The sequence below is a fragment of the Streptomyces harbinensis genome (genome assembly GCF_900116145.1).
Lineage (GTDB): Bacteria > Actinomycetota > Actinomycetes > Streptomycetales > Streptomycetaceae > Streptomyces > Streptomyces carpaticus.
Map to the genome: position 1 here is coordinate 372,184 of NZ_FPAB01000003.1, position 113,968 is coordinate 486,151.

General features: G+C 73.7%; 103 protein-coding genes and 1 riboswitch (1 of these 104 cut by a window edge). Of the genes, 61 read left to right on the forward strand and 42 right to left on the reverse strand.

Annotation, left to right across the window (positions count from 1 at the left end; translation table 11 throughout):
- Window positions 1-266 precede the first annotated feature (266 nt).
- From BM385_RS09500 to BM385_RS09510, 3 genes are all read right to left on the reverse strand, one after another.
- Window positions 267-1,592 carry an FAD-dependent oxidoreductase gene (locus BM385_RS09500; protein ID WP_175542956.1) on the reverse strand — a complete coding sequence of 442 codons (1,326 nt, stop codon included), beginning with the start codon at window positions 1,590-1,592 and terminating at the stop codon, window positions 267-269.
- 198 nt (window positions 1,593-1,790) lie between these two features.
- The gene (locus tag BM385_RS09505; RefSeq protein ID WP_093842773.1) at window positions 1,791-2,747 is read right to left on the reverse strand and encodes a TIGR01777 family oxidoreductase; all 957 of its coding nucleotides are present in this window, start codon (window positions 2,745-2,747) and stop codon (window positions 1,791-1,793) included.
- Window position 2,748: 1 nt separating this feature from the next.
- Window positions 2,749-3,270, reverse strand: coding sequence for a DUF4240 domain-containing protein (locus BM385_RS09510; protein ID WP_093842774.1), 522 nt, complete (start codon window positions 3,268-3,270; stop codon window positions 2,749-2,751).
- Between the two features lie 126 nt (window positions 3,271-3,396).
- Here BM385_RS09510 and BM385_RS09515 point away from each other — a divergent pair, with 126 nt between their 5' ends.
- Window positions 3,397-4,374, forward strand: a complete 978-nt coding sequence (locus tag BM385_RS09515; protein WP_380980906.1) for an SDR family oxidoreductase — start codon at window positions 3,397-3,399, stop codon at window positions 4,372-4,374.
- 39 nt (window positions 4,375-4,413) lie between these two features.
- On the opposite strand, the gene BM385_RS09520 is transcribed toward BM385_RS09515, so the two are convergent.
- The gene (locus tag BM385_RS09520; protein WP_139275157.1) at window positions 4,414-4,932 is read right to left on the reverse strand and encodes a hypothetical protein; all 519 of its coding nucleotides are present in this window, start codon (window positions 4,930-4,932) and stop codon (window positions 4,414-4,416) included.
- Between the two features lie 392 nt (window positions 4,933-5,324).
- Here BM385_RS09520 and BM385_RS09525 point away from each other — a divergent pair, with 392 nt between their 5' ends.
- The 3 genes from BM385_RS09525 to BM385_RS09535 all read left to right on the forward strand — a co-directional run bounded on the left by BM385_RS09525 (window position 5,325) and on the right by BM385_RS09535 (window position 8,513).
- Window positions 5,325-6,962, forward strand: coding sequence for a purple acid phosphatase family protein (locus tag BM385_RS09525; RefSeq protein ID WP_093842777.1), 1,638 nt, complete (start codon window positions 5,325-5,327; stop codon window positions 6,960-6,962).
- Between the two features lie 73 nt (window positions 6,963-7,035).
- Window positions 7,036-7,713 carry a hypothetical protein gene (locus BM385_RS09530; RefSeq protein WP_093842778.1) on the forward strand — a complete coding sequence of 226 codons (678 nt, stop codon included), beginning with the start codon at window positions 7,036-7,038 and terminating at the stop codon, window positions 7,711-7,713.
- On the forward strand, window positions 7,710-8,513 hold the full coding sequence (locus BM385_RS09535) for a HoxN/HupN/NixA family nickel/cobalt transporter (protein WP_093842779.1): 804 nt from the start codon (window positions 7,710-7,712) through the stop codon (window positions 8,511-8,513). Before BM385_RS09530 ends, BM385_RS09535 begins: the two co-directional genes overlap by 4 nt.
- Before the next feature lie 41 nt (window positions 8,514-8,554).
- Here BM385_RS09535 and map read toward each other — a convergent pair whose 3' ends face one another.
- The gene (gene map, locus BM385_RS09540; protein WP_093842956.1) at window positions 8,555-9,322 is read right to left on the reverse strand and encodes a type I methionyl aminopeptidase; all 768 of its coding nucleotides are present in this window, start codon (window positions 9,320-9,322) and stop codon (window positions 8,555-8,557) included.
- A 64-nt stretch (window positions 9,323-9,386) separates the two neighbouring features.
- Entirely contained in the window at window positions 9,387-10,901 is a 1,515-nt protein-coding gene (locus BM385_RS09545) for an MFS transporter (RefSeq protein ID WP_093842957.1), read from the reverse strand.
- A gap of 110 nt (window positions 10,902-11,011) precedes the next feature.
- On the opposite strand from BM385_RS09545, the gene BM385_RS09550 reads away from it, so the two are divergent.
- Together BM385_RS09550 and BM385_RS27090 are read left to right on the forward strand one after the other, a co-directional pair.
- Window positions 11,012-11,869 carry a helix-turn-helix transcriptional regulator gene (locus tag BM385_RS09550; RefSeq protein ID WP_093842780.1) on the forward strand — a complete coding sequence of 286 codons (858 nt, stop codon included), beginning with the start codon at window positions 11,012-11,014 and terminating at the stop codon, window positions 11,867-11,869.
- 195 nt (window positions 11,870-12,064) lie between these two features.
- Window positions 12,065-12,229 carry a DUF5946 family protein gene (locus BM385_RS27090; RefSeq protein WP_175542943.1) on the forward strand — a complete coding sequence of 55 codons (165 nt, stop codon included), beginning with the start codon at window positions 12,065-12,067 and terminating at the stop codon, window positions 12,227-12,229.
- A 51-nt stretch (window positions 12,230-12,280) separates the two neighbouring features.
- On the opposite strand, the gene BM385_RS09555 is transcribed toward BM385_RS27090, so the two are convergent.
- The 7 genes from BM385_RS09555 to BM385_RS09585 all read right to left on the reverse strand — a co-directional run bounded on the left by BM385_RS09555 (window position 12,281) and on the right by BM385_RS09585 (window position 22,726).
- On the reverse strand, window positions 12,281-13,234 hold the full coding sequence (locus BM385_RS09555) for a helix-turn-helix transcriptional regulator (RefSeq protein ID WP_093842781.1): 954 nt from the start codon (window positions 13,232-13,234) through the stop codon (window positions 12,281-12,283).
- A gap of 73 nt (window positions 13,235-13,307) precedes the next feature.
- Window positions 13,308-15,986 carry a pyruvate dehydrogenase (acetyl-transferring), homodimeric type gene (gene aceE, locus BM385_RS09560; protein ID WP_019432926.1) on the reverse strand — a complete coding sequence of 893 codons (2,679 nt, stop codon included), beginning with the start codon at window positions 15,984-15,986 and terminating at the stop codon, window positions 13,308-13,310.
- A gap of 155 nt (window positions 15,987-16,141) precedes the next feature.
- On the reverse strand, window positions 16,142-16,816 hold the full coding sequence (locus BM385_RS09565; protein WP_019432925.1) for a GntR family transcriptional regulator: 675 nt from the start codon (window positions 16,814-16,816) through the stop codon (window positions 16,142-16,144).
- A gap of 101 nt (window positions 16,817-16,917) precedes the next feature.
- Window positions 16,918-18,669, reverse strand: coding sequence for a 2-oxoglutarate dehydrogenase, E2 component, dihydrolipoamide succinyltransferase (gene sucB / locus BM385_RS09570; RefSeq protein ID WP_093842782.1), 1,752 nt, complete (start codon window positions 18,667-18,669; stop codon window positions 16,918-16,920).
- 66 nt (window positions 18,670-18,735) lie between these two features.
- Entirely contained in the window at window positions 18,736-20,124 is a 1,389-nt protein-coding gene (lpdA, locus tag BM385_RS09575; RefSeq protein ID WP_019433767.1) for a dihydrolipoyl dehydrogenase, read from the reverse strand.
- A 227-nt stretch (window positions 20,125-20,351) separates the two neighbouring features.
- Window positions 20,352-21,872, reverse strand: a complete 1,521-nt coding sequence (locus BM385_RS09580; RefSeq protein WP_093842783.1) for a leucyl aminopeptidase — start codon at window positions 21,870-21,872, stop codon at window positions 20,352-20,354.
- Between the two features lie 62 nt (window positions 21,873-21,934).
- Entirely contained in the window at window positions 21,935-22,726 is a 792-nt protein-coding gene (locus BM385_RS09585; RefSeq protein ID WP_093842784.1) for an adenosylcobinamide-GDP ribazoletransferase, read from the reverse strand.
- A gap of 45 nt (window positions 22,727-22,771) precedes the next feature.
- On the opposite strand from BM385_RS09585, the gene BM385_RS09590 reads away from it, so the two are divergent.
- A complete protein-coding gene (locus tag BM385_RS09590) occupies window positions 22,772-23,539 on the forward strand; it encodes a hypothetical protein (RefSeq protein ID WP_093842785.1) in 768 nt (255 codons plus the stop codon).
- Window positions 23,540-23,579: 40 nt separating this feature from the next.
- Here the strand turns inward: BM385_RS09590 and BM385_RS09595 are convergent, their stop codons facing one another.
- The 3 genes from BM385_RS09595 to BM385_RS09605 form a co-directional block, all read right to left on the reverse strand.
- Entirely contained in the window at window positions 23,580-24,710 is a 1,131-nt protein-coding gene (locus BM385_RS09595; protein WP_093842786.1) for a nicotinate-nucleotide--dimethylbenzimidazole phosphoribosyltransferase, read from the reverse strand.
- 478 nt (window positions 24,711-25,188) lie between these two features.
- On the reverse strand, window positions 25,189-25,665 hold the full coding sequence (locus BM385_RS09600; RefSeq protein WP_019433761.1) for an NUDIX hydrolase: 477 nt from the start codon (window positions 25,663-25,665) through the stop codon (window positions 25,189-25,191).
- A 232-nt stretch (window positions 25,666-25,897) separates the two neighbouring features.
- On the reverse strand, window positions 25,898-27,094 hold the full coding sequence (locus BM385_RS09605; RefSeq protein WP_093842788.1) for a bifunctional adenosylcobinamide kinase/adenosylcobinamide-phosphate guanylyltransferase: 1,197 nt from the start codon (window positions 27,092-27,094) through the stop codon (window positions 25,898-25,900).
- Window positions 27,095-27,245: 151 nt separating this feature from the next.
- On the opposite strand from BM385_RS09605, the gene BM385_RS09610 reads away from it, so the two are divergent.
- Together BM385_RS09610 and BM385_RS09615 are read left to right on the forward strand one after the other, a co-directional pair.
- Window positions 27,246-27,461 (forward strand): hypothetical protein, encoded by a 216-nt coding sequence (locus BM385_RS09610; protein WP_019433759.1) that lies wholly within the window; start codon window positions 27,246-27,248, stop codon window positions 27,459-27,461.
- A 169-nt stretch (window positions 27,462-27,630) separates the two neighbouring features.
- Entirely contained in the window at window positions 27,631-28,458 is an 828-nt protein-coding gene (locus BM385_RS09615; protein WP_093842789.1) for a S1 family peptidase, read from the forward strand.
- Window positions 28,459-28,614: 156 nt separating this feature from the next.
- Here the strand turns inward: BM385_RS09615 and BM385_RS09620 are convergent, their stop codons facing one another.
- A complete protein-coding gene (locus tag BM385_RS09620; RefSeq protein WP_093842790.1) occupies window positions 28,615-29,667 on the reverse strand; it encodes a S1C family serine protease in 1,053 nt (350 codons plus the stop codon).
- A gap of 92 nt (window positions 29,668-29,759) precedes the next feature.
- Window positions 29,760-30,350 (reverse strand): DUF3043 domain-containing protein, encoded by a 591-nt coding sequence (locus BM385_RS09625; protein WP_026047424.1) that lies wholly within the window; start codon window positions 30,348-30,350, stop codon window positions 29,760-29,762.
- Window positions 30,351-30,584: 234 nt separating this feature from the next.
- On the opposite strand from BM385_RS09625, the gene BM385_RS09630 reads away from it, so the two are divergent.
- From BM385_RS09630 to BM385_RS09645, 4 genes are all read left to right on the forward strand, one after another.
- Window positions 30,585-31,367, forward strand: coding sequence for a PspA/IM30 family protein (locus BM385_RS09630; protein WP_019433755.1), 783 nt, complete (start codon window positions 30,585-30,587; stop codon window positions 31,365-31,367).
- 55 nt (window positions 31,368-31,422) lie between these two features.
- On the forward strand, window positions 31,423-31,701 hold the full coding sequence (pspAA, locus tag BM385_RS09635) for a PspA-associated protein PspAA (RefSeq protein ID WP_019433754.1): 279 nt from the start codon (window positions 31,423-31,425) through the stop codon (window positions 31,699-31,701).
- A 73-nt stretch (window positions 31,702-31,774) separates the two neighbouring features.
- The gene (locus BM385_RS09640) at window positions 31,775-33,097 is read left to right on the forward strand and encodes a sensor histidine kinase (RefSeq protein ID WP_026047423.1); all 1,323 of its coding nucleotides are present in this window, start codon (window positions 31,775-31,777) and stop codon (window positions 33,095-33,097) included.
- A 12-nt stretch (window positions 33,098-33,109) separates the two neighbouring features.
- Window positions 33,110-33,784 carry a response regulator gene (locus tag BM385_RS09645; protein ID WP_019433752.1) on the forward strand — a complete coding sequence of 225 codons (675 nt, stop codon included), beginning with the start codon at window positions 33,110-33,112 and terminating at the stop codon, window positions 33,782-33,784.
- A 56-nt stretch (window positions 33,785-33,840) separates the two neighbouring features.
- Here the strand turns inward: BM385_RS09645 and nadA are convergent, their stop codons facing one another.
- The gene (gene nadA, locus BM385_RS09650) at window positions 33,841-35,031 is read right to left on the reverse strand and encodes a quinolinate synthase NadA (protein WP_026047422.1); all 1,191 of its coding nucleotides are present in this window, start codon (window positions 35,029-35,031) and stop codon (window positions 33,841-33,843) included.
- Between the two features lie 243 nt (window positions 35,032-35,274).
- On the opposite strand from nadA, the gene erpA reads away from it, so the two are divergent.
- Entirely contained in the window at window positions 35,275-35,628 is a 354-nt protein-coding gene (gene erpA / locus BM385_RS09655) for an iron-sulfur cluster insertion protein ErpA (RefSeq protein ID WP_019433750.1), read from the forward strand.
- Window positions 35,629-35,727: 99 nt separating this feature from the next.
- Here the strand turns inward: erpA and BM385_RS09660 are convergent, their stop codons facing one another.
- On the reverse strand, window positions 35,728-37,371 hold the full coding sequence (locus tag BM385_RS09660; RefSeq protein WP_093842791.1) for a hypothetical protein: 1,644 nt from the start codon (window positions 37,369-37,371) through the stop codon (window positions 35,728-35,730).
- 125 nt (window positions 37,372-37,496) lie between these two features.
- Between BM385_RS09660 and BM385_RS09665 the strand changes: the two genes are divergently transcribed.
- The gene (locus tag BM385_RS09665; RefSeq protein WP_019433748.1) at window positions 37,497-38,471 is read left to right on the forward strand and encodes a carbohydrate kinase family protein; all 975 of its coding nucleotides are present in this window, start codon (window positions 37,497-37,499) and stop codon (window positions 38,469-38,471) included.
- Between the two features lie 9 nt (window positions 38,472-38,480).
- Here BM385_RS09665 and BM385_RS09670 read toward each other — a convergent pair whose 3' ends face one another.
- Window positions 38,481-39,848, reverse strand: a complete 1,368-nt coding sequence (locus BM385_RS09670; protein WP_019433747.1) for a cysteine desulfurase/sulfurtransferase TusA family protein — start codon at window positions 39,846-39,848, stop codon at window positions 38,481-38,483.
- 289 nt (window positions 39,849-40,137) lie between these two features.
- Between BM385_RS09670 and ctaC the strand changes: the two genes are divergently transcribed.
- The 4 genes from ctaC (at window position 40,138) to BM385_RS09690 (ending at window position 44,685) form a co-directional block, all read left to right on the forward strand.
- Window positions 40,138-41,115 (forward strand): aa3-type cytochrome oxidase subunit II, encoded by a 978-nt coding sequence (gene ctaC / locus BM385_RS09675; RefSeq protein WP_026047421.1) that lies wholly within the window; start codon window positions 40,138-40,140, stop codon window positions 41,113-41,115.
- Entirely contained in the window at window positions 41,112-42,854 is a 1,743-nt protein-coding gene (gene ctaD, locus BM385_RS09680) for an aa3-type cytochrome oxidase subunit I (protein ID WP_026047420.1), read from the forward strand. The genes ctaC and ctaD overlap by 4 nt, the downstream gene beginning before the upstream one ends.
- Window positions 42,851-43,249, forward strand: coding sequence for a cytochrome c oxidase subunit 4 (locus BM385_RS09685; RefSeq protein ID WP_019433744.1), 399 nt, complete (start codon window positions 42,851-42,853; stop codon window positions 43,247-43,249). The genes ctaD and BM385_RS09685 overlap by 4 nt, the downstream gene beginning before the upstream one ends.
- Window positions 43,250-43,392: 143 nt before the next feature.
- On the forward strand, window positions 43,393-44,685 hold the full coding sequence (locus BM385_RS09690) for a L,D-transpeptidase (protein WP_051131120.1): 1,293 nt from the start codon (window positions 43,393-43,395) through the stop codon (window positions 44,683-44,685).
- A gap of 74 nt (window positions 44,686-44,759) precedes the next feature.
- Here BM385_RS09690 and BM385_RS09695 read toward each other — a convergent pair whose 3' ends face one another.
- Window positions 44,760-45,161: a hypothetical protein gene (locus BM385_RS09695; protein ID WP_019433741.1), complete on the reverse strand. Its 402-nt coding sequence runs from the start codon at window positions 45,159-45,161 to the stop codon at window positions 44,760-44,762.
- 169 nt (window positions 45,162-45,330) lie between these two features.
- Here BM385_RS09695 and ctaE point away from each other — a divergent pair, with 169 nt between their 5' ends.
- From ctaE to trpD, 5 genes are all read left to right on the forward strand, one after another.
- Complete coding sequence (gene ctaE / locus BM385_RS09700; protein ID WP_026047419.1) at window positions 45,331-45,948, forward strand: aa3-type cytochrome oxidase subunit III; 618 nt, start codon at window positions 45,331-45,333, stop codon at window positions 45,946-45,948.
- A 75-nt stretch (window positions 45,949-46,023) separates the two neighbouring features.
- Entirely contained in the window at window positions 46,024-46,833 is an 810-nt protein-coding gene (gene qcrC, locus BM385_RS09705) for a cytochrome bc1 complex diheme cytochrome c subunit (protein ID WP_093842792.1), read from the forward strand.
- Window positions 46,830-47,906, forward strand: a complete 1,077-nt coding sequence (qcrA, locus tag BM385_RS09710; protein ID WP_019433738.1) for a cytochrome bc1 complex Rieske iron-sulfur subunit — start codon at window positions 46,830-46,832, stop codon at window positions 47,904-47,906. The genes qcrC and qcrA overlap by 4 nt, the downstream gene beginning before the upstream one ends.
- Window positions 47,903-49,558: a cytochrome bc1 complex cytochrome b subunit gene (qcrB, locus tag BM385_RS09715; RefSeq protein ID WP_019433737.1), complete on the forward strand. Its 1,656-nt coding sequence runs from the start codon at window positions 47,903-47,905 to the stop codon at window positions 49,556-49,558. The genes qcrA and qcrB overlap by 4 nt, the downstream gene beginning before the upstream one ends.
- A gap of 120 nt (window positions 49,559-49,678) precedes the next feature.
- Window positions 49,679-50,743 (forward strand): anthranilate phosphoribosyltransferase, encoded by a 1,065-nt coding sequence (trpD, locus tag BM385_RS09720; RefSeq protein WP_093842793.1) that lies wholly within the window; start codon window positions 49,679-49,681, stop codon window positions 50,741-50,743.
- Window positions 50,744-50,803: 60 nt separating this feature from the next.
- Here trpD and BM385_RS09725 read toward each other — a convergent pair whose 3' ends face one another.
- The gene (locus tag BM385_RS09725) at window positions 50,804-51,085 is read right to left on the reverse strand and encodes an Lrp/AsnC ligand binding domain-containing protein (RefSeq protein WP_019433735.1); all 282 of its coding nucleotides are present in this window, start codon (window positions 51,083-51,085) and stop codon (window positions 50,804-50,806) included.
- Between the two features lie 257 nt (window positions 51,086-51,342).
- Here BM385_RS09725 and BM385_RS09730 point away from each other — a divergent pair, with 257 nt between their 5' ends.
- From BM385_RS09730 to BM385_RS09765, 8 genes are all read left to right on the forward strand, one after another.
- Window positions 51,343-52,692 carry an NYN domain-containing protein gene (locus tag BM385_RS09730; RefSeq protein ID WP_019433734.1) on the forward strand — a complete coding sequence of 450 codons (1,350 nt, stop codon included), beginning with the start codon at window positions 51,343-51,345 and terminating at the stop codon, window positions 52,690-52,692.
- Window positions 52,693-52,993: 301 nt separating this feature from the next.
- On the forward strand, window positions 52,994-54,046 hold the full coding sequence (locus tag BM385_RS09735; RefSeq protein WP_037755880.1) for a C40 family peptidase: 1,053 nt from the start codon (window positions 52,994-52,996) through the stop codon (window positions 54,044-54,046).
- Between the two features lie 182 nt (window positions 54,047-54,228).
- Complete coding sequence (locus BM385_RS09740) at window positions 54,229-55,314, forward strand: C40 family peptidase (RefSeq protein WP_019433732.1); 1,086 nt, start codon at window positions 54,229-54,231, stop codon at window positions 55,312-55,314.
- A 40-nt stretch (window positions 55,315-55,354) separates the two neighbouring features.
- Window positions 55,355-56,506: a glycosyltransferase family 4 protein gene (locus tag BM385_RS09745; RefSeq protein WP_026047416.1), complete on the forward strand. Its 1,152-nt coding sequence runs from the start codon at window positions 55,355-55,357 to the stop codon at window positions 56,504-56,506.
- Window positions 56,507-56,586: 80 nt separating this feature from the next.
- Window positions 56,587-57,042, forward strand: coding sequence for an SRPBCC family protein (locus tag BM385_RS09750; RefSeq protein ID WP_019433730.1), 456 nt, complete (start codon window positions 56,587-56,589; stop codon window positions 57,040-57,042).
- Window positions 57,039-58,130, forward strand: coding sequence for an ArsA family ATPase (locus tag BM385_RS09755; protein WP_093842794.1), 1,092 nt, complete (start codon window positions 57,039-57,041; stop codon window positions 58,128-58,130). The genes BM385_RS09750 and BM385_RS09755 overlap by 4 nt, the downstream gene beginning before the upstream one ends.
- A gap of 43 nt (window positions 58,131-58,173) precedes the next feature.
- Window positions 58,174-58,680: a DUF5304 family protein gene (locus tag BM385_RS09760; protein ID WP_093842795.1), complete on the forward strand. Its 507-nt coding sequence runs from the start codon at window positions 58,174-58,176 to the stop codon at window positions 58,678-58,680.
- A gap of 53 nt (window positions 58,681-58,733) precedes the next feature.
- Window positions 58,734-59,675: an ROK family glucokinase gene (locus BM385_RS09765; protein ID WP_019433727.1), complete on the forward strand. Its 942-nt coding sequence runs from the start codon at window positions 58,734-58,736 to the stop codon at window positions 59,673-59,675.
- A 29-nt stretch (window positions 59,676-59,704) separates the two neighbouring features.
- Here the strand turns inward: BM385_RS09765 and BM385_RS09770 are convergent, their stop codons facing one another.
- Window positions 59,705-62,758: an AfsR/SARP family transcriptional regulator gene (locus BM385_RS09770; protein WP_175542957.1), complete on the reverse strand. Its 3,054-nt coding sequence runs from the start codon at window positions 62,756-62,758 to the stop codon at window positions 59,705-59,707.
- Window positions 62,759-63,165: 407 nt separating this feature from the next.
- On the opposite strand from BM385_RS09770, the gene BM385_RS09775 reads away from it, so the two are divergent.
- The 4 genes from BM385_RS09775 to BM385_RS09790 all read left to right on the forward strand — a co-directional run bounded on the left by BM385_RS09775 (window position 63,166) and on the right by BM385_RS09790 (window position 67,165).
- Window positions 63,166-64,551, forward strand: coding sequence for an outer membrane protein assembly factor BamB family protein (locus tag BM385_RS09775; protein ID WP_019433725.1), 1,386 nt, complete (start codon window positions 63,166-63,168; stop codon window positions 64,549-64,551).
- A gap of 45 nt (window positions 64,552-64,596) precedes the next feature.
- Complete coding sequence (locus tag BM385_RS09780; protein ID WP_093842797.1) at window positions 64,597-65,409, forward strand: MerR family transcriptional regulator; 813 nt, start codon at window positions 64,597-64,599, stop codon at window positions 65,407-65,409.
- Window positions 65,406-66,395, forward strand: coding sequence for a BtrH N-terminal domain-containing protein (locus BM385_RS09785; RefSeq protein WP_093842798.1), 990 nt, complete (start codon window positions 65,406-65,408; stop codon window positions 66,393-66,395). Before BM385_RS09780 ends, BM385_RS09785 begins: the two co-directional genes overlap by 4 nt.
- A gap of 62 nt (window positions 66,396-66,457) precedes the next feature.
- A complete protein-coding gene (locus tag BM385_RS09790; protein WP_051131129.1) occupies window positions 66,458-67,165 on the forward strand; it encodes an endonuclease/exonuclease/phosphatase family protein in 708 nt (235 codons plus the stop codon).
- Window positions 67,166-67,182: 17 nt separating this feature from the next.
- Here BM385_RS09790 and BM385_RS09795 read toward each other — a convergent pair whose 3' ends face one another.
- Together BM385_RS09795 and BM385_RS09800 are read right to left on the reverse strand one after the other, a co-directional pair.
- Window positions 67,183-67,854 carry a hypothetical protein gene (locus BM385_RS09795; protein ID WP_282614784.1) on the reverse strand — a complete coding sequence of 224 codons (672 nt, stop codon included), beginning with the start codon at window positions 67,852-67,854 and terminating at the stop codon, window positions 67,183-67,185.
- Window positions 67,763-68,545: an alpha/beta hydrolase gene (locus BM385_RS09800; protein WP_019433720.1), complete on the reverse strand. Its 783-nt coding sequence runs from the start codon at window positions 68,543-68,545 to the stop codon at window positions 67,763-67,765. Before BM385_RS09800 ends, BM385_RS09795 begins: the two co-directional genes overlap by 92 nt.
- A gap of 110 nt (window positions 68,546-68,655) precedes the next feature.
- Here BM385_RS09800 and BM385_RS09805 point away from each other — a divergent pair, with 110 nt between their 5' ends.
- Genes BM385_RS09805 through BM385_RS09815 form a run of 3 tightly spaced genes read left to right on the forward strand, consistent with a single transcriptional unit; the run spans window position 68,656 to window position 71,388 of the window.
- Entirely contained in the window at window positions 68,656-69,408 is a 753-nt protein-coding gene (locus BM385_RS09805; RefSeq protein WP_019433719.1) for a lysophospholipid acyltransferase family protein, read from the forward strand.
- A gap of 16 nt (window positions 69,409-69,424) precedes the next feature.
- Entirely contained in the window at window positions 69,425-70,708 is a 1,284-nt protein-coding gene (gene macS, locus BM385_RS09810; RefSeq protein WP_093842799.1) for a MacS family sensor histidine kinase, read from the forward strand.
- A 23-nt stretch (window positions 70,709-70,731) separates the two neighbouring features.
- Window positions 70,732-71,388 carry a response regulator gene (locus BM385_RS09815; RefSeq protein WP_093842958.1) on the forward strand — a complete coding sequence of 219 codons (657 nt, stop codon included), beginning with the start codon at window positions 70,732-70,734 and terminating at the stop codon, window positions 71,386-71,388.
- Here the strand turns inward: BM385_RS09815 and BM385_RS09820 are convergent.
- The gene (locus BM385_RS09820) at window positions 71,355-73,295 is read right to left on the reverse strand and encodes an anthranilate synthase family protein (protein ID WP_093842800.1); all 1,941 of its coding nucleotides are present in this window, start codon (window positions 73,293-73,295) and stop codon (window positions 71,355-71,357) included. The two genes, BM385_RS09815 and BM385_RS09820, sit on opposite strands and share 34 nt — an antisense overlap.
- Window positions 73,296-73,542: 247 nt before the next feature.
- Between BM385_RS09820 and BM385_RS09825 the strand changes: the two genes are divergently transcribed.
- A complete protein-coding gene (locus BM385_RS09825) occupies window positions 73,543-74,892 on the forward strand; it encodes a class II 3-deoxy-7-phosphoheptulonate synthase (RefSeq protein WP_019433715.1) in 1,350 nt (449 codons plus the stop codon).
- A 130-nt stretch (window positions 74,893-75,022) separates the two neighbouring features.
- A complete protein-coding gene (locus tag BM385_RS09830; RefSeq protein WP_019433714.1) occupies window positions 75,023-75,274 on the forward strand; it encodes a (2Fe-2S)-binding protein in 252 nt (83 codons plus the stop codon).
- A gap of 29 nt (window positions 75,275-75,303) precedes the next feature.
- On the opposite strand, the gene bfr is transcribed toward BM385_RS09830, so the two are convergent.
- Window positions 75,304-75,786, reverse strand: coding sequence for a bacterioferritin (bfr, locus tag BM385_RS09835; RefSeq protein ID WP_019433713.1), 483 nt, complete (start codon window positions 75,784-75,786; stop codon window positions 75,304-75,306).
- Window positions 75,787-75,958: 172 nt separating this feature from the next.
- Here bfr and BM385_RS09840 point away from each other — a divergent pair, with 172 nt between their 5' ends.
- Entirely contained in the window at window positions 75,959-76,603 is a 645-nt protein-coding gene (locus BM385_RS09840) for a sulfite oxidase-like oxidoreductase (protein ID WP_019433712.1), read from the forward strand.
- Here the strand turns inward: BM385_RS09840 and BM385_RS09845 are convergent.
- A complete protein-coding gene (locus tag BM385_RS09845) occupies window positions 76,570-77,565 on the reverse strand; it encodes an ArsR/SmtB family transcription factor (RefSeq protein WP_019433711.1) in 996 nt (331 codons plus the stop codon). The two genes, BM385_RS09840 and BM385_RS09845, sit on opposite strands and share 34 nt — an antisense overlap.
- 75 nt (window positions 77,566-77,640) lie before the next feature.
- On the opposite strand from BM385_RS09845, the gene BM385_RS09850 reads away from it, so the two are divergent.
- Window positions 77,641-78,921 carry an MFS transporter gene (locus tag BM385_RS09850; protein WP_093842801.1) on the forward strand — a complete coding sequence of 427 codons (1,281 nt, stop codon included), beginning with the start codon at window positions 77,641-77,643 and terminating at the stop codon, window positions 78,919-78,921.
- Here the strand turns inward: BM385_RS09850 and BM385_RS09855 are convergent.
- From BM385_RS09855 to thiO, 7 genes are all read right to left on the reverse strand, one after another.
- The gene (locus BM385_RS09855; RefSeq protein WP_093842802.1) at window positions 78,896-79,783 is read right to left on the reverse strand and encodes a deoxyribonuclease IV; all 888 of its coding nucleotides are present in this window, start codon (window positions 79,781-79,783) and stop codon (window positions 78,896-78,898) included. The two genes, BM385_RS09850 and BM385_RS09855, sit on opposite strands and share 26 nt — an antisense overlap.
- 49 nt (window positions 79,784-79,832) lie before the next feature.
- Window positions 79,833-80,678, reverse strand: coding sequence for a transglycosylase SLT domain-containing protein (locus BM385_RS09860; RefSeq protein WP_019433708.1), 846 nt, complete (start codon window positions 80,676-80,678; stop codon window positions 79,833-79,835).
- A 325-nt stretch (window positions 80,679-81,003) separates the two neighbouring features.
- On the reverse strand, window positions 81,004-82,986 hold the full coding sequence (gene pknB, locus BM385_RS09865) for a Stk1 family PASTA domain-containing Ser/Thr kinase (protein ID WP_093842803.1): 1,983 nt from the start codon (window positions 82,984-82,986) through the stop codon (window positions 81,004-81,006).
- Window positions 82,987-83,073: 87 nt separating this feature from the next.
- Window positions 83,074-84,405 (reverse strand): DUF4190 domain-containing protein, encoded by a 1,332-nt coding sequence (locus BM385_RS09870; protein ID WP_093842804.1) that lies wholly within the window; start codon window positions 84,403-84,405, stop codon window positions 83,074-83,076.
- Window positions 84,406-84,516: 111 nt separating this feature from the next.
- Window positions 84,517-85,377 carry a thiazole synthase gene (locus BM385_RS09875; RefSeq protein WP_093842805.1) on the reverse strand — a complete coding sequence of 287 codons (861 nt, stop codon included), beginning with the start codon at window positions 85,375-85,377 and terminating at the stop codon, window positions 84,517-84,519.
- Between the two features lie 5 nt (window positions 85,378-85,382).
- Window positions 85,383-85,601 (reverse strand): sulfur carrier protein ThiS, encoded by a 219-nt coding sequence (gene thiS / locus BM385_RS09880; RefSeq protein WP_019433704.1) that lies wholly within the window; start codon window positions 85,599-85,601, stop codon window positions 85,383-85,385.
- Window positions 85,598-86,788: a glycine oxidase ThiO gene (gene thiO, locus BM385_RS09885; protein WP_175542958.1), complete on the reverse strand. Its 1,191-nt coding sequence runs from the start codon at window positions 86,786-86,788 to the stop codon at window positions 85,598-85,600. The genes thiS and thiO overlap by 4 nt, the downstream gene beginning before the upstream one ends.
- Before the next feature lie 13 nt (window positions 86,789-86,801).
- Window positions 86,802-86,887, reverse strand: a riboswitch (TPP riboswitch).
- 65 nt (window positions 86,888-86,952) lie between these two features.
- Here thiO and BM385_RS09890 point away from each other — a divergent pair.
- The 5 genes from BM385_RS09890 (at window position 86,953) to BM385_RS09910 (ending at window position 91,365) form a co-directional block, all read left to right on the forward strand.
- The gene (locus BM385_RS09890) at window positions 86,953-88,182 is read left to right on the forward strand and encodes an NAD(P)/FAD-dependent oxidoreductase (protein WP_093842806.1); all 1,230 of its coding nucleotides are present in this window, start codon (window positions 86,953-86,955) and stop codon (window positions 88,180-88,182) included.
- Between the two features lie 78 nt (window positions 88,183-88,260).
- Window positions 88,261-88,626: an Rv2175c family DNA-binding protein gene (locus BM385_RS09895; RefSeq protein WP_093842807.1), complete on the forward strand. Its 366-nt coding sequence runs from the start codon at window positions 88,261-88,263 to the stop codon at window positions 88,624-88,626.
- A 107-nt stretch (window positions 88,627-88,733) separates the two neighbouring features.
- Entirely contained in the window at window positions 88,734-89,369 is a 636-nt protein-coding gene (thiE, locus tag BM385_RS09900) for a thiamine phosphate synthase (protein ID WP_019433700.1), read from the forward strand.
- 100 nt (window positions 89,370-89,469) lie between these two features.
- Window positions 89,470-90,408 (forward strand): methylenetetrahydrofolate reductase [NAD(P)H], encoded by a 939-nt coding sequence (gene metF / locus BM385_RS09905; RefSeq protein ID WP_026047411.1) that lies wholly within the window; start codon window positions 89,470-89,472, stop codon window positions 90,406-90,408.
- Between the two features lie 21 nt (window positions 90,409-90,429).
- Window positions 90,430-91,365: a hypothetical protein gene (locus tag BM385_RS09910; protein ID WP_093842808.1), complete on the forward strand. Its 936-nt coding sequence runs from the start codon at window positions 90,430-90,432 to the stop codon at window positions 91,363-91,365.
- 213 nt (window positions 91,366-91,578) lie between these two features.
- On the opposite strand, the gene BM385_RS09915 is transcribed toward BM385_RS09910, so the two are convergent.
- Window positions 91,579-93,006 carry a phytoene desaturase family protein gene (locus tag BM385_RS09915; protein WP_093842809.1) on the reverse strand — a complete coding sequence of 476 codons (1,428 nt, stop codon included), beginning with the start codon at window positions 93,004-93,006 and terminating at the stop codon, window positions 91,579-91,581.
- 251 nt (window positions 93,007-93,257) lie between these two features.
- Complete coding sequence (locus tag BM385_RS09920; protein WP_019433696.1) at window positions 93,258-93,875, reverse strand: TetR/AcrR family transcriptional regulator; 618 nt, start codon at window positions 93,873-93,875, stop codon at window positions 93,258-93,260.
- 170 nt (window positions 93,876-94,045) lie between these two features.
- On the opposite strand from BM385_RS09920, the gene BM385_RS09925 reads away from it, so the two are divergent.
- The 3 genes from BM385_RS09925 (at window position 94,046) to BM385_RS09935 (ending at window position 96,016) form a co-directional block, all read left to right on the forward strand.
- The gene (locus BM385_RS09925; protein WP_019433695.1) at window positions 94,046-94,513 is read left to right on the forward strand and encodes an SAV_6107 family HEPN domain-containing protein; all 468 of its coding nucleotides are present in this window, start codon (window positions 94,046-94,048) and stop codon (window positions 94,511-94,513) included.
- Window positions 94,514-94,589: 76 nt separating this feature from the next.
- On the forward strand, window positions 94,590-95,381 hold the full coding sequence (locus BM385_RS09930; RefSeq protein ID WP_019433694.1) for a methyltransferase: 792 nt from the start codon (window positions 94,590-94,592) through the stop codon (window positions 95,379-95,381).
- Between the two features lie 239 nt (window positions 95,382-95,620).
- Window positions 95,621-96,016: an SCO2097 family morphological protein gene (locus BM385_RS09935; protein WP_019433693.1), complete on the forward strand. Its 396-nt coding sequence runs from the start codon at window positions 95,621-95,623 to the stop codon at window positions 96,014-96,016.
- 123 nt (window positions 96,017-96,139) lie between these two features.
- Here the strand turns inward: BM385_RS09935 and BM385_RS09940 are convergent, their stop codons facing one another.
- The 4 genes from BM385_RS09940 to BM385_RS09955 form a co-directional block, all read right to left on the reverse strand.
- Complete coding sequence (locus BM385_RS09940) at window positions 96,140-98,560, reverse strand: transglutaminase TgpA family protein (RefSeq protein WP_093842810.1); 2,421 nt, start codon at window positions 98,558-98,560, stop codon at window positions 96,140-96,142.
- Between the two features lie 12 nt (window positions 98,561-98,572).
- A complete protein-coding gene (locus tag BM385_RS09945; RefSeq protein WP_093842811.1) occupies window positions 98,573-99,901 on the reverse strand; it encodes a DUF58 domain-containing protein in 1,329 nt (442 codons plus the stop codon).
- A complete protein-coding gene (locus BM385_RS09950) occupies window positions 99,901-100,893 on the reverse strand; it encodes an AAA family ATPase (protein WP_093842960.1) in 993 nt (330 codons plus the stop codon). Before BM385_RS09950 ends, BM385_RS09945 begins: the two co-directional genes overlap by 1 nt.
- 134 nt (window positions 100,894-101,027) lie before the next feature.
- Window positions 101,028-101,543, reverse strand: a complete 516-nt coding sequence (locus BM385_RS09955; protein ID WP_037755874.1) for a beta-class carbonic anhydrase — start codon at window positions 101,541-101,543, stop codon at window positions 101,028-101,030.
- A 272-nt stretch (window positions 101,544-101,815) separates the two neighbouring features.
- On the opposite strand from BM385_RS09955, the gene rsmH reads away from it, so the two are divergent.
- The 10 genes from rsmH to BM385_RS10005 form a co-directional block, all read left to right on the forward strand.
- Window positions 101,816-102,793 carry a 16S rRNA (cytosine(1402)-N(4))-methyltransferase RsmH gene (gene rsmH, locus BM385_RS09960; protein ID WP_093842812.1) on the forward strand — a complete coding sequence of 326 codons (978 nt, stop codon included), beginning with the start codon at window positions 101,816-101,818 and terminating at the stop codon, window positions 102,791-102,793.
- Complete coding sequence (gene ftsL, locus BM385_RS09965) at window positions 102,790-103,473, forward strand: cell division protein FtsL (RefSeq protein WP_093842813.1); 684 nt, start codon at window positions 102,790-102,792, stop codon at window positions 103,471-103,473. Before rsmH ends, ftsL begins: the two co-directional genes overlap by 4 nt.
- Window positions 103,470-105,380 (forward strand): peptidoglycan D,D-transpeptidase FtsI family protein, encoded by a 1,911-nt coding sequence (locus BM385_RS09970; protein WP_019433687.1) that lies wholly within the window; start codon window positions 103,470-103,472, stop codon window positions 105,378-105,380. The genes ftsL and BM385_RS09970 overlap by 4 nt, the downstream gene beginning before the upstream one ends.
- Before the next feature lie 20 nt (window positions 105,381-105,400).
- Window positions 105,401-107,116 (forward strand): UDP-N-acetylmuramoyl-L-alanyl-D-glutamate--2,6-diaminopimelate ligase, encoded by a 1,716-nt coding sequence (locus BM385_RS09975; protein WP_019433686.1) that lies wholly within the window; start codon window positions 105,401-105,403, stop codon window positions 107,114-107,116.
- Window positions 107,113-108,552 carry a UDP-N-acetylmuramoyl-tripeptide--D-alanyl-D-alanine ligase gene (locus tag BM385_RS09980; protein ID WP_093842814.1) on the forward strand — a complete coding sequence of 480 codons (1,440 nt, stop codon included), beginning with the start codon at window positions 107,113-107,115 and terminating at the stop codon, window positions 108,550-108,552. The genes BM385_RS09975 and BM385_RS09980 overlap by 4 nt, the downstream gene beginning before the upstream one ends.
- Entirely contained in the window at window positions 108,549-109,613 is a 1,065-nt protein-coding gene (mraY, locus tag BM385_RS09985; protein ID WP_019433684.1) for a phospho-N-acetylmuramoyl-pentapeptide-transferase, read from the forward strand. The genes BM385_RS09980 and mraY overlap by 4 nt, the downstream gene beginning before the upstream one ends.
- Window positions 109,595-111,013, forward strand: a complete 1,419-nt coding sequence (gene murD, locus BM385_RS09990; RefSeq protein ID WP_175542959.1) for a UDP-N-acetylmuramoyl-L-alanine--D-glutamate ligase — start codon at window positions 109,595-109,597, stop codon at window positions 111,011-111,013. Before mraY ends, murD begins: the two co-directional genes overlap by 19 nt.
- 340 nt (window positions 111,014-111,353) lie before the next feature.
- Complete coding sequence (gene ftsW / locus BM385_RS09995; RefSeq protein ID WP_026047408.1) at window positions 111,354-112,679, forward strand: putative lipid II flippase FtsW; 1,326 nt, start codon at window positions 111,354-111,356, stop codon at window positions 112,677-112,679.
- A 6-nt stretch (window positions 112,680-112,685) separates the two neighbouring features.
- Complete coding sequence (murG, locus tag BM385_RS10000) at window positions 112,686-113,777, forward strand: undecaprenyldiphospho-muramoylpentapeptide beta-N-acetylglucosaminyltransferase (RefSeq protein ID WP_019433681.1); 1,092 nt, start codon at window positions 112,686-112,688, stop codon at window positions 113,775-113,777.
- Between the two features lie 27 nt (window positions 113,778-113,804).
- A protein-coding gene (locus tag BM385_RS10005; protein WP_093842815.1) for a cell division protein FtsQ/DivIB crosses the window boundary here: on the forward strand, window positions 113,805-113,968 show its 5' end (the start). Its footprint extends 637 nt past the window's final position; 164 of the gene's 801 nt are visible here — the first part of the coding sequence; it begins with the start codon at window positions 113,805-113,807; its stop codon lies beyond the right edge, outside the window.

Genomic DNA, 113,968 nt, shown 5'->3' on the forward strand with positions numbered 1-113,968 from the left:
GTCCGGTGGCTGGTCTGTCGGGCAGTGAGCCGCAGGGGTATTGCGGTCATTTCCGTCATTCTGCTTCGGTGCGATCCGCGTGTCGCGTGTCCACTTGGGGTTCCGAAGTCGGCGCGGATAGCGGGCGATCAGGGTGTCCCGGTGTGACTGTAGCCGAGCGGTAGGCCCGAACACCCTCGTGGGCGGGCGGGCCCTAGCCCACAACCCGGGCCCACCGGCGGCCCCCGGGTGCCGGCGGCCCGTGCCCGGGAAGGGCCCGGCGCCCGCTAAGCCGCCGCGCTCGTGTGGGGTTCCGTGGTTGCCGGGCGGCCGAAGTCCTGGAGGAGGGCGGTGATCGCCGTGGCCGCCGTCGCGAGGTCGTCCGCGCCGCGGTGGTCGCCGCAGACGTACAGGCCGTCCAGCAGCCGGGTGCGGCGCGGGCCGGCGTACGGGGGCGGGTTGAGCGGTACCGCCCGTGCGTCGTGGTGGGCCGCCAGCAATTGCCAGTCGGCGGTCGAGGTGCCGTGCAGCGCCGCCAGTTGGGGGCGGGCCGCCTTGTCCAGGATCTCGGCCGGCTCGCCCGCCGCGTGGCCCAGGACCACCGAGGTCACCAGCGCCGCGCCCTCCGGTGCCCGGGAGGCGTCCACCGCCGAGGTCACCAGGGAGTACGCGAGGGGGCCCCGGTCCCGCGCCGTGTCGATCAGCAGCTCCGGTCCCGCCTGCGGCGGCGTGGCCGGCGCCGCGTGGTGCAGCACCGTCACCGGCCGGAAGCGCGGCACCCGCAGGCCCGGCAGCAGCCGGCCCGCCTCCCGGGCACCGGTGGCGACGACGACGGCCCGGCAGCGCACCGTCCCGTGGCGTTCGGTCTCCACCCGCGAGGTGGAGACGGCGGTGGCCCGTACCCCGGTGCGTACGGTTCCCTCGGGCAGTCCGGCGGCCAGGGCGCGCGGTACGGCGGCGGCGCCGCCCGCCGCCAGGGCGAGGCCGTCGCGGGCGAAGGCCCGCAGTACGTGGTCGCTCAGCCGGCTGGAGGTGGCCAGTTGCGGGTCGTGCAGCAGCGCGGTCAGGAGCGGGCGCAGCGAACCCTCCGCGATGCGGGCGGGGATGCCGCGGGCGGTGAGGGCGATGGCGGCCGGGAGTTCGGGCCGGGCGGCGAGCCGTTCGTCGGAGAGCCGGCCGAGGCGGGCGAGGTTGGCGCGCAGCCAGGAGTGGTCGAACGCGGCGATCAGCGAACGCCCGTCCTCCGCCTGCTCCTCACCCGCCGCGCCGTCCGCGCCCCCCGTACCGCCCGCGCCGTGCGCACCGCCGCCGCCCGCCGGTACCGTCTCGCCCACCCGGTGGACGTACCCGTCCGGCCCGTGCAGCAGCGCGCCGCCGGTGAGCCGGCACACCGCCTCCTCAGGCAGCCCGGGGGCGGTCAGGGCACTGTGCCGGTCGAGGAGGAAGCCGTCGCGGCTCCCGGTGGCCATCCGGCCGCCGATCTCCTCGGCAGCCTCCAGGACCGTCACCGTCAGCCCGGCGTCGCACACGTGCCGGGCGGCGGCGAGACCCGCCGTACCCGCTCCGATGACGACGACGTCGGAATCCACTGCTTGCGTTCGGCTGCTCAGCACGGGCCCTCCCATGAGGCGGTCGGCGCTTGCCGGACGGGCCATGGGTGGGCCCGCCCGCAGGGGCTGATGCCCATTCGCGGCCCGGGCAACGCCGCCCGGACCGACGCCGACCCTCTCACGGTGGCCGGAATGCGGCAGAGCGCACGCGGCGGGCACGGGAGCACGCAGGTCGCACAGGGTGGGGAGTACGCCGCCGGGTCAGCTCTCGGTGCCGAGCGCGGCCCGTACCGCGTCCTCCACCGTCGGGTGGCGGAAGGTGAACCCGGACTCCAGCAGCCGGCGCGGCAGCACCCGCTGACTGCCCAGCACATCGTCCGAGAACTCCCCGAGGACCACCCGCAGCAGTGGCGCCGGGGCGGTGAACACCGTGGGCCGGTGCAGCACTTCGCCCATCACCCGGGTCGCTTCGCGGTTGGTGACCGGGTGCGGGCCGGTGAGGTTCACGGGGCCGGAGAGGCCGGGTTCGTCGGCCAGCAGGAAACGCAGGGCCGCGATGTGGTCGGCGAGCGAGATGGCGCTCCAGAACTGGTTGCCGTCGCCGAGCCGCCCGCCGAGTCCGGCCTTGAAGAGGGGGAACAGCTTCCCCCAGGCTCCGCCGGAGCGGGCCACGACCAGACCGGTGCGCGCGTACACGGTGCGCACCCCCACGTCCGCGGCCGGCAGGGCCGCCGCCTCCCAGTCGCGGCAGACGTCGGCGAGGAAGCCGGTGCCGGCCGGCGCGTCCTCGTCGACGGCGTCGGTGCCGGTGTCGCCGTACCAGCCGATGGCGCTGCCGCACACCAGCACCCGGGGCCGGTCGGCCTCGGGCAGCGCGGCGATGGCGGCGGCGATCGCGGCGGTGCCGAGCACGCGGCTGTCGCGCAGTTCCTGCTTGTAGCGGGCGGTCCAGCGGTGGTCGGCGACGCCGGCCCCGGCCAGGTGGACGACCGCGTCGCAGCCCGCGATCGAGGCGGCGGTGGTCTCCTGCTGCCGTCCGCTGGGGTCCCACCACCGTTCGTCGGCGGCACCGGGCGGGCGCCGTACCAGCCGGATGACGTCCGTGCCGTCCGCGCGCAGCGCGTCGGTGAGGGCGGAGCCGATCAGGCCGGAGGAGCCGGTGACGGCGATCCTGGGCGCGGCGGCCGGTGGAGGTGATTGCTGGGGCATGGCCGCCATGCTATGCGCGGAAGCGGGCCCACAACCGGGGGTAGGTGGCGGCCAGTACGCCGGTGTCCTCGAAATCCACCGGGTCGCCCTCGGGCTCCTCCGGGGGTTCGGGGAGACCGAGGTCGGGGAGTTCCGCGCCGGTCAGCCGCTCGTACGCGTCGTACGCCGCGTAGCCGACCTCCTCGGCCTCGCCGTCCTCCTCGGGGTCGAAGTCGGCGGGCAGTAGTTCGGCGAGGCCGTCGGGGTCGTGCAGGGCGCCTTCGAAGACGTGCCGGCCCTGGGCGATCAGCCAGCACCGGAAGTTCTCGAAGCAGTCGTCGCTGGCGCCGTCCAGCACCACCCAGGCGGCGCCCCACAGGTCCCAGCGGTAGGCGCGGTTGAAGCGGGACTCGAAGTGGCGGGCGAAGTCGGTGACGGACACCGGATCGAGGTCGCTCAGGCGTTCGACGATGAGGTCGGCGGTCACCACCGGGTCGCCCTCCGCCCCCTCCCGGCTGGCGTCCACGATCTCCCAGAAATCCGTTTCGTCCATCACGGCACAAGGATCCGCCGCCGCGCCGCGACACGCATCCGGAGAACCCCGGAAAGTACGACAGTGGATGTCGGGTATCCCTGCGAGGGTGGTCCACGCACGCACGACGGAACGGAAGGACTACACGTGTCACACGTGGAAGAACAGGACACCGGCGCACCGGACGCCCCCGCCGCACCGCTGGCCGGGAAGATCGCCCTCGTCGCCGGCGCCACTCGCGGCGCCGGCCGGGCCATGGCCGTGGAACTGGGCCGGGCGGGCGCCACCGTCTACGCCACGGGGCGCACCACCCGCGACAAGGTCAGTGAGGTCGGCCGGACCACCGAGACCATCGAGGAGACCGCCGAGCTGATCACGGCCGCCGGCACGGACAGCGGCAGCGGTGGCACGGGCATCGCCGTCCCCACCGACCACCTCGTCCCCGAGCAGGTCGCCGCCCTCACCGAGCGCATCGACCGCGACCACGGCCGGCTGGACATCCTGGTGAACGACGTCTGGGGCGGCGACCACCTCATCGACTTCTCCTCCACCCCCATGTGGGAGATGAACCTGGAAAACGGGCTGCGGATGCTGCGGCTGGGCGCCGAAACCCACATCATCACCAGCCACTACGCCCTGCCGCTGCTGGTGCGCAACCCGGGCGGCCTGCTGATCGAGGTCACCGACGGCACGGCCGAGACGAACCGCGAGTACCGGCAGAGCTTCTACTACGACCTCACCAAGTACGCCCCCATCCGGATGACGCTCGGCCTCGGCGAGGAACTGAAGCGCCACGACTGCACGGCGGTCTGCGTCACCCCGGGGTTCCTGCGCTCCGAGGCGATGCTGGACACCCACTTCAAGGTGACCGAGGAGAACTGGCGGGAGGGCATCAAGAAGGACCCGGGGTTCGCGATCGCCGAATCGCCCACCTACCTGGGCCGGGGTGTCGCCGCGCTCGCCGCCGACCCGGACCGGGCGCGCTGGAACGGCGCCTCGATCAGCAGCGGCGATCTCGGCAAGGAGTACGGGGTCACCGACACCGACGGATCGCGGCCGGACGCGTGGCCGTTCATCAAGGCGCTCGCCGAGGGCAAGAACCCGGACCCCGCCGACTACCGCTGAAGGGGGCGGTACGGGGTGCGGGGGTACGGGCCCGGGCTGCTACAGGACGGGCAGCAGTGAGCCGGTGAGGGGGCCGGCGGGCCGGTAGGCCACGCACATCACATCGCGGTCGCCCGCCTCCCAGGTCGCGGCGGTCGGCAGTACGGGGTAGAAATCGATGCCGGCCGCCGCGTCCTCCCCGGGCCAGTGGCTGCGGAACCCGCGCCCGCACGTCTCCCAGCCGAAGGCCACCACCCGCTCGGGCTCGTAACCGCCGTCGCCCTCCGGGACGGCGACGAAGCCGTACACCTGGTTGGCGGCCGGTCCCTCGTCGCAGGGGACGTACCGCACCATCACCTCGCCCGCGAAGGAGACATAGCCGGGGTCGGTGAAGCACTCACCGCCCTCGATGGCGAGCACCCCGCCCGTCTCGGCGGTCAGGAACGTCTCGTCCTTGCGCACCGTCGGGTGGACCGAGGCCGCGTCGGCGGCCGGCAGCAGCACCAGCAGCGCGCCCAGCGCCAGTACCGGGGCCATCACCCGGGCGGAACCACGCCCCGCCCGCCCCACCGTCGCCATGTCCCGCCCGCCCTTCCGCTGTCGCCGCCGTGCCGCCGTGCCGCTGTACCGCCGTGGTGCGTGTACTGCCGTGTCGCGCCGGCCGCCGGCCGCCCCCACGGCCGGGCCGGCGGTGCCGACCGGTGCCGACCGGTGCCGACCGGCCGGAAGCTAGCGGGCCCGGGCGGCACGTCGGCGAACGTCCGGCGAACACCCGGCGGCATCCCGGCGACCCCGCCCGCCCATGCCCGCTCCCGCCCGCCACCGCCCCGCAGATGGCGCAGAGTTCACCCGGTGGTCATCCGGCACCAGTGGACCGTTCGGCTGATTCTGACTGAATCCTCACGCCTCATACCGAACCGATCCCGTGAAGGGCTCCACCACACGTGACTGCGAAAACCGCTCGCTGGACCATGGCGTCCACGCGCACCAAGGTCGCCGTCCTCGGCTCCGCCACGCTGCTCGCCAGCGGTGTCCTGGCCGTCCCGCTGGCCTTCGGCGACTCCCCGACCGCCCCGACTCCCCACCCGGCGGCGGAGATCCACAAGCCGTCCCCGATGCCCGACCGCGTCATGCTGACGCCGACCACCACCCCCGCCTCCACCCAGAACGTCACCTGGCGCGCCGAGGCCCCGGCCGGCACCGCCCAGGCGCAGATACTCAAGGCCCCGCGCGGACTCGGCGACGTCAAGCCGGCCGCCGGCGAGGTCACCACGGTCAGGGCCGGCAGCAGCACGCCGGTCAACACCAACCTCGGGTACGCGTCCACCTACCACACCGTCAGCTTCACCGATCTCGAACCGGACACCCGCTACACCTACCGGGTCGGCGACGGCGTCAACTGGAGCGCGTGGACCGACTTCACCACGGCGGCCGAGGACCTGGAGCCGTTCTCCTTCATCTACTACGGCGACGCGCAGAACTACATCGACTCGGCCGTGCCCCGGGTGTTCCGCCAGGCGTTCGCCGACCGGCCCGACGCGAAGCTCATCGTCAACGCCGGTGACCTCATCAACTCGCCCAACTCCGAGGAGGAGTGGGGCCAGTGGTACCAGGCGGGCGGTTTCATCGACGGCCAGGTCAACAACTTCTCCGTCACCGGCAACCACGAGTACAGCAGCGGCCGGCTGTCCTCCTTCTGGCGGCCCCAGTTCCCGTACCCGGACAACGGGCCCGGCAACGAGGAGCTGAAGCAGACGGTCTACACCGTCGACTACCAGGGCGTGCGGTTCATCGGCCTGGACTCCAACTTCCAGAACGACGCCACCCTCATGGCCGCGCAGACCGAATGGCTGGAGGGCCTGCTCCGCGACAACCCCAACCGCTGGACCGTGGTGACCTTCCACCACCCCGTCTACGCCATGACCGGCAGCCGCAACAACGCCGCCGTACGCGACCAGTGGGGCCCGCTGTTCGAGGAGTACGGCGTCGACCTGGTGCTCCAGGGCCACGACCACGCCTACGGGCGCGGCAACCAGATCACCAACCGTGACTCGGTCACCGTGCACAACGGCGTCACCTACGCCGTCTCCGTCTCCGGCGGCAAGATGTACGCGCTGAACAATGGCGAGAACTGGACGGACAACGGCGCCGAACTCGTCCGGTCGGGCGAGAACGCCCAGCTCTACCAGATGATCGACGTCACCGAGGACACCATCCGGTACGAGTCGCGGTTCGCCAACGGCGAGCACAACGACGGCTTCCTCATCCGCAAGAACGCGGACGGCGAGCGCACCGTCAACGAGATCAGGACCGACGAGAACACCGTCGGCGAGCAGGTCACCGTCGACCGGACCACCGCGCGCAAGAAGGACACCGTGCAGGTGTCGGCGTACGGCTACGACCCGGGGGAGCGCGTCGAGGTGCGGTTCCGCTCCGTGGACGGCAAGGACAAGGAGCGGGTGATCGCCACCGTCGAGGCGGACGAGATCGGCCGGCTGTCCTACGCGCTGAAGGTGCCGAACTGGGTGAAGAAGAACACCTCCTACGAGGTCTTCCTCACCAGCGAGAACCAGCGGATCGACAGCCCCGCCATCACGATCACCAAGTAGCCCGCCCGGGGGCGCGGGGGCCGCAGGCCGGCTCCCGCGCCCCCGGCGGCCGTTCCGGGAGAACACCACCACCGTGACCAGTCACCCGCGCAGCGCCGTCGCCTGCGCCGCTGCCGCCGCGCTCGCGGCGGTCCTGTGGGCCGCCGCGGGCCCGGCCCCGCCCGCCGCCGCCCACCCGTTCGGTCCGCCGTCCACCGCCACCATCAGCGCCGACGGCCCGCGCGTCAGCATCGCCTGGCGCGCCGCCGAGGACGACTGGGTGGCGCTCGGCCAGGCGCTCGGCGCCCTGGAGGACCCGGGCGCAGGGACGGTCTCCACCGAACTCACCGGCGAGCAGAAGCTCCAGCGCTCCGAGGAGGTACGCGGCTACCTGCTCGACCGGATCTACATCACCCAGGACGGTACGCGCTGCGAGGGCGAGGTGACCTCGATGGACGACCTGCTGACCGAGGGCGCCCGGCTCGGCTACCGGTGCCCCGAGGAGGTACGGGAGGTGGACGTGACGGTCGGCGCGCTCTGCGACCTCAACGAGGCGTACCGGACGGTGCTCACCGCCGAGACGGCGGCCGACCCGCGCAGCACGCTGCTCACGGCGACGGAGACGACGCAGCGGATGAACTTCTCCTGGTACGCGGGCATGCTGGCGGCACCCGGCTTCGGGGTCGCCGCCGGCACCGCCGCGGCCATCGTGGCGGGCGCCGTGGCCTGGGCCGTCATCGGGCGGCGCCGGGCCGGAAAGGCACGCTCATGACCGACCTCACCCGGCTGGACGCCGAACTCGTCGCGCTCTTCGACGGCCGGGCCGTGTTCTGGGTCGCGGTGCTGGTGGCCCTCGGCGTGGGCGCGGCGCACGCGGTCGCCCCCGGGCACGGCAAGAGCATCACCGCCGCCTATCTGGTGGGCGTGCGCGGCCGGTACCGGGACGCGCTGCGGCTCGGCGTGATCGTGGCGATCATGCACACGCTGTCCGTGCTGCTGCTGGCCAGCGCCTGGGTGGGCGTGACGGGAGCGGCCGGGTTCGCCACCGAACGGGTCACCGCCTGGCTCCAGGTCGCCGCCGGCGTGGTGGTGATCGGCGTCGGGGCGCACCTGGTGCACCGCCACCTCCGCACCCGGCGCCGCCGCCGGGTCCCGCACGGCCACGACCACGACGCCCACGCCCACGGCCATCACCACCACGACCATGGCCACGACCACAGCCACGCCATCCCGGACGCGTCCCCCTGGTCCCGGCGGGGCCTGACGGCCATCGCCGTCTCCGGCGGCCTGCTGCCGTCCCCGTCCGCGTTCCTGGTGCTGGTCAGCGGCATGCTCACCGGCCGCTCGCTCAACGCGGTGGTGCTGGTCCTGATGTTCGGCATCGGCATGGCCGTCACCCTGACGGCAGTGGGCGTACTGACCGTACGCGGTCACGCACTGCTCTCCCGCCGCGCCGGCGCCACCCGGTTCGCCGCGACGCTCGCCGGCTGGACCCCGGCCGTCGCCGGGGCGGCGGTGACGGTGGGCGGCTGCCTCTACCTGGCGGCGGCGGTCTCCGTCCTGACCGGCTGAGCCGCGCCGCGCCGCGCTGCGGCCGGCCGCCGCCCGGCCGCTCAGGGCAGGGTCAGGATGCGCGGGCCCTGCTCGGTGATGGCGACCGTGTGTTCGAAGTGGGCCGCCCGGCTGCCGTCCGTGGTGAGCAGGGTCCAGCCGTCGGCGCCCGTGCGGTACTCGTTCCGTCCGCCGGCCATGAGCATCGGTTCGATGGCGAGGACCAGCCCGTGCCGCAGCGGGAAACCCCGGCCGGGGCGGCCACGGTTGGGAACGTGCGGGTCCTCGTGCATCCGGCGCCCGATCCCGTGGCCGCCGAAGTCGGCGGGCATGCCGCAGCGCGCCGTGCGGGCGACGGAGTCGATCGCGTGCGAGATGTCGCCGAGACGGTTGCCGACCAGGGCGGCGGCGATCCCGTCGTCGAGGGCCTGCCGGGTGGCGTCGATCAGCTCCGCGTCCCCGGGGCGCGGCGTCCCGACGCTGAAGGTGATCGCCGCGTCGCCCGCCCAGCCGTCGAGCTGCGCGCCGCAGTCGATACTCACCAGGTCGCCGTCGCGGAGCCGGTAGCCGGTGGGGACGCCGTGCGAGACCGCGTCGTTCACCGAGGTGCAGATGACGGCCGGGAAGGGCACCGGCGCGAACGACGGCTGGTACCCGAGGAACGGCGAGCCGGCCCCGGCCTCGTCCAGCACGGCCCGCGCCGCCTCGTCGAGTTCGCGCAGGGACACCCCTGTCCCGGCCGCTTCCTGCACCGCGGCCAGGGCGCGCGCCACCACGCGCCCGGCTTCCCGCATCGCGTCCATCGCGGCGTCGGTCTTGATCTCCACCATGTGCTGTACGTCCCGCTCCATCGATCCAATACTTATACCGGTATTGATATCACGGTCGGCGGGGTCAGCGACGGGGCAGGGCGAGCGCGCAGACGGCGAAGACGAGGGCGAACGCCGCCTGCACGAGCATGCAGACCGCCAGCGCGCCGGTGTAGTCCTGGGCCGTCGGAACCGCGGAGGAGGCCAGGGCCGCACCGAGCAGGCCACCGGCGACCGCGACCCCGAGCCCCATCGCGGCTTGCTGCGTGGTCTGCAGCACACCGGACGCCGCACCGGCCGCGGCCGGAGGGACCTCCGCGATCATCGCGCCGACGAGCGGCCCGAACATGAACGCCTGTCCGACACCGGCCCCGACGAGCAGCACGGCGAACGTCCCCATGCGCAGACCGGCACCCTGGAGGAGGACGGAGGCGGCCGTGACGCTCAGGAACGCCGCCTGGAGGCCCCCGCCGACGACGAGCAGCCTGCGGAACCCGGCCCGGGGCGCGAGCCTGCCCGACCCGATCGACACCGCCAGAAAGCACAGCGAGAACGGCACCAGCACCAGGGCCGCCCGCATCGGGGACCAGCCGAGCCCCGTCTGCGTCGCGATCGCGTAGAGGAACGTGAACGCGCCGAACGCCGACTGGAGCAGCAGCGCCATCACCAGCCCGACCCGGTACGAACCGAGCCGGAACAGCGGCGGCGGAACGAGCGGAACCCGGTCGCTGCGGTGCAGCCGCACCTGCCACCGCCAGAACACCGCGAAGAGCACCGGCGACGCCCCCAGCAGCGCCCAGCACCAGACCGGCCAGCCCAGCGCCCCGCCCTGGGAGACCGGCACCATGAGGGCCAGCAGGGCGAGTCCGAGCAGAGACGTCCCGGTGAGGTCGAGCGACCGGTGGCCGGACGCGCGGGTATCGGGCAGCCGGCGCAGCGCGGCGACGAACGCCAGCGCCCCCATGAGCACGCTCATCGCGAAGACCGAGCGCCAGGGAGCACCCAGCAGCGGAACGGACAGCAGCACCCCGCCGAGGACCTGCCCGATCGCCGTGGCACCGCCCGCCGTCGCACCGAACAGCGCCACCGCGCGGGCGCGTTCGGGCCCCTGAGTGGACGCGGTGATCGTCGCCAGCACCTGGGGGACCATGGCCGCCGCAGAGATCCCGGCCAGGGCCCGGGCGGCGATCAGCACGGTGATGCCCGGAGCCAGCGCAGAGACCAGGGAGAACAGCGTGAACCCCGCCATCCCGAGCAGGAACAGCCGACGACGCCCGTACAGGTCCCCGAGCCGGCCCCCGAGGACCATCGGAACGGCGAACCCCAGCGCGTACACCGACACCACCAGCGACTGCTCGCCGGCCGTGGCGCCCAGAGAAGCGCCGATATCGGGTACGGCGATACCCGCCGCCGCGAACCCGACCACCGACACCAGCAGTGCCGACAGCGTCGTCAGCAGCCGGGCCGTGCCCAGCCCCGGAGCCGGACGCTCCGCCGGACCCGGCCCGTGCGGCGGCGCGGCGCGGTCGCTCTCCCGGTGCGGTGCGCCGGGACGGATGGAGGGGCGGGGACGTGGTGCGGACGATGAGGACGTGGTCATGCCGTCGATCATGGACAGGCACCTATCCTGGTACCATAAGTCCCTTTATGGGGGTACTGGCCACTACCCGGCTCTGACCTGCCAGCCGGGCCCGGACGGAGGACGAGGGCATGACGGAAACCGGGCCCGCCGCGGTCCGGCGTGAGCTGGGCGACTTCCTCCGCAGCCGGCGCGAACGCCTCACCCCGCAGCAGGCGGGCCTCCCGTCCACGGGGCGGCGGCGGACGCCGGGACTGCGGCGCGAAGAGGTCGCCGTCCTCGCGGGCGTCGGCGTCACCTGGTACACCTGGCTCGAACAAGGCCGGCCCATCAACGTCAGCACGCAGGTCCTGCGGGCGGTCGCCCGAGCCCTGCGCCTGGACGACACCGAACGGCGGCACCTCTACCGGCTCGCCGGATCCGGTACGCCGGACACCGGGTCCGCCACAAGCCCCCCGGAGCTCACCGCCGCGCTGCAACCCGTCCTGGACCAGCTCGATCCGTTCCCCGCGTGCCTGCAGACGTCGCTGTTCGACGTGGTGGCGTACAACCGTGCCTACCGCTTCCTGTTCACCGACGTGGAGCTGATCCCACCGGGCGAACGCAACTGCGCGGTGCAGTTCTTCACCGACCCCGACTGGCGTGGCCGCTACCTCGACGGCGACCTGGTCGCCGCCCGGATGGTGGCACGCATGCGCGCCGAAGTGGGCTCCGGCATCGGCTCCCCCGCCGCGGCGGACATCGTCGACCGGCTCCGGGAGCGCTCGGAGGAGTTCGCCCGCCTGTGGGCCCGGCACGACGTACTGCCCCAGCAGTACGAGACCAAGCGCCTCGACAGCCCGCTCGTCGGGGAGCTCCGGCTGAGCTTCGTCTCCACCCTGGTGCCGGAGACGGGATACCGGATGACCGTGATGACCCCGGCCGACGAGTCCACCGGGCAGCGCCTGACCCGGATGGCGGAGCTCACGGAGACACGGGCACGGGGGTAGCGTCCGCAGCAGCCCGCGCCCTCCGTCAGCCCGCCCAAGCAGGGCAATCCGGCCGCCTTCACGTGGAACGATGCCCTGGCGGCGCTGGAAGCCGGGTGACGGACGGACCGCTTCCACCCGCCGCTCCCGCTCGGAACGTTGGCCGCATCCGGGCGGGGGTCGAAAAGGGGTTGGGCGGGGGAGGGGGCACCCCGCATGCTGGGTGGCGTGGTGCGGGAGGGGGCGGCGCCGACCGGGTTCGGGGTCACCATCGCCGATGTGGCCGTCGGCGGCAGCTTTCCCGCCGCCGGTTACGAGGACCGGGTACGCGCCTGGGCCGGGAGCACGCTCGCCGCCTGGTCCGCCGACCCGACGGGGTGACGGCCCGGTACCCGGGCATCCGGCGCCTCGTCGCAGGGACGCCCCCGCCCCTCAGCCGTACAGCCGCGCCGTCCGCTGTGCCGCCTCCGCGAAGCGGTGGCGGAGGGCGGGCGGGGCCAGGACCTCCGCCTCGGGGCCGAGCCCCAGCAGCTGGTGGTACGCCACCTCCAGCGACTCCACCGGCAGCACCACCGTCACCCGGCCCGCCCCGTCCGGCGGCCCGGCCGCCGCCAGGGATTCCTCCGCCGCCGCCCGGTCCGTCACCTGGCGCAGCAGCCGCGCGCCCGCCCCGCTCAGCCGGACCGTCACCGTCTCCCGCAGGATCGACCGCGCGAACTCCGCCGCCCGCTGCGCCCAGAAGGACGGCAGGTCGAACGACTCGTCCCGCTCGAAACGCTCACCGGACGGCGCCGCCGCCGTGAAGCGGTCCACCCGGTACACGCGGTACGCGTCCCCCACCCGCGCCGCCAGATACCACACCCCGGCCTTCAGGATCAGCCCGTACGGGGCCAGCACCCGTTCCCGCTCCCGGTACACGACGTGCAGCACCGCGTCGTCCCACACCGCCTCCGCCACCACCGGCAGCAGCGGCGGCGTCTCCGCCTCCCGCCACCAGCCGGGCGCGTCCAGGTGGAAGCGCTGCGCCGCGCTCGCCGGGGCGTCCGCCAGCTCCGGCAGCAGCGCCGCCGACACCTTCAGCCGCGCCGCCGACGCGGCATCCGCCAGGCCCATCGCGTGCAGCGCGGAGGGCACCCCGGACAGGAACAGCGCCTCCGCCTCGTCCCGGCCCAGCCCCGTCAGCCGGGTGCGGTATCCGCCGATCAGCCGGTAGCCGCCGGAGCGGCCCCGGTCCGCGTACACCGGGACGCCCGCCTCCGACAGGGACGCGATGTCGCGCTGGACCGTGCGTTCGGAGACCTCCAGTTCCGCCGCCAGCTCGGCCGCCGTCATGCTCCGGCGGTTCTGGAGCAGCAGGACCACTCTCATCAGACGCGCGGCTCGCATCGTCCCATCATCACAAACGGCGGCGGGCCCGCCCGCCCCGGGAAGGGAACGGACGGGCCCGCCGGCCACGGACTCAGAGGCCGTACGCCTCCCGCGCGGCCAGCACGGTCTCGCGCTTGACGTCACCGGCGCGGGCCAGCCGGTCCAGCGCCGCCACCACGATCGACTGCGGGTCGACACCGAAGTGCCGGCGCGCCGCCTCGCGGGTGTCCGAGAGGCCGAAGCCGTCGGTGCCGAGCGAGGAGTAGTCCTGCTCCACCCACTGGCTGATCTGGTCGGGCACCGCCCGCATCCAGTCGCTGACGGCGAGGACCGGGCCCCGCGCGCCCCGCAGCGCACGCGTCACGTACGGGACCCGGTCTTCCCCTCGAAGCTGCGCCGCGTCACAGGACAGGGCGTCACGGCGCAGCTCGCTCCAGGAGGTGGCGGACCACACGTCGGCGGCCACGCCCCACTGCTCGGCCAGCAGCCGCTGGGCCTCGAGGACCCAGTGGATGGCCGTGCCGGAAGCCATCAGCTGCACCCGGGGAGCCTCCGCCGAAGGCGCGGAGCCCTCGTTGAAGCGGTACAGACCGCGCAGGATGCCCTCCTCCACGCCCTCGGGCATGGCCGGCTGCGGCTTCGGCTCGTTGTAGACGGTCAGGTAGTAGAAGACGTCCTCGGCGTCCGGGCCGTACATCCGGCGCAGACCGTCCTTGACGATCACGCCGACCTCGTACGCGAACGCCGGGTCGTACGTCAGCGCCGCCGGGTTGGTGGAGGCGATCAGCGGCGAGTGGCCGTCCGCGTGCTGCAGGCCCTCACCGGTGAGCGTGGTGCGCCCGGCCGTGGCGCCGACGATGAAGCCCCGGCCCAGCTGGTCGCCCAGCGCCCACATCTGGTCGCCGGTGCGCTGCCAGCCGAACATCGAGTAGAAGATGTAGAACGGGATCATCGGCTCGCCGTGCGTGGCGTACGAGGTCGCCGCCGCCGTGAAGTCGGCCATCGAACCGGCCTCGGTGATCCCCTCGTTGAGGATCTGGCCGTTGACGGCTTCCTTGTAGTGCAGCAGCTGGTCGCGGTCGACCGACTCGTAGGTCTGGCCCAGCGGGGAGTAGATCCCGGCGGACGGGAACATCGACTCCATGCCGAAGGTACGGGCCTCGTCCGGGACGATCGGCACCCAGCGGCGCCCGCTCTCCTTCTCCCGCATCAGGTCCTTGACCAGCCGGACGATCACCATGGTGGTGGCGACCTCCTGCGAGCCGGACCCCTTCTCCAGGGCCTTGAACGCCTTCTCGGACGGCTCGGGCAGCACCACCTGGTGCACCCGGCGCGCCGGGGCGGGGCCGCCGAGGGCCGCGCGCCGCTCCTGGAGGTAGCGGACCTCGGGGGAGTCCGGGCCCGGGTGGGCGTACGGCACCAGGTCGCCGGACAGCTCGCTGTCCGGGATCGGCAGCTCCAGCAGGTCCCGCATGGTGCGGAACTGGTCCAGGCTGAGCTTCTTCATCTGGTGGTTGGCGTTGCGCGACTGGAAGCCGTCGCCGAGGGTGTGGCCCTTGACCGTCTGGGCCAGCACCACCGTCGGGGCGCCCTTGAACTCCACGGCGGCGCGGTAGGCCGCGTACACCTTGCGGGGCTCGTGGCCGCCGCGCGAGGTGTGGAAGCACTCGGCGATCTTCGCGTCGGACAGCGAGGCGCCCAGCTGCGCCAGCGCCGGGTCGGTGCCGAAGAAGTGGTCACGGATGTAGGCGACGTCGCGGGTGGCGTACGTCTGGAACTGCGCGTCCGGTACCTCGCGCAGCCGGCGTACCAGCGCGCCGGTGGTGTCGGCCCGCAGCAGGTCGTCCCAGGCGGAGCCCCACAGCGTCTTGATGACGTTCCAGCCGGCCGCCCGGAACTGGGCCTCCAGCTCCTGCACGATCTTGAAGTTCGCGCGGACCGGGCCGTCGAGCCGCTGGAGGTTGCAGTTGATGACGAAGGTGAGGTTGTCCAGGCCCTCGCGGCCGGCCAGCGCCAGCGCGGCGGTCGACTCGGGCTCGTCCATCTCGCCGTCGCCGAGGAACGCCCACACGTGCGAGGCGGAGGTGTCCTTGATCCCGCGGTTCTCCAGATAGCGGTTGAACCGCGCCTGGTAGATCGCCGACAGCGGGCCTATGCCCATGGAGACGGTGGGGAACTCCCACAGCCAGGGCAGCCGGCGCGGGTGCGGGTACGAGGGGAGGCCGGCGCCGCCCGACTCCTGCCGGAAGTTGTCCAGGTGGGCCTCGGTGAGCCGGCCGTCCAGGAACGCGCGGGCGTAGATGCCGGGGGAGGCGTGGCCCTGGATGAAGAGCTGGTCGCCGGAGCCGGGGGCGTCCGCCGCGTCCTTGCCGCGGAAGAAGTGCTGGAAGCCGGTCTCGTACAGCCAGGCCGCGGAGGCGAAGGTGGCGATGTGGCCGCCCACCCCGTACCGGGCGCCGCGGGTCACCATGGCGGCGGCGTTCCACCGGTTCCACGCGGTGATGCGGGCCTCCATGGCCTCGTCACCGGGGAACTCGGGCTCGGCGCCGGTCGGGATCGAGTTGATGTAGTCGGTCTCCAGCAGGGAGGGCACATCGATCCCGGTGGCCTGCGCGTGCTCCACCGTGCGGCGCACCAGCTGGCCGGCCCGGTGTGTGCCGGCGGCGGCCGCGACGGCGTCGAGGCTGGCGCCCCACTCGGCGGTCTCCTCGGGATCACGGTCCGGCAGCTGGTCGAGCGCGGAGAGCCGAAGGCGTACGGGATCGGGCATGGGTGGCCCCCTTCCGGACAGGACAATGTCATGCGGGTGTAACAACGGTTGCTGATGACTGTAAGCCCGTGATCGATGATCGATCAAAGGTGGGGGCTAAAAAAACCGCTCAGAACGGGGAAATTGGCATCCTGTGCCAGGACAATTGCGCATCTTCAGGCCCCACGGGCACCCTGTGCCAGCGGCGGAACGGTCTCCGTCCCCTCCGGAACATGCGGCGCGCAGTTCAGCACATGCTCCTTCACCAGCTCGCCGATCCGCGGATCCCCCCGGGTGAACGCGTCGAGCAGCGCCTGGTGCTCCTCCGCGTACGACTGCTGCCGCGTCCCCAGCCAGCGGATCGACAGCGCCGTCCACACCTCGATGCCCAGCGACTCCCAGGTGTGCAGCAGCACCCCGTTCCCCGAGGCGCGCACCAGCTCCCGGTGGAAGGCCACCGTGTGCCCCACCTGGCCCTCCGCGTCGCCCGTGCGGTCCGCCGCGTACAGCGCCGCCACATGCGGCTCCAGGGCCGACACATCGCGCTCCAGCCGCCCGGCGGCCAGCTCCGCCGCGATCTGTTCGAGCCCCGCCCGCACCGGGTAGATCTCCTCCAGCACCGGCACCGTCAGCGCCCGCACCCGCACGCCCTTGTTCGGGGCCGACTCGATCAGCCGCAGCGCCTCCAGCTCGCGCAGCGCCTCGCGCACCGGGGTCTGGCTGACCTCCAGCTCCACCGCGATCCGCCGCTCCACGATCCGCTCACCCGGTTGCCAGCGCCCGCTGACGATGCCCTCGACGATGTGCTGGCGGATCTGTTCGCGCAGGGAATGCACGACCGGCTGACTCATGAGTGACCTCACGCTCCCTGGTACTGGCTGCCCAAGAACCATAGAGCGCGCCCCGCCCGGAATGCTCCGGACGGGGCGCGCGCCATGGGTGTCGCCGCGGCTTACAGCCCCAGCTCGCCCTCGAATTCCCCGGCCTCCAGGCGGGCCTTCACGTCCGTCAGGTAGCGGGCGGCGTCGGCGCCGTCCACCAGCTGGTGGTCGTAGGAGAGGGTCAGGTACACCATGTCGCGGACCGCGATCGTCTCACCCAGCTCTGGGTGGTCGATCACGACCGGACGGCGCACCGTGGCACCGATGCCCAGCTCGGCGACCTGCGGGTAGTTCACGATGATCGTGTCGAACAGCGCACCGCGCGAGCCGGTGTTGCTGATCGTGAACGTGCCGCCGCTCATGTCGTCCGGGCTCAGCTTGCCCGAGCGGACCTTGCCGGCCAGCTCGGCGGTCTTCTTGGCGATGCCCGCGATGCTCAGATCGCCGGCGCCCTTGATGACCGGGACCATCAGGCCCTTGTCCGAGTCCACCGCGATGCCGATGTTCTCGACGTCGTGGTACGTGACGGTGTCGTCGTCGTTGAGCTTGGCGTTGACGGCCGGGTGGACCTTCAGCGCCTCGGCGGCGGCCTTCACGAAGAACGGCATCGGGGAGAGCTTGACGCCCTCGCGCGCCAGGAAGGACTCCTTGGCCCGCGCCCGCAGCTTCATGATGCGGGTGACGTCCACCTCGACCACGGTGGACAGCTGCGCCTGGTTGTGCAGCGCCTTCATCATGTTCTGCGCGATGACCTTGCGGATCCGCGTCAGCTTCACCGTCTGGCCGCGCAGCGGCGACGGGGCCTGCGCGGCCGGGGCCTTCGCCGCCGGGGCGGCGGGCGCCGGAGCCGCGGCGGCGGCCTTGGCGGCCTCGGCGGCGGCGAGGACGTCCTGCTTGCGGATGCGCCCGCCGACACCGGAGCCGGTGACGGTGTTGAGGTCGACGCCGTTCTCGCTGGCGAGCTTGCGCACCAGCGGGGTGACGTACGCGCCCTCGGCGGCCGGAGCCGCCGGGGCCTGCGCCGGAGCCGGAGCAGCCGGAGCGGGCGCCGGGGCGGCCGGGGCCGGCGCGGGGGCCGGAGCCGGGGCCTGGGCCGCCGGAGCGGGCGCGGGGGCGGGGGCGGGCGCCGGGGCCGGCTCGGGAGCCGCCGGAGCCGGAGCCGCGGCCGGGGCGGGCGCCGGGGCGGCCGGAGCGGCGTCCGCCGCACCGATCACACCCAGCTTGCCGCCGACCTCGGCGACCTCGTCCTCGCCGACCGTGATCTCCAGCAGGGTGCCGGAAACCGGCGCCGGGATCTCGGTGTCGACCTTGTCGGTGGAGACCTCCAGCAGCGGCTCGTCGGCCTCGACCGACTCACCGACCGCCTTCAGCCAGCGGGTGACGGTGCCCTCGGTGACGGACTCACCGAGCGCCGGCAGCACCACATCGGTGCCGGACGCGGCACCACCGGACGGCGCGGGCGCCGCCGGAGCCGGGGCAGCCGGAGCCGGGGCCTCGGCCTGCGCCGGGGCGGGCGCGGCCGGAGCCGGCTCGGCGGCCGGAGCCGGCTCGGCCGCCGGAGCGGCCGGCGCGGCAGCGGCACCGGTGCCGTCGTCGATGGTCGCCAGTTCGGCGCCGACCTCGACGGTCTCGTCCTCGGCGACCCGGATGTTGGTGAGAACACCGGCGGCGGGCGCCGGGATCTCGGTGTCCACCTTGTCGGTGGAGACCTCGAGCAGCGGCTCGTCGGCCTCGACACGCTCGCCCTCGGCCTTCAGCCAGCGGGTGACGGTGCCCTCGGTCACGCTCTCGCCGAGCGCCGGAAGGGTTACGGAAACCGGCATGGTTTCTGTTGCTCCTTACGAGAAGTGCGGATGGTTGCGCGCTCTGGTTGGCAACGCGGCCTGGGTTCAGTCGTGGGAGTGCAGCGGCTTGCCGGCCAGGGCCAGGTGGGCCTCGCCGAGCGCCTCGTTCTGCGTCGGGTGCGCGTGGATGAGCTGCGCGACCTCGGCGGGCAGCGCCTCCCAGTTGTAGATGAGCTGAGCCTCGCCGACCTGCTCGCCGAGCCGGTCGCCGACCATGTGGACGCCGACGACGGCACCATCACGGACCTGCACGAGCTTGATCTCGCCCGCGGTCTTCAGGATCTTGCTCTTGCCGTTGCCGGCCAGGTTGTACTTCAGGGTGACGACCTGGTCGGCGCCGTACCGCTCCTTGGCCTTCGCCTCACTGATGCCCACCGAGGCGACCTCGGGGTGGCAGTAGGTCACCCGGGGCACACCGTCGTAGTCGATCGGCACCGGCGACAGGCCCGCCAGCCGCTCGGCGACCAGGATGCCCTCGGCGAAGCCGACGTGCGCCAGCTGGAGGGTGGGGATGAGGTCACCGACCGCCGAGATGGTCGGCACGTTGGTGCGGCAGTACTCGTCCACCAGCACGTGGCCGCGCTCCATGGCGACCCCGGCCTCCTCGTACCCGAGCCCCTGCGAGACCGGGCCGCGGCCGATCGCGACCAGCAGCAGCTCCGCGTCGTACGTCTTGCCGTTGTCCAGGGTGACCCGCACCCCGTCGGCGGTGTACTCCACGCCCTTGAAGAAGGAACCGAGCGAGAACTTTATCCCGCGCTTGCGGAACGCCCGCTCCAGCAGCTTCGAGCTGTTCTCGTCCTCCGCCGGCACCAGGTGCGGCAGACCCTCGATGATCGTGACGTCCGTGCCGAACGACTTCCACGCCGACGCGAACTCGACGCCGATGACGCCGCCGCCCAGCACGATCGCCGACTTCGGCACCCGGTCCAGGACCAGCGCGTGGTCCGAGGAGATCACCCGGTCGCCGTCGATGGTCAGCCCCGGCAGGGACTTGGGGGTGGAACCGGTGGCCAGCACGATGTGCCGGCCCACGTACCGCTTGCCGTTCACGTCCACGGAGGTGGCCGACGACAGCCGGCCCTCGCCCTCCACGTAGGTGATCTTGCGCGAGGCGACCAGACCCTGGAGCCCCTTGTAGAGCCCGGCGATCACCCCGTCCTTGTACTTGTGCACCCCGGCGATGTCGATACCGTCGAAGCTGGCCTTCACGCCGAACTCGGACGCGTCCCGGGCGGCATCGGCTACCTCACCGGCGTGCAGCAGGGCCTTGGTGGGGATGCAGCCGTTGTGCAGACAGGTGCCGCCCAGCTTGTTCTTCTCGATCAGGGCGACGTCCAGGCCCAGCTGCGAAGCGCGCAGGGCCGCGGCGTAACCACCGCTGCCGCCACCGAGAATCACCAGGTCGAAAACGGTGCTGGCGTCGTTCGCCACGTCACGTTCCTCCAAGCATGGGGTTCACCGGTACCGGTCCACATCGACCGGCCGGCGGTGTATGTACGCCGCGTGGTGTGATGCGCGGCTCAATGTGGCTCGCCCCGGTTGGTTGAGCCCGGCCCTGTCCTGCCGGAACAACATCTTCGCACTTGTCGGCGACAAGTGAGACGCCGGGCCGGGCAGGGCCGGGGCCACCGTGACGCGCGTCACGTGCAGGCGGGCCGTCAGCCCCGCGCGGCCAGCTCGCCGGCCGCCGCCCGCTCGGCGAGCGTCAGCAGGGCCCGCACCGCCGTGCCCGTACCACCCTTGGGGGTGTACCCGAACGCGCCGCCCTCGTTGAACGCCGGGCCCGCGATGTCCAGATGCGCCCACGCGGTGCCGGCCGGCACGAACTCCTTCAGGAAGAGCCCGGCCACCAGACCGCCGCCCATCCGCTCGCCCATGTTCTTCAGATCCGCGATGACGGTGGCCTTCAGCCCCTCCGCCAGCTCGGCCGGCAGCGGCATCTCCCACGCCGGCTCCCCGGCCCGCTCGGCGCTCTCCGCCACCAGCGCCCGGAAGGCGTCGTCGTTGCCCATCACACCGAAGATCCGCTTGCCCAGCGCCAGCATCATCGCGCCGGTCAGCGTGGCCACGTCCACGATCGCGTCCGGCGACTCCTCGCCCGCGCGCACCAGCGCGTCGGCCAGCACCAGCCGGCCCTCAGCGTCGGTGTTCAGCACCTCGACGGTGGTGCCGCCGTACATCCGCAGAACGTCACCGGGCCGGGTCGCCGAACCGGACGGCATGTTCTCGGCCAGCGCCAGCCAGCCCGTCACATTGACCTTCAGCCCCAGCCGGGCGGCAGCCACGGTCGCCGACAGGACGGCGGCGGCGCCGGCCATGTCGCACTTCATCGTCTCGTTGTGCCCGGCCGGCTTCAGCGAAATGCCACCCGAGTCGTAGGTGATGCCCTTGCCGACCAGCGCGATCGTCCGGTCCGCCTCCGGGTGCGTGTGCGCCACCCGCACCAGCCGCGGCGGAGCCTGCGAACCTGCGCCGACCCCGAGAATGCCGCCGAAGCCGCCCTCGCGCAGCGCCGCCTCGTCCAGCACCTCGACCGTCAGGCCGTGTTCGGCCGCCGCCTCGGTGACATGCGCGGCGAAGTCCGCCGGAGTCAGGGCGTTCGGCGGGGTGTTCACCAGATCGCGGGTACGCGCCACCTCGGCCGCCAGCACCTCGGCGCGCGCGGCGGCGGCCAGCCGGCCGGCCTCCTCGGCACCGGCCGTGAGCACGGTGACCCGGGCCAGCGGACCCCGGTCGTCCTCGCCGGCCTTGCGGAACGCGGTGAAGTCGTACGCACCCAGCAGCGCGCCCTCCGCGACCGCCGCCACCTGCTCCGCGTCCCCGGCGGGCAGTGCGAACGCGGCGTGCTCCGTGCCCGCCAGCGCGCGGGCGGCGGCGCCGGCGGCGCGCCGCAGCGTCTCGGCGGGGAAGCCCTCGCCGTCCTCGGGCGCCGAGCCCAGCCCGACCGCGACCAGCAGCGGGGCGCCGGAACCGGCTGGCGCGGGCAGCTTGGTGATCTCCTCCTTGCCGCCCTTGGCGCCGAGCGTGGCCAGGACGCCGGCCGCCTCGGAGAGCAGCGCGGCGGGAGCGGACGCGCCGGGCGCCGGCACGGGGCCGTCCTCGCCCTTCACGATGCCGATGACCAGGGCATCCGCGCTCAGCTCGGTCGCGGAGGTCTTGCTGAGGGTCAGTGCTGTCACGGTGCAGTTATTCCGTTTCGTCGTTGGTCGAAGCCGCCGGGCCAGGTTACGCGGGGCGGCCGTCAGCCGGTGCCCAGGGTGGCCACCAGGAGCGCCGCGGTGCCGGCGGTCTCGGCGAGCGCGCCCAGCACATCACCCGTCACCCCGCCCAGCCGCCGCCGGCAGCGCGCCAGCAGCACCTCGGCGGCGGCCAGCCCCAGCACCGCCGCACACCCGCCCACCGGACCGGCCAGGACGGTGGCGAGCAGGGCCGTGGTCAGGGCGGCGCCGTACGCGGCGGGCTGCGGCACACTGCCCGCCACCAGCGCCCCCAGCCCGTCCGGCCGGGCGGCCGGCACCCGGGCGCGGCACCCCAGCGTCAGCGCGGTGCGCGAGACCAGCCCGCACAGGACGGCGGCGGCGAGCCCGTACCGCTGCCCCGCCCCGTACAGCTCGGTGAGCGCGCCCAGCTGCGCCAGCAGCGTCAGCAGCAGCGCGACGACGCCGAACGGCCCGATGTCCGAGCGCTTCATCACCGCCAGCGCGCCCTCGGCCGGCCTGCCGCTGCCGAGCCCGTCGGCGACATCGGCGAGCCCGTCCAGATGCAGCGCCCGGCTGAGCAGCACCGGCACCGCCACCGTCCCCAGCGCCGTGAGGAACGGGCCGAAACCCAGCAGCCACAGCACCCACCCCGCCCCGGCGGCGCACAGACCCACCACACAACCCGCCACGGGAGCGCACAGCATCCCCGCCCGCGCGGTGCGCCGGTCCCAGCGCGGCGGCGGGCCGACCGGCAGCACGGTGAGCGTGCCGAAGGCGAACCGCAGACCGTGCCGCACTGCGTCCAACGGGGGAGCGGGCGGCGTGGCATCCATGAGGCGGCAGCGTAGCGCCGGGCGCTCGGGAACCATGCGGGAACCATGGGGCACTGGCTGGAGCGCAACATCATCGAACCGGGCAAGCTGCCGCTGCTGCTCGCCCTGGCCGCGTTCATCATCACCTTCGCCGTCACCCGCTGCATCACCCGGCTGATCCGCGCGGGCCGCGGCCCGTTCCACGACGTCACCGGGGCCGACGGAGAGCATGTGCACCATGTGGTGCCCGGCGTCTTCCTGATGCTGGTCGGCGGCTTCGGCGGCATCGCGGCGGACGCGCGGGGCCTGACCGCCTCGGTGGTGGCGGTGCTGTTCGGCATCGGTGCGGGGCTGGTGCTCGACGAGTTCGCGCTGATCCTGCATCTCCAGGACGTGTACTGGACGGAGCAGGGCCGGCAGAGCGTCGAGATCGTCGTCGTCACGGCGGCCGTGGTGGCGATGCTGCTGGCCGGATTCGTCCCGCTGGACATCCACAACGTCTCCACCGAGGAACGGCTCACCCGCGGCAACGCCATCGCGGCCGTACTGGTGAACTTCGCGCTGGTGCTCATCACCCTGCTCAAGGGCAAACGGTGGCTGGCACTGTGGGGCGTCCTGCTGCCGCCGGTCGCCCTGTTCGGCGCGGCACGGCTGGCCCGTCCCGGCTCGCCGTGGGCCAAGCGGCTCTACCACCGCCACCCAAAACTCGCCGCCCGCGCCGCCCGCCGCGCCGCCCGCCACGACGCCCGCTGGGCGGGCCCCAGCCGCCGCGCCGAGGACTGGCTGGGCGGCACACCGACGGGCGAGCGGCGGGGGGAGGGGGACGGGGGGTGAGAGGTGGGGCCCCGGCGGGTCACCGCACCGCCGAGCCGGGCTACGTCGCCTCGGTGATGGCCGCCTGGGCCGTGTCATCCGTGTCGTCCGCGTCCCCGTCCTGCCCGGCCGGGGCCGGCTCGGGTACCTCCGGCAGCTCCGCCGCCAGATCGGCTGCCGCGCGTACCAGCGGCAGCGCCAGCAGCGCGCCGGTGCCCTCGCCGACCGTGACGCCGTGGTCCAGCAGCGGGTCCATGGCCATCCGGTCCAGCGCCTTCGCCTGTCCCGGCTCACCACTCGCCTGTCCGGCCAGCCACCAGTCGGGGGAGCGGAACGCGATCCGCTGCGCCACCAGCGCGCACGCCGCCGAGACCACCCCGTCGAGGATGACGGGGGTACGCCGTACCGCGCTCTGGAGCAGAAAGCCCGTCATGGCCGCCAGATCGGCGCCGCCCACGGCCGCGAGCAGCGCCAGCTGGTCGCCCAGGATCGGCCGGCCCCGGCGCAGCCCGTCCCGGATCGCGGCGCACTTGCGCATCCAGGCCAGGTCGTCGATGCGGATGCCGCCGCGCCCGGTGACGACCGAGGCGTCGGTGCCGCACATCGCGGCGATGAGCACCCCGGCCGGGGTGGTGCCGCCGACCGAGATGTCCCCCAGGAGCAGCAGATCGGTACCCGAGTCGGCTTCCTCGTCGGCGACGGCCATCCCGGCGCGGAACGCCTGCTCGGCCTCCTCGCGGGTCAGCGCGTCCTCGATGTCGATACGGCCGGAGCCGCGCCGCACCCGGTACCGGGTGACCTCCTCGGGCAGTTCCCCGGCCGGGCAGTCCAGCGAGGTGTCCACGATCCGCAGCGGCACCCCGGCCCGCCGGGCGAGGATCGCGGCCGGGCTGCTGCCCTCCAGGGCGGCCCGCACCAACGTCACCGCGCTGCCCGCAGGGCGGGCCGAGACGCCGAGTCCGGCCACCCCGTGGTCGCCGGCGAACAACACCGCCTTGGGCGCCTCGATCGCGGTCACCGGCACCCGCCCCTGGGCGGCGGCCAGCCACCCGCCGAGATCGTCGAGCCGGCCGAGTGCCTGGACGGGATACCCGATCCGGGCCCGCCGGCCCTCGGCTTCCCGCCGCAGCTTGGCACTTGGCCGCTCGATGAGGTCGCCGAAGGCATCGAGATTCAGACCACCGTCGCTCATGCGGTAGAGGCTACCGCCCGGTCACCGCACCCCACCGGCCCGCTTCCCACCCACCGTCGTCCGGGCACTGCGGTGACGGCGCGCGCGAGGCGTCGCGAGGCGCAGGGCGCACCGGGCGAGCCCATGACACCGGGAGTGGGCAGCCGCCGCCGGCCCCCGCGTGCGACGCAGCGGCGAGACGGGTGACCGGACCGTTGCACCTGGGGGTCCCCCCGGCCGAAGGCTGGGGGAGGGCCCGCAGCGTCCCCTCGAGCGTCCGAACGCCGGAGCACCGGCCCGGCCGGTGCGAAGCGCGTCGTGACGGCCTGTCACGTGGCGGGCTGTCCGGCGGCGGGTGTCCGGCAGGTGCGGCGTCACAGCCGGTCCGGCCGTCCGCGCGGGTCCGGTGCCGTGCCGTTCGGAGCGCCCGGCGCCGTGGCCTCCGCGCTGCCCCGGTCGGTACCGGCCCGCCCCTGCCGCGCGGGACGGTGACGGGCCGTCACGTACGGCCCGGGCCGGACCATGGACCGTCCGGGGCCAGCGAGCGGAGCACCTCCGGCAGGTGCGGGGGCTCGACCGGATCGGGTAGTCCGGCCAGCTCCGACCACGCGATCCACCGGTGCGCGTCCAGGTTGACCTGTTCGTCGGGGAGCAGGCCCGTCCGTGTCAGTGGGGGCCGCTCGGCCGTGAACCGTGCGACGAAGAAGTGCTCCGGTCCGACGAACCGCTTGCCGTTCCACCGGAAGTCCCGGTCCACCGGAACCCCCGGGCCGAGGATCGCGGCCGGGTCGAGTCCGGTCTCCTCGGCCAGTTCCCGCCGCGCCGCCACCAGCGGCGTCTCGCCCGGATCGATCCCGCCGCCGGGCGGCTCCCACAGCCATCTCCCGTCGAACGGGTCACGCCAGCGCAGCAGAAGGACACGATGGGCGGCGTCCAGACAGATGACCCGGGCGGCGGGCCGGTGCGTCGTTTCCACCGTTCCGACGGTAGGCGGTCGGCCGGACATTGCTCCACACCGGAGCCCGCGCGGTTGACCGCCCCGGCGCGGGCCCCGCCGTGCGGCTGCCGTTCCCGGCCGGGGGAGGGGGAGGGGCGGGCGATGCGGCCCGGAGGCCGGCGATGCCGCGCGTCGTACGCGGACCTGCTCGGGGCCGGGGCCCGGGTCGGGTTGCGGCGCACGTCCGCGCGCCCGGTGGGCGGCGCCCCGCTCAGGGGCGCAGGGACAGCACCGTGCCCGCCACCGCCAGCAGTACCTGTTCGCACTCGGCCGCCACCGCCGCGTTCAGGCGGCCCAGTTCGTCGCGGAAGCGGCGGCCCGCCGGAGTGGCCGGGACTATGCCCGCGCCGACCTCGTTGCTCACCAGCACCACCGTCCGCCGCGTGGCCCGTACCGCCGCCACCAGCGCCGCCGTGCGGTCGGCCAGCTCCGGCAGCGCCGCACCGGGGTCCGCCTGCCAGGCGCCCGTCCGGTCCATCGCGTCGGTCAGCCACAGCGCCAGACAGTCGATCAGCAGCGGTGGCCCGTCCGGGACCTCCAGCAGCGGCACCAGCTCGCAGGTCTCCGCCGTGGTCCAGCCGCCCGGCCGCCGTTCGCGGTGGGCGGCGATCCGACGCTGCCACTCGGTGTCCGCCGGGCGCTGCCCGCCCGTGGCCACGTAGGCGACGTCGGGGTACGCGGCCAGCCGGCGTTCCGCCTCGGCCGACTTGCCCGACCGCGCGCCGCCCAGCACCAGGGTCCGCCGGGGCGGCTCGGGCACCTCCCGGAATTCGCCGACCGGCAGGGTCGTCCCGTCCGGTGCCACCCGCGCGCCCGCCGCCGCCAGCCGGCGGTGCAGTTCCGCGCCCGGCGGTACGTCGTGGTCCACGTGCACCGCCAGGACGTCGGTGGCCCAGGTCACCGCGCCGGCCGCCCGCAGCCGGGCCAGCGCTTCGGGGCGGCCGATGACGTCCAGCAGACACAGGTCGTACGCCGGTCCGCCGGCCGGCAGTCCGGCGGGGGCGGCGCCCGGTGGCAGGTAGAGGAGCCGGCCGCCGCCGGGGCCGGTCACCGCGTACCCGGTGCCGGGCACGTCCAGGGCCAGCGCCCGCACCCGGTGCCCGCTGAGCAGCGCCAGCTCCTTGCCGTCCGGTACCCGTACCGGCGCCGGCAGGTCCGCGGGCACCTCCACCCCCGGCGAGGACTGCGGGTGGGTGAGCAGTACCTGCCGCACCCCGTGCAGCGTCTGCCCGGCGCGGGCGGCGGCCAGCGCGGGACCGGGGGTGAGGTCGAGCAGCAGGACCCCGTCGATCAGCAGCGCCGTCGCGTTGCGCGCGTCGGGGCCGAGCGCCCGCGCGCACGAGGCGCACGGGCAGCCGGGGCGGGGGAGGCCGGCGGGGGCACCGGTGCCGAGGAGAGTGACGTCCACGCCCGCATCCTCTCGCCATCCGATCGCCTTCGCCGTCGCAGCCGCGCGTGGACCTGGTGTGATCTAGTCTGCGAACAGCGGTAGGCGCAGCGGCGTGCGGGCAGTACATACCGAGATCGGACTTGTGACAGCAGCGGAAGCGGAGGCGTCCATGGCGTGGGTGTGGCGGTTCGAGAAGGCGGACGGTTCGGTGGCTGTGACCGACTCCGACCCGGGTGACTTCGGTACGCAGGGGGACGCGGAGAGCTGGATCGGTGAGATCTGGAAGGACTTGCTGGACGAGGGCGTGGACCAGGTGACGCTGTTGGAGGACGGCAGCAAGGTGTACGGGCCGATGAGTCTGCACGAGGCGGCCGACGACAGCTGACCCGGCCGGCCGGGCGGGCCGGGTCCGCCGCGCCGCCCCTGCCCCGGCCGCCGGGTGGTTCACGGGGCGGCTCCGGCCTGTCGTCCCGCGCGATCGTGGCCCCGGGCGGCACGATGACCGCACGCCCCGGGCGACGGGGCGCGCGGACCCCGGAAGGCGGGCGGGACACATGACGTACGGGCCGGGCCCAGCGGGACGGCGCCGGTTGCTGCCCTGGCCCCGGGCGCTGCTCGCCGGGGCGCTGGCCCTGGCGGCGGTGGCCGTTCCGGCCGGGGCGGGCGCGGTCGTCGGCGGCGAACGGGCCGGCGGGGCGTACCCGTTCGTCGCCGGGGTCTCCCTGCGCGGCGACGGCGGCGCGCAAACCCATCGCTGCGGCGGGTCGCTGGTCGCGGCGCGGTGGGTCCTCACGGCCGCGCACTGCGTACTCTCCGGCGGCGAGGCGATCGACGCCGCCCGGCTGGGCGTCCGCGTCGGTTCGCCGGACCGTACCCGGGGCGGCGCCGAGGCGGGCGTGCAGCGGGTCGTCGTCCACCCCGACCACTCCCCGGCCACCCGCCACGCCGATCTGGCGCTGCTGCGGCTGGACCGCGCTCTCGGGCAGGAGCCGGTCGCCCCGGCCACCGCGCCCCCCGTCCCGGGGGACGCGGTCCGGCTGGTCGGCTGGGGGTACCTGTCCAACCGGGATCGCGAGCTGCCGGCCGAACTGCGCCGGGCCGACACCACGGTGACCGCCGACGCCGACTGCCTGGCCGGCACCGAGGACGACCTGACGGAAGGCGACTTCTGCCACAGCCCCGAGCCGGGAACCGGCAGTTGCAACGGCGACTCCGGTTCCCCGGTGCTCCGCTACACGGACGGCCGCTGGCGGCAGATCGGGGTCATCTCCCGCGACCTCAACGCCGACCCGGCCCAGGTGGAGTGCGGAGCGCTCCCCGGCGTCAGCCCGAGCGTCCCCCACCACGCCGGGTGGATCGCCGACGTCATCGGCGTCGGCTGAACGTTCGCGCGGTGCCGGTCCCGGAAGCCAGGGGCGGGCGGTGTGCCGGCCGGGCGCAACCGGACCCGGACGGGCCGGGGTTGCGGGCCCGGGGCTGCGGCCCGCCCCGAGCGGCCCGCCGCCCCCGACAGCCGGCGGGCCGCTGGCACCGCCGCCTCACACCTCGCCCAGTGTCACCTCGGTGTCGTGCCGGTCCCCGTTGCGCAGGTAGCCCACCTTCACCTTGTCGCCCGGCTGGAGCCCGGCCAGGGCCTCCGACAGGGATCCCACGTCGGTCACCGGCTCGTCGCCGAGCCACACCACGACGTCCCCGGCCCGCAGGCCGGCCTTCGCCGCCGGGCCGTTCTCCGTCAGGTCGACCACCGCCGCGCCGATCGGCTGGAAGCCGTCGCCCAGGATGGTCCGCACGCTCACCCCGAGCGCCGCCCGGCCCGACCGGGTCACCTCGCCGTTCTCGATCATCTGGTCCGCCAGATCGGTGACCGTACGGGCCGGGATGGCGAACCCGATGCCCGGTGCCTGGCCGCCGCCCAGCTGCGGGTCGCGGGCCGCCAGGGTCGGGATGCCGATCACCTCGCCCTGGAGGTTGACCAGCGCGCCCCCGCTGTTGCCGGGGTTGATGGCCGCCGAGGTCTGCACCATGTCGCCCAGCGTGGTCCCGCCCTCGCCCTCGCTCACCGAGCGGCCCACCGCCGAGACGATGCCCTGGGTGACGCTGGAGGACAGGCCCAGCGGGGCGCCCATCGCCAGCACGATCTGGCCCACCTCCACCCGCCCGCTGTCCCCGAACGAGGCGGGCCGCAGCCGGTCCGGCGGGTTGTCCAGCACGACGACGGCGAGGTCCTGCGGGGGGTAGGTGGCCACCACGGTGGCGGGCAGCGGCTGCTGCTGGTCGGCAAGCAGCACCTCGAACGTCTTCTGCTCGCCCACCACGTGCGCGTTGGTGACGATGTGCCCGTCGTTGTCGTAGATGATCCCCGAGCCCAGACCGTCCGCCGTGGTGATCTGCACGACCGAGGGCAGTACATCGGACACCACCTGCTGGTACGCGTCCTCCAGCGCCCCGGCGTCCGCGCGCGGCGCGATGTCGGCGGCCGGTGCGGAACGCTCCGCCGAGGTGCAGGCCGGCAGTGCGCACAGGGTGCCGAGCGCGAGGGCGGTGAGGAGGCGCGAGGGGAAGCCGGAGGGACCGGGGATCGTCGGCGTCATACAGCGGATTCTCACCGCGCACGCCCCCGCGGCGGCGCAGGAGCGCTACGCCATTACGGGGGCGTGTGGTGCGTGCGGGTGAACGGGTGGCCTCAGCGGCCGGTGCGGGGCGCCTCGCCCCGCTTGATCTGCGGCTTCGGCAGCCGCATCCGGCGCATCTGGAGGGCCCGCATCAGCGCGTAGGCGCGCGCGCCGCGGTGGCTCTCGTTGGGGAAGTGCTCGCGCAGCTCCTTCTTCAGCCGCCGCGAGGAGAGCACGAAGTCCATGATGATCATCACGATGACGCCGAGCCACAGCAGCATCGCGATCGGCGCCGCCGCCGGGATCATGCTCAGCACCAGGATGATCACGGCGATCGGCAGGAAGTACTCCGCCACGTGCCACTTGCTGTCGGTGAAGTCGCGCGCGTAGCGCCGCACCGGGCCCTTGTCGCGCAGCGGCAGATGCCGCTCGTCGCCGCTCAGCAGCGCCTCGCGCTGCTTGGCCAGCGCGGCCTTGCGGGCGTCGCGCTGCCGCTTGGCGGCCTCCTTGCGGGAAGCCGCCGGCTTCACGACGGCGCGCCGCAGGGCCTCGGCCTCGCTGCGCTTGGGGGTGGGCCGCCCCTTGGGCGCCTGGGCGTCACGGATCTGCGGCTCGGCCACCGTCGCGGGGGCCTGCTCTTCTTTGGCACGGCTTCGGAACACGCCTCCAGGGTACGGGGTGGACCCCGGGAACCGTGAGCCCCCTGAGAGAACCCGGATCCGGCCTCCACCCTTCGCCGGACTCGGTCGGGTATCGATCCTCCTGCGGGATGACCCGATTCCGGGCCGGACCGTGCGCTAATGGGAGGGTGCCCCGTAGGCTAGGGGATCAAGCAGCACAATGGTCTTAGGTCCGAGTCCGTCACGAAGGGGGCGCCCAGGCCGATGAGTGGTTTGATGAAGCGGATGGGGATGATCTTCCGCGCGAAAGCCAACAAGGCCCTGGACCGGGCCGAGGACCCGCGCGAGACGCTCGATTACTCGTACCAGAAGCAGCTGGAGCTGCTCCAGAAGGTACGCCGCGGGGTCGCCGACGTGGCCACCTCCCGCAAGCGTCTGGAGCTCCAGCTGAACCAGCTGAACGGCCAGTCCTCCAAGCTGGAGGAGCAGGGCAAGAAGGCGCTGGCGCTCGGCCGGGAGGACCTGGCCCGGGAGGCGCTGACGCGGCGCTCCGCGCTCCAGCAGCAGGTCTCCGACCTCCAGACGCAGCACGAGACGCTGCAGGCCGAGGAGAACAAGCTGACCCTGGCCGCCCAGCGGCTCCAGGCCAAGGTGGACGCCTTCCGCACCAAGAAGGAGACCATCAAGGCCACCTACACGGCCGCCCAGGCGCAGACGCAGATCGGCGAGGCGTTCTCCGGCATCTCCGAGGAGATGGGCGACGTGGGCCTGGCGATCCAGCGCGCCGAGGACAAGACGGCTCAGCTCCAGGCCCGTTCCGGCGCCATCGACGAGTTGCTGGCCTCGGGCGCCCTGGACGACCCGACGGGGACGTCCAAGGACGATCTGACCGCCGAGCTGGACCGGATCTCCTCCAACTCCGACGTGGAGCTGGAGCTGGAGCGGATGAAGGCCGAGCTGTCCGGCGGCAGCAGCGGCGGCCGGGCCGCCATCGAGGGCGGCAACGGCTCCGCGGCGCGCGGCGACCAGCAGGAGTCCCCGCGGTTCGACAAGCAGTGACAGCCTGTCCGCGCTGAAGAACACCTCCATCAGGGATCAGGGCAAGGAGAGCGGTGTGATCGTACGGATCATGGGCGAGGGGCAGGTGAAGCTGGATGACAGCCACTTCCCCAAGCTCAATGAACTCGACGACGAGCTGACGGCCGAGGTCGAGGCGCATGACGAGGAGGGGTTCCGGCGGACGCTGACCGCGCTGCTGGACGCCGTCCGCGGCATGGGCACGCCCCTGGACGCCGACGCGCTCGAACCGTCCGATCTGCTGCTCCCCCCGCCCGACGCGAGCATCGACGAGGTCCGCGCGATGCTCACCGACGACGGCCTCATCCCGGACTGACGACGGCACCGACCCCGGCCGCGCGGCGCGCGGCCGGTGCCGGACGGCGACCCCCGCTCGTACCCTGGCACTCGTGACTGCATCGTCCGGCACCCTCGCCCGCCCACGCTCCCGGCTGCATCCGCTCGTCGTGGACGCGCTGGTGGCGTCGGTGACGCTGCTGGTCGTCCTCATCATCTCCGTCACCACCAACAAGCACCCGGGCGCGCACGCCGCGGCGGCCGGGGGGTTCGGCGAGCGCCCGCTGCCGGCCCACACGGTGGTCACCGCGCTGCTGGGCGCGGGGGCGCTGGTGCTGCGGCGCCGCTCGCCCGGCCCGGTACTGGGCGCCACGCTGGTGCTGACGCTCGCCGAGCTGATCCTGGGCACCGTCTCGCATCCGCCGGCCGAGCGGCACACCTCGATGATGGTGATGGTGGCGCTGGCCCTGTTCACGGTGGCCGCCGCCACCGACCGGGCCACCACGCTGCGGGTGGGCACCGGCACGCTGGCGCTGATCACGGTGGCCGGGATGCTGCTGGGCGCCCAGCCCTGGTACGCCTCGGAGAACTTCGGCATCATCGCCTGGACGGCGCTGGCGGCGCTGGCGGGCGACGCGGTACGGCACCGGCGGGCCGCCGTCGACGCGATACGGGAGCGGGCCGAGCGCGCCGAGGCCACCCGCGAGGAGGAGGCCCGCCGCCGGGTCGCCGAGGAGCGGCTGCGGATCGCCCGCGAACTGCACGACGTGGTCGCCCATCACATCGCCCTGGTCAATGTGCAGGCCGGGGTGGCCTCGCACGTCATGGACAGCCGCCCGGACCAGGCCAAGGAGGCGCTGGCCCAGGTGCGGCTGGCCAGCCGGCAGGCGCTCAGCGAACTCCAGACCACGGTCGGACTGCTGCGGCACCGCGACGATCCGGTCGCCCCGACCGAGCCGACCAAGGGCCTGGCGGTGCTGGGCGATCTGGTGGACGGCTTCACCCGGGCCGGGATGGCGGTGGTGGTGGAGCGGGCCGGGGCGGACGAGCCGCCGCTGCCGTCCGCCGTGGACCTGGCCGCCTACCGGGTGGTGCAGGAGGCGCTCACCAATGTGCACAAGCACGCGGGGCCGGACGCCAAGGCGCTGGTGCGGATTCTGCGCACCGGGCGGGGTGACGGGGCGCGGCTGGAGGTGACCGTGCTCGACGACGGGCCCGGCGGCGCGCCGGTGCCGGCCGGCCGGGCGGGTGCCGGGGGCGGGCACGGGCTGACGGGGATGCGGGAGCGGGCCGCCGCGCTGGGCGGCAGCTGTGAGACCGGGCCGCTGGAAGGCGGCGGCTTCCGGGTACGGGTGGTGCTGCCGCTGCGGTCACCGGGCGGCCCCGCCGTGGAGCGGTCCGGTGCGGACCGCGGGTGGACGCTTCCGTGCGTCTGAGAGGGAGTACGCATGATCCGGGTCGTGCTGGCCGATGACCAGGCGCTGCTCCGCAGCGCGTTCCGGGTGCTGGTGGAGTCCGAGCCGGACATGACGGTCACCGGTGAGGCGTCGGACGGTGCCGCGGCGCTGGCGGTGGTGCGGGAGCGGGGCGCGGACGTGGTGCTGATGGACATCCGGATGCCGGGCCTCGACGGGCTGGCGGCGACCCGGGAGATCAGCGCCGATCCGCTGCTGAGCGGGGTGCGGGTGGTCATTCTGACCACGTTCGAGTCGGACGACTACGTGGTGGAGTCGCTGCGGGCGGGCGCGTCCGGGTTTCTGGGCAAGGGGGCGGAGCCGGGGGAGCTGCTGTCGGCGATCCGGCTGGTGGCGGCGGGTGAGGCGCTGCTGTCGCCGGCTGCGACGCGTTCGCTGATCACCCGGTTTCTGGCAACCGGGGAGCGGGAGGGCGCCGGGCCGCCGGCCGCGGATCTCGATGTGCTGACCGCGCGGGAGCGCGAGGTGCTGGTGGAGGTGGCCGGCGGGCTGTCGAACGACGAGATCGCGGCGCGGCTGGAGGTCTCCCCGCTGACGGTGAAGACCCACATCAACCGGCTGCTGACCAAGCTGGCGGCCCGGGACCGGGCGCAGCTGGTGATGACCGCGTACGAGACGGGTCTGGTGCGGCCCCGGTTCCCGGGCTGAGGCCGGCCGGAACGGTGCGGTGTGCTCCGTTCCGGCCGGATGGCGTGCGGGTGCGGTCAGGGCAGGGCGAGCATCTGCTCCAGGGCGGCCTTGGCGTACTTCTCGGTCTCCGGGTCGACCGTGATGCGGTTGACGGTGCGGCCGGCGGCCAGTGCCTCCAGCGTCCACACCAGGTGGGGCAGGTCGATGCGGTTCATGGTGGAGCAGAAGCAGACGGTGCGGTCGAGGAAGACGATCTCCTTGCCCTCGGCGGCGTAACGATTCGCCAGCCGGCGGACCAGGTTCAGCTCGGTGCCGATGGCCCACTTCGAGCCGGCCGGGGCCGCCTCCAGGGTCTTGATGATGTACTCGGTCGATCCGACGTAGTCGGCGGCGGCCACCACCTCGTGCCGGCACTCGGGGTGCACCAGGACGTTGACGCCGGGGACCCGGGCCCGTACGTCCTCCACCGACTCCAGCGAGAACCGGCCGTGCACCGAGCAGTGGCCGCGCCACAGGATCATCTTCGCGTCCCGCAGCTGGTCGGCGGTGAGTCCGCCGCCGGGCTTGTGCGGGTTGTAGACGACGCAGTCCTCCAGGGACATGCCCAGGTCGCGGACGGCGGTGTTGCGGCCGAGGTGCTGGTCGGGGAGGAACAGCACCTTCTCGCCCTGCTCGAAGGCCCAGCGCAGCGCGCGCTCCGCGTTGGAGGAGGTGCAGATGGTGCCGCCGTGCCGGCCGGTGAAGGCCTTGATGTCGGCGGAGGAGTTCATGTACGAGACGGGCACCGTGGTGTCGGCGACGCCGGCCTCGGTGAGGACGTCCCAGGCCTCGGCGACCTGTTCGGCGGTGGCCATGTCGGCCATGGAGCAGCCGGCGGCCAGGTCGGGGAGGATGACCCGCTGGTCGTCGGTGGTGAGGATGTCGGCGGACTCGGCCATGAAGTGGACGCCGCAGAAGACGATGTACTCGGCGCCGGGCCGGGCGGCGGCGTCGCGGGCGAGCTTGAAGGAGTCGCCGGTGACGTCGGCGAACTGGATGACCTCGTCGCGCTGGTAGTGGTGTCCCAGGACGAACACCCGGTCGCCGAGCTGCTCCTTGGCGGCCCGTGCCCGGGCCACCAGGTCCGGGTCGGAGGGGGAGGGGAGGTCGCCGGGGCAGTCCACGCCGCGCTCGCTGGCGGCGTCGGCCTCGCGGCCGAGCAGCAGCAGGGCCAGGGGGCTGGGCCGGACATCCAGGGGATCGGCGGTGCTCGGGGCGGTGTTCACGGCCACCCAACCCTTTCCGGCGCGTCCACGCCTTTTCGTCTATCTGACGCTATGGATGATAGCGGCCCGGTGCCCGTTTGACGATGGCGAAAGCGTCAATGTGACGCATCCCCGGTTCCGGGGCCCCGGGGGTGTGCGAGCATGGGAAGAAGGGAAAAACACCCGCCCAGAACGGAATGATTCCGTAGGGCTTTCTGTTGGAGCAGCCGGCAGAGGATTCCGTACTACCCGGGAGAGAAGCAGATGTCCGTATCGGACAAGACCGCTGTGAGCGACGGCATCATCCTTTCCGACGCTGCCGCGGCCAAGGTGAAGAGCCTGCTGGAGCAGGAAGGCCGCGACGATCTCGCACTGCGTGTGGCGGTCCAGCCGGGCGGCTGCTCCGGGCTGCGCTACCAGCTCTTCTTCGACGAGCGCTCGCTCGACGGTGACGTCGTCAAGGACTTCGACGGCGTCAAGGTCGTCACCGACCGGATGAGCGCCCCGTACCTGGGCGGCGCCTCCATCGACTTCGTCGACACCATCGAGAAGCAGGGCTTCACCATCGACAACCCGAACGCCACCGGCTCCTGCGCCTGCGGCGACTCCTTCAGCTGACGGCCGGGCCCGCACCCCGTACCCGCGCGAAGGGCGGCGGCCCCCCCGATCGGGGGGGCCGCCGCCCTTCGTCGTCTCCCGCGCCGGGCGGTCCGCCGGTCAGCTCACCGGGATCTCCTCGCCCCACGCGTCGACCAGCGTCCGGTCACCGATGGGGGAGTCCAGGCTCAGCTCGCCGGTCTGCTCCTGGGCCACCAGGATGCACGCCTCGTACGGGTCGCCCGGGATCTCCTCGACCAGCACCCGCACCTGATCCGCCGACTCCTCGGCGACCAGCCGGTACTCGGCGCACACCCCGGTCCAGTAGCTGAGGACCAGGGTGGTGTCCCCGGACGCGTACGGCTCGACGCTCGTCCCGGTCGTGCCGGGCTCCCCGGCCGGCTCACCGCCGTCGTCGCCCGGGTGCGCCGGCTCGGCGGAGGAGTCACCGGGGGCGCCGTCCCCGCCGTTGCCGCCGTCGCCGTGCCGCTGGGCGTACGCCGTGTCGTACTCCACCGCGGGGAGCTGGAGCGTGGTCTGCGTCCCGTCCTCCAGGGTGATCGTGTAGGACCAGGCGGGCACCAGCAGCTCGGGACCGGCGTCGGCCCACAGCCACTGCATCAGCGCCTGCTCGGCCCCGGTCACCTCGGCGGAGGACCGGTCGGGCAGCTCGGTGACCTCGGGCAGCGCCGGATACCCGGGCTCCGCGCACACCGGCTCCGCCGCCGAGGTGTCCTCGCCCGCCGGATCGCCGTCCGCGTGCGGCATCTCCCCGGGCCGCGCCTCGGGCACCTGCCCGTACTCCGGCACGGGAAGGATCTCGGGCTGCATGTCCGGGACCAGCGTCGGGCAGTCCACCGGGTCCGGCGCCATCGACGGCACCTCCACGTGCGGCGGCAGCTCCGCGTTGCGCCGGTCCAGCCGCTCCTGGGCGCTCATCATGTCCTGTTCGCCGACGACCTCCGGGTCGCCCAGCGCGCCGGCGGCGGACACGACCGTGCCCTGCGGCGACACCGCGATCTCGGTCTCCAGACCGTGCGCCCGCAGCCCGTCCACCTCGCGCGGGAAGACCAGCGTGCGGTTGCCGTCCCCGTGCTCCACGCTCTCCACCGGGGCGTCCGACAGCCCGAGCGCCGCCACCAGCCCCGCGGCGGCCTCCAGCGCCTCCTCCTGGGACGGCGCCGGCTCCGCCGGCTTCGCGGGGGCGCCGTCGCTGCTCACCGCCTCGTCCGGGTCGTACGGCTCGTACGGCAGGTCCAGGGTGTACAGGTCGTAGGGACCGCTCTGGTAGTACCAGCGGCCGGTCTCCTCGGTCACCGACAGGGAGGGCCCGTCCGCGTCCGGACCCGCGACGGTCCACCAGCTGCCCTCGTCGAGCCGGGGCTCGCCCTCCACGCCCAGCAGCGCGGCGAGTTCGGCGACCCGCGCCTCGCCGGTCCCCGTGCCGAACCCGTACACCTCGGCGCTGCCCGGCCCCTCCGGCAGCGGCCCGGCGGCGGACAGCGGCACCCCGTCCCACGGGGTCGGCCAGTCCGGCGCGATGCCCTGCTCGGTCCGCCCCGGGGCGGCCGGCTCGATGGCCGGGTCGTCCCCCGCGTTCCCGCGCACCTCGTCGCCGTCCCGGCCGAAGACCGCCTGCGCCCCGAACAGGCCCCCGGCCAGCAGGGCCACCCCCAGCGCCCCGGCGGTGACCGTCAGCCAGCGCGGGCGCTCCGCGCGGGGCGGCGCACCGTCCGGGACGACCACATCCGTCTCCTGCGTCATGGTCCCGCTCCTCTCATCGCCTGTCGCCACTGGGACGGACCGACCCCCCACCGGGTTCCTGGGGCCGCGGGTAGCCTGGACGGGCCCGTATCCGTGTACTCGTGCCTCACCGGGAGCAGCCCACCGTGCGCATCGCCGTCTCCGGCTCCATCGCCCATGACCATCTGATGACCTTCCCCGGCCGGTTCGCCGACCAGCTGGTGGGGGATCAGCTGCACACCGTCTCGCTCTCCTTCCTGGTGGACGCCCTGGAGGTACGGCGCGGCGGCGTCGGCGCCAACATCTGCTTCGGCATGGGGCAGCTGGGCGCCCGCCCGATCCTGGTGGGCGCGGCCGGCGCCGACTTCGAGGAGTACCGGGCCTGGCTGGACCGGCACGGGGTGGACACCTCCGCCGTACGGATCTCCGAGGTGCTGCACACCGCCCGCTTCGTGTGCACCACGGACGCCGACCACAACCAGATCGGCTCCTTCTACACCGGCGCGATGAGCGAGGCCCGGCTGATCGAGCTGGCGGCCGTGGCCGCCCGGGTCGGCGACCTCGACCTGGTGCACATCGGGGCGGACGACCCCGAGGCGATGCTGCGGCACACCGAGGAGTGCCGCACCCGGGGCATCCCGTTCGCCGCCGACTACTCGCAGCAGCTGGCGCGGATGGACGGCGAGAACATCAAGACCCTCACCGAGGGCGCCGCGTACCTCTTCAACAACGAGTACGAGAAGGCGCTCATCGAGACCAAGACCGGCTGGTCGGCCGAGGAGGTGCTGAGCAAGGTCGGCACCCAGGTCACCACGCTCGGCGCGCGCGGGGTGCGCATCGACCGGGCGGGCGAGGAGACCATCTTCGTCGGCTGCCCGGAGGAGGAGTCCAAGACCGACCCGACCGGGGTCGGCGACGCCTTCCGGGCCGGCTTCCTGGCGGGGCTCGCCTGGGGCGCCTCCCTGGAGCGCGCGGCGCAGGTGGGCTGCATGCTGGCGACGCTGGTGATCGAGACGGTCGGGACCCAGGAGTACACGCTGCGGCGCGGCGCGTTCATGGACCGCTTCACCAAGACCTACGGCGAGGACGCCGCCGCCGAGGTGCGGGAACACCTGCTGTAGCGGCCCCGCTCACCGCGCGCGGCGGACCCGGTACGCCCGCCCCGCGCCCGGTGCGCCCTCCTCGCCCAGATAGGTCTGGCGGTGGGTGTGGCACCAGGCGGGGATGTCGAGACCGGCGGCCTCGTCGTCCGACAGGACGGTGACCACCGTGCCCACCGGCACGGTGCCGATCACCTGGGCGAGTTCGGTGACCGGGACGGGGCAGCGCTTGCCGAGGGCGTCCACCGTCACCCCGTCCGGCCCGGTTTCCACGACGGGCCGGACGGCGGGGGCCAGCTGGGCGCGGACGGAGGCGACGGCCTCGGGCAGGGTGGCCAGGAAGCGGTTGACCTCGCCGCGGGTCGTGCCGGGCGGCAGCGAGACCCGGACGTTGCCCTCGGACAGCACGCCCATGGCGCGCAGCACGTGGCTGGGCGTCAGGGTGGAGGAGGTGCACGAGGAGCCGGAGGAGACCGCGAACCCGGCCCGGTCCAGGGCGTGCAGCAGGGCCTCGCCGTCCGCGTACAGGCAGGAGAAGGTGACCAGGTGCGGCAGCCGCCGCTCCGGGTCGCCGACGACCTCGGTGTCCGCGACGAGTTCGGGCACCCGGGCCCGGATCCGGTCCACCAGCGGGGCCAGCCGGGCCGCCTCCGCAGCCGCCTCCTGGCGCACCGCGCGCAGCGAGGCGGCGGCGGCCACGATGGCGGGGATGTCCTGCGCGCCGGGCGCGACGGGCGGCGGGGGAGCGAACCGTACGCCCTTGCGGACCACGAGCAGTCCGACACCTCCCGGGCCGCCCCACTTGTGGGCGCTGGCCGCCAGTAGCGACCAGTCGCCCTCCACCGGGCCCCAGGGCAGCGACTGGGCGGCGTCCACCAGCAGCGGGACCCCGGCCGCCCAGCACAGTTCGGCGGCCTCGGCGACCGGCTGGGTGGTGCCCACCTCGTGGTTGGCGGACTGGAGGCAGACGAGGGCGGCCGGGTCGCCGTCGCCGAGCGCGGCGCGCAGTCCGTCGACGGCCAGCCGCCCCGTACGGTCCACCGCCAGCCGGGTGACCTCGCCGCCCGCGCTCTCGTGGGCCTCGGCGGCGTGCAGCACGGCCGAGTGTTCGACCGAGGAGACGAGCAGCCGGCGGCTCACCCGGCGGCGTCCGGCCAGCGCGCCGGCGATGCCGGTGTGCAGGGCGCGGGTACCGGAGGTGGTGAAGGTCAGTTCGTCCGGGCGGCAGCCGGCCGCCTCCGCCGCCGACTCGCGCGCCGCGTCGAGCAGCAGCCGGGCCCGGCGGCCCTCGCGGTGCGGGCGGCCCGGGTCGGCCCAGCCGTCGTCGAGGGCGGCCAGCAGCGCCTGCCGGGCGACCGGGTGCAGGGGGAGGGAGGAGGCGGCGTCGAAGTAGGGCACGCCCCGAACGTAACGCCACCGTGTCAACGCGCGGCGACCGGCCACCCGGTCGTACAGGTGTGCGTGCCGCCCTCCCGCCGCGTCAGAATGGGGCGGTGACCCGGTACTCGGCGGCCGGGGGAACCGGCGCGCCGGGTTGGGCACCCTCCCCGCACGACCTCAAATAGCGTCCAGTAGGGTTTGCACCGCATAAACATCCAAACCCCTGCCCGTGTCAGGGCCGGTGCCCCCGCCCCGGGCGAAGGCAGTGGCCGTATTACCGCGGGCGAGACTCTCGGGAAGGCGCTACGTGAGTCCCAACGGCTCCGACCGCTCGTCGCGGCGCCCGGTGCGGCGGATCCTGCCGCAGGCGTTGCTCGCGGGCTTGGTCCTGGCGACCGCGACAGGTTGCACATCCGAGGACTTCCCCCGTCTCGGTATGCCCACCCCGGTGACGGAGGAGGCGCCGCGCATTCTGTCCCTGTGGCAGGGCTCGTGGGCCGCCGCACTGGTGACGGGCGTGATCGTGTGGGGGCTGATCCTGTGGAGTGCCTTCTTCCACCGGCGGTCCAGGACCAAGGTGGAAGTGCCGCCGCAGAACCGGTACAACCTGCCCATCGAGGCGCTGTACACGCTGGTTCCGCTGGTGATCGTCTCGGTCCTCTTCTACTTCACCGCACGTGACCAGACCAAGCTCCTGGAGACCTCCGACCAGCCGGACCACGTGATCAACGTGGTCGGTTTCCAGTGGAGCTGGGGCTTCAACTACCTGGAGCCGGTCGGGCACCTCTCCCAGGAGACCGAGACCCAGAAGTTCGCCCACAACGCTCCGGAGCTGGACTCCATCCCGGACCGCTTCATGGAGGCGGTGCCGCAGGACGCGGACGGGGTCTACACCGTGGGCGCGCTGGACGACCGCGACCCGGACACCGGCAACCCCGGGCCCACCCTGTGGCTGCCCGAGGGCGAGACCGTCCAGTTCATCATCACCTCGCGGGACGTCAACCACTCCTTCTGGGTGGTTCCGTTCCTGATGAAGCAGGACGCGATCCCCGGGCACACCAACCGCTTCGAGGTGACCCCGAACAAGCAGGGCACCTTCATGGGCAAGTGCGCCGAGCTGTGCGGCGAGGCCCACGCCCGGATGCTCTTCAACGTGAAGGTCGTCTCTCCCGAGGAGTACCAGCAGCACCTCCAGGATCTGGCCGCACAGGGCCAGACGGGCTTCATCCCGGCGGGCATCGAGCAGACGGAAGCCGCCACTAACGCGGAGACGAACCAGCCGTGACAATCCTTGACACCCCACAGGAGGCCGGCGCCGCGAAGGCAGTGCCGCCGGTGCGCCGGAAACAGCCCGGCAACATTGTGATCAAGTGGCTCACCACCACCGATCACAAGACGATCGGCACGATGTACCTGCTGACGTCGTTCATCTTCTTCATCATCGGCGGCGTCATGGCGCTCATCATGCGCGCCGAGCTGGCCCGTCCGGGTCTGCAGCTGGTCTCCAAGGAGCAGTTCAACCAGCTGTTCACCATGCACGGCACGGTGATGCTGCTGCTCTTCGCGACGCCGCTGTTCGCCGGCTTCGCCAACTGGATCATGCCGCTCCAGATCGGCGCGCCGGATGTGGCCTTCCCCCGGCTGAACATGCTGGCGTACTGGCTGTACCTCTTCGGCGGTCTGCTGGTGGTCGCGGGCTTCTTCACCCCGCAGGGCGCGGCGAGCTTCGGCTGGTTCGCCTACTCACCGCTGTCGGACGCGGTCAGGTCACCGGGTGTCGGTGCCGACATGTGGGTGATGGGCCTGGCCTTCTCCGGCTTCGGCACCATCCTGGGCGCGGTCAACTTCATCACCACGATCATCTGCATGCGCGCCCCCGGCATGACGATGTTCCGGATGCCGATCTTCACCTGGAACGTGCTGCTCACCGGTGTGCTGGTGCTGCTGGCCTTCCCGGTGCTGGCCGCCGCGCTCTTCGCGCTCGCCGCCGACCGGGTGTTCGGGGCGCAAATCTTCAATCCGGCCAATGGCGGCTCGATTCTGTGGCAACACCTCTTCTGGTTCTTCGGCCATCCAGAGGTGTACATCATCGCGCTGCCGTTCTTCGGCATCATCTCGGAGATCATCCCGGTCTTCAGCCGCAAGCCGATCTTCGGTTACATCGGTCTGGTCATCGCCACCATTTCCATCGCCGGTCTGTCGGTGACGGTGTGGGCGCACCACATGTACGTGACGGGAGCGGTACTCCTACCGTTCTTCTCGTTCATGACCTTCCTGATCGCGGTACCGACCGGGGTGAAGTTCTTCAACTGGATCGGCACCATGTGGAAGGGGTCACTGAGTTTCGAGACCCCGATGCTGTGGTCGATCGGCTTCCTGGTCACCTTCCTCTTCGGTGGTCTGACCGGCGTCATCCTGGCCTCCCCGCCGCTGGACTTCCACGTCTCGGACACCTACTTCGTGGTGGCGCACTTCCACTACGTGGTCTTCGGCACGGTGGTCTTCGCGATGTTCGCCGGCTTCCACTTCTGGTGGCCGAAGTGGACCGGCAAGATGCTGGACGAGCGGCTCGGGAAGATCACCTTCTGGACGCTGTTCATCGGCTTCCACGGCACCTTCCTGGTGCAGCACTGGCTGGGCACCGAGGGCATGGTGCGGCGGTACGCGGACTATCTCGCCGCGGACGGCTTCACCGCGCTGAACACCATCTCGACCATCAGCTCGTTCCTGCTGGGCATGTCGATGCTGCCGTTCTTCTACAACGTCTGGAAGACGTGGAAGTACGGTGAGCCGGTCAACACGGACGACCCGTGGGGTTACGGCCGCTCGCTGGAGTGGGCGACCTCGTCCCCGCCGCCGCGGCACAACTTCCTCACGCTGCCGAAGATCCGTTCCGAATCGCCGGCCTTCGACCTGCACCACCCGGAGCTGGCGGCTCTGGACGCCCTGGAGAACTCCGATCCCCGCACCGCGGTGACCGGCGGCACCGAGGGCCGTACCGAGTCCGAGGGAGATGCCAAGTGAAGATCCAGGGTTATCTCTTCAGCGGCATCGCCCTGTTCATGCTGGGCGCGGCCATCGTCTACGGTCTGTGGTCCAAGGAGCCGGTCGGTACCACCGCGCTGTTCCTGTCCTTCTCGCTGGCCGCGATGATCGGGTTCTACCTGGTCTTCACCGCCCGCCGGGTGGACACCGGGGCCCAGGACCGCAAGGACGCCGACGTCGCGGACGACGCGGGCGAGCTGGGCTTCTTCGCCCCGCACAGCTGGGCGCCGCTGGTGCTGGCGCTCGGTGGTCTGACGGCCTTCATGGGCCCGGTCTTCGGCTGGTGGCTGGCGTTCTTCACCCTGCCGCTGCTGGCGATCGGTCTGTGGCTGTGGGTGTTCGAGTTCTACCGGGGCGAGAACCAGAACCAGTAGCACCGCGCCGCACACCGCTGCCGTACGCCGCCGGCCCCCGGGGACCCCTCCCCGGGGGCCGGCGGCGTACGACGCGTCCGGCGGGTCCCCCGAATGCGGGATCTCCGCGCGCCCTGTCGGAGTATTATTCGTATTTTGTGACCATGGGTCACGTAAGAGGCATCTCGGACAGCGCGCCCAGCAGGGCGGTCGCATCCCGCCGGACGGCGCTCAGCTGCGCCCTGATACTCGCCCCGCTGATGGTCTGGGTCACCGCGTGCAGCGACAGCTCCCGGTCCCTCACGGGCACGCCCTACGACGCCACCGAACAGCTCTCCTTCGGCCCCGCCGGGGACAGCACCGCGGCCGTCGACCCGGACGCGCCGCTGAAGATCACCAGCACGGACACCGACGGCCGGATCACCGACGTGGTGGCCACCGACGCCGTCGGCCGCACCATCACCGGACAGCTGTCCGAGGACGGCAGCAGCTGGCACAGCACCACGCCGCTGGCGGCCGGTGCCAGCTACACCGTTCAGGTGAGCACCGAGAACGACAGCGGGCGCCCGGGACGGGGCACCCACACCTTCACCACCGGCGACTCCGCCGCCGCCCCGCTGGAGATCGAACTCGGCCCCACCGCCGGCACCTACGGCGTGGGCCAGCCGCTCACCGCCGAGCTGAGCGAGGAGGTCGCCGACCCGGCCGAGCGCGCCGTGGTCGAGAGCGCCCTCGTGGTGGCCTCCGAACCGCAGGTGGAGGGCTCCTGGCACTGGGTGGACGACACCCTGCTGCACTACCGCCCCAAGGAGTACTGGCCCGCCGGGTCGAGCGTCACCGTGCGCTCGGAGCTGGCCGGCCTCCACATCCGGGACGGACTGCGCGGCGGGGCGGCCCAGGAACTCCAGCTGAGCATCGGCGACCGGGTGGAGGCCCTCGCCGACATCAGCGGCCACTGGATGACGGTCAGCCGCAACGGCGAGGTGCTGCGCACCATCCCGATCACCACCGGCAAGGAGGGCTTCGCCACCCGGGACGGCAAGAAGGTCGTGCTCGGCCAGGAGCGCAACGTCCGGATGACCGGCACCAGCATCGGCATCCCGGCCGGCAGCTCCGAGTCCTACGACCTCGACGTCTCCTGGGCCACCCGGCTGACGTGGAGCGGCGAGTACGTGCACGCCGCGCCCTGGTCGGTGGGCTCCCAGGGCAGCGCCAACGTGAGCCACGGATGCACCGGAATGAGTGACGCCAACGCGCAGTGGTTCTTCGAGACGGTACGCCCGGGTGACATCGTCGAACACATCAACGGTTTCGGCGAGGACATGGCGCCGTTCGGCAACGGCTTCGGCGACTGGAACCTCTCCTGGGAGGCGTGGCTGGCCGGCAGCGCGCTGCACGCCCCGGACGGCCCCGCCGAGGCCGCGGGCAGCCCCAGCAGGCTCGCTCCGGCGCTGTGAGGGCCTCTCCCGGGCCCGCGGCGCGCCCGGGCGGGCCCGTTCCTCCCCCGGCCCGCGCCGGGGGAGGAACGGGGTCAGGCGACGGCGGGCAGCCGCGAGCGCAGCAGCGCCGCCAGGGCGTCCGCCAGCTGCGCCGGCTCCACCGGGTGCGGGACGGCCGCCTCCGCCCGGCTCCAGGTCGCCAGCCAGGCGTCCTGCGGCCGGCCGATCAGCAGCAGCACCGGCGGGCAGTCGAAGATCTCGTCCTTGATCTGCCGGCACACCCCCATCCCGCCCGCCGGGACGGCCTCGCCGTCCAGCACGCACACATCGATCCCGCCCCGCTCCAGCTGGGACAGCACCGCGGGCAGGGTGGCGCACTCCACATACTCGACCGCCGGCGCATCCGCGGCGGGGCGGCGACCGGCCGCCAGACGTACCTGTTCGCGGGTGTTCGCGTCGTCGCTGTAGACCAGCACCGTTGCGGTCTCCTGCATCGTTCCTCCGCGTGAATGGACGGGTAGCGTGGCCCGGATGCTACTCCGTCACCACCGCCGGGCGGCAGGGGTCGCGGGCCCGGGTGTGGTGCCGCGTCACCGCTGGACATACCGCTTGGACACACCGAATGGCACCCCCCGGCTAAGCGCCGGATAAGCGACCGACATAATGTCGGGCGTGGCGACAGCAACAGCAGTAGAAACCGGGCGCGCACACCCCTCGGTCAACAGGCCGAATGTCGTCAGCGTCGGAACCGTCATCTGGCTGAGTTCCGAGCTGATGTTCTTCGCGGCGCTCTTCGCGATGTACTTCACCCTGCGATCGGTGATGGGAGCCGAGTTCTGGACGGATAAGGCGGACACGCTCAACGTCCCCTTCGCCCTGGGCAACACCACGATCCTGGTGCTCTCTTCCCTGGCGTGCCAGCTCGGCGTGTTCGCCGCCGAGCGCGGTGACGTCAAGAAGCTGCGCCTGTGGTTCGTGGTCACCTTCGTCATGGGCGCGATCTTCATCGGCGGCCAGGTGACGGAGTACGTGGAACTGGTGCACGAGGGCATCTCCCTGTCCTCCGACCCCTACGGGTCCGCCTTCTACCTCACCACCGGCTTCCACGGCCTCCACGTGCTGGGCGGACTGATCGCCTTCCTGCTGGTCCTGGGACGGACCTACGCGGCGCGGCGGTTCACCCATGAGCAGGCCACGTCGGCCATCGTCGTGTCGTACTACTGGCACTTCGTGGATGTCGTCTGGATCGGCCTCTTCGCCACGATCTACCTGATCAAGTAGCCGGTCGCCGCACCGGACGCGCTCCGACGCACACCTCAAGCACCGACGCAGCAGATCCTGACACCGGGGTAATCCGTGAAAAAGCTCTCCGCACGACGGCGCCATCCGCTGGCTGCGCTCGTCGTCCTCATCTTCGCGCTGGCGGTCACCGGGGGGCTGTACGCCGTACTGGCTCCCTCAGGTGAGGCAAAGGCCGAGGACTCGGCCCAGTCCCTCGCCATCGAGGAGGGCAAGAAGCTCTACGACGTGGGCTGCTCCAGCTGCCACGGCGCGGGCGGCCAGGGCGGTACCGGCGGTCCGTCCCTGGTGGGTGTCGGTGCCGCGTCCGTGGACTTCCAGGTGGGCACCGGCCGGATGCCGATGGCGCAGCCCGGCCCGCAGGCCGTGGTCAAGCCCACCGTCTACGACCAGGCCGAGATCGACCAGCTCGCCGCGTACATCGCCTCCCTGGGCCCCGGCCCGGCGGTGCCGGAGGCCGAGGCCTACGACCCCGCCGGCGGCGACCCGGCGCGCGGTGGCGAACTCTTCCGCACCAACTGCTCGCAGTGCCACAACTACACCGGCCAGGGCGGCGCCCTGACGCACGGCAAGTTCGCCCCCAACCTGGCCGACGTGAACCCCAGGCACATCTACGAGGCCATGCTGACCGGCCCGCAGAACATGCCGTCCTTCCCCGACGGGGTGCTCCCCGAGGACGCCAAGCGCGACATCATCGCCTGGCTGGACGCGACCAACACCTCCGAGTCGCCCAACCCCGGCGGTCTGAGCCTGGGTGGCTACGGCCCGGTCGGTGAGGGCTTCTTCGCCTGGACCATCGGCATCGGCCTGCTCATCGCCGTGGCCGTGTGGATCGCCGCCCGCAGCGCGAAGGCGAAGAAGTCATGAGCAATCCCGACGACAACGACTCCCGGAACACCGACAACAACGTGTCTGACGAACACCTGCCCAGTGAGCAGGGACACGGCGAGGTGGCCCCGGCGGACGACCCGTTCGCCGACCCCGGCCTGCCGCCGCACGAACACCGCAGGCAGGACATCGACGAGCGGGCCGCCAAGCGGTCCGAGCGCACCGTCGCCCTGCTGTTCACGGTGTCCATGCTCGCCACGATCGGCTTCATCGCCTCCTACGTGGCCATCCCGATCGACAAGATCGTCTACATCTGGCCCTTCGGTCACATCAGCGGGCTGAACTTCGCCCTCGGTCTGACGCTGGGTCTGGCCCTGTTCTGCATCGGCGCCGGCGCGGTCCACTGGGCCCGCACGCTGATGTCGGACGAGGAGATGGTCGACGAGCGCCACCCGATCCAGGCCGCCCCCGAGGTCAAGGCCCAGGTCCTGGCGGACTTCGCGGCCGGCACCAAGGAATCGCAGTTCGGCCGCCGGAAGCTGGTGCGCACCACGCTCTTCGGCGCGCTGGCCCTGGTGCCGCTCTCCGGTGTGGTGCTGCTGCGCGACCTCGGTCCGCTGCCCGGCGACAAGCTGCGCCACTCGAAGTGGAAAGCCGGCTCGCTGATCATCAACGAGAACACCATGCAGCCGCTGCGGCCCGAGGACATCACCGTCGGTTCGCTCACCCAGGCCATGCCGGAAGGGCTCGACCCGCACGATCACGACTTCCTGGTCGAGATCGCCAAGGCCGCGGTCATGCTGGTCCGCCTGGAGCCGAAGGACATCAAGGACCCGAAGTCGGCCGAGTGGGGCCACGAGGGCATCCTGTGCTTCTCCAAGATCTGCACGCACATCGGTTGCCCGGCCACCCTGTACGAGCAGCAGACCCACCACGCGCTGTGCCCCTGCCACCAGTCGACGTTCGACCTCGCCGACGGGGCCCGGGTGCTGTTCGGCCCGGCGGGCCACCCGCTGCCGCAGCTGCGTATCACGGTGAACGACGACGGTTATCTCGAAGCCCTCGGTGACTTCGAGGAGCCCCCCGGCCCGAGCTTCTGGGAGCGCGGATGAGTACGGCAACCAAGACCGCCGAGGCCCCGGAGGCATCGTCCTCCCGGGGCAAGGCGCCCGCCGGCGAGCGCATCGCCGACTGGGCGGACGGCCGGCTGGGGATCTACTCCCTGGCCAAGGCCAACCTGCGCAAGATCTTCCCGGACCACTGGTCCTTCCTGCTGGGCGAGGTCTGCCTCTACGCCTTCATCATTCTCATCGCGACCGGCGTCTATCTGACGCTGTTCTTCGTGCCGAGCATGGCGGAGGTCGAGTACCACGGCTCCTACGGCCCCATGAACGGGGTGCTGATGTCCGAGGCGTACGCCTCGACACTGGACATCAGCTTCGAGGTGCGCGGTGGTCTGCTCGTGCGGCAGATCCACCACTGGGCCGCGCTGATCTTCGTGGTCGGCATCTTCATGCACATGATGCGGGTGTTCTTCACCGGCGCCTTCCGCAAGCCGCGTGAGATCAACTGGGTCTTCGGCTTCCTGCTGTTCGTGCTGGCGCTGGTGACCGGTCTGACCGGTTACTCGCTGCCGGACGACCTGCTCTCCGGTGTCGGTATCCGCTTCATGGAGGGCGCGATCCTGTCGGTGCCGATCGTCGGCACCTACCTCCAGATGTTCGTGTTCGGCGGGGAGTTCCCCGGTACGGACATCATCCCGAGGTTCTTCATCGCGCACGTGCTGCTGCTGCCGGGCATCATGGCGGCGCTGGTGGTCGCCCACCTGATCCTGATCGTGTACCACAAGCACACGCACTACGCCGGGCCCGGCCGGAAGAACACCAACGTGGTGGGCTACCCGCTCTTCCCGGTGTACATGGCGAAGGCCGGCGGGTTCTTCTTCCTGGTCTTCGGTGTGATCACGATCATCGCCGCCACCACCACCATCAACGGGGTGTGGGTGCTCGGTCCCTACCGGCCCGACCAGATCACCTCCAACGCCCAGCCCGACTGGTATCTGGGCTTCTCCGAGGGCCTGGTGCGCATGATGCCCGGCTGGGAGTGGGTGATCCCGGGCGGGTACACGCTGAACTTCGGTCTGCTCGTACCGCTCGCGGTCTTCCCGACCATGCTGATGGTCATCGCGCTGTACCCGTTCTTCGAGAACTGGGTCACCAAGGACCGGCGCGAGCACCACATCGCGGAGCGCCCGCGCAACGCGCCGACCCGTACCGCGTTCGGTGTGGCGTGGATCAGCTGGTACCTGGTCGCCCTGGTGGCCGGTGGCAACGACGTCATCGCGCTGAAGTTCGACCTGTCGATCAACACGATCACCTGGATCTGCCGGGTCTCCTTCTTCGTCCTGCCGGTGCTGGTCTTCTGGGCCACCCGCAGGGTCTGTCTGGGCCTTCAGCGCCGGGACAAGGAGAAGGTGCTGCACGGCCGCGAGTCCGGTGTGATCAAGAAGCTGCCGCACGGTGAGTTCATCGAGGTCCACGAACCGCTGTCCCGCGAGCAGCTGCACACCCTCACCGCGCACGACCAGTACCGGCCGGCCGAGCTGCCGCCCGCGACGGACGAGAACGGTGTCCGCAACAAGGTGGGCCTGATCGAGAAGCTGCGGGTGAAGGTCAGCCGGGGCTACTTCGGGGAGAGCGGCCAGATCGCCAAGCCGACCGCCGAGGAGTACCGCGAGATCACCGAGGGTCACGGCCACCACTGAGCCACCGCCCTCGACAGCACGCCCGGAGCCCCCGTCCGATCATCGGACGGGGGCTCCGGGCGTGTGCGGGGGCAGGCTAGGCTTCGCCGCAGAAGATCCCCGGATCCCCAGAGGTGAGCCATGAGCACTGTGCCCCCCGTCGGTGACGACGCCGCGGCGGCCCGCAGCTGGCCGGAGCTGCTCACCTCCCTGATCGGCGGGAAGAACCTCGACGCCGGGGACACCGCCTGGGCGATGGACCGCATCATGCGCGGCGAGGCCACCGGCGCGCAGATCGCCGGCTTCGCGGTGGCGCTGCGCGCCAAGGGCGAGACGGTGGAGGAGATCACCGGCCTGGTCCGCGCGATGTACGCGCACGCCCGGCTCATCGACATCCCCGGCCCCACCGTCGACATCGTCGGCACCGGCGGCGACCGGGCCAGGACCGTCAACATCTCCACCATGTCGGCCATCGTGGTGGCCGGCACCGGCGCGAAGGTCGTCAAGCACGGCAACCGCGCCGCCTCCAGCGCCAGCGGGGCCTCGGACGTCCTGGAGAAGCTGGGCGTCAATCTGACGCTCTCCCCCGAGCGGGTGGCCGAGGTCGCCGAGGAAGCGGGCATCACCTTCTGCTTCGCCGCCGCCTTCCACCCCGCGCTGCGGCACGTGGCGGCGGCCCGCCGCGAACTGGGGGTGGCGACCGCGTTCAACTTCCTCGGCCCGCTGACCAATCCGGCCCGGGTGGCCGCCCAGGCCACCGGCGTGGCCGATGCCCGGATGGCGCCGATCATGGCCGGGGTGCTGGCCGAGCGCGGCAGTTCGGCGCTGCTGTTCCGCGGCGACGACGGCCTGGACGAGCTGACCACCACCGCCACCTCCACCGTCTGGGTGGTGCGGGACAAGACGGTGCGCCGGGAGACGTTCGACCCGCGGGAGGTGGGCATCGAGCTGGTGCCGGTGGAGGCGCTGCGCGGGGCCGACGCCTCGTACAACGCCGATGTGGCGCGCCGGCTGCTGGCCGGGGAGAGCGGCCCGGTGCGCGACGCCGTCCTGCTGAACTCGGCCGCCGCGCTGGTGGCGCTGGAGGGCGGCGAGGGACCGCTGGCCGAGCGGATCACGGCCGCGATGGGGCGGGCGGCGCAGTCCATCGACTCGGGGGCCGCGCGCGACACCCTGGAGCGCTGGGTCACGGCCACCCAGCGCTGAACCGGCGGGGCGGCGCGGCCGGGACGTCCCCCGTGCCGCGCCGCCCGGGCGTTCAGCCGGTCAGGAGTCCAGGCCGATGGCGAACGCCGCCTCCAGGTCGTGCTGCGAGTAGGCGCGGAACGCGATGTGGGTTTCGGTCGACTCCACGCCGGGAACCTTGCTGATCCTGCCGGGGATCACGTCCGCCAGATCGTCGTGACGGGGGACGCGCACGATGGCGATCAGGTCGTGGGCGCCGGTCACCGAGTACACCTCGCTGACGCCTTCCAGGGCCGCGATGGCCTCGGCGATCTCCGGGATGCGGTCCACGCTGGTCTTGATGAGCACGATGGAGGTGATCACGGTGGGCCTTCCCCGGTGTCGATGGTCGCGGTACGCCGCTCACCTTAGCCGCCGTACGCGGGGGGTCCGCCGGACGGGCGATCCCCGGTGCCTGAGCACACGGGCACGGACACAGGCCGTAGGGTGACGGTGCGGGTGACCACAGTCTCCCCCCGGACGAGGTCCGGGAGGTACCCCCAGGCCCGGCACTACAGAAGGCAGGCGGAACCATGGCGTACTCTCAGCCGGCGGATGCCGACGGACAGGTGTGACCGGTCATGGATGCCACGGATGGCGATGAAGGAGCAGCCGAGCCCGCCGAGAGCCTGGACCGTCCGCTGCCGGAGAAGGTCCGGCACCGGGTGATCGCGGTGGCCGGAGACGCCTTCGCCGGCCTGACCGTCGCCGAGCTGCCGCCCGTCCTGCGGCAGTACGCCCGCTTCACCCCCGCCCGCCGCATCCGGCACGGCGGCGCCGCCATCGCCACCGCCCTGGAGGGCGACACCCTCTTCCGGCACCGGGTGGCCGCCCGGCTGCGCGCCGCCGAACCCGGACTCGCCGAGGCCGTGGAGAGCGGTACGGTACCGGCCGCCGCCGACCCGGTCGAGGTCGCCGCCACCGCCTATCTGCTGCGGCCACCGGGCTGGGCCAAGCTGGTGGCGGCCGCCGGGGAGGAGGCGCAGCGCGCCCAGGACGAACGCGCCGGCGAGGAGCGCGAGCGGGAACTCGCCCGGCTGCGTACCGAACTCGCCGAGGCGCGGGCCACCGCCAGGACCGACACCGAGCGGCTGCGCGCCGAACTGGAGGCGGCCCGCAAGGAGACCGACGCGGTGCACCGCAAACTCCGCAGCGCGCTCAGCGATGTCCGGCGCGGCGAGGCCACCGCGCGCAAGCTGCGCGCCGAACTGGAGACGGTCCGGGGCGAGGCCGCCGCCGCCCGCGCCGCCGCCGACAGTGAGGCGCGGCGGCTGCGGTCCCGGCTGGCCGAGGCCGAATCCGCCCTGGAATCGGGGCGGAAGGCGGTCCGCGAGGGCCGGGGCATCGAGGAGATGCGGCTGCGGCTGCTGCTGGACACGGTGCTGGACGCCGCCCAGGGGCTGCGCCGCGAACTGGCCCTGCCACCGGCCCAGTTGCGCCCGGCCCAGACGGTGGACGCGGTACGTCCCGGTGAGCTGTCGCCGCAGGACGTCGCCCACCGGGCGCTGGCCGACGACGACCCGGCGCTGCTGGACCAGTTGCTCGCCCTGCCGCAGTCCCATCTGGTGGTGGACGGCTACAACGTCACCAAGTCCGGCTATCCCAGGCTCCCGCTGGAGAAGCAGCGGGACCGGCTGCTGCGCGGCCTCGCGGTGCTGGCCGCGCAGACCGGCGCCGAGATGACCTGCGTGTTCGACGGGGCGGAGCTGGCCGCGCCGGTGCTGCTCACCCCGCCGCGCGGCGTGCGGGTGCTGTTCAGCAACCCCGGGCAGACCGCCGACGAACTGATCCGGCGGCTGGTGCGGGCCGAACCCCCGGGCCGTCCGGTGGTGGTGGTCTCCTCCGACCGGGAGGTGGCCGACGGCATCGCCCGGGCCGGGGCGCGCCCGGCCTCGGCCGCGCTGCTCCTCAAGCGGCTTGCCCGGACTTGATCCGCTTGGCGGGAATCCCGCCCCACCTGCCGGTGTTTCCGGTGATCCGGGGCGTTGTGCCCGCTTCTGTGCCGCACGCTCGGTGAGCCGTGGTCGCTGGGCGTGTGAGGTAAGTAAAAAATGCCCGCGGGGATTTGAATGAGGGAACGGCGCCTCGCTAGGGTCGGGCCTCGAACCTTCGCGCGGTCGCTCACCCATCCCGGGTGGCCGTGGAGGTACCGCCGATTCCGCGGCCGATGCGCGGAGCCGGGGCCAAGCCCCCACACCCGGCAGGCGGCTGAGGAAGAAGGAGCTCGCCCCAGTGGCGTCCCACCGTCGTCCCAAGCAGCCGAGCCGTGCCCGGGTGACCGTGTTCGGTGCCACCGCCGCCGCCACCGTCGCCCTCAGCTCCCAGGCCGCGCAGGCCGCCGAGACCAAGGAACAGGTCCAGGAGCGTGTCGACCAGCTCCACGAGGAAGCGGCCATCGCGACCGAGGAGTACAACGGCGCCAAGGAGCGCGAGGGTCAGCTCCAGGAAGAGGTGGAGACCCTCCAGGACTCCGCCGCCCGGGGCCAGGAGGAGCTGAACGAGCTGCGCTCCGGCCTGGGTTCGATCGCCGCCGCGCAGTACCGCACCGGCGGCCTGGACCCCTCCGTCCAGCTCTTCCTCTCCGGCGACCCCGACGCGTACCTGGAGCGGGCCTCCACCCTCAACCAGATCACCGGCAAGCAGGCCGAGACGCTCCAGCTCATCGAGGCCAAGCAGCGCACCCTCGCCCAGCAGCGCGAGGAGGCCACCGAGAAACTGGCCGAACTGGAGGACACCCGCGACGAGCTGAAGGACCGCAAGGACACCATCCAGGGCAAGCTGAACGAGGCCCAGTCGCTGCTCAACCAGCTGACCGAGGAGGAGCGCGCCGCCATCGCCGCCGAGGAGGCGGCGGAGGCCGCCGCCGCCCAGGCCGAGGCCGAGCGCGCCAACCGCAGCGGCAGCGACGGCCGTCCGGTCCTGGACGGCACCGGCTCCTCGCGCGGCCAGGCGGCCCTCTCGGCCGGCGCCACCAAGGTCGGCTCGCCGTACGTGTGGGGCGCCACCGGGCCCAACTCCTTCGACTGTTCCGGGTTCACCACTTGGTCCTTCGCCCAGGCCGGCGTCCAGCTGCCGCGCACCTCGCAGGCCCAGGCCAACGCGGGCATGCGGGTCAGCGAGAGCCAGCTGGCCCCCGGCGACATCGTGCTGTTCTACGGCGACCTGCACCACGTGGGCATCTACGCCGGCAACGGCCAGGTGCTGCACGCCCCGGGCACCGGGAAGTACGTCGAGTACACCGGGCTGCACACCATGCCGTTCCAGTTCGGCGTCCGGGTCGGCTGACCCGCGCCATTCCTCCATCCGGGTGAATCGGCGGCCCCACCGGCGGGCCGCCGACCCCCGCTGACCTGCGACGCCGTCGCGGCGTGCCGGATACGTCCCGGCCCGGGTTGCGCGATACCCGGCCGCGCCGGAACTAGATTCTGCTCCCCTCAGGTACCCCACCGAAGGGAGCACGGCGCGCAGTGGCAACCCACCGGCGTCCCTCGCAGCACGGCACGGCCCGCGCGGCCCGCGCCTCCGTCCTGTCCGCCGCCGCGACCGCGGCCGTCGCCCTGGGCAGCGCGCCCGCCGTGGCCGAGCCCGCCCTCGACCGGGCCGGCGCGGCCCAGCGCGTGGACGAACTCTTCGCCGAGGCCGAGCGCGCCGTGGAGGAGTACAACGGCACCGCCGAGCGGGTGGCGGAGCTGACCACCGAGGCCGAGCGCTACCAGCGCCGGGTGGAGGCCGGCCGGCAGGCCGTCAACGACACCCGCCGCTCCCTCGGTTCGGCCGCCGCCGCGCACTACCGGGCGGGCGGCATCGACCCGACCGTGGCCCTCCTGCTCTCCGACGACCCGGACACCTACCTCGCCCGCGCCGCCGCCGTGCAGCGGGTCGGCACCAGACGCTCGGGTGAGCTGCGCGAACTGATGGCCGCCCAGCGCACCCTGGAGCAGCGCCGCGCCGAGGCCGGCGACAAGCTCGACGAACTCGCCGCGGAGCGCGACGCGCTCGCCCGGGCCAAGAACACCGTCCTGCGCAAGCTCGCCACCGCCCAGGCCCAGTACGACCGGCTCACCGCGGAGGAACACGCCGAGCGGGCCGAACGCGCCGAACGCGAGCGCGCCGAGCAGGAGCGGGCCGCCGCCGCGGCCGTCCCCGCCCCCGCCGGCCCCGCCGCGGGCCAGGCCACGCCCGCCGCCGCCCCGGCACCCGCCGCCGGCACGCGCGGCGCCACCGCCCTCCAGGCCGCCCGGGGCGCCCTCGGCAGCCCCTACGCCTGGGGCGCCGCCGGGCCCAACTCCTTCGACTGCTCCGGCCTCACCCAGTGGGCCTACCGCCAGGCGGGCGTCTCGCTGCCGCGCACCTCCCAGGCCCAGGCCGCCGCCGGCACCCCCGTACCGCTGTCCGCGGCCCAGCCCGGCGACCTCGTCGTCTACCGCTCCGACGCCAGCCACATCGGCCTGTACGCCGGCGGCGGCCAGGTCATCCACGCGCCCTACCCCGGCGCCGCGGTCCGTCTCGAGCCGGTCGGCATGATGCCGCTGCACTCCGTGGTCCGACCCTGAGCCACGGGCGGGCCGCGGCCACCCGCTACGCTCGCCCGTGATGCACAGGACATTGATCGTCACCAACGACTTCCCGCCGCGCCCCGGCGGCATCCAGGCGTTCCTGCACAGCATGGCGCTGCGCCTGGACCCGGACCGGGTGGTGGTGTACGCCTCCACCTGGAAGCGCGACAAGGAGGGCCGGGAGGCCACCGCGGCCTTCGACGCCGAGCAGCCGTACCCGGTGATCCGGGACCGGGCCACCATGCTGCTGCCCACCCCGCGCGTCACCCGGCGCGCGGCCGGTCTGCTGCGCACTCACGGCTGCACCTCCGTCTGGTTCGGCGCCGCCGCTCCGCTGGGGCTGATGGGGCCCGCGCTGCGCAAGGCCGGCGCCCGGCGGCTGGTGGCCACCAGCCACGGCCACGAGGCCGGCTGGGCCCAGCTGCCCGCCGCCCGGCAGCTGCTGCGGCGCATCGGCGAGGGCACCGACACGGTGACGTACCTCGGCGAGTACACCCGCTCGCGCATCGCCTCCGCGCTCACCCCCGAGGCCGCCGCCCGCATGGTGCAACTGCCGCCCGGCGTCGACGAGAAGCTGTTCCACCCCGGCTCGGGCGGCGAGACGGTACGGGCCGGGCTCGGCCTGACCGACCGGCCGGTGGTGGTGTGCGTCTCCCGGCTGGTGCCCCGCAAGGGCCAGGACACCCTGATCAGGGCGCTGCCGCGGATCCTGGCCGCCGAGCCGGACACCGTGCTCCTCATCGTCGGGGACGGCCCCTACCGCAGGGACCTGGAGAAGCTGGCGCAGGAGAGCGGGGTGGCCGCCTCGGTGCGGTTCACCGGCCCCGTCCCGTGGGAGCGGCTGCCCGCGCACTTCGGGGCGGGCGACGTGTTCGCGATGCCGTGCCGCACCCGGCGCGGCGGGCTGGACGTCGAAGGGCTCGGCATCGTCTACCTGGAGGCGTCGGCCACCGGACTGCCGGTGGTCTCCGGCGACTCGGGCGGCGCCCCGGACGCGGTGCTGGACGGCGAGACCGGCTGGATCGTGCGCGGCGGCGCGCCCGGCGCACCGGCCGAGACCGCCGAGCGGATCGTCACCCTGCTGCGGGACCCGGGGCTGCGCAAGCGGATGGGGGACCGGGGACGGCAGTGGGTCGAGGAGCGGTGGCGCTGGGACCTGCTGGCACAGCGGCTGCGGGAACTGCTGTAGCGGCGGCCCGCGATAGCCTTCCGATGACAGCCTGCCCCCCACGGCACGACGACTGAGCGCGGAACAAGGAGCCACCCTCGATGGCCGAACACACCAGGTCGAGCATCACCATCGACGCCACCCCGGCCGAGGTCATGGCGGTGATCGCCGACTTCGGCCGGTACCCCGAGTGGACGGGCGAGGTGCGCGAGGCGGAGGTGCTGGGCACGGACGCGCAGGGCCGCGCCGAGCAGGTGCGGCTGGTGCTGGACGCGGGCGCCATCAAGGACGAACACACCCTGGCGTACGCCTGGTCGGACACCGACGAGGTCAGCTGGTCGCTGGTGAAGTCGCAGCTGCTGCGCTCCCTGGACGGCTCCTACCGGCTGGTGCCGGTGGACGGCGGCCGGCACACCGAGGTGACGTACCAGCTGACGGTGGACGTGAAGATCCCGATGCTGGGCACCATCAAGCGCAAGGCCGAGAAGGTCATCATCGAGCGGGCGCTGGACGGGCTGAAGAAGCGCGTGGAGCTGGGCGGGGCCACCGCCGGATGACGCCGCCACGGGTGCTGCTGGTCACCGGCCCCGGTGGCGCGGGGACGACGACGGTGGCGGCCGGTACGGCGCTGGCCGAGGCGCGGGCCGGCCGCACGGTGCTGCTGCTGGGGGAGTCGGTGGGCACCCTGAGCGGCGTGGACGCGATCCGGCCGGACGCCGCGCAGTGGTTCCGGGACGGCGTCCAGGGGCTCCAGCGACGGGCCGGCACCGAGCTGCTGCACGACGACGAGCTGACCGAACTGCCCGGCAGCGCGGGGCTCGCGCTGCTGCACGCCCTCGCCGGGGCGCACCGCTCGGGCCGCTGGCAGACGCTGGTGGTCGATCTGCCGCCGGTCACCGACGCGATCCGGCTGCTGGCCCTGCCCGAGCTGCTGGCCCGCTATCTGCGCCGGCTGCTGCCGGAACGCCGCCCGGCCTCCCTGCTGCTGGCGCAGCTCGCCGGGCTGCCGTACGACGAGGCGGGCCGCTGGATCGGCACGCTCACCGCACTGCACGCCCTGCTGGGGGCGGACGGGGTGGCGGTGCGGCTGGTGACCGAGCCCACCGCGCAGGCCCCGGCCGCCGTGCGCCGGGCGCGGGCCGGGCTGGCGCTGCACGGCCTGGCCCTGGAGACGCTGATCGCCAACCGGGTGCTGCCGGCCGGCTCCGCCGACCCGTGGCTGCGGGACGCGGCGGCGGCTCAGCGCGCGGTGCTCGACGTCCTGCCGGGACCACCGCGCGAACTGCCGCATCTGGGCGGGGCGCCCGGCGAGGCGGAACTGGCCGTGCTGGCCGGGTCCGGGGCGCTGGACGCGGTGCCGGCCGACCGGCTGCGGCGGCCGGCGCCGGTGCTGAGCGACCGGACGGCGGGCACGGCGGGTACGGCGGACGCCGGGGGTGCGCCCCTGGTGTGGCGGCTGCCGCTGCCCGGCGCCTCCCGCGATGAGCTCGACCTGGTCCGGCGCGGCGACGAACTCTTCGTCACCGCCGGTCCGTTCCGCCGCGCCCTGGAGCTGCCCGAGGTGCTGCGCCGGTGCACGGTGACCGGTGCGGCGCTGGAGGAATCCGGGGAGCTGGCCGTACGGTTCGCCCCGGATTCGCGGTAACGTCGAACGCATCCACGATGTGCCGCTGTGCCAGGAGAGCGCCATGAGCGAACCCACCGAGCAGCCCGCAGAGCAGCCTTCCGAGCAGCCCGCCGACGCCGATCCGCGGGCCTGGGAGGAGGCGTGCGCGGAAGATCTGGCCGCCGAGCGGGCCAGGTTCCGGGAGCGTACGCGGCAGCAACCGCCGCCCAGGGACGCCGCCGAGGAACTGCGCAAGCTGATGACCGCCATCACCGAGGAGGCCGGGCGGCTCGGCGCGCGGTTCGGGGCGGACGCGGCGCTGCTGGCGGCGCGGGCGCGGTCGACGGTCAACGCGGAGGTGCTGGAGCATCTGTCCAACGCGGGCGCCGAACTGGTGGCCGCCTACCGGGCCGCCGTCGTCGGCTACCAGCGGCAGGCGGGCCAGGACCGGCCGGCCGGACGCGAGGACGGGAGCGGGGAGGGGACCGGGGACGGGAGCGGCGGGAACCGTGAGGGCCGGGAGCGTACCGGGAAGGACGGTGACGGTGAGGAGCCGTCCGGTCCGGCCCAGCGCATTGATCTGGACTGATCGCGCGGTACGGTGTTCGGCGGCGGGGATCGACTGACCTTTTTGAGGAATTCATGGGACTGACCATCGGCGTTGACATCGGCGGCACCAAGATCGCGGCCGGTGTGGTCGACGAAGAGGGCACGATCCTCGACACCTGCACGGTGCCCACCCCGCCCACCCCCGAGGGTGTGGTGGAGGCCATCGCCGAGGCCGTCAAAACCGTGGGACGCGACAGCAAGGCGGAGGCCGTCGGCATCGGCGCGGCCGGTTACGTCGACGACAAGCGCGCCACCGTCCTGTTCGCGCCGAACATCAAGTGGCGGCACGAGGCGCTGAAGGACAAGGTCGAGCAGCACGTCGGGCTGTCCGTGGTGGTCGAGAACGACGCGAACGCCGCCGCCTGGGGCGAGTACCGCTTCGGCGCCGGGGCCGGGCACGAGGACGTCGTGGTCATCACCCTGGGCACCGGGCTCGGCGGCGGCATCATCATGGGCGGCCGGCTGTACCGGGGACGGTTCGGGGTGGCGGGCGAGTTCGGCCACATCCGGGTGGTGCCGGACGGTCTGCTGTGCGGGTGCGGCAGCCAGGGCTGCTGGGAGCAGTACGCGTCGGGCCGCGCGCTGGTGCGGTACGCCAGGCAGCGGGCCGCCGCGACCCCGGACGCGGCGACCGTGCTGCTGGCCGAGGGCGACGGCACCCCGGAGGGCATCGAGGGCCGTCATGTGTCCGCCGCCGCCCGGCAGGGCGACCCGGTGGCCGTCGACTCCTTCCGCGAGCTGGCCCGCTGGGCGGGCGCCGGGCTCGCCGACCTGGCCTCGCTGTTCGACCCGTCCGCGTTCATCGTGGGCGGTGGCGTCTCGGACGAGGGCGACCTGGTGCTGGAGCCGATCCGCAAGTCCTTCCGCCGCTGGCTGGTCGGCAGCCGCTACCGGCCGCACGCACAGGTGGTCGCGGCCCAGCTGGGCGGCCGGGCCGGGCTGGTGGGCGCGGCGGACCTGGCCCGCCAGGGCTGACGCCCGGGCGGGGCGGCCCGGCGGTGGCGTCAGGCGGTGGCCGGCTCCGGGCCGCACTGAGCCAGCCGCTCCCGTACCCGGTCGGTCTCGGGCAGCCCCAGGGCCTCGCAGTGGATCAGCGCCTGCCGCCAGTGGGCGCGGGCGCTGTCCCGGTCACCGAGGCCCGCGTGCACCTCGGCGATGCCCGCGTGCGCGCGCGCCAGCAGGTCGCGGTGGTCGGAGCCGACGGCGACCGCGATCGATTCGGCGTACTCCCGCAGCGCCTGCCGCGGGTGCCCGGCCACCGCCCGGGCGCCGGCCAGGGAGTTGAGGGCGGAGGCGATCAGACCGGGGTCGCCCACCTCGCGGGCGATGGCCTCCGCCCGGATGTGGTGGTGCAGCGCGCGCTCCGGTTCGGCCCGCCGCTCGTGCAACTGCCCCAGGACGCGCAGCGCGTGCGATTCCACCAGGCGGTAGCCGGTCTCCCGGGCCAGGCCGAGGGCGCGCCGGGCCTCCTCGTACGCCCGGTCCTCCTCACCCAGTTGCAGGGACACCTCGGCCAGTCCGCTGAGGATGTTGCCCTCATTGGTCCTGTCCCCGTGCTCCTGGCACAGCGCGAGGGCGGTTCGCATGGCCTGTGCCGCTTCCTCGTACCGGCCGAGCAGTTGCAGCGAGATGCCGCTGTTGCACAGCGCGGCCCGGTGCAGTGCCCAGCCCCCGGCGCCGCCCTCCTGGGCGAGCCGGTACAGCCGCAGGGCCTCGAAGTGGTCACCGAGCGAGGCGTACGCGTTGCCGAGATTGACCAGGGACGCGTCGCGCAGTTCCGGTTCGCCCAGCTCCTCGTAGCGCACCAGGGCCTGCCGCAGCAGGGCGATCGCCCGGTGCAGGTCGCCGCCGGACCGGTTGAGCGCGGTGGACAGCTGGCGCAGCGCGTTGGCCTCCGCCAGCCGGTCTCCGCTCTCCCGGGCCAGGGCCAGGGCCCGCTCGTGCAGGGTGACGGAGTCGTCGTGGTAGCCGCCGGTCTCCAGGTAGCGCCACAGGGTGTCCGACAGGAAGCGGGTCAGCTCCGGCGGGCCGTGCCGGGTGGCTTCCAGCAGGGCGGCCCGTTCGGTGTCCAGCCACCTGCGGGCCGCTTCGGGTGAGGCGAGGGCGGGCAGTTCCCCGTCCCAGGCGGGGGCGGCCGGCCGCCGGGCCTTCTCGTACGGGGCGACCGCGTCCAGCGCGGCGGCGGAGGCGGCCCGGTAGTAGCGGCTCAGCCGGGTGAGCGCGGTGGCCCGCTCGGCCGTGTGGCCCGGGTCGGCGGCGAGTTCGGCGGCGTACGCCCGCAGCAGGTCGTGCGGCTGGTACCGGCCGGGGGCGATCCGGTCCACCAGGTGGGCGCGCAGCAGGGTCTCCAGGGCGTGGCGGGCGGAGCGCGGCCCGGTGCCCGCCATGGCGGCGAGCGTGTGGGCGTCGGTGTCGTGCCCGGGGAGCACCCCGAACAGCCGGAAGACGCGGGCCACGTCCGGGTCGAGCCGCTGGTAGGACCAGGAGAACACGGCCCGTACGGCGGTGTACGGGTCGCCGTCCAGGTCCAGCAGCTCCAGTGCCTCGTGCCGGTCGGCGAGTTCGGCGGCGAGGTCGGCGAGGGGGCGGGAGGGCTGGGAGCGGGCGAGTTCGGCGGTGATCCGCAGGGCGAGCGGGAGGCGGGCGCAGCGTTCGATCAGGGCATCCACGGCCGCGGGTGCGGCGGTGGCCCGGGTGCCCAGCAGCTGCCGCAGCAGGGATCGGGCGTCAGCCGGCGGCAGCCGGTCCAGGGTCAGCCGGTGGGCGCCCTCGCGGGCGACGAGCCCGGCGAGCGCGTCCCGGCTGGTGATCACCGCGCAGGCGGTGGGGGAGCCGGGCAGCAGCGGCCGGACCTGTTCGGCGCTGTGCGCGTTGTCGAGGACGACCAGCACCCGCCGGCCGTCCAGCAGCGTCCGGTACCGTGCCGCCCGCTCGGCCGGCACCGGGGGGATGGAGCCGCCGTCCACGCCGAGCGCGCGCAGGAACCCGGCCAGCGCGTCCTCGGGCGCCACCGGCCGGTCCGGTCCGTAGCCGTGCAGGTCCACATAGAGCTGGCCGTCGGGGAAACGGTCCCGTACCCGGTGCGCCCAGCGCACCGCCAGGGCGGTCTTGCCCACGCCCGCGGTGCCCGCCACGGCGGTGACCAGCACCGGGCCGCTGTTCCCCGGCCGGGCCAGCAGCGCGTCCAGCTCGGCCAGTTCGGCCTCGCGGCCGGTGAACCGGGTGACGTCCGCCGGGAGCTGGGCGGGGGTGCGCGGTACCGGCGGGGCGGGGGCGCCGGAGGGCCCCGGCCGGGCGGCGCGCCCGATGGGCTCGCCGGCCAGCACGCTGCGCTCCAGGGCGCGCAGTTCGGGCCCCGGTTCCAGGCCGAGCTCGGTGACGAGCCGTTCCCGGGCCGTCCGGTACACGGCCAGCGCGTCGGCCGGGCGGCCCGCGCGGTACAGGGCCGTCATCAGCAGCGCGTGCAGGCGTTCGCGCAGCGGGTGTTCCCGTACCAGGGCGGAGAGTCCGTCGACCGCCGCGGTCTCGTTCCCGCAGGCCAGTTCGGCTTCGTACAGGGCCTCGTACGCCGTGAGCCGGCGCTCGCCCAGCCGGTGCGCCCAGTCGTCCAGCAGCGGTACCTCCAGGCCCGCGAACGGCACCCCGCGCCACAGCTCCAGCGCCTCGCGCAGCAGCACCGCCGCCCGCCCTGGTTCCCGGGCGCGGACCCGCAGGGCTTCGGCGATCAGGGTCTCGAAGCGGTCCGCGTCCGGCTCCCCGGGCGCCACCCGCAGCCGGTAGCCGTCGACGCCGAAGGCCAGCCGGTCGGGGTCGCCGAGGAAGGCACGCAGCCGGTGGATGTGCAACTGGAGGCGGGCCGCGGCGCGTTCGTCGGGCCGTTCCCCCCACAGCGCGTCGGAGAGCGTGTCAGCCGGGACGCCGCCGCCCGGCCGGGCCAGCAGCACCCCGAGCAGCGTGCGCCGCAGCCGGCCGGTCACCGCCTCGCCGGTCTCCCCGCGCCGGATTTCCATCGGTCCGAGCACCGCGAAACCCACGGTGCCGTCCATGGGTGTCTCCATGGTCGTTTCCCCCTTGCCCCGCGCCTCCCGCGTGGTGCGGCCGGCGAGGGGTTGTGCTGACACCGCGCCCGTCCCGCCATGAAAGCGGGAGGAAAGCGCTGCGCTCATTCTTGCTCATGGTGACGTCGCCCGGGCCCTGGCGCCCGGCGTGCGCGCACCCTCCACCACTCCCTTACGGAAGACACCATGTCAGGCGGTTACCCTCCCCAGCCCGGGCAGCAGCCGGACCGTACGGGCCCCAGCCCGTACCGCACCACCCGCAGCAGGGGCACCACCCGCCCCCGCCCCCGGCGCCGTATCCGGGGCAGGCGCCCCCTCCGGGCCCGGCGCCGTACCCGGGTCAGGCGTGGCCGCCGGGCCCGCCCCCGCCGGCGCCGCCGCGCAAGCGGAGGTCCGGGGCGGTCGCGGTGCTGGCCGTGGTGCTGGTGCTCGCCCTGGCCGCCGGCGGCGCCTGGTTCTTCCTGGGCGGTGACGGCGACGACAGCGGCCCGCCCATCGCCGTGGACCCGGGCACACCCGGCGGGCAGCTGTGGGCCGCGGACGCGGGAGCGGACGACGCCGGGCAGCCGGCCGGCACCTGGTTCGTGAACGACACCCTGGTCCGGGCCACCGGCACCTCGTTCACCGCGTACGGGGTGGCGGACGGCGCCGAGCGGTGGAGCCTGGAGCTGGAGGGCGCCCATCTGTGTGTGCCCACCACCGCCACCCGGGACGGGGTGATCGTGGTCGGACACGGCGACAGCAACTGCGGTCAGAACATCACCTTCGTCGATCTCGCCGCCGGGGAGACCGGCTGGAGCCGGCGGCTCGAACCCCAGGAGAACCCGCTCAGCCTGGAAATCGCGATGACGGACACGGCGTACGCCGTCCAGACCATCGGCGGCTGGACCGTGCACAGCCTCGCCGACGGGGAGGTGATCTCCTCGGGCGGCGCCGTCTACAACGTCCTCAACCAGGACGTGAACGACACCGACTTCGCCCGCGGCGTCGAACTCGTCCAGGGCGCCGAGATCTGCGCGGTGGACGGCGTCGCCGGCGGCGAGACGCTGCTGCGGCGGCGCACCTGCGCCACGGTGACCGACCCGGCCGGCCCCACGCTGACCGACCCGTTCTCCCGGCTGGAGGAGATCGACCCGGACAGCGGGGACACCCGCTGGAGCCTGGACCTGCCCGAGGGCCGCTGGCTGTCCAAGATCGTCAGCAAGGCGCCGCTGGTGCTGCTCCTGCGGGACGATCAGTTCGGCGGCAACCAGGAACTGGCCGTCGTCGAGGACGGCGGGATCACCCGCACGGTGCCGCTGGCCGCCGTGGCCGAACTCGACTCCTCCGAACTCGCCGGCTTCGTCGAGGCGCACTGCCGGGACGGCATCGTCGTCTACGAGCCGCTGGACGACTGCGGCGGCATCGTCACCAACGGACACACGCTGTACGTCTCCGCGAACTCGACCATGGGCACCTCCCAGGTGCGGGCCCTGGACCTGGCCACCGGCGAGGTCCTGTGGAGCTACGAGCCCGAATACGTCACCCGCCACCTGCTCATCGGCACCGACGACGCCGGCATCCTGGCGCACCAGGCCGGCTACCGGGACGAACCCGGGCAGGTGGTCCGGCTGACCCCGGACGGACAGCGGGCCGAACCGCTGTTCCGCACCGACGACCTCATCCTGCCGGGCATGACGTACACGGCCTGGACGGACGGGAACCTCGTGCTCGCGGCGGCCAAGTCCGGCGAGGAGTTCGGCCTCACGGCCTACGGCCCCGAAGGAACCGTCGCCGAACCGGCACAGCCGTAACGGCCGGGTGGACTCTCCCACGGGGGGAGAGTCCACCATGGCGGTGTGCACGACGAACTCCTCACCATCGGGCGCTTCGCCCGGCTGTGCCGGCTCAGCGTCAAGCAACTGCGGCACTACGCCGAACTGGGACTCCTGGCCCCGGCCCGGGTGGACCCGGCCACCGGCTACCGCTACTACGCGCCCGGCCAGGCCCGCGACGCGCTGACCATCGCCCTGCTGCGCGACATGGATCTGCCGCTGGCCGTGATCGCCCGGGCGCTGGCCGCCGACCCCGCCTCCCGGGCCCGCATCCTGCGGGACGAACGGGACCGGCTGGCCGAACGCGTCCGCCGGGACCGGGCCCGGCTGCACCTGCTGGAACGGCTCGCCGAGGGCGGGCTGCCCGGCTACGAGGTGGGGCTGACCACCGAGCCGGCCCGCCGGCTCGCGGTGGTGCGGGCCGAGTGCGCCCCGGCGGAGATCGGGGCGGCGTTCGGCGCGTGCGCCGCCCGGCTGCTGCCCGCCCTCGGCCGGGCGGGCGCGGACTGGGAACCGCCGCTGTGGGGCCTGTACCCGCTGGACCTGACCGAGCGGATCGAGATCACCGTCGGAGCACCGGTACCACCGGGACCGGACCGGGAGATCCCCGGCGTCGCCCGCCAGGAGGTGGCCGGCGGACCCGTCGCGGAGACCGTGCACTCCGGCCCCTACACCCAGCTGCCGCTCGCCTACCACGCCCTGCTGGCCGCCGTCCACGAACGCGGGCTGCGTCCGCTGGGCCCGGTGCGCGAGACGTACCTGGCCGGCCCGGCCGAGGCACCCGAGGAAGAACTGCTGACCCGGCTGGTCATCCCCGTAGCGGAAGGCACCCCATGAGCACCATCGTCCCGGTCGACCCCCGCGGCGGACTGCACTGCGAGACCACGACCCTCGGCGTCCTGCTGCGGCACGAGGGACTCGACCTCTCCGAACCGATGCTCTTCGGCCTCGGCGCCGGACTCTCCTTCCTCTACTGGGACAGCAAGCACCTCGACTTCCCCTTCCTCGGCGGCCGGGTCAAACCCTTCGACCTCACCCGCGCCCTCGCCGACCGGCTCGGCCTCGGCCTCACCGTCCACGAGACCTCCTCACCCCGCCGCGCCTGGGAACACGTCACCGCCCCGCTCGCCGCCGGCCGTCCCGTCGGGCTCCAGCTCGACAGCTACCACCTGGACTACTTCACCGCCAAGGTGCACTTCGGCGGCCATGTCGTCGCCCTCCACGGCTACGACGACCACCGCGCCCACCTGGTGGACACCGCGCAGCAGGGCGGCGCCGTCACCACGCGCCTGGACCACCTCGCCGCCGCGCGAGCCGCCCGCGGCCCGATGACCGCCAGGCACCGCTCGTTCACCCTCACCGTGCCGCCCGGCGCCCCCGCCCCGCACACCCGGCTCGTCCCCGCCATCACCGCCTGCGCGGACGCCTTCCTCCACCCGCCGATCGCCAACCTCGGCCACCGGGGCATCACCACGGCCGCCCGCCGGATCCGCACCTGGCGGGAGCGCACCGACCACCCGGAACGCGATCTGCCGCAGGCCGCCCGCATGATGGAACACGCCGGCACCGGCGGCGCCCTGTTCCGCAACCTCTACCGCGACTTCCTCGCCGCCTGCACCGAACACCTCGACAGCCCCGCGCTGCGCACCGGCCACGCGCGCTACGCCGAGGCGGCCACCGGCTGGACCGAGACCGCCGCGCTGATCGCCCGGGCCGGCGAGACGGGCCGTGCGGAACCCCTCGCCGAGGCGAGCGCCCTGCTCACCGAACTGGCCCGTATCGAACGCGAGGCCATGACCGCCCTGAGCCGCCTGGCGGAGTGAGCACGGCGTACGCCCCCGGCGCGCTCCGGTGGCCCGCCGGCGGCAGCGCCTACCCTCGGGACATGCCCGCCGATGTGCGCCTGCTCAGCTACAACATCCGCTCGCTGCGCGACGACACCGCCGCCCTGGCCCGGGTCGTCCGGGCCTGCGCACCCGACGTGGTCGCCTTCCAGGAGGCACCGCGCTTCTTCGGCTGGCGCCGCCGCGCCCGGCACCTCGCCCGGGCCACCGGGCTGCTGTACCTCACCGGCGGCGCCCCGACCTGCGGGCCCATGCTCATGACGACCCTGCGGCCGATCGCCGAGCGGACGCTGGAGGAGACCCTTCCGTACACCCCAGGGCTGCACCGGCGCGGCCTCGCCGGCGCCGTGCTGCGGTTCGGCGCCGGCTCCCGGCTCGCCGTGGTCAGCTGTCACCTCGGCCTGCGCGCCGCCGAGCGACGGCGGCACGCCCTGCTGGTACGGGAGCGGCTGACCGCCCTCGGCGCCCCCGCCGCCGTCCTGGCGGGCGACCTCAACGAACCGCCCGGCGGCCCGGCCTTCCGGCTGCTCACCCGCGACCTCACCGACGCCTGGCTCGCCGCCCCCGACGGCGGCGAGCACACCTACCCGGCCACCGGCCCGAGCAGCCGCATCGACGCCGTCCTGACCACACCGCAGGTGAAGGTGGTGCGCTGCGGGGTGCCGCACGGCCGGCCCGGCGTCACCGCCCGCGATCTGCGCGCGGCCAGCGACCATCTGCCGGTGCTGGCCACGCTCCGCATCCCGTAAGCGGGCGCGCGGGCCCCTCAGACCACCGCGCCGCTGCCCGGGTCCGTCCAGTCGTCGTCGTGGCCGTCCCGCATCCGCGAGATGAGCGTCGCGAAGCCGCCGAGGAACCCGCCGACCCCCAGGGTCACGAGCCACCAGGTCATCTCCAGCTGGAACAGCACGGAACCGAGGAGCAGCAGCGGCCCGCCCAGCACTGCCAGCCAGGCGAACTTGGTGGTCAGATCGGTCTCCGGCAGCGGCGGCGGGTCCGGCGGCACGAAGTGGTCCCCGTCCGGGTCCTCGCCGGGACCCCAGTCGCGCGGCCCGCTGCCCGACCACGGGCCGGTGCCCGTACCCGAGACCGTGCCGCCCTCCTCGGTGGCGGTACCGGCGGCCCCGGCCGCACCCGGGCCCGTACCGGCGCCGGGGCCCGACCCCTCGGCGCCCTCCGAGCCGTCCGCGCCCGGCGGCACCCGGTCCACGGTGTCGGTCAGATCGAGCTCGTCCCCCTTGGGCCACACCCCGGGCGGATCGGCCGGCTCCTCGCCGTAGCCGGCGACGATCTGGGCCCAGGCGGCTTCCTCGTCGATCGGGTCGCGGCCGTCGCCGCGCTCCTGGTCACGTTCCGTCACTGGCGGTCTTCCTCGTCGCGGGGCGGATGACGCGGGTGATGAAGGCGTCCGTCTCCTGAAAGATACGCTCCGCGTCATGGTCCAGGGTGGCCACGTGATAACTGTCGGCCAGCACCAGCTCGGTGACATCGGTGGAGGACACCGAGCCCAGCACCAGAGCCGAGTCACCCGGTGGCACCACATGATCCACCGCGCTGCGCATCAGCAGCAGCGGCTGGGTGACCTGCGGCAGCTCGCCGCGCACCAGCCGGACCAGCCGGCGCAGCTCGTCCGCCGCGTCCAGCGGCACCCGGTCGTAGCCGACCTCGGGCGCCGCGCCGGGCGCCCGGATGTCGCCGGTCACCCCGGAGGTGGTGGCCACCAGGCGCCGCAGCACCGGCAGCAGGAAGCCACGGACCGGCGGGAAGGTGATCGCCGGGTTCACCACGGCGACCCCGGCGATCCGGTCACCGTGCCGGGCGGCCAGCCGCAGCGCCAGTGTGCCGCCCATCGACAGACCGCACACGAACACCTGCGCGCAGCGGTCCGTCAGCTCCCGCAGTTCACGGTCGACCGCCGCGTACCAGTCCTGCCAGCCGGTGACCCGCAGATCCTGCCAGCGGGTGCCGTGGCCGGGCAGCAGCGGCAGGGACACCGAATACCCCCGGCGGGCCAGCTCCAGGGCCCAGGGCCGCAGCGACTGCGGGCTGCCGGTGAAGCCGTGACACAGCAGGACGCCCGTGGACGAGCCCGCGTGGGAGAAGGGTTCGGCTCCGCTCAGCAGCGGCATCGGGGCCTCCGTTCGGTGCGGGATGTGGCCAGCCTACGCGGGCCCGGAGGCACCAAGAACAGTAAATCCCCAGTAGGGTCGGGCACGGAAGAACACAGGAGGTTGGCGGAGTGCTGTACGGCGCGATGAAGATTTCCGTCGGAGCAGGGCTGAAGCTGGCCTTCCGACCGTGGGTGGAGGGGCTGGAGCACGTACCGGCCCGGGGCCCGGCGATCCTGGCGAGCAACCACCTGTCGTTCTCCGACTCCTTCTTCCTGCCGGTCGTCCTCGACCGCAAGGTCACCTTCATCGCGAAGTCCGAGTACTTCACCTCTCCCGGGGTCAAGGGGAAGCTGACGGCGGCGTTCTTCAAGGGCGTCGGGCAGCTCCCGGTGGACCGCTCCGGCAAGCGCGGCGCCGGTGAGGCGGCGGTGCGCAGCGGCATAGCGGTACTGGAGCGCGGCGAACTCTTCGGCATCTACCCGGAGGGCACCCGTTCCCCGGACGGCCGGCTCTACCGGGGGCGCCCCGGCGGTCTGGCCCGGGTCGCGCTGGCGACCGGCGCCCCGGTGCTGCCGGTGGCCATGATCGACACCGAGAAGATCCAGCCGCCCGGCAAGGTGATGCCCAAGCTGATGCGGCCGGGCATCCGGATCGGCGAACCCCTGGACTTCACCCGCTATCAGGGCATGGAGGGGGACCGCTTCATCCTGCGTTCGGTCACCGACGAGGTGATGTACGCGATCATGAAACTCTCCGGGCAGGAGTACGTCGACACCTATGCCTCGGTGGTCAAGAAGGCCATGGAGGAGGAGGCGAAACGCAAGAAGAGCGGCGGTGGGGAGACCGCCGGGGACGAGCGGCCCACGGACACGCCGGACTGAGGGGGAGGCCCACCCGATGGGCGGAGTGCGGGCAGCGGACCGGCGTGCGGAGCCGGGGCCGGTCATCTCGGTGGAGCAGCCGCTGTGGCGGGCCCTCACCGGCTACCGGGTGGTGACCCTGGGCTATGCGGTGGCGCTGTTCGCCCTCGGCTACGGGGACTACGGCCGCCCGCTGATCGGCGTCGGCTATCTCGCGGTGCTCACCGCCTGGACCCTGCTGACCCTGCGCCGGGTCACCTCGGCCGAACGGTGCACCGCCCGCTTCCTGGCGCTCGACCTGACCATGGCGGTCGGCGGCATCCTGCTCAGCTCGCTGGCCGATCCGGCGAACCGGGTCGGCCCGACCCTGCCGTCGATCTGGGTGGCGGGCGCGGTGATCGCGGTGGCCATCAAGAGCGGCTGGCGGTGGGCGGCGTTCGCTTCCGCGCTGGTCGGGGTCGCCAACCTGGTGGAGGACGGCCACTTCTCGCGCAGCGCGCTGCACAACGTCCTGCTGGTGTGCGTGGCGAGCATCGCGATCGGCTACGTGGTGGAGGTGGCCCGCGCCAGCGAACGCACCCTGGCCCGGGCGCTGCGGATCGAGGCGGCCAACCGGGAGCGCGAACGGCTGGCCCGCGACATCCACGACAGCGTGCTCCAGGTGCTGGCCATGGTGCAGCGGCGGGGGACGGCGATCGGCGGCGAGGCGGCGGAGCTGGGCCGGCTGGCGGGGGAACAGGAGGTGGCGCTGCGGGCGCTGGTCACCGGCCGGCCCCCGGACGGCTCGGCACCGCCCCCGCGGTCCGAGCCCATCGAGGCATCGGCGGACCCGGGGAGCGCCGGGAGCACCGGCGCGGCGCAGGACCCGGACGAGCTGGATCTGGGCGGCCTGCTGACCCTGGCGGCCGGCGGCCCGGGAGCGGCACCGGACGCCGGCCCCCGCGGCCGGGTGACGTACGCCGGTCCCGGCTGCCCCGTCCCGCTGCCGGCGGCCACCGCCCGTACCGTCGCCGCCGCCGTCGCCGCCGCCCTGGACAATGTGCGCAGGCACGCCACCGGCCCCTCCGGGGAGCCGGCGGCGGCCTGGATTCTGCTGGAGGACGAGCCGGAGGAGATCACCGTGACCGTGCGCGACGACGGCCCCGGCATCCCCGAGGGGCGGCTGGCGGCGGCCGAGGCCGAGGGCCGGATGGGCGCGGCGCTGTCGATCCGCGGCCGGATGGCCGAACTGGGCGGCAGCGCCCGCTGGATCTCGGTGCCGGGACAGGGCACCGAGGTGGAGCTGCGGCTGCCCCGGCAGCGGAAGGGCACGCTGCGGTGAGCGCGGACCGGCCGGTGACGGTGATGGTGGTCGACGACCACCCGATGTGGCGGGACGCGGTGGCCCGGGACCTGGGCGAGGCCGGGTTCGAGGTGGTGGGCACCGCCGGGGACGGCCCGCAGGCGGTACGCCGGGCCCGCGCCGTACGCCCCGACGTCCTGGTGCTCGACCTCAATCTGCCGGGGCTGCCCGGGGCCGAGGTGTGCCGGCGGCTGGCCGGCGACCCGGGACCCGGCGCCGAGCCGGGCCCCCGGGTGCTGGTGCTGTCGGCCAGCGGCGAGCAGGAGGATGTCCTGGAGGCGGTGAAGGCGGGCGCCACCGGCTATCTGGTGAAGTCGGCCAGCGCCGGGGAACTGGCCGAGGCGGTACGCCGTACCGCCGTGGGCGACCCGGTGTTCACCCCGGGGCTGGCCGGCCTGGTGCTCGGCGAGTACCGCCGGCTGGCCGCCGGGCCGCCGCCCGGCGGCGACGGGCCCGGGGTGCCACGGCTGACCGAGCGCGAGACGGAGGTGCTGCGGCTGGTCGCCAAGGGCCTCACCTACCGGCAGATCGCCGACCGGCTGGTCATCTCCCACCGCACCGTGCAGAACCACGTCCAGAACACCCTCGGCAAGCTCCAGCTGCACAGCCGGGTGGAACTGGTCCGCTACGCGATCGAACGCGGGCTCGACACCGAGTGACGCAGCAGCCCGGCGACGATGGCCGGGCCGTTCAGGGTCAGCACCGACTCCGGGTGGAACTGCACCGAGGCGAAGCCCTCCCCGCGCAGCGCGTACACCTCCCCGGTGTCCGGATCGCGGCTGACCTCGATGGCGTGCGCGAGCAGTTCGTGCGCGGCGTCGGTGTCGCAGCGGGCAGTGAAGGAGTTGTAGCAGCCGACCGTCTCCTGCCGGCCGAACAGGTCGATCCGCTCCTGCGCGCCCTGGTACGGGTGCTCCTTGCGGACGATCTCCAGGCCCAGCTCGGCGGCGATCAGCTCGTGCCCCAGGCAGACCCCGAGCAGCCCGCCGGAGTGCGGGCCGGTCAGCAGGGCGCGGGTCAGCTCGCGCAGCAGCCGCATCTTGGGGTCGGCGCCGTCGTTCGGGTCGCCGGGCCCGGGGCCCAGCACCACGGGGCCCGGGTGGGCGGCGGCGCGGGCGGGCAGCCCCGGGGCGTCGAAGCGTTCCACGGTGACCTCGGCGCCGGTGGTGCGCAGCAGATGCGCGAGCATCGTGGTGAAGGTGTCCTCGCCGTCCACCACCAGTACCCGGCCCCGGGCGCTGGGCCGGCGCGGGGCCAGGTCCTGCATCCGCAGCCAGAACGGCGCCAGGTCCGCGCGCCGGGCGTCCAGCGCGGCGCGTACCCGGGGGTCGGCGGCGAGCGCGGGCCCGCGTACCGCCGCCGTACCGGCCGGCGCCGGCCGGCCGAGCGCCGCCAGCACCCCGGCCGCCTTGGCGTGCGTCTCGGCGACCTCGCCGGCCGGGTCCGAGCCGCGCACCAGGGTGGCGCCCACCGGCAGCCGCAGCGCGCCGTCCGGGGCGATGTCCACGGTGCGGATGAGGATCGGCGAGTCGAGGGTCTGGGTACCGTTCGCGTCGTGCCCGAGCAGCGCCAGCGCGCCCGCGTAGTAGCCGCGCCCGTCCCGCTCGTGGCGGCGGATGACGCGGCAGGCGTTCTCCACCGGGCTTCCGGTGACGGTCGCGGCGAACATCGTCTCGCGCAGCACCTCGCGCACGTCCAGCGTGCTGCGCCCGCGCAGTTCGTACTCGGTGTGCGCCAGATGCGCCATCTCCTTCAGCCGGGGCCCGATCACCACCCCGCCCCGGTCGCCGACGGCGCACATCATCTTCAGCTCCTCGTCGACCACCATGGACAGTTCCTCGGTCTCCTTGCGGTCGGCGAGGAACCGCAGCAGCCCGTCGGCGTCCGGGCCGCCGGCCGGGTAGCGGTAGGTGCCGGAGATGGGGTTCATGACGACGGTGCCGCCGCGCATCCGCACATGCACCTCGGGGCTGGCGCCGACCAGCGTGCGCTCGCCGGTGTGCACGACGAACGTCCAGTACGCGCCGCGCTCACCGGCCAGCAGCCGCCGGAACAGCGCCAGCGCGTCCCGCCGGCCGAAGCCGTCGATCCGGCCGGTGAAGGTGCGCCGGACGACGAAGTTGGCGCCCTGCCCGGCGCCGATCTCCTCGCGCAGCACGGTGCGCACGATCTCCTCGTACGCCGCGTCGTCGATGTCGAAGTGCCCGCCGGTCACGGTGACGGCGTGGCCGGGGAGCGCGTCCAGGGCGGCGTCGAGCGGCAGTTCGGTCACCCGGTCGGGGACCAGGACGGACAGCGGGGTGCCGTCGTCGGTCACCTCGAAGCCGCGTTCGGCGATCTGCCGGAACGGCACCAGGGCCAGCGCCCCGATGCCGGGCCGCTCGGGCAGCGGCAGCTCGGCCAGCGTGCCCACGGTGCGCACCGGGCCGGTCAGCACCTCGACGGTGCCGTCGCCGGAGCGGACCCGGCCCGGGGTGCGGCGGTACAGCAGAGCGAACGGTTCGGTGCCGGTCAGCAGCCGCCCGATGACGGCGGCGGGGGAGGTGCGGTGGTCGTGGTGGCCCATGGAGGTACCCCTGTCGTGGAACGGGACGGGGCGACCGAGGCCGGGAAACGCCGAAGGCCGCCCCGTCGGGCGGCCTTCGCGTCGTGGTGCTGGGTGCGCGCAGTCAGTGGGCCGCCAAAGGAGCGGGCCACCACCAGGTGAGGAACGGCTGGGTGCGCATGCCGGGACTATAGCGCCTCGGGTGGCCCCTGTCTCACTTCCCGGGCGCGGCACCTGGGTGACCGTGCGACCCCGTAACCTTGGCCGGGTGACCGTGAACGCTGACAGCAGCTTCTCCATCGCTTCCTCCTGGCGAGACCTGCCCGCGGCGCAGCAGCCGGACTATCCGGACCTCGAAGCCCTGCGCGCGGTGACCTCGGAGCTCGAGGGCTATCCGCCGCTGGTGTTCGCCGGCGAGGCCGATCAGCTGCGGGCGCGGCTGGCGAGCGTGGCGCGGGGTGAGGCGTTCCTCCTCCAGGGCGGTGACTGCGCGGAGGCGTTCGACCAGGTCAGCGCCGACCAGATCCGGGCGAAGCTGAAGACGCTGCTCCAGATGAGCGCGGTGCTCACGTACGCGGCGGCGGTCCCGGTGGTCAAGGTGGGGCGGATCGCCGGCCAGTACTCCAAGCCGCGTTCCAAGCCGACGGAGACCCGGGACGGGGTGTCGCTGCCGTCGTACCGGGGCGACTCGGTCAACGGCCCGGAGTTCACCGCCGAGGCCCGGATCCCGGACCCGGAGCGGCTGCGCCGGATGTACCACGCCTCCGCCGCCACGCTGAACCTGGTGCGCGGCTTCACCACCGGCGGGTACGCGGATCTGCGGCAGGTGCACGCCTGGAACCAGGACTTCGTGCGGACCTCGGCCTCCGGGCAGCGCTACGAGGCGCTGGCGCGGGAGATCGACAACGCGCTGAACTTCATGAAGGCGTGCGGCGCGGATCCGGCCGAGTTCCACTCGGTGGAGTTCTACGCCTCGCACGAGGCGCTGCTGCTGGACTACGAGGCGGCGCTGACCCGGGTCGACTCGCGCAGCGGACGGCTGTACGACGTCTCGGGCCACATGGTGTGGATCGGTGAGCGCACCCGCCAGCTGGACGGGGCGCACATCGCGTTCGCGGCCTCCATCTCGAACCCGGTGGGGGTGAAGATCGGTCCGACCACGACTCCGGAGGAGGCGCTGGCGCTGATCGACCGCCTGGACCCGGAGCGGGAGGCGGGCCGGCTGACGTTCATCACCCGGATGGGAGCGGACCGCATCCGCGACCTGCTGCCGCCGCTGGTGGAGCGGGTGACCGCGTCCGGCGCGCAGGTGGCGTGGGTGTGCGACCCGATGCACGGCAACACCTTCGAGGCGGCCTCCGGGCACAAGACCCGGCGCTTCGACGACGTGCTGGACGAGGTGAAGGGCTTCTTCGAGGTCCACAAGGGCCTGGGCACCCACCCCGGCGGCATCCATGTGGAGCTGACCGGTGACGACGTCACCGAGTGCGTGGGCGGCGGCAACGAGATCCTGGTCGACGATCTGCACCAGCGCTACGAGACGGCGTGCGACCCCCGGCTGAACCGCAGCCAGTCGCTCGACCTGGCGTTCCTGGTGGCGGAGATGTACCGGGGCTGACGGCGACACACGGGACGGGGCTCCGGGGTGCGGCAGCGCACACCGGGGCCCTGTTCTCTGTCCGCGGCCGGGAAGGTAAGGTGAGGTTTGCCTTACTAAGACCGGAAGATCACCGCGGGAGGTGACGAGGGTGTACGTCTGCTCGTGCTTCGGCGTCACCGAGGAGCAGGTCCGCGCCCACGCGGCGGCGGGCGCCTGCACTCCGCGCCAGATCGCGGCCACCAGCGGCGCGGGCACCGACTGCGGCTCGTGCGTCCGCCGCATCCAGGGCCTCCTGGGCCGCCCCTGCCCCCGCCGCACCCCCCAGGCCACCCCGGCCTCCTCCGCCCCGGCGGCCCCCACCCCGGACCCCCGGCCCGCACCGCTCACGGCGACGCGGTGACGCCGGCCGGCGGCGCGTGAGGGGAGCGGTCAGGCTTCGCTGGGCTGTTCGATCTGCTGGGCGAGGTAGAGGGGTTCGCCGAGCTTCTCGATGAGTTCGAGCTGGGTGTCCAGGTAGTCGATGTGGTGCTCCTCGTCCTTGAGGATGGACTCGAAGAGCTTCGCCGAGGTGATGTCCGACTTGGCGCGCATCAGTTCGACGCCGCGGCGCAGGCGGTCGATCGCCTCCACCTCGATCTGGCGGTCCGCCCGGAACATCTCGGTGACCGTCTGCCCCACCCGGACGTGGAAGAGCCGCTGGTAGTTGGGGAGCCCTTCGAGGAACAGGATCCGGTCGGTGAGGACCTCCGCGTGGCGCATCTCGTCGAAGGACTCCGCGCGGGTGTACTTCGCCAGCTTCAGCCAGCCGAAGTTCTCCTGCATCTTGGCATGCAGGAAGTACTGGTTGATGGCCGTCAGTTCGGCGGTCAGCTGTTCGTTCAGGAACTCGATGACCTCGGGATCGCCGTGCATGGCAGCGGGCTCCTTCCGTACGGGGGAGCGGGTGTGCGAGGCATCGTGGCACTCCGGTGGGCGTGACGTCCAGTAAGCGAAGGCTTACCGAATTACCCCGTTTCACCGGAGTTGCCGGTGGATCGGGGGTGGCGGTTCTCGTTGTGCATGTCAGGTCTGTCACCATGGAGCCATGGGTCACCCGGAAAGCCGTTCGGAGGAGGAAGCGGACACACCGCATCCGGCCGGGGAGCTGCCCCCCGGGCAGCGGGAACAGCGCGGCTGGCCCGTCACCCACTACGGCCCGGTGCCCAGGTTCCGGGCCGAGCGCTGGGAGTTCCGCGTCTTCGGGGCCACCGCCTCCGGTGACAAACGCTGCTGGAACCACGAGGAGTTCAGCGCCCTGCCGCACGAGACCGTCGTCGGCGACCTGCATTGCGTCACCAAGTTCAGCATGCTGGGCGCCGAATGGGGCGGGGTACGGGCGGCCACCCTGCTCGCCATCGAACCGCCGGCGCCCGAGGTCACCCACGTCATGGTGTGGGCCGAGTACGGCTACAGCGCCAATCTGCGGCTGGCCGACTTCGCCGCCGACCGCAATGTGTTCGCCACCCACCGCGACGGTGAACTGCTGACCGCGGAACACGGCTTCCCGCTGCGGCTGGTCGTCCCCCACCTGTACGCCTGGAAAGGCCCCAAGTGGGTGCGCGGCGTGGAGTACATGACCGCCGACCGGCGCGGGTTCTGGGAGGAACGCGGCTACCACAACCTCGGCGACCCCTGGCGGGAACAGCGCTACAGCTATCAGGAGGAGCCGGGCGACGGCCCCGAGCTCTGAGCCACCAGCGCCTCCGCCACCGACGTCCGCGCGTACAGCACCGTCCGCCCGCTGCGGTGCGCGCTCACCAGGCCCGCCGCGCGCAGCGCCGACAGATGCTGCGACACCCCGCCTGCCGACAGGCCGGTGCGCCGCGCCAGCTCCGTGGTGGAGGCCGGCCCGGTCAGCTCCGCCAGGAGCACGGCCCGGCCCCGGCCCAGCACCCCCGCCAGCGCCTCCGGATGCGGCTGGGCCCGCTCCTCCCACAGCGTCCCCGTCCCGCGCGGCGGGTAGCGCAGCGTCGGCTGCCACTCCGCCACCACGTCCGAGAAGATCCGCGGCCACACGAACGCCGACGGCGTCAGCAGCAGCCCGCGCCCGTCCAGCCGGGCCCGTCCGCTGCGGCAGCGGCTGGCCAGCTGCAAGGTGCCCTCGTCCCACGCCAGCTTCGGATCCAGGTCGTCGAACAGCCGCTGCATCCCGCCCTGGGCCAGCAGCAGCGCCCGGTGCTGGACATCGCCCTCGCACAGGGTCCTGATCCGGGGCCAGTACGGGGCCAGCGCCGCCTCCCAGTACCCCTCGATCGTCTCCGCCAGCCGGGCCAGACCGCGCTCCGGATCGGCGCGCAGCGCCGCCACCCCCGCCCGCGCCGGCGGCGTCGAGGTGCGCAGCAGCGGCGGCGGGGTGGCCCGCAGCGCCGCCAGCTCCACCGCCAGGGAGGGCTGCGGAACGGTCGGCGGCGGCACCAGGAAGCTCGGGATGCCCGCGGTCGGCACTGTGACCAGGCTGGTCAGCGGCGTCAGATCGAGCCGCGCGGCGGCGATCCTGGGCCGGACCGCCTCCGTCCAGCGCCGGTGCAGCCCGTGCGCGTCGGCGCCCAGCAGCACCCGCAGACTCGCCACCACCTCCCACAGCGGCGACAGCGCGAACCGGGTACGGGCCACGTCCTGGGCCGCGAACTCGATCTCCAGCACCGATGACACCCCCGCTCACCCGCCACGTTTCGGCCCAGACTAAATCGTTCCCGCCCGCCCCGTCCCCGGCCGCAGGGTCGGCGCATGTCCCGCGACCACACCGACGGCACGAGTCCGTGGCGGCTGCCCGGCTTCCGTGCCCTGTTCACCGCCACCGCCTCCGGCCAGCTCGGCACCCAGACCGGCTACCTCGCCGTACCGCTCATCGCCGTCACCACCCTCGACGCCTCCCCGGGCCAGGTCGGCGTCCTGGCCGCCCTGTCCACCGTCGCCTTCCTGCTCATCGGACTCCCGGCCGGTGCCTGGGTCGACCGGATGCGCCACCGCCGGATGCTCGTCGCCGCCGAGACCGCCCGCGCCCTGCTCACCCTCTCCATCCCGCTCGCCTGGGCCCTGGACGTGCTCACCCTGGGGCAGCTGTACCTCGCCGTCCTGCTCACCGGCTGTGCCACGGTCTTCGTCGACGTCGGCTCGCAGTCAACCCTCCCCGGGCTGGTCGGCCGCCCCGCGCTGGTCCGGGCGAACACCGCCGTCGTCAGCCTCCAGGCCGGCGCCATGGTCGCCGGACGCGGCGCCGGCGGCGGACTCGTCCAGCTGCTCACCGCACCGGTCGCCGTCCTGGCCACCGGCGTGCTGCACCTCGCGGCGGCCCTGCGGCTGCTGGCCCTGCCCCGCGACGGCGCGCCACCGCCCCGGGCCGCCGGCCCCGCGCCCCGGCTGCGGACCCTGATCGGCGAAGGGCTGCGCCATGTGCTCGGCCACCCGGAACTGCGCGCCCTGGTGCTCACCGCCGCCCTCACCAACCTCGGCGCGCAGACGATCAACACCCTGCTCCCGGTGGTCTTCACCCGGGATCTGGGACTGCCGGCCGGCGTACTCGGCCTGTACTGGGCGGCCGGCGGCGTCTCGCTGTTCCTCGGCGCGCGCTGCGCCCGGGCCCTGGCCGGCCGGTACGGGTACGGCCGGGCGCTGGTCCGCACCGGCGCGGTGCTGGCCCCCGGGGCGCTGCTCGTACCGCTGCTCGGCCCGGGCACCGGCTGGCTGTGGCTGGCGTCGGCCGGCTGGCTGATGGTCACCTTCCGCACCGGCGTGGACAACGTCCTCGGGGTCACCCTGCGCCAGCACCTGACGCCCGACGCGCTGCTCGGCCGGATGAACGCGACCTTCCGCTGCCTGCTCACCGGAGCGCTGGCCGCCGGTTCGCTGCTGGGCGGGGCCATCGGGCAGTTCGCGAGCGTCCGGGCCGGCCTGTGGACGGGCGGCGTCCTCCTGGCGCTGGCCTGCCTGCCCGTGCTGCTGTCCCCGCTGCGCCGACGGCGCGCGCTGCCCGCCGCCGACGTCAGCCCGGCGCCGGCGCGGACCTGAGTTCCTTCAGCCGGGCCACATCCGCCGCATGGCCCTCCGGGCCGCCCGGGGTCTCGATGACCAGCGGCACACCGGCCGTCGCCGGGTGCCTAAGCAGCGCGGCGAAGGCCGCTTGTCCGATGTGTCCCGCGCCGATGTTCTCGTGCCGGTCGCGGCGCGAGCCGGCCGGCGCCTTGGAGTCGTTGGCGTGGATCAGCCGCAGCCGCCCCGGGCCCGCCACCTCCACCAGTTCGTCCAGCGTCGCCGCCACCCCGTCCGGGGCCGCCAGATCGTGACCCGCGGCGAAGACATGGGCGGTGTCCAGGCAGATGCCCACCCGGGGATGGTGGCGCAGCGCCGCCAGGTAGGGCCCGAGATCGGCGACGCGGGAGCACAGCGAGGCACCCTGCCCGGCGGTGGGCTCCAGCAGGAGGTACGGGTCCTCCTCGTGCGTGAGCTCGTCCAGCAGCGGCAGCAGCAGCTCACCGGTCTGGGCCAGCGCGCTCTCCCGGCTGCGCCCGCCCGTCGCCGAGCCGGTGTGGACGACCACCCCGCGCGCGCCGATCGCCCGGCCCCGGCGCAGCGAGTGCCGCAACGAGCGCACCGAGCGCTCGGCGGTGACCGGATCGGCGGACCCCGGGTTGATGAGGTACGGCGCGTGCACATACGCGGGCAGCCCCCGCCGCGCGCACCCGGCGCGGAACGCCTCGTCCTGCGCCGGATCCCCGGGCGGGGTGGCCCAGCCGCGCGGATTGGCGACGAACACCTGGAGGGTCTCGGCGGCCAGGCCGGCGGCGTACGAAAGACCACGGGCGGCCAGGCCCCCGGCTACGGGGACGTGGCCGCCCAGTGGATTGCGGTCGCGCGCGGAAACGGAGGTCACCGGCCCAGCTTGGCAGGACGCCGGGCGGGGTGGTGACGCGGGACGGGGCTCAGTACGGGCCGTTCACATTGTCGATGGAACCGTAGCGGTCCCAGGCGTAGTTGGCGGCAGCCACGATATTGGCGACCGGGTCGTACAGGCTGTAGGCGGTGCCTTCCACGTGATAGGCGTCGAAGGTCGGCTGAATGACCTGGAGCAGACCGATGGACGGCGTGCCGTTGATCCAGTTGATGTCCCAGTCGTTGATCGCGTTCGGGTCACCGCTGGATTCCCGCATGATGTTGCGGTAAAGCCCGTCGTAGGAGCCCGGAATTCCGTGCTCGGCCATGATGTCCAGGGCCTCGCGGATCCAGCCGTCCAGGTCGTCGGTGTAGGTGGGGGCGGCCGGCGCGGCGGGCGCGGTCTCGGCGGGGGCCGGGGCCTCGGGGGCGGCGGTCACCTCGGCAGCGGCGGCCTCGGCCTCGGCGGCGGCTTCGGCCTGCGCCAGCGTCTCGCGCTCGGCGGCGCGGCTGGCGGCGGCCTCCTCGGCGGCGGCGCGCTCGGCCTCGGCCTGCTGCGCGGCCAGTTCCTCGGCGGCCTGCTGGGCGGCGAGCCGCTCGCTGTGCCGGGTGTGCGACTCGGGGGCCAGCGCCCGCAGGGTCTTCTGGAGGGAGGCGGCCACGTCCTGGGACGCGGCGGCGTCGGCCTCGGCGGCGGGCTGCGCCTGCCCGGGGACGTCGTTGGCCTTCACGGCCCAGTGGGCGGCGGAGCCGGCCGCGCCGGTTTCGTGGGCGCTCGCGCTGGGCACCAGCGTGAAAGCGATGGCGGCGATGCCGCAGCCGGCGACGGCGGTGGTGGCGGACCGCTGGAGCCGGGAGAGCCGACTTCGGCGGGGAGCGGGGAGCGATGCGGACATGCGGGGGACCTCACGTTCGTTCTTCGCGATGACTGCGACGGCCTTTCGTAGCAGTCACGGAAAACCCCGCGCAAAGGTCCTTCTTACTAATGCGGATAGTGCGGACGGCAGGGTGACCCCGGGGGTTCCCTGAGCCGACCCGGAGGAATGTCCCCGGAATTTCCCCGGCTTTTTACGGCCCGCGGCCCCGAATGGGAAAACACTAAGGACGCTCGTATGTGACGGCCGTCCTATGGCACGCATCACAGGCCCGGGCGCACCCGGAGGCGGGGAATGTGACCCCCGCCTCAGATCACCGCGCCCGGCCGGACGGTGCCCGCCGGTGTCAGCGGACCCAGATGGTGATGGTCGAGCCGCGCGGGGCGCTGTCCCCGCCGTAGATGGACTGGTTGAAGATGGTCCCGGTGAAGAACAGCCGGTTGACGTTCACCTCGAAGCCCGCGTCCTCCAGGATCCGCCGGCCCTCCTCCTCCGACTCCCCACGCACATCGGGCACCACGATCATCTCCTGGCCCTTGGAGATCGTCAGGGTGATGACGTCGCCCTCGCCCGCCGCCTCGCCCGCGCCGGGGGACTGCTCGGCGACGGTGCCCGACTCCTCCTCGGAGAACACCCGCTCCGGGGCGATCTCCACCTCGTAGCCGGCCTCGGTGAGCTGCTGGATGGCGGTGCCCTCGGCGATGCCGGTCACGTCGGGCACCTCCAGCTGCGGGCCCCGGCTGACCACCAGGGCCACGGCGGCGTCCGGCCGCTTCTCGGTACCGGCCGCCGGGTCGGTGGAGAGCACCGAGCCGCGCGGCACCTCGGCGGAGAACTCGTGGCTCTCCTCGCCCGGGGTCAGCCCGGCGCGCTCCAGCTGCTCCTTGGCCTCCTCCAGCGGGATGCCGCGCAGATTGGGCACCGTGGCCACCGGCGGCCCCTGCGAGACCGTGAGGGTGACGGTCGCGTTCTTGCGGACCCGGTCGCCGCGCGCCGGGTCGGTGGAGATGACGTGGCCCGCCTCGACGGTCTCGTGGTACGCCTCGGTGACCGCGACATCGAGCCCCGCGTCGCGCAGCGTGGCCTCCGCCTCGGCCTGCGGCACGCCGTACACGCCGGGGGTTTGGACGAACTGCCCGGAGTTCACGTACCAGACGCCGGCGCCGATGCCCAGGACCGCCAGGACGGCCGCGATCACCAGCAGCACGGGGCGGCGCGGCAGCCGGGACGCCAGCGGCGCCGGGGCGCCGTCGTCCGCCGGCTCCCGCGGCAGCTCGATGCGGGCGGTGTGCCCCACGGCGCCGGGGCCGTCCGGGGCGGTGGCGCGCACCCCGGCAGGACGGGGCACCACGCTGGTGCGCTCCTCCGGGCCGACCCCGGAGGCGGACGCGGGCGGCGGTGCGATCCGGTCGGTCGGCTCCTCGCCGTCGGCGGTCTCCGCCGGGTCCACGGCGGCCGGCGGGCGGACGTCCAGCTCCTCGTCGGTCAGCCCGGCCCGGGCCTCCCGCACCAGCGCCAGCAGCTCCACCGCGTCGGCGGGCCGGTCCTGCGGGGTGCGGGCGGCGGCCTTCGCCACCAGGGCGTCCAGCCCGGCGGCCAGCCCGGGCACGGCCTCCGAGGGCGGCGGCACGTCCCGGTGGACGTGCGCGAACAGCACCTGGGCCGGGGAGTCGCCGCCGTGCGGCTTGGCGCCGGTCAGCAGCTCGTACAGCAGCACGCCGCACGCGTAGACGTCGGCGCGCTGGTCGGCGGTGCCGTGCTCGATGCGCTCGGGGGCCAGGTAGGAGACGGTGCCCAACAGGGTGCCGGTGTCCGCCGAGGTCTGGTGGTCCACGCCGCGGGCCAGGCCGAAGTCGGCGACCTTGACCCGGCCACTGGCGCCGATGAGGACGTTCTCGGGCTTGATGTCGCGGTGGACGAGGCCGGCCCGGTGGGCCGCGCCGAGGCCGGCGAGCAGCGGCTCCATGATGTCCAGCACGGCGCGCGGCGCCAGCGCCCCGCGCTCGCGCAGCAGGTCCCGCAGCGTGCAGCCGGCCACGTACTCCATGGCCAGATAGACGTAGTCGCCGTCGCGGCCCTGGTCGAGCACGCCGACGATGTTCTGGTGGTCGAGACGGGCCACCGACTTGGCCTCGCGGATGAACCGCTCGGTGAACTCCTCGTCGTCCGCCAGCGAGGGGTGCATGACCTTCACGGCCAGCTCGCGTTCGAGGCGGGTGTCCACCGCCCGGTAGACCGTGGCCATGCCGCCGACGGCGATCCGCTCGTCCACGCGGTAACGGCCGTCGAGTACATGCCCGATCAGCGGGTCCTGAAGGGTGGTGTCCACGGCTGACGAGTCTACGTTCTGCCGTGGACACCCACCCGGCCGCCGCCGCCCGGCGGCCGGGACCGCAGCGAAACGGTGACGGAAGTGTCAGCTGCCCGTTGCCAGTCCGAGCAGTTCACGCACCTCGATCTCCGTCTCCACACCCAAGGTGTCGTAGCCGTCGACGTAGTTGCTCCACATGTCCTGCTCGTCGGAGGAGTCCGCCATCGCCTGCCAGTGCTCCAGGCTGGTCTCGCGGGCGGAGATCAGGTCGGCGATCAGCTCGTCCACCCCGGCCTCGGACCAGGTGGCCCCGGACAGCTCGGTGATCTCGTCCTCGACGGCGGCGGCCATCTCACCGGCCCATTCCCGGTTCGTGGTCAGGTCCTCGTCCGCCGGCTCCAGCCGTACCGTCGACTCCAGCGGCCCGGTGATCTCCAGGTAGCGCAGCGCGTCGGCGCTCAGCGCGTCCTCGTCGGTGCGCAGCGAGGCGGACATCGACCGGCTGTCGCCCCGCCCGAAGAAGCACAGGATCTCCCGGTCGCCCATGTCCCAGCTGGCCTGCTCTGGGTGGTAGTAGAAGATCTGGATGTCCTCGCCCAGCACCCAGGTGTCCAGGATGTAGGAGGTGACGAGCCGGTTGCACTCGGTGTTCGCCAGCTCCATCAGCTCCTCGGTGCCGGGGTAGGCGCCGAAGCCGCTGATCTCGTGGGTGCCGAAGGCCTCCGCCTCGTGCGGCACGTCGCAGGGGTAGAGGGTGACGTCGTACTCCGAGCCGCCCTCCTCGTCCTGGTACTGGTCCAGGCCGCTGGTGTCGAAGCAGTCGCCGACGGCGATGTCGAAGACGGCGATGCGCTCGCCGCTCTCGGGCACGTCCCGGCCCGGCGGGTCCTCCTGCGCGCCGTCCTCGCCGCCGGAGGGCGAGGCGCTGTCGGAGGGGGCCGCGCTGTCGACGCTTTCCGCGTTGTTGTAGATGGCCACGGGCACCAGCACGGCCAGCAGCGCGATCTGCGTGGCGCCCAGCACGATGCCGGCGATCGCCAGCGGCTTGCCGCGCTCCCCGGTCTTCTTGACCTGGTTGAGGCCGAGGATGCCGAGGATCAGCGCGATGGGCGCCAGCGCGAGCAGGCCGGTGACCAGCGCGCCGACGGACAGACCGTTGGTCTTGCCGGACTGCGGCGGCTGCGGCTGGTACGGGGGTACGGGGCCCCCGGGGTAGCCGGGGCCGCCCGGACCGCCGGGGCCGCCCGGCGGGTAGCCGTACCCCGGCGGCGGGCCGGGCACCGGCGGCTGCCCCGGGTAGCCGTAACCGGCCCCGGGCGCCCCCTGCTGCGGCGGAACGCCGGGCGGCGGGGCGGCGGGCGGCGGGGCGGCGGACGCGTACGGATTCGGCCCGGGTTCCGGTCCCTGAGGCGGCGGTTGCGGCGGCGGTGTGCTCACGGTCTCTCCTTCGGCGACCGCCCAGGAGCGGGCCCCACTCGGCTCCGCTGTCCCCCGACACGGTCGATACGATCCCCCCGGATCCGTGGATCGTATATCAGTGCGAACGCGTCAATATGCCGGGCGTTCCGGGTCCAGGTCCGCCATACCGGTCAACGGCGAGGAAGCCAGGGCGAAATGCCGGCGCGGAATCCTTCCCGCACCGTACGCCAGCCGCCCCGCCACCACCGCGTGCCGCATCGCCCGCGCCATCGCCACCGGACGCTCCGCCCGGGTCACCGCCGAGGCCAGCATCACCCCGGCACAGCCCAACTCCATCGCCAGCGCGGCGTCCGAGGCGGTGCCCGCGCCCGCGTCCAGGATCACCGGCACCCCGGCGCGCTCGATGATCAGCGCGAAGTTGTGCGGATTGCGGATGCCGAGACCGGAACCGATCGGCGACCCCAGCGGCATCACCGCCGCGCAGCCCGCCTCCTCGAGACGGCGCGCCAGCACCGGGTCGTCGTTGGTGTACGGCAGCACCGTGAAGCCGTCGTCCACCAGCGTCTCGGCGGCGTCCAGGGTGGCCACCGGGTCCGGCAGCAGTGTGCGCTCGTCCGCGATCACCTCCAGCTTCACCAGCGGGGTCTCCAGCGCCTCCCGTGCCAGCCGGGCGGTCAGCACCGCCTCGCCCGCCGTGAAACAGCCGGCGGTGTTCGGCAGCGGCGCAATGCCCAGATTGCGCAGGATGCCGAGCACCGAACCCCGCACCCCCGCATCCACCCGCCGCATCGCCACCGTCGTCAACTCGGTGCCCGAGGCGGCCAGCGCCCGCTCCAGGACCTCGGGGCTCGGCGCGCCGCCGGTCCCCATGATCAGCCGGGACCTCAGCGTCAGCGGGCCCAGCACCAGCGCGTCGTCCGGTTCCCCCGCCCCGTGGGCCCCGCCCCGGTCGGTGGTCCCGGTGCCGTCGACGGTCTCGGTGTCGGTCATCGTGGTCAGCCTCCCTGGACGGCGGTCAGGATCTCCACCCGGTCACCCTCGGCCAGCACGGTGCCGGCCCAGCGGGTCCGGGGCACCACGCAGGCGTTGACGGCCGCCGCCACCCCCGCCCCGCTGCCGTTGGCCAGCAGCCCGGCGACCAGCCCGGCCAGCGTCGTCTCCGCCGGCACCGCGCGCGCGGCGCCGTTCACGGTCACGTTCACGGTCATGGTCATACGGGCACCACCGAAGGAAAGCGCAGCGGACTGAACGGCCGGGCGAACGCCGGAAGTTCGCCGGTCACCAGCGACTCGGCCAGGATCTCCCCGGTCAGCGGGGCCAGCAGCACCCCGTTGCGGTAGTGGCCGGTGGCCAGCTGGAGCCCCGGCAGGGCGCTCGGGCCCAGCAGCGGGGCGTTGTCGGGGCTGCCCGGACGCAGCCCGGCCCGGCACTCGCGCAGCGGCAGCTCGGTGATGCCCGGCACCAGCTCGTGGGCGTCGCGCAGCAGCCGGTACACCCCGCCGGCGGTCACCGTGGTGTCCCAGCCCTGCTCGCGGGAGGTGGCGCCCACCACCAGCTCGCCGTCCGCGCGCGGCACCAGATAGACGGCCGACCCGCGCACCACCGCCCGCACCGTGCGGGACAGGAACGGCCCCGCGCCGTCCGGCGGCTCGGGCATGGCCAGCCGCAGCACCTCGCCCATCACCGGGCGGACCGGCGGCGCGATCCCCGGCGGCAGCCCGGCCAGTTCGCCGCTGTGGCTCCCGGCGGCCAGCACGGTGCGGGCGGCACCGAGGGCCGTACCGTCCGCCAGCACCGCCCCGGTGGCCCGGTCCCGGGAGACGGTCAGCTCGCGCACCCACTGCCGGTGGAAGACCACCCCGGCCCGCTCGCAGGCCGTCAGCAGCGCGTCGGTGAGGCGGCGCGGATCGACCTGATGGTCACCGTCCACCCGCAGCCCGCCGCGCACCGACGGGGCCAGCATCGGCTCCAGACGGCGGCACTCGCGCCCGGTGAGCCACTCGGTGTGCAGCCCGCACCGCTGGTGCAGGGCGTGCGAGACCCGCAACTCGGCCCGGTCGTCGGCGTCCAGCGCGACGGCCAGCGTGCCGCAGGCGCGGAAGCCGGTGCCGCTGCCGGCCGCCGCCTCCAGCTCCGCGGCGAACTCCGGGTAGCGGGCGGCGGAGGCCAGCGTCAGATCGAGCAGCGGCTCCTCGCCGTGGTGCAGTTCGGTGATCGCCGCCAGCATGCCGGCGGCCACCCGCGCGGCGCCGCCGCCCGGCCGCGGATCGGCGACCGCGACGCTCAGCCCGCGCCCGGCCGCCCGCCAGGCGGTGACAAGACCGATGACACCGCCGCCGATGACCAGCACATCGGATGATGTGCCGGCCGGCGCGGTGGGGGAGATGGAGGAAACGGACATGGCCGCGTGGCTGCTCCCTTCGCCGGCATGACCCGGATCAGGTACGTACGGTCGGAGGCCGGCCGCCTCCCTCTCAGCCCGGTCCGCCGGGCTCCCGTGTGCTCTGGTGTCCCGTCACCCTAGTACGCGGGGCCGGGTGAAGGACAAGCGCCCACGACCGTAGGGTGGCGAACGTGGATCAACGGGAACAGCGGGTCGTCATCGCCGGGGCCGGACTCGCCGGCACCCGGACCGCCGTGCTGCTGCGCGAAGCGGGCTTCACCGGCACCATCACCGTGGCGGGCGCCGAGCGCCACCGCCCCTACGACCGGCCGCCGCTCTCCAAGGACGTCCTGCTCGGCACCGCCGAAGGCGCCCCGCTCGACGTGGACTTCGACGCCCTCGGCATCGAACTCCTGCTGGGTCGCACCGCCACCGGCATCGACGCCACCGCCCGCACCCTGCTCACCGACGCCGGCCCCCTCCCGTACGACCGGCTGGTCATCGCCACCGGCGCCGAGGCGCTCACCCTGCCCGGCAGCGCCGGCCTGCCCGGCGTCCACGTGCTGCGCACCCTGGACGACGCCGCCCGGCTCCGGCCGCTGCTGGCCGCCCGCGGCTCGCTGATCGCGGTCGGCGCCGGCTGGATCGGCGCCGAGGCCGCCACCGCCGCCCGCGCCGCCGGGGCCGCCGTCACCGTCCTCGAAGCCGCCCCCCACCCGCTGCCCGGCGCCCTGCCGCCCCGGCTCACCGAACCCATGCGGCAGTGGTACGAGCAGGCCGGCGCCCGGCTGCGCACCGGCGCCCGGGTGGCCGCCGTCCGCCCCGGCGAGGTGGAACTGGCCGGTGGCGAGGTGCTGGGCGCCGACGCCGTCCTGATCGGCATCGGCTCCCGCCCCGCCACCGGCTGGCTGGCCGGCAGCGGCGTCGCCCTCGCCCCCGACGGCTCGGTCCGCGCCGACGACCGGCTGCGCACCACCCTGCCCGGGGTGTACGCGGTCGGCGACTGCGCCTCCTTCCCCTCCGCCCGCTACGGGCGCCGGCTGCTGGTGCACCACTGGGACAACGCCCAGGCCGGGCCCGCCACGGTCGCCGCCCACCTCACCGGCACGGGGGACGCGGCGTACGACCCGGTGCCGTACTTCTGGAGCGAGCAGTTCGGCCGGTTCGTCCAGTACGCCGGGCAGCACGGCCCGGACGACACCCTGCTGTGGCGTGGCGACCCGGGCGCGGACGGCTCGACCGGCGCCTGGACGGTGTGCTGGCTCGGCCCGGACGGCACGCTGCGCGCGGTGTGCGCCGTGGACCGGCCCCGCGACCTGGCCCAGGGCCGCCGGCTCGTCGCACGCGGCGCCCGGCTCGACCCCGCGCGGGCCGCCGACCCCGCCGTACCGCTGAAGAACGCCCTCGCCTGACCCCGGCCGCGGCCGCCCCCGTCCCTCTGCTGCCACTCCCCGATGACGGCTGTCGGTGGGAGGTGGCAGGCTTGAGGCGTGACCGAGATTGATGTGAAAACCGATGCTCTCGTCCCCTCCTGGCTCACCCTCCCCGACATCGCGGAAGAGCTGGACCTGGAAGTGAACCGGGTACGGCAGCTGATCAAGGAAGGCCAGCTGATCGCCGTGCGCCGGGGCGAGAATCGGGTGCTCCAGGTGCCGTCCGCCTTCATCGGCGAGGGCAGGATCGTCAAGGGCCTCGTGGGCACCCTGACGCTGCTGCGCGACGACGGCTTCACCGACGAGGAAATGCTGGAGTGGCTCTTCACCCCCGACGACAGCCTGCCCGGCACCCCGGCCGAGGCCCTGCGGCAGAACCGCGGGAGCGAGGTCAAGCGGCGGGCCCAGGCCCTGGCCGTGTGACCGGCTGAACCGGTGGGCGGTGGTGCGGCAGGCCGCGCCACCGCCCACCGCCACGAGCACCGCCACGCCCACCGCACCACATCCGTTCACCACCACGAGGGGGAGCCGTGACCGACGGCATCGCCGCCGCCCGGCTGTATCTGTGCACCGACGCCAGAAAGCGCCAGGGCGACCTGCCCGACTTCCTGGACGCGGTACTGGCCGGCGGCGTCGACATCGTGCAGCTGCGCGACAAGAGCCTGGAGGCCGCCGAGGAGCTGGAACTGCTGGAGGTCTTCGCCGACGCCTGCCGGCGGCACGGCCGGCTGCTCGCGGTCAACGACCGGGCGGACGTCGCGCACGCCGCGCGCGCCGGCGTGCTCCACCTCGGCCAGGGCGACCTGCCGGTGCCCGCCGCCCGCGCGCTGCTCGGCGACGGCGTGCGCATCGGCCGCTCCACCCACAGCCCGGAGCAGGTGGACGCCGCCCTCGTCCAGCCCGGCGTCGACTACTTCTGCACCGGCCCCGTCTGGCCCACCCCCACCAAGCCCGGCCGGGCCGCCCCCGGGCTGCCGCTGGTGCGCTACGCCGCCTCGCTGCGCCCCGCCCGCCCCTGGTTCGCGATCGGCGGCATCGACGCGGGCAATCTCGACCAGGTGCTGGAGGCCGGAGCCCGGCGCATCGTGGTGGTCCGGGCGCTCACCGAGGCCGACGACCCGGGAGCCGCGGCCGGCGCGCTCGCCCGGCGGCTGCGCGCCGGGTGAGTGGCGGGTGAGCGTCGGGTGAGCGCCGGGTGAGCGCGCACGCCCGTCCGGGGACCGGACACGCGTGGGAGATCGCCGGTGCGCTGGGTAGCCTGCGCGCATGGCCCTTGGGATTCCGTCCACGATGAATGACCGGGCGCACACGGTGCGCGATCTCCTCGCCGCCGGCAAGCGTTCCTACTCCTTCGAATTCACCCCGCCCAGGACCGAGCAGGGTGAGCGCACCCTGTGGAACGCCATCCGCCGCGTCGAGGCCGTGGGCCCGACCTTCGTGTCCGTGACCTACGGAGCAGGCGGCTCCTCCCGCGAGCGCACCGTGCGGGCCACCGAGCGGATCGCCACCGAGACGACCCTCACCCCGGTCGCCCACCTCACGGCCGTCAACCACTCCGTGTCCGAGCTGCGCAACATCATCGGCCAGTACGCGGACGGCGGCATCCGCAACATGCTGGCCCTGCGCGGCGACCCGCCCGGCGACCCGATGGGGGAGTGGGTGCCGCACCCGCGCGGTGTGATGTACGCCGCTGAACTGGTCAGCCTGATCAAGGAGTCGGGCGATTTCTGTGTCGGGGTCGCGGCATTTCCGGAGATGCATCCGCGATCCACCGACTGGGAGACGGATATCCGGCATTTCATCAACAAGTGCCGGGCCGGGGCCGACTTCGCGCTCACCCAGATGTTCTTCAACCCCGAGGACTACCTGCGGCTTCGTGACCGGGTGGCCGCCGCCGGATGCGATGTCCCGATCATCCCGGAAATCATGCCGATCGCGAATCTGCGGCAGATCGAACGCTTCAAGCAGCTCAGCAACTCCACCTTCCCCGAAGAGCTGGAGAATCGGCTCCGCGCGGTCAAGGACGATCCGATGGCTGTACGCTCGGTCGGGATCGAGTTCGCCACCGAGTTGTGTGCGCGGTTGATGGAAGAGGACATCCCCGGTCTGCACTTCGTCACGCTGAACACCACGCTGCACTCGACGGCGACGCTGGACGTCTACAAGAACCTCGGTCTGCACCGGGCGGACCTCGAACACGGCTGAGCACAGCTGAGAGGGGCGTACATGGGCTGGACGGTCCTCTACATCGCGTTCGGAATCGTCTCCCTGTGGCTGCTGGGCGAGGTCCTGCTCCAGTACAAGGCCAGACTCCGCTGGCGGCTGCTCGCCTTCTTCGGGTTCCTGGCCGTGGTGTTCGGCGTGATCCTGCCCTACGTGCCGGTGATCGCGCTGGGCACCGTCGCGTTCGCGACCGGCCAGACCTTCGTGACGCTGTCCTTCCGGCGCGGCTTCTCCACCGGCTGGGCGCTCGGCGGCCGGCCGGGCAACAGCAAGCGGCGGCGCCGCGAAGGCGGCGACGAGCCGGTGGAGATGCGCCCGATGGACCCGGTCGGCGAGGACGAGACCGGCCACGACGCCCCGCCGCCCCCGCCCGCCCCGCCGGGCGAGGCGCTGGGCCAGGAGAGCGGCGGCTACGACGAGTGGGGGCAGCCCCTGCCCGCGCAGCAGCAGCCGCAGCACGGGCAGCCGCCGCAGGGCCAGGACCCGGACCAGGACCTGTACGCGGCGGCGCAGCAGCCCCAGGAGACGGTGTACGGGGACGGCTACCACGACCAGCGGCAGCAGCCGTACGCCGAGCCGTACGCGGGTGCCACGGCCGGTTACGAGAGCGGCGGGTACGACACCGGCGCGGGCTACGACGGTTACGGCACCCCGTACGGCGAGCAGCAGGGCGCGCCGGGGCAGCAGCAGTACCAGCAGGACTACGGCAACCAGTGGCAGCAGACCGCCGACGCGTACTACCAGGAGACGCCGCCCGGCGGCGTCTGGGTCCCGCAGCAGCGCGAGACCGCCGCCACCGGTGCCCCGGCCCAGGACGGCGGCTACGGCTACCCGCCCCAGCAGGACCCCTACCCCCAGCAGCCACCACAGCCCCAGCAGAACGGCTACGACCCGGCGGCGGACCAGGGGTACTACTACAACGAGCAGCAGCGCTACTGACCCGGCCGCGGGCCCGCCGCCACGGGGGCTGTCCGCCGGGCTGCCTCTCCGCGTCCTTCGACAAGCCCCGGCCACGCCACCGTCGGGGCATCCGGGCCCCCGGGTGGAGTGCCCGCCGCCCCGTCGCCGGGCTACGCCCCGCACCGGGGGCACCTCCCGGCCGCCGGACTGGGGGAGACGCGGGCCCGACCGGCGCTCTGTGTCGGAAAGACCCTAGTACGAGCCCCGCCAGCCGGGCCCTTCGACGATCAGACCGGTGACCAGCGCGCCCGTCATGCCGGCGTGGGCCAGGCCGCCGCCCGGGTGGGCGGCGGAACCGGCGCGCCAGGTGCCGGGAAGGCGGCCCGTGTTGGGCGCGGCCAGCAGCGCGCCGTCCGCGCCCGCCAGGGCGGGCGGCGGGATGACGCCGCCCGGCAGGCCCGTCTCCCGTTCGACGTCCAGTGGCGTGCGGACCTCCTGCCAGCGGATGTTCTCCAGCCCCGCGGCGGCGAGCAGCCGCCGCGTCCAGCGGTCGGCCGTCGCGGCGTCCCGCCAGTCCACGGCGCCCTGCGGCGGGGCCATCGCCGACACCACCGCCGTGTGGTGGTCCCCGGCGCCCTCGCCCGGCCACAGCGTGGCGTCGTCGGGGCGCAGCACCCGCACCGCGGGGCCGCCGTCCGCCGGGTGCACCAGCAGCCGGTGCGGGGCCTGCGGCGGGCGGGGCCCGTCCAGCGCCACCAGGACGGTGAACCGGCTCTCGCCCGGCGGCGGCGCCCCCAGACCCGGCGCGCTCCACACCACGTGCTCGGCCGCCACCCGCTCGCCGCCGGCCAGTTCCACGCCCGCCGCCCGGCCGTCCCGTTCCAGGACGCGCCGCGCCGTGGCACCGAAGACGAACTCCACGCCGCGTTCCTCGCACCGCAAGCGCACCGCCTCCACCAGCGCGGCGATGCCGCCCACCGGATACCAGGTGCCGAACGTCTGCTCCACATAGGCCAGGACGGCCGCCGAGGCCGGCGCCCGCTCCGGGGCCACGCCCCACTCGGCGACGGTGGCGGCCAGCATCGCCGTCAGCCGCGGGTCGCCCAGCTCCCGCTCGGCCACCCCGGCAAGCGTCGGCGGCCCGGCGGGCACCGCCCGGCGGCGCAGCAGCCCGGTGCGCCGCGCGGGCGGCAGCGGGTAGCGGTCGGCCACCAGCGCGGCCCGCCCGGCGGCCGAGGTCAGCGGCTCCTCCACCAGCGGCCGGCGGGTGGCCTCCCAGGTCTGCCGGGCGCGCCCCTGGAACGCGTGCCACCGCTCGCCCGCCCCGGCGCCCAGCGCCGTGTCCAGGGCATGGCCCACCCCGCCCCGGGAGAAGCCGGGCAGCCGCAGCCGGGTGCCGTCCGCGAACAGGTGCTCGGCGGCCGGATCGACCTGCCGCAGTTCGACGCACTCCTCCAGGGGGCGCTTGCCGGTCTTGACGAACACGTCCCGCCACACCGCCGGCAGCCACAGCAGCCCGGGTCCGGTGTCGAAGACGAAGCCGTCGCGCTCGAACCGTCCCGCCGCGCCGCCCGCCCGCTCGCCGCGCTCCAGCACCGTCACCCGGTGCCCCGCCACGGCCAGCCGGGCCGCCGTCGCCATGCCGCCCATACCGGCACCGACCACCACCACTCGCGCCATGCGCCCGACCCTATCCAAGGCCCCTTCGGCCCCCGCCCGGCCCCCGGCGGGTACCTACGCGGACCGGCGCGTACTCAGAGCCGGGATGAGTACCGGGATGAGCATCAGCGCGGATGGGCCCGCCGGTCCCCGGACGGCACTGTGGTGGTCGAGCAGGGGAACCGGGACGCACCGCCGGCACGGGGCGGCGGAGCGGCCCGGGCCCCCGCTGCCCGTCCGCGCCTCCCGCCGGCGCGGCCCGGGGCGCGGGCTCAGCCCGCCGCCACCCGGACCCGGCCGTGCAGCAGCCGGGACAGCGCCAGATGGACCTCGCGCAGCGGCCGTTCGGGATGGAACGAGAGCCAGTCGAGCGCCCCCACCAGGATCATTCCCACTAACGCGCCCGCCGTCAGCTCCACGTCCAGCGCCGGATCGAGCTCCCCGTCCTTCACCCCTTCGTGCAGGACCCGCTCCACCACGTCGACGGCCTGCTGCCGCGCGGACACCACGGTCGCGTGCCACGCCCGGTGGGTGCGCCACAGCTCTGCCATGAGCAGCCGGGTCAGCGACGGGTTCCGTTCGATGAACACCAGCCCCGCCAGCGCCGCCGCCGACAGCCGGCCGACCGCGTCCGCGCCGCGCTCCAGCGCCGCCTCGTCCGCCCGGCGCAGCTCGGCGGCCAGCCGGTCCACCCCGTCCCGCAGCACTTCCTCGAACAGCTCGGTCTTCCCGGCGAAGTTGTAGTACACGGTGCCCTTGGCGACCCCGGCGCGCTCGGCGATCTCCTCCACGGTGGTGGCGGAGAAACCCTGTTCGGCGATGAGTGTCACCGCCGCGTCGTAGAGCCTTTGCCGCGTCGCGTTGCGACGGTTGCTGATCGCGCGTGTCATGCGCCGATTCTCCCCCCACTCCAGGGCTGTTGAGGTCCGCGGGGCGCAAGTGCAGGTGTTTGCAGTGCTCAGCGCGGATTGTCAGTGGCATGCGTCAGCATGTGCCGTGATGCGAAGAACGGACCCACTCGACCAGAGCTGAACCGCCGAATGACGACAGGAGGCTCGTCATGACCGGATTCCCCGCCGACGTCCACCGGGTGCCCCGCCGCGCCCCGGTGCCGGCCGCCGTGCTCGATCTGCTGGACCAGGCCGACCGGGGCCTGGCCGAGGCCGCCGTGCTGCCCGACCCGGGCGACGCGTACGTGGCGGCCCATCTCGCCGCGCTGCGTGCCGCCGCCGCGGTGGTGGCCGCCCGGGGCCGGCCCGAGCCGACCGCCCGGGGGCGCAGCCGGATCCGCAGCGTGTGGGAGGTGCTGCCCGAGATCGCGCCGGAGCTGGCCGAGTGGAGCACCCTGTTCGCGGCGAGCGCGGTGCGCCGGGCCCGGATAGACGCGGGCATACGCCGGGCCGCCGATCTTCAGGAGGCCGCCGAGCTGCGCCGCGCCGCCGGGTTCTTCCTGCGGCTGGTGGAGAGCATGCTCGTCGGGCGGTCCGCGCCGCGGACCGGGGAGCCCGGCGGCCCGCCGCCGAAGTAGGCTGTGGCTGCCCGCGCGCGGCGAGCCCGCGCAGCCGGCCCATCGCAGCACCCAGCACTTCGAGGAGCCGCCCGTCATGCCGTCGAACCCCCCGGCCCGGGACGCGGGCGGAGCAGCCGCCCCGGGCCCGCACACGGCGCTGCGCACCGGTGTGGTGTGGGAGGTGCTGCGCCGCACCCTCGGCGAGCGCGCGGCCGGGACCGGCCGGCCCGCCCTCGACGTGCTGGACACCGGTGGCGGCAGTGGCAGCTTCGCCGTGCCCGTGGCCCGGCTGGGGCACCGGGTGACGGTCGTGGACCCGAGCCCGGACGCGCTGTTCGCCCTCGCGCGCCGCGCCGCCGAGGAGGGCGTGGCCGACCGGGTGCACGGAGTGCAGGGCGACACCCAGGGTCTGCTGGAGGTCGCCGAGCCCGGCGGCTACGACATGGTCTTCTGCCACGGCGTGCTGGAGTACGTGGACGATCCGCGGGCCGGTCTGGCGGCCGTGGCGGGGGCGCTGCGGCCCGGCGGGGGCACGCTGAGCCTGCTGGCCGCCGGGGTGGGCGGTGCGGTGCTCTCGCGGGCCCTGGCGGGCCGGTTCACCGAGGCCAGGAGGGCACTGGGCGACCCGGACGGGCGCTGGGGCGAGGCCGACCCGGTGCCGCGCCGCTACACCCCGGCCGAGCTGTCGGCGCTGGTCACCGAGGCGGGACTGGAGCCGGGGGCGGTGCACGGGGTGCGGATCTTCGCCGATCTGGTGCCCGGCGTGCTGGTGGACACCGAGCCGGACGCGCTGCGCGCGCTGGCCGCGCTGGAGGCCGAGGCGGCCGAGCTGCCGGCCTTCCAGGCGGTCGCCGGGCAGCTGCATCTGCTCGCCCGGCTGCCCTAGATGGTGCCCGGCGGGCGGCGGGCCGCCAAATGTGATCTCCGCCCCGTATTATCGGCAGTCAGCCCTCCGGCATGACCGGGGTCCGGGGCGGGAAAGACTTGTCCGATCCCGTGGATCCGCGTCAGCCGGCGGGTGGGTGAAATTGGCGAACTGGGGTGGGTTTCACAGGGACGCTTCCCTGCCTATCCTGGAAAGAGTCGGAAACGGTCGCCTCCGCGGCCGGCGAGTAGGAGGACTCCGTGCCGCTCTCGGACCACGAGCAGCGCATGCTCGAACAAATGGAGCGAGCGCTGTACGCCGAAGATCCCAAGTTCGCGACAGCGCTTGAGGGCAGTGAGCTGCGGACGTTCACCCGGAAGCGGGTGTACCAGGGCATCGCCGGTTTTCTGGTGGGCATCGCACTCCTGATGGGCGGCATGGTCGCCCAGCTGATCTGGCTCAGTGTCGTCGGCTTTGTGATCATGCTCGGGTGTGCGGTCGTCGCCGTCACCGGATGGCGGAAAGGCCCCGCTCCCGTCGAGGGCGCGGGCAACGGCGGCGGCGGGCGGGGACACCGGCCGCACAAGCCGAAGCGTTCGATGATGACCCGTATGGAGGAACGCTGGCAGCGCCGTCGCGACGAGCGCGGCGATTGAGCAGGCGGCCCCGGGAATCCGGGGCACATCATCACGAAGGGCCCGCCGGATCCCGATCCGGCGGGCCCTTCCGTGTGGCATTGCCCGGGCCGCCCGCGCCCGGTTCTTTCCGTTTCCCGGCTTTCAGGCTTTCCGGGTTTTTCCGGGGAATGCGGTGCGCAGATCGCGCAGCCGCCGGGCGGCCCGCAGCCGGCGTTCGGCGAGGCGGTGACTCACCCGAACGGCGGAACGCGGCAGCAGCAGCGCCCGCAGCCGGGTCCACCGCCCCACCCCGGCCCGCAGCCCGGCGAGCGCCGTCCGCACGTCCCGGGCCGGGCCGTCGTCCGGCCCGCCCGCGCCACCGGCCCCCGCCGGGGCGTACAGCTCCCGCTCCACGCCCTGCGCCAGCCGGTGCACCGCGTCCCGCGCCGGGGCCTCCAGCGACAGCACCGCGGTGATCCGGGCCGCGGTCCGCCGCGGCGTCTCCGACGCCAGCGGCGCAAGACCCAGGTCCCAGGCGCTGTCGCTCAGCTCCTGCCAGGCGGCGCCGGCTCCGGCCCCCGGCGCCAGCCGCCGGGCCCGCACCCGGGCCCGCCACAGCGGTGGCCCGCCGACCAGGGCGAGCACCGCCGCCAGCGCCGCCGCGCCCCACAGCCACGGCCCCACCGAGGGGCCACCGCCCGAGCCACCGGCCGCGGCCGGAGCCTCGCTCTCGCACGCCGCGGCCTCCCGCACCGGGTCGCACTCCTCCGGTCCGGTGGGTGTCGGGGACGCCTCCGGGCGCTCCGGCTCCGCCGCGTCGGGACGCTCCGGGTCGGGCTGCGCCGGGTCGGGGCGCTCGGCGTCCGGCCGGGTGTAGCCGGGGATGGTGCCCTGCCCCGGGGTCGGCTCGAAACGCGTCCAGCCCACGCCCTCGAAGTACAGCTCCGGCCAGGCGTGCGCGTTGTGCAGACCGACCCGGTACGAGCCGTCCACCTGCCGGTCGCCCGGCGTGAAGCCGACCGCGACCTGGGCCGGGATGCCCAGGGTGCGGGCCATCGCCGCCATGGTGAACGCGAAGTGCACGCAGAAGCCCTCGCGGTCCTCCAGGAACGCGGCGATCGCCTCGCTCCCGCTGCCGGAGGACACCGAGGTGTTGTAGCGGAAACCGCCGTCCCGGGCGAACCAGTCCTGGAGCGCCACCGCCCGCGCGTGGTCGTCGGCCGCCCCGGCGGTGACCTCCTCGGCCATCCGCGCCACGACCTCCGGCAGATCGCGCGGGACCTGCGTGTAGTACGAGGCCAGGTTCGGCGGCGCCGCGGGCGCCAGGGCCAGCTGCTCCGCGGTCGGCTCGACCTGCCGGTGCGTCACCGTCCAGCTGCGGCCCTGGGTGGTCAGCCGGCCGCTGTCCGAGACGAGGGTCTGGGACCCCCGGTCGAACCGCCACGGCCCGTCCGTCACCACCGACACCGCCGGATAGGGCACCGGCAGCGAGGTCTGCGCGTAGTCGGGGCTCGCCTCGATCACGGTGGTCACGTCCCGGGCCGTCACCTCGGGGGCCAGACCGGGCACCGCCCACGGGGCCGGCGGGATCTCGTTCTCGAACCAGCGCGAGGAACGCCACTCGCTCCCGGTGAACTCGTCCAGCGCCACCAGCCGCAGATACATCCCGGCGGCCTCGCCGTCGGTGCGGTAGGTGAGCACCTCCTGGTTCCGCGGCTGGTTGAGCTGGTCCTGGAGCGCCACCACCGGATTGACCGTGCTGATGGTGCCCGAGCCGCCGCTCCCGCTGCCGCTGCCGCCGCCCTCCAGGTCCAGCAGACCGCTGCCCATGGCCGGCAGCAGCGCCGGTGCCAGCACCGCCGCCACCAGGGTCAGCGCGCCGATCCGGCCGCCGGCCCGCAGCCGCGGCCCCGCCGCCCGCGCGGGTACCGCGGCGGCCGGCGGCCTGCCGTACCCGCCCGGCGCTCCGTACCCGGGAGCGCGGGCCGGGCCCGGGCCGCTGAAGTACCGGCCCCAGCGGCCGAGCCGCTCCCGGCCCTCGGCCAGCAGCAGCGCCAGGTACCCGGCCGCCGCGACCAGGAAGTAGGGCCAGGCGGCGTCCTCCTGGTTCACCCCGGCCGCTATCGAGTACAGCGCCAGCAGCGGCAGCCCGGCCACCGCCGCGCTGCCAAAGCTGACCGCCAGCACGTCCACCAGCAGCCCGATCAGCAGCACCCCGCCCAGCAACATCAGCCGGATGCCGTCCGTCATCGGGGCGGGCGCCACATAGTGGCCGATGTCCTCGGTGCCCGCCGACAGCAGCTCACCGAACCGGCCGAACGCCTCGGGGCCCGGCAGCAGCCCGCCCACCGCGTACTGGGGCACCGTGGCCACCGTCAGCATCAGCAGCGACACCACCACCTGGGCCGCCACCACCACCGGCGCGGGCGCGGCGAGCCGCCGCGCCACCATCCCGGTGCCGGTCAGGACCGCGAGCAGCAGCCCCGCCTGCACCAGCCAGCCGCCGCCCTGCACCAGCGGCAGCAGCGCCGCCGCCGCACCGGTCGTGGCCAGCCACGCCGCCGCGGCGACTCCCGGCCTCATGCCCACCACTGCTCACCGCCCCCTGTACGAAGCCGCTCGTTCCCCACCGGCCTGCTGCCACACCTGCGCCAGCGGCACCCCCGGATGCAGCGGCAGCGCGGCCCAGCCGCTCTCCCGCAGCCGGCCGAGGGTCCCGGCCTCCACCCCCGGGTCCAGCTGCCCGGCCGCCACGAACGCGATCCCGTCCGCCGCCCGCTGCCGCAGCCGCGCCAGCTGGTCGAGCGCCGCCAGGTCCGGGGCACCCAGGAACGCGATCAGCAGCCCGCAGTCGGCGCCGGCCAGCGCGCTCAGCGCACCGTCCAGACCGCTGTCCGGAGCGGTCACCCGGTGGGTGTCCGTCACCAGGTCCAGCGGCCCGGGCAGCGCCGAGTGGTCCAGCACCGCCAGCGCGTCCAGCATCAGCCCCGTCGTCTCGACGCTGTCCGCCCCGTGCCCCGGGCCCGGCAGCGACAGCCCGCGGTCGGTGATCAGCCGCACCTGATAGCCGCGTTCGGCCAGATGCGAGATCACCGAGGCCGCCCCGGAGACCGCCCGCTCGAACGGCGCCTGCGGCCCGGTGCCCGCGTAACCGGAGCGCCGGGTGTCCAGCAGCACCGTGCACCGGGCGCGCGGCGGCTGCTCCTCGCGGCGCACCATGAGCTGGCCCCGGTGCGCGGTGGAGCGCCAGTGCACCCGGCGCAGATCGTCACCGTGCCGGTAGTCCCGGGGGATGACGTCCTCCTCGCCGGTCACCGCGAGCGAGCGCTGCCCGCTCTCGCCCTGCCCGCCGGCCTCGCCGCCGAGCCGGACGGGCGGCAGCGTCTCGATGTGCGGCAGCACGGTCATCACGTCGTACGCGTCGAAGGAACGGTGCAGTTCGACCATGCCGAACGGGTCGGCCAGCCGCAGCTCCAGCGGCCCCAGCGGATAGCGCCCGCGCTGATCGGAGCGCACCCGGTAGCTGACCTCCCGCTGCCCGCCCGGCTCGATCCGGTCCAGGACGAACCGGGGCCGGGGGCCGAGCACGTACGGCACCCGGTCCTGGAGCATCAGCTGGCCGCTCGGCAGCCGGAAGCCGTTGTCCACCCGCAGGTGCACCCGGGACTCCCCGCCGGCCGGCACCCGGGCGGGCGACAGCCGGCGGGCCGCCGTCACCCGGCTACGGGTCAGGTACAGCACCAGCACGCTCACCACCGGCAGCGCCACCAGCAGCGCGCCCACCCGCAGCAGATCCGGCTGGCCGAGCAGATACGCGCACACCGAGGCGGCGGCGCCGGCGGCCACGAACGACCGCCCGCGCGTGGTCAGCCCGCCGAAGGCCGCCCGTACCGTTCCGCGCCGGTCGTCGTCCCCGGCGGGCATCAGTGGCCCCGGTACTGCGGGGCGCCGTACGGGGAGGGCACCGGGGTGCGGTGCAGGATCTCGCCGACGATCTGCTCGGCGGTGCGCCGGTTCAGCTGGGCCTGCGCGGTGGGCAGCAGCCGGTGCGCCAGCACCGGCCCGGCCAGCGCCTGGACGTCGTCGGGCAGGACGTAGCCGCGCCCGCCGAGCGCGGCGGACGCCTTGGCCGCGCGCAGCAGTTGCAGGGTGGCCCGGGGCGAGGCGCCGAGCCGCAGTTCGGGATGGGTGCGGGTGGCGACCACCAGATCGACCGCGTACCTGCGCACCGCGTCCGAGACGTGGATCTCGCGCACCGCCTCGATCAGCTTGACGACGTCCTCGGCGGTGGCGACCGGCTGGAGCCCGTCGAGCGGGGAGTAGCCGCCGTGCGACTGGAGCATCCGCATCTCGGCCTCGGGGTCGGGGTAGCCGACCGAGACCCGGGCCATGAACCGGTCGCGCTGCGCCTCGGGGAGCGGGTAGGTGCCCTCCATCTCCACCGGGTTCTGGGTGGCGATCACCAGGAACGGGTCGGGCAGCGGATAGGTGCGGCCGTCCGCGGTGACCTGGCGCTCCTCCATCGCCTCCAGGAGGGCCGACTGAGTCTTGGGGGAGGCGCGGTTGATCTCGTCACCGATGACGATCTGGGCGAACACCGCGCCCGGTTTGAACTCGAACTCCTTGCGCTGCTGGTCGAAGACGCTGATCCCGGTGATGTCGGAGGGCAGCAGGTCCGGTGTGAACTGGACCCGCTGCACCGTGCAGTCGATCGCGCGGGCCAGCGACTTGGCCAGCATCGTCTTGCCCACCCCGGGCACGTCCTCCAGGAGCAGGTGCCCCTCGGCCAGGAGCACGGTCAAGGAGATGCGCACGACCTCCGGCTTGCCCTCGATCACGCTCTCCACGGCGCGGCGTACCTGCTCCGCCGTGGTGCTCAGATCGGTGAGCTTCGTCTGCTCCTCATAGGTCGTCAACCGGCCCTCCTCGGCCTGCACTGCTGTCTCGTCCCCACCTTGGACGGCGCGGACGCTGCCCGATACGGCGACACCCGGAATGCGCCGGGAGGTTGCCCTCCGGCAGACATTCTTCACACCCCCGGTCGCGGCCGTTACCGGTCGCCGGGGTCCTCGGGGTCGACCTCGCGGAGCAGACCCGACGTCACGTCGAACACAAATCCGCGTACGTCATCAGTGTGCAAGAGGAACGGCGAGGTGCGCACACGTGCCATCGACTGGCGGACGTCCTGGTCCAGATCGGTGAACGACTCGACGGCCCAGCTGGGCTTCTGCCCGACCTCCAGCTCCAGTTCGTGCCGGAAGTCCTCGGTGAGCTGGAGCAGGCCGCATCCGGTGTGGTGGATGAGGACCACCGATCGGGTGCCGAGTCCCCGCTGAGAGATGGTCAGCGAGCGGATGATGTCCTCGGTGACCACGCCGCCGGCGTTGCGGATCGTGTGGCAGTCACCCAGTTCCAGGCCGAGCGCGGCGTGCAGGTCGAGCCGGGCGTCCATACAGGCGACGATGGCCACCTTGCGCACCGGGCGGGCGTCCATGCCCGGGTCGGTGAACGTCGTGGCGTACTGCTGATTGGCCGAGACCAACTCATCTGTGACCGATTTTGGCATGACCCGACGGTATTACGCCCCGCCGCCTCACGGATACCGGAGCCCCTCCGGTGAGATGGGGCGACAGCACGGAAACACCCGCATCCGGGCCCCGGCCGTGACCGGTGTCACCCCCGCCGGAAGCCCGCCGCGGCAACACGCGCACACTCCGAACCTCAATGATTGACCCGCCCGGGGTGTGGACTAGTGTGACGCGCACCGGGAGGCGGGCAGGCGGGTCCGGGCCTGCCCGGAGTGGTACCGCACCCGCCCCACCTCCCTTCGGAAGGCGCATGACGACCAGCAACGACCGGCCCCCGCACACCCGGCACCGCCCGGTCATGCTCCAGCGCTGCCTCGACCTGCTCGCCCCCGCGCTCCGGGAGCCCGGCGCCACCGTCGTGGACTGCACGCTCGGCCTCGGCGGCCACAGCGAGGCCCTGCTCGGCGCCTTCCCCGAGGCCCGCCTCATCGGCCTGGACCGCGACACCAGCGCCCTGGAACTGGCCGGCGCCCGGCTCGCCCCCTACGGCGACCGCGCCACCCTCGTGCACGCGGTGTACGACGAACTCCCCGCCGTCCTCGCCCGGCTCGGCACCCCGCGGGTCGCCGGAATCCTGTTCGACCTGGGCGTGTCGTCCATGCAGCTGGACGAGGCCGACCGCGGCTTCGCCTACGCCCAGGACGCCCCGCTCGACATGCGGATGGACCAGACCACCGGACCCAGCGCCGCCGACGTGCTGAACACCTATCCGCCCGGTGAGCTGGTGCGCATCCTGCGCGCCTACGGCGAGGAGAAGTTCGCGCCGAAGATCGTCGAGGCCGTCGTCGCCGAACGCGCCAGGCAGCCGCTGACCTCCAGCGCCCGCCTGGTCACCCTCATCCGCGACGCCCTCCCGCAGGCCGCCAAGCGCACCGGGGGCAACCCCGCCAAGCGCACCTTCCAGGCGCTGCGCATCGAGGTCAACGGGGAACTCGCCGTCCTGGAACGCGCGCTGCCCGCCGCCGTCGACGCCCTCGCGGTGGGCGGCCGGATCGCGGTGCTCTCCTACCACTCCCTGGAGGACCGGCTGGTCAAGCGGGTCCTGGCGGAGGGCGCCCGCAGCACCGCCCCGGCCGGGCTGCCGATCGTCCCCGAGGAGTACCAGCCCCGGCTCGCCCTCCTCACCCGCGGCGCCGAACTGCCCACCGACGAGGAGATCGCGGAGAACAAGCGGGCCGCCCCCGCCCGGCTGCGCGCGGCCGAACGGGTCAGGGAGCGGGTGCGGTGAGCCCGAAACGGCGCGAGCCCGGCCCGCAGACCCGGATCGCCCGGCTCACCGGGCTGGTACCGGCCGGCCGCGGCTCCGCCGCCCGTACGCCGTTCGTGCTGCTGATCGTCCTGCTGCTGGGCACCGGGATGCTGGGCCTGCTGCTCCTGAACGCCTCGCTCAACCAGGGCTCCTTCGAGCTCAGCGAGCTGCGCCGCCAGAGCCAGGAACTCACCGACGAACAACAGGCGCTCCAGGCCGAGGTGGACGCCTTCTCCGCCCCCGGCGCGCTCGCCGAACGCGCCCGCGAGCTCGGACTGGTGCCCGCCGGGCCCCCGGCCTTCCTCGACCGGGACGGCACCGTGCGCGGTGAGCCCGCCCCGGCCCCGGAACCGTCACCGGCCGGCGGGGAGTCCTCCAGTCCGGGGGACGAACCCGGGCAGCCGGGCGAGCAGGACGAACAGGACGAGCAGGAGGACCGGGGCGAGCAGGAGCAGACCGAGGAACCCGACCCGGCCGACGGGACCACCACCGGGACCACCGGCGCCGCGTCCGGCGAGCAGGACCCGCCGGACGCCGCGACCGCGGGCCCCGACGGCTCACCGCCCGCCGACGGCGCCACCGGCACCGGCGCGGGCACCGGTCCGGCGGACCCCGACCCGGAACCCGACCCCGACCCGGACGAGGAGGCGAACCCGTGAGCGGATCGGACCGAGCACGCGGCGGCGGCACCCGGCCCCCCGCCCCGCGCCGCCCCAGGACCCCCGGCACCCGGCGCGGCGGCCACCCCCGCCCGGCCGCCGTGCGCCCCCGGCTGCGGCTCGTCGGCCTCGGCCTCGCCCTCGTCCTGGTCGCCTTCACCGTGCGGCTCGTGCAGGTCCAGGCCGTCGACGCCGCCACCTACACCGAGAAGGCCGCCGTCAACCGCTACGTCGAGGTCCCGCTCGCCGCCCAGCGCGGCGACATCACCGACCGCAACGGCACCGCCCTGGCCACCACCGTCGACGCCTACGACATCACCGCCGACCCGTTCCTGTTCACCGAGGAACAGACCGGCGTCCCCGACGCCCCCCAGCAGGCCGCCGCCCTGCTCGCCCCGATCCTCGACCGCGACGAGGCCACCCTGGCCGGGCTGCTCTCCGAGCCGGGCTCCCGCTACGCCGTCCTCGCCCGCCAGCAGACCCCGCAGACCTGGCGGCAGATCAAGGACCTGCGCAACAACCTGCGCGAAGCCGCCGACAAGGGCACCGGCGACCAGGTGCTCTCCGGGGTCTTCGCCGAGAAGAACGCCAAACGCGTCTACCCAGGCGGCGACCTCGCCGCCGCCACCCTCGGCTTCGTCAACGCCGAGGGGGTGGGCGGCGGCGGCGTCGAGGCGCAGTTCAACACCCTGCTCGCGGGCGAGGACGGCACCATCACCTACGCCCAGTCCGGCGGACGCCGCGTCCCCACCGCCGGCTCCCACGAACTGCCGGCCGTCCCCGGCACCGACATCGCCCTCACCCTCGACCGCGACATCCAGTGGGCCGCCCAGAACGCCATCAGCGCCCAGGTCGCCGCCTCCAAGGCCGACGACGGCTATGTGGTGGTCATGGACACCACCACCGGCGAGATCCTGGCGCTGGCCGGCGCCCCCGGCTACGACCCCAATGACCTCGGCTCCGTCACCGACAGCGGCCTGCTGCGCAACGCCGCCCTCCAGGACGCCTTCGAGCCCGGCTCCACCCTCAAGGTCGCCACCATGGCCGCCGTCCTGGAGGAGGGCGTCGCCGGCCCCGGCACCCACGTCACGGTCCCCAACCGGCTGCCGCGCGCCGACCGCAACTTCGCCGACGACCACGACCACGAGACGTACTACCTCACTCTGGCGGGCGTACTCGCCAAATCCAGCAACATCGGCACCATCCTCGCCGCCGAGGAACTCGGCGACACCCAGCCGGAGGCCAACGAGGTCCTGCACGCGTACCTCACCCGCTTCGGCTTCGGCCGCCCCACCGGGCTCGGCTTCCCCGGCGAGACCGCCGGCATCCTCGCCGCACCGGGGGACTGGAACTCCGCCCAGCAGTACACGATCCCCTTCGGCCAGGGCATGTCCGTCAACGCCGTCCAGGCCGCCTCCGTGTACGCCACCGTCGCCAACGGCGGCGAGCGCATCGCCCCCACCCTGATCCGCGGCTACACCGGCCCGGACGGCAGCTTCGAGCCCGCCCCCGAAGCCGAGCGGGAGCGGGTGATCAGCGAGGAGACCGCCGCGCAGCTCGCCGAGATACTGGAGACCGTGGTGACCTCCCCGGAGGGCACCGGCAGCGCCGCGCAGATCCCCGGCTACCGGGTGGCGGGGAAGACCGGTACCTCCAACCGGGTGGATCCCGAGACGGGACGTTATTCGGGCTACACCGCCTCATTCGCGGGCTTCGCCCCCGCCGACGACCCCCGGATCGCCGTCTACTGCGCCGTGCAGAACCCCACCGAAGGCAGTTACAACGGCAGCAAGGTGTGCGGACCGGTCTTCAACGAGGTCATGGACTTCTCCCTGAAGGCACTCCAGGTCCCGCCCACCGGTTCGGACTTTCCGGGCCTTCCCGTCACGTTCGACCCCAACGACTGACCGAAGCGGAGAGCAAGCACGTGAGAACGATCACCGACGACGAGGGAAACCCCCCACCCGGCACGGCATCCGGCCGCACCTCACTTCGCGGCACCCCCGCCACGCCGGGTACGCTCACCGCCGTGCCCCACGCTGATCACACCCCGTCGGCGCCGCCCCGCCCGGCACGGGTCGCCCCCGTACCGCTGGCGCAGCTGGCCGGGCTGCTGGGGACCACCGCGTCCGAGCCCGCGCCCACCGGCGAGCCGGCCGGCCCCGCCGTCACCGGGATCACCCACGACTCGCGCGCCGCCCTGCCGGGTGACATCTACGTCGCTTTCCCCGGCGCCCGCTTCCACGGCGCGGACTTCGCCGCCCAGGCCGCCAGCCGCGGCGCGGTGGCCGTGCTCACCGACCCCACCGGCGCCGAGCGCGCCGTCGCCACCGGGCTGCCCGTCCTCACCGTGGACGACCCCCGGGCCCGGATGGGCCACCTGGCCGCCGCCATCTACGGCGAGCCGGGCGCCGACCTGCTGAAGATCGGCATCACCGGCACCTCGGGCAAGACCACCACCGCCTACCTGGTGGAGGGCGGACTGCGCGCCGCCGCCAAGGAGGGCGAGCCGACCGGCCTGATCGGCACCGTCGAGACCCGGATCGGCGACCAGCGGGTGAAGTCCGAGCGCACCACCCCGGAGGCCACCGAGCTCCAGGGCCTCTTCGCCGTGATGCGCGAGCGCGGCGTCACCTCGCTGGCCATGGAGGTCTCCAGCCACGCGCTGGTGATGGGCCGGGTCGACGGCGTCGTCTACGACGTGGCCGTCTTCAACAACCTCAGCCCCGAGCACCTCGACTTCCACCCCGACATGGCCGACTACTACGCCGCCAAGGCGCAGCTGTTCACCCGGGCCAGGGCGCGCGCCGGGGTGGTCAACCTCGACGACGAGTACGGGCGCCGGCTGGCCGGGGAGGCCGAGATCCCGGTCACCACGTTCTCCGCCGAGGGCCACCCGGACGCCCACTGGCGCGCCGACGGCGTCACCCTGGGCCCGCTCGGCTCCACCTTCACCGCCATCGGCCCGGACGGGCTGCGGGTGGCCGCCACCGCGCCGCTGCCGGGACCGTTCAACGTGGCCAACACCCTCGGCGCCATCGCCGCCCTGTGGGTGGCCGGCATCGACCCGGCCACCGCTGCCGGCGGCATCGCCACCGTCCCCGGCGTCCCCGGCCGCCTGGAGCGGGTGGACGCCGGCCAGCCCTACCTGGCCGTCGTCGACTACGCCCACAAGCCGGACGCCGTCGAATCGGTCCTGCACGCGCTGCGCAAGGTCACCGACGGCAAGCTGCACGCCGTCCTGGGCTGCGGCGGCGACCGCGACCCGCACAAGCGGGCCGCCATGGGCGCGGCGCTGGCCCGGCTGGCCGACACCGCCGTGCTGACCTCCGACAACCCGCGCTCGGAGGACCCGCTCGCCATCCTCGCCGCGATGCTGGCCGGCGCCGCCGAGGTGCCCGTTCACGAACGCGGCACCGTCCTGGTGGAGGAGGAGCGCGCCGCCGCCATCGCCCTGGCCGTCGCCCGCGCCGAGGCGGGCGACACCGTCCTGGTGGCCGGCAAGGGCCACGAGCTGGGCCAGGACATCGCCGGAGTCATCCGGCCCTTCGACGACCGAACCGAACTGCGCGCCGCCATCGAGCGGGCCGCGGTTGCCCATCCGCCCTCACGCCACAACGCCACGCGAGGCCCACTGAAGTGATCCCTCTTCCCGTTGCTGAGCTCGTCACGGTCGTACGGGGCACCCCGCACGACATACCGGAGCCGCCACCTCCCGTCACCGGGCCCGTGGTCATCGACTCCAGGGAGGCCGTACCCGGCGCCCTGTTCGCGGCCCTGCCCGGCGAACGTGTCGACGGCCACGACTTCGCCGGCCGGGCGGTCGCCGCCGGCGCGGCCGTCGTCCTGGCCACCCGCCCGCTGGGCGCCGGGGTGCCCACCGTCGTGGTCGACGACGTCACCGAAGCGCTGGGTGCCCTCGCCCAGCACACGGTGCGCCGACTCGGCACCCCGGTCATCGCCCTCACCGGCTCCTCCGGCAAGACCAGTACCAAGGACCTCACCGCCCAGCTGCTGGAGCGGGTGGGCCCCACGGTCTACACCGCCGAATCGTTCAACAACGAGATCGGCCTGCCGCTGACCGCGCTGCGGGTGACCGGGGAGACCCGCCATCTGCTGCTGGAGATGGGCGCCCGGGGCATCGGCCACATCCGCTATCTGACGACGCTGGCCCCGCCCACCATCGGCATGGTGCTGAACGTGGGCACCGCCCACCTCGGCGAGTTCGGCAGCCGGGAGGCGATCGCCGAGGCCAAGGGCGAGATCGTCGAGACGCTGCCGCCGGCCGGCGAGGGCGGGGTGGCGATCCTCAACGCCGACGACCCCCTGGTGCGCGCCATGAGCGCCCGCACCCGGGCGCGCGTCCTGTTCTTCGGGGAGGCCGAAGAGGCGGACATCCGCGCCGAAGACGTCCATCTGACCCCCCAGGGACGCCCCGCGTTCCGCCTCAGTACCCCCACCGGGTGCGCCGACGTGACGATGCGGTTGTACGGTGAGCACCACGTGTCGAACGCGCTTGCCGCTGCGGCTGTTGCGCATGAGGTAGGCATGTCCGCTGAGGAGATCGCTCAAACGCTCTCCGCCGCGGGCCCGCTCTCGAAGTGGCGGATGGAGGTCACCGAGCGAGCGGACGGCGTGACGATCGTCAACGACGCGTACAACGCCAACCCCGATTCCATGCGGGCCGCGCTGCGCGCGCTCGCCGCCATGGGCGGTGCCGCCGGAGCGGAGGGTGGCCGTACGTGGGCGGTGCTCGGCGCGATGGCCGAGCTGGGTGACGACGCGCTCGCCGAGCACGACGCCGTCGGGCGGCTCGCCGTCCGGCTCAACGTCAGCAAGCTTGTGTCCGTGGGCGGTCAGGAAGCCGCCTGGCTGGACATGGGCGCCAAGAACGAGGGTTCGTGGGGTGAGGAGTCGGTGCACGTGTCCGACGCTTCGGCAGCGGTGGAGCTGCTGCGCGGTCAGTTGCGGCCGGGAGATGTGGTGTTGGTGAAGGCGTCCAGGTCGGTGGGCCTGGAGCAGGTCGCCATCGCGCTGGCCGGCGACGTCGACGGCGTTGGTGAGGTCGTCGCCCGATGAGGCAGATCCTCTTCTCCGGTGCCATCGGACTGTTCCTGACCCTGATCGGCACCCCGCTGCTGATCAAGCTGCTCGCCCGCAAGGGCTACGGCCAGTTCATCCGGGACGACGGCCCGCGCGGCCACGCCGGCAAGCGCGGTACCCCCACCATGGGTGGTATCGCCTTCATCCTGGCCACGCTCATCGCGTACGCGGTGACGAAGATCGTCACCAGCTCCGCGCCCACGATCACCGGGCTGCTGGTGCTGTTCCTGTTCGCCGGGATGGGCCTGGTCGGCTTCCTCGACGACTACATCAAGATCGTCAAGCAGCGCTCGCTGGGTCTGCGGGCCGGCGCCAAGATGCTCGGCCAGTTCTTCGTCGGTATCGCCTTCGCGATCCTGGCGCTGAACTTCTCCGACTCGCGCGGCCTCACCCCGGCCTCCACGCACCTGTCCTTCACCCAGGACTTCGGCTGGTCCATCGGCCCGGTGCTGTTCGTGCTGTGGGCGCTGTTCATGATCCTGGCGATGTCCAACGGCGTGAACCTGACCGACGGCCTGGACGGCCTGGCCACCGGCGCCTCGGTGATGGTCTTCGGCGCCTACGTCTTCATCGGCGTCTGGCAGTACGGCCAGACCTGCGCCAACGAGCTGACGGCGGGGGCCACCTGTTACGAGGTCCGCGACCCGCTCGACACGGCGGTGGTCGCCGCCGCCATGATGGGCGCCCTGTTCGGCTTCCTGTGGTGGAACACCTCGCCGGCCAAGATCTTCATGGGGGACACCGGCTCGCTCGCCCTGGGCGGCGCGCTCGCCGGTCTGGCCATCGTCTCCCGCACCCAGCTGCTGGTGGCCCTGCTGGGCGGTCTGTTCGTCCTGATCACCATGTCCGTGGTGATCCAGGTCGGCTCCTTCCGGCTCACCGGCCGCCGGGTGTTCAAGATGGCACCGCTCCAGCACCACTTCGAACTGAAGGGGTGGAGCGAGGTGCTGGTGGTGGTCCGGTTCTGGATCATCCAGGGCATCTGTGTGATCGTCGGCATCGGAATCTTCTACGGCGGATGGGTGGCGGACTGGTGAGCGAGTTCTCCGGGCAGCGGATCACCGTCGCCGGGCTCGGCGTGAGCGGCCGCTCGGCCGCCCGCGCCCTGGCCGGCCTCGGGGCCCGCGTCACGGTGGTCGACGGCGGCGACGGCGAGCGGCAGCGCGCCGCCGCCGCGGAGCTGGAGCGGGCCGGCATCACGGTGCGGCTCGGCGACGGCGCCACCCTCCCGGAGAACACCGGCCTGGTGGTCACCTCGCCCGGCTGGCGGCCGGACAGCGCGCTGTTCGCCGCCGCCGCGGCGGCCGGGGTCGAGGTCGTCGGCGACGTGGAGATCGCCTGGCGGCTGCGCGGCCCCGGCGCCCCGCCGTGGCTGGCCGTCACCGGCACCAACGGCAAGACCACCACCGTACAAATGCTCGCCGCCATCCTCCGCGCGGCCGGACTGCGCACGGCCGCCGTGGGCAACATCGGCACCCCGATCATCGACGTGGTGCGCTCACCCGAGCCGTACGACGTCCTCGCCGTCGAACTCTCCAGCTACCAGCTGCACTGGGCGCCCTCGGTGCGCCCGCACTCGGCGGCCGTGCTCAACCTCGCCCCCGACCACCTCGACTGGCACGGCACGATGGCCGCCTACGCCGCCGACAAGGGCCGGATCTACGAGGGCAACACCGTCGCCTGCGTCTACAACGCCGCCGACCCCGCCACCGAGGACCTGGTCCGCGCGGCGGACGTGACCGAGGGCTGCCGCGCCATCGGCTTCACCCTCGGCACCCCGGGACCCTCCCAGCTCGGCGTCGTGGACGGCATCCTGGTCGACCGCGCCTTCGTGCCCCAGCGCCACCGGCAGGCCCAGGAACTGGCCGAGATCACGGATGTGACCCCGGCCGCCCCGCACAACATCGCCAACGCGCTGGCGGCGGCGGCCCTCGCCCGCGCCTTCGGCGTCGAACCGAAGGCCGTACGGGAGGGCCTGCGCGCCTTCACCCCCGACGCCCACCGCATCGCCCATGTCGCGGACGTGGCGGGCGTCGCCTACGTGAACGACTCCAAGGCGACCAACACCCACGCCGCACAGGCGTCGCTGGCCGCCTATCCGTCCATCGTGTGGATCGCCGGCGGCCTGGCGAAGGGCGCCACCTTCGACGAGCTGGTCACCGCCGCGGCGGGCCGGCTGCGCGGCGCGGTCCTCATCGGCGCCGACCGGCAGCTGATCGCCGACGCCCTGGCGCGACACGCGCCGGATGTCCCGGTCGTCAGCCTCGACCGGACCGACACTGGGGCGATGGCCGCCGCCGTACGGGAGGCCACCGCGCTCGCCCGTACCGGCGACACCGTCCTGATGGCCCCGGCCTGTGCCTCGATGGACATGTTCACCAACTACAACGAGCGCGGCGAGGCGTTCGCGACGGCCGTCGCGGCCCTGACCGACTGAACCCCGCCGCCTCCGGCCACCGGCGGGACACGAAGGAGGCGACGGAGCCCATGCGGGGGCCTTGCCGGCCAGGAGCATCACCTCCCAGGCACACCGGCGGAGGGCGGACGGACGGCCGGGACCCGGCCGGGCGGGGGCGGCCTCCCGCCCGCCGGGCCCCCGGTGGAGGATGCCGGTGGGGCGAGGACACGCGGTGTGTCCCGTCCGGGGCCGTGCGGTGGAACCGGGGGTGCGCGTGAGGACATGGCGGATCGGTGACGGCGACTGGCTGCCGCCGGGCCGGGCGCTGCCCGCCGGAGCGGCCGGCGTCGCGCTGCGCAAGACGGGAAAGCCGGCCCAGGTGAAGGCGGCGCCCGCGCAACGGCGTACCCCGGCGAAGAAGGCGGCCGGCAAGGCGCGCGCCCCGCGCACCCCGCAGCGGCCCCCGCGCCGGCCGCGCACGCCCCGCTTCGTCCGCCGCCTGAAACGGACCTGGGACCGCCCGCTGACGGCCTATTACGTCCTGCTGGGCACCGGACTGCTGCTGGCGCTGCTCGGGCTCGTCATGGTCTTCTCCGCCTCCCAGATCCAGGCGCTGCGCTGGGGCCTGCCCGCCACGTACTACTTCCACAAGCAGCTGCTGGCCGCCGTCGGCGGCGCGGTGCTGCTGGTGATCGCCATGCGGATGCCGCTGCGGCTGCTGCGCGCGCTCACCTACCCGTTCCTGGTGGTCACCGTCGGACTGCTGGTGCTCGTCCAGGTGCCCGGCATCGGCGTCGAGGTCAACGGCAACACCAACTGGCTCGACGTGGCCGGCGGATTCCGGCTCCAGCCCAGCGAGTTCGCCAAACTCGCGCTGGTGCTGTGGGGCGCCGATCTGCTGGCCCGCAAGGGGGACCGGGGGCTGCTCGGCCAGATGCGCCATCTCCTCATCCCGCTGGTGCCCGGCGCGCTGCTGATCTACGGCCTGGTGATGCTCGGCGGTGACATGGGCACGGTGATCATTCCGACCGTGATCCTCTTCGCCCTGCTGTGGCTGGCCGGCGCGCCCACCCGGCTGTTCACCGGGGTCCTGGTCACCGCGGCCGGGCTCGCGGCGCTGTTCATGGCCGCCGCCCCGCACCGCATGGACCGGCTCGCCTGCGTGGGCGCCACCGAACCGGGCGACGGCGACCGCTGCTGGCAGGCCGTGCACGGCATCTACGCCCTCGCCAGCGGCGGCTGGTTCGGCTCCGGACTGGGGGCCAGTGTGGAGAAATGGGGTGAACTCCCCGAGCCGCACACGGACTTCATCTTCGCCATCACGGGGGAGGAGCTGGGCCTTGCGGGGACGCTGTCGGTGCTCGCCCTCTTCGCGGCTCTAGGCTATGCGGGTATCCGCGTGGCCGGACGCACGGAGGACCCCTTCGTGAGGTATGCCGCGGGCGGGGTGACAGCCTGGATCATGACCCAGGTCGTGATCAACATCGGCGCGGTGCTGGGACTGCTTCCCATCGCCGGGGTTCCCCTCCCGCTGTTCTCCTACGGGGGTTCGGCCCTGCTGTCCACCATGTTCGCGGTCGGGCTGCTGATCGCCTTCGCGCGCAGCGACCCCGCCGCCGGGGCGGCCCTGGCCATGCGGAAACCTGGGCTCATTGGCAAGTCGATGAGACGGCGCGCGAAAAAGGCGCCGTCCGGAGAGCGGTGAAATTCGGTGCATGTTGTACTCGCCGGCGGGGGGACCGCCGGTCACATCGAGCCCGCGCTCGCCCTCGCGGACGCCCTGCGCAGGCAGGACCCGACCGTGGGGATCACGGCCCTCGGCACGGAGCGCGGTCTGGAGACCAGGCTGGTTCCCGAGCGCGGCTACGAACTCGGCCTGATCCCGGCCGTACCGCTGCCGCGCAAGCCCACCCCCGAGCTGATCACCGTCCCCGGACGGCTGCGCGGGACGGTCAAGGCCGCCGAGGAGATCCTGGAGCGCACCAAGGCGGACTGCGTGGTGGGCTTCGGCGGGTACGTGGCGCTGCCGGGCTATCTGGCGGCCAAGCGGCAGCGGGTGCCGATCGTGGTGCACGAGGCCAACGCGCGGCCCGGTCTGGCCAACAAGATCGGCGCCCGCTACACCAACTTCGTCGCCGTCTCCACTCCGGACAGCAAGCTGCGGCACGCCCGTTACGTGGGCATCCCGCTGCGCCGCTCGATCGCGACCCTGGACCGGATGGCGGTGCGGGCCGAGGCGCGGGCCGCGTTCGGTCTCGACCCCAATCTGCCCACCCTGCTGGTGTCCGGCGGCTCGCAGGGCGCGCGGCGGCTGAACGAGGTCGTGCAGTCCTCGGTGACCGTCCTCCAGCGCTCGGGGGTGCAGATCCTGCACGCGGTGGGCCCGAAGAACGACCTGCCGCAGGTGGAGACGATGCCCGGGATGCCGCCGTACGTCCCGGTATCGTATGTGGACCGGATGGATCTGGCGTACGCGGCGGCCGACATGATGCTGTGCCGGGCGGGCGCGATGACCGTCGCCGAGCTGTCGGCCGTCGGGCTGCCGGCCGCCTACGTCCCGCTGCCGATCGGCAACGGTGAACAGCGGCTGAACGCCCAGCCGCTGGTCAAGGCGGGCGGTGGACTGATCGTGGACGACGCGGAGCTGACGCCGGAGTGGCTCAGGGGCAACGTCCTGCCGGTGCTGACCGATCCGGGGCGGCTGCTGGCGATGTCCCGGGCGGCCAGCGAGTTCGGCCGGCCGCACGCGGACGAGCTGCTGGTCGGGATGGTGCACGAGGCGATCGCGGCCCGCAAGGCGTAGCGGGCGGACCGAGGAAGGCGAGGGAGCGTGGCCAGAGCCGGCAGTGTCGCCCCGCGGCAGCGGGCGTCCGCCGCGCCGGAGTCCGGGCAGCGGCCGGGCCGCCGGCTGCTGCCGCGCTCCCGGATCCTGCTGGTGCTCGCCCTGGTGGCGGCGCTCGGCGCGGCGGGTTTCGGCGCCTGGGCGCTGTACGG

Excerpts from the sequence above, each read along its gene's own strand:
- BM385_RS09690 (WP_051131120.1), top strand. The coding sequence starts at position 43,393 with ATGGGTCACGTAAGAGGCATCTCGGACAGCGCGCCCAGCAGGGCGGTC.
- BM385_RS09920 (WP_019433696.1), bottom strand. The coding sequence starts at position 93,875 with ATGACACGCGCGATCAGCAACCGTCGCAACGCGACGCGGCAAAGGCTC.
- BM385_RS09785 (WP_093842798.1), top strand. The coding sequence starts at position 65,406 with ATGAGCACCATCGTCCCGGTCGACCCCCGCGGCGGACTGCACTGCGAG.
- BM385_RS09555 (WP_093842781.1), bottom strand. The coding sequence starts at position 13,234 with ATGCGAGCCGCGCGTCTGATGAGAGTGGTCCTGCTGCTCCAGAACCGC.
- BM385_RS09755 (WP_093842794.1), top strand. The coding sequence starts at position 57,039 with ATGACGCCGCCACGGGTGCTGCTGGTCACCGGCCCCGGTGGCGCGGGG.
- BM385_RS09565 (WP_019432925.1), bottom strand. The coding sequence starts at position 16,816 with ATGAGTCAGCCGGTCGTGCATTCCCTGCGCGAACAGATCCGCCAGCAC.
- BM385_RS09915 (WP_093842809.1), bottom strand. The coding sequence starts at position 93,006 with ATGGCGCGAGTGGTGGTGGTCGGTGCCGGTATGGGCGGCATGGCGACG.
- BM385_RS27090 (WP_175542943.1), top strand. The coding sequence starts at position 12,065 with ATGCTGGGTGGCGTGGTGCGGGAGGGGGCGGCGCCGACCGGGTTCGGG.
- thiO (WP_175542958.1), bottom strand. The coding sequence starts at position 86,788 with ATGTCCGTTTCCTCCATCTCCCCCACCGCGCCGGCCGGCACATCATCC.
- macS (WP_093842799.1), top strand. The coding sequence starts at position 69,425 with ATGGGCGGAGTGCGGGCAGCGGACCGGCGTGCGGAGCCGGGGCCGGTC.
- BM385_RS09820 (WP_093842800.1), bottom strand. The coding sequence starts at position 73,295 with ATGGGCCACCACGACCACCGCACCTCCCCCGCCGCCGTCATCGGGCGG.
- sucB (WP_093842782.1), bottom strand. The coding sequence starts at position 18,669 with ATGCCGGTTTCCGTAACCCTTCCGGCGCTCGGCGAGAGCGTGACCGAG.
- trpD (WP_093842793.1), top strand. The coding sequence starts at position 49,679 with ATGAGCACTGTGCCCCCCGTCGGTGACGACGCCGCGGCGGCCCGCAGC.
- BM385_RS09955 (WP_037755874.1), bottom strand. The coding sequence starts at position 101,543 with ATGCCAAAATCGGTCACAGATGAGTTGGTCTCGGCCAATCAGCAGTAC.
- aceE (WP_019432926.1), bottom strand. The coding sequence starts at position 15,986 with ATGCCCGATCCCGTACGCCTTCGGCTCTCCGCGCTCGACCAGCTGCCG.
- BM385_RS09875 (WP_093842805.1), bottom strand. The coding sequence starts at position 85,377 with ATGACCGACACCGAGACCGTCGACGGCACCGGGACCACCGACCGGGGC.
- BM385_RS09620 (WP_093842790.1), bottom strand. The coding sequence starts at position 29,667 with ATGACGCCGACGATCCCCGGTCCCTCCGGCTTCCCCTCGCGCCTCCTC.
- qcrA (WP_019433738.1), top strand. The coding sequence starts at position 46,830 with ATGAGCAATCCCGACGACAACGACTCCCGGAACACCGACAACAACGTG.
- erpA (WP_019433750.1), top strand. The coding sequence starts at position 35,275 with ATGTCCGTATCGGACAAGACCGCTGTGAGCGACGGCATCATCCTTTCC.
- BM385_RS09940 (WP_093842810.1), bottom strand. The coding sequence starts at position 98,560 with ATGAGGCCGGGAGTCGCCGCGGCGGCGTGGCTGGCCACGACCGGTGCG.
- BM385_RS09535 (WP_093842779.1), top strand. The coding sequence starts at position 7,710 with ATGACCGACCTCACCCGGCTGGACGCCGAACTCGTCGCGCTCTTCGAC.
- BM385_RS09790 (WP_051131129.1), top strand. The coding sequence starts at position 66,458 with ATGCCCGCCGATGTGCGCCTGCTCAGCTACAACATCCGCTCGCTGCGC.
- BM385_RS09730 (WP_019433734.1), top strand. The coding sequence starts at position 51,343 with ATGGATGCCACGGATGGCGATGAAGGAGCAGCCGAGCCCGCCGAGAGC.
- BM385_RS09800 (WP_019433720.1), bottom strand. The coding sequence starts at position 68,545 with ATGCCGCTGCTGAGCGGAGCCGAACCCTTCTCCCACGCGGGCTCGTCC.
- map (WP_093842956.1), bottom strand. The coding sequence starts at position 9,322 with ATGGTGGAGATCAAGACCGACGCCGCGATGGACGCGATGCGGGAAGCC.
- BM385_RS09615 (WP_093842789.1), top strand. The coding sequence starts at position 27,631 with ATGACGTACGGGCCGGGCCCAGCGGGACGGCGCCGGTTGCTGCCCTGG.
- BM385_RS09510 (WP_093842774.1), bottom strand. The coding sequence starts at position 3,270 with ATGGACGAAACGGATTTCTGGGAGATCGTGGACGCCAGCCGGGAGGGG.
- BM385_RS09850 (WP_093842801.1), top strand. The coding sequence starts at position 77,641 with ATGTCCCGCGACCACACCGACGGCACGAGTCCGTGGCGGCTGCCCGGC.
- BM385_RS09925 (WP_019433695.1), top strand. The coding sequence starts at position 94,046 with ATGACCGGATTCCCCGCCGACGTCCACCGGGTGCCCCGCCGCGCCCCG.
- mraY (WP_019433684.1), top strand. The coding sequence starts at position 108,549 with ATGAGGCAGATCCTCTTCTCCGGTGCCATCGGACTGTTCCTGACCCTG.
- BM385_RS09770 (WP_175542957.1), bottom strand. The coding sequence starts at position 62,758 with ATGGAGACACCCATGGACGGCACCGTGGGTTTCGCGGTGCTCGGACCG.
- BM385_RS09630 (WP_019433755.1), top strand. The coding sequence starts at position 30,585 with ATGAAGCGGATGGGGATGATCTTCCGCGCGAAAGCCAACAAGGCCCTG.
- BM385_RS09525 (WP_093842777.1), top strand. The coding sequence starts at position 5,325 with ATGGCGTCCACGCGCACCAAGGTCGCCGTCCTCGGCTCCGCCACGCTG.
- BM385_RS09945 (WP_093842811.1), bottom strand. The coding sequence starts at position 99,901 with ATGCCCGCCGGGGACGACGACCGGCGCGGAACGGTACGGGCGGCCTTC.
- BM385_RS09595 (WP_093842786.1), bottom strand. The coding sequence starts at position 24,710 with ATGAGCGACGGTGGTCTGAATCTCGATGCCTTCGGCGACCTCATCGAG.
- BM385_RS09815 (WP_093842958.1), top strand. The coding sequence starts at position 70,732 with ATGGTGGTCGACGACCACCCGATGTGGCGGGACGCGGTGGCCCGGGAC.
- BM385_RS09585 (WP_093842784.1), bottom strand. The coding sequence starts at position 22,726 with ATGGATGCCACGCCGCCCGCTCCCCCGTTGGACGCAGTGCGGCACGGT.
- BM385_RS09765 (WP_019433727.1), top strand. The coding sequence starts at position 58,734 with ATGGGACTGACCATCGGCGTTGACATCGGCGGCACCAAGATCGCGGCC.
- BM385_RS09695 (WP_019433741.1), bottom strand. The coding sequence starts at position 45,161 with ATGCAGGAGACCGCAACGGTGCTGGTCTACAGCGACGACGCGAACACC.
- qcrB (WP_019433737.1), top strand. The coding sequence starts at position 47,903 with ATGAGTACGGCAACCAAGACCGCCGAGGCCCCGGAGGCATCGTCCTCC.
- BM385_RS09745 (WP_026047416.1), top strand. The coding sequence starts at position 55,355 with ATGCACAGGACATTGATCGTCACCAACGACTTCCCGCCGCGCCCCGGC.
- BM385_RS09930 (WP_019433694.1), top strand. The coding sequence starts at position 94,590 with ATGCCGTCGAACCCCCCGGCCCGGGACGCGGGCGGAGCAGCCGCCCCG.
- bfr (WP_019433713.1), bottom strand. The coding sequence starts at position 75,786 with ATGCACGGCGATCCCGAGGTCATCGAGTTCCTGAACGAACAGCTGACC.
- thiS (WP_019433704.1), bottom strand. The coding sequence starts at position 85,601 with ATGACCATGACCGTGAACGTGACCGTGAACGGCGCCGCGCGCGCGGTG.
- BM385_RS09550 (WP_093842780.1), top strand. The coding sequence starts at position 11,012 with ATGACGGAAACCGGGCCCGCCGCGGTCCGGCGTGAGCTGGGCGACTTC.
- BM385_RS09910 (WP_093842808.1), top strand. The coding sequence starts at position 90,430 with ATGGGCTGGACGGTCCTCTACATCGCGTTCGGAATCGTCTCCCTGTGG.
- BM385_RS09760 (WP_093842795.1), top strand. The coding sequence starts at position 58,174 with ATGAGCGAACCCACCGAGCAGCCCGCAGAGCAGCCTTCCGAGCAGCCC.
- BM385_RS09645 (WP_019433752.1), top strand. The coding sequence starts at position 33,110 with ATGATCCGGGTCGTGCTGGCCGATGACCAGGCGCTGCTCCGCAGCGCG.
- BM385_RS09520 (WP_139275157.1), bottom strand. The coding sequence starts at position 4,932 with ATGGCGACGGTGGGGCGGGCGGGGCGTGGTTCCGCCCGGGTGATGGCC.
- BM385_RS09860 (WP_019433708.1), bottom strand. The coding sequence starts at position 80,678 with ATGTCCGCATCGCTCCCCGCTCCCCGCCGAAGTCGGCTCTCCCGGCTC.
- BM385_RS09610 (WP_019433759.1), top strand. The coding sequence starts at position 27,246 with ATGGCGTGGGTGTGGCGGTTCGAGAAGGCGGACGGTTCGGTGGCTGTG.
- murD (WP_175542959.1), top strand. The coding sequence starts at position 109,595 with ATGGGTGGCGGACTGGTGAGCGAGTTCTCCGGGCAGCGGATCACCGTC.
- BM385_RS09660 (WP_093842791.1), bottom strand. The coding sequence starts at position 37,371 with ATGACGCAGGAGACGGATGTGGTCGTCCCGGACGGTGCGCCGCCCCGC.
- metF (WP_026047411.1), top strand. The coding sequence starts at position 89,470 with ATGGCCCTTGGGATTCCGTCCACGATGAATGACCGGGCGCACACGGTG.
- BM385_RS09545 (WP_093842957.1), bottom strand. The coding sequence starts at position 10,901 with ATGACCACGTCCTCATCGTCCGCACCACGTCCCCGCCCCTCCATCCGT.
- BM385_RS09795 (WP_282614784.1), bottom strand. The coding sequence starts at position 67,854 with ATGACGCGGAGCGTATCTTTCAGGAGACGGACGCCTTCATCACCCGCG.
- rsmH (WP_093842812.1), top strand. The coding sequence starts at position 101,816 with ATGACGACCAGCAACGACCGGCCCCCGCACACCCGGCACCGCCCGGTC.
- BM385_RS09590 (WP_093842785.1), top strand. The coding sequence starts at position 22,772 with ATGGGGCACTGGCTGGAGCGCAACATCATCGAACCGGGCAAGCTGCCG.
- BM385_RS09750 (WP_019433730.1), top strand. The coding sequence starts at position 56,587 with ATGGCCGAACACACCAGGTCGAGCATCACCATCGACGCCACCCCGGCC.
- BM385_RS09505 (WP_093842773.1), bottom strand. The coding sequence starts at position 2,747 with ATGGCGGCCATGCCCCAGCAATCACCTCCACCGGCCGCCGCGCCCAGG.
- ctaE (WP_026047419.1), top strand. The coding sequence starts at position 45,331 with ATGTCGGGCGTGGCGACAGCAACAGCAGTAGAAACCGGGCGCGCACAC.
- BM385_RS09840 (WP_019433712.1), top strand. The coding sequence starts at position 75,959 with ATGGGTCACCCGGAAAGCCGTTCGGAGGAGGAAGCGGACACACCGCAT.